This window comes from Streptomyces sp. NBC_01217, assembly GCF_035994185.1.
Lineage (GTDB): Bacteria > Actinomycetota > Actinomycetes > Streptomycetales > Streptomycetaceae > Streptomyces.
Genome location: NZ_CP108538.1, coordinates 7155555 through 7270897, shown reverse-complemented (window position 1 = coordinate 7270897; position 115343 = coordinate 7155555). Strand labels below are relative to the sequence as shown.

The 115343-nt window shown below is 69.2% G+C and carries 100 protein-coding genes and 6 pseudogenes (1 of these 106 only partly in view); 69 read left to right on the top strand and 37 right to left on the bottom strand.

Going from position 1 to position 115343, the window contains the following annotated elements; genetic code table 11:
• Window positions 1-205 precede the first annotated feature (205 nt).
• The 10 genes from OG507_RS32455 (at window position 206) to OG507_RS32410 (ending at window position 8852) form a co-directional block, all read left to right on the top strand.
• Entirely contained in the window at window positions 206-1090 is an 885-nt protein-coding gene (locus tag OG507_RS32455; RefSeq protein WP_327370661.1) for a helix-turn-helix domain-containing protein, read from the top strand.
• Window positions 1091-1097: 7 nt separating this feature from the next.
• On the top strand, window positions 1098-1814 hold the full coding sequence (locus tag OG507_RS32450) for a zinc finger domain-containing protein (protein WP_327370660.1): 717 nt from the start codon (window positions 1098-1100) through the stop codon (window positions 1812-1814).
• A 152-nt stretch (window positions 1815-1966) separates the two neighbouring features.
• Entirely contained in the window at window positions 1967-2608 is a 642-nt protein-coding gene (locus OG507_RS32445; protein ID WP_327372176.1) for a WhiB family transcriptional regulator, read from the top strand.
• Entirely contained in the window at window positions 2605-4335 is a 1731-nt protein-coding gene (locus OG507_RS32440; protein ID WP_327370659.1) for a hypothetical protein, read from the top strand. Before OG507_RS32445 ends, OG507_RS32440 begins: the two co-directional genes overlap by 4 nt.
• On the top strand, window positions 4332-4523 hold the full coding sequence (locus tag OG507_RS32435; RefSeq protein ID WP_327370658.1) for a hypothetical protein: 192 nt from the start codon (window positions 4332-4334) through the stop codon (window positions 4521-4523). Before OG507_RS32440 ends, OG507_RS32435 begins: the two co-directional genes overlap by 4 nt.
• A gap of 87 nt (window positions 4524-4610) precedes the next feature.
• Window positions 4611-4847: a hypothetical protein gene (locus OG507_RS32430; RefSeq protein WP_327370657.1), complete on the top strand. Its 237-nt coding sequence runs from the start codon at window positions 4611-4613 to the stop codon at window positions 4845-4847.
• Window positions 4844-5461, top strand: a complete 618-nt coding sequence (locus OG507_RS40545; protein ID WP_442811053.1) for a plasmid mobilization protein — start codon at window positions 4844-4846, stop codon at window positions 5459-5461. The genes OG507_RS32430 and OG507_RS40545 overlap by 4 nt, the downstream gene beginning before the upstream one ends.
• Window positions 5458-7197, top strand: a complete 1740-nt coding sequence (locus tag OG507_RS32420) for a relaxase/mobilization nuclease domain-containing protein (protein WP_327370655.1) — start codon at window positions 5458-5460, stop codon at window positions 7195-7197. The genes OG507_RS40545 and OG507_RS32420 overlap by 4 nt, the downstream gene beginning before the upstream one ends.
• Before the next feature lie 436 nt (window positions 7198-7633).
• Entirely contained in the window at window positions 7634-8077 is a 444-nt protein-coding gene (locus tag OG507_RS32415; protein WP_327370654.1) for a hypothetical protein, read from the top strand.
• A gap of 79 nt (window positions 8078-8156) precedes the next feature.
• A complete protein-coding gene (locus OG507_RS32410) occupies window positions 8157-8852 on the top strand; it encodes a hypothetical protein (protein WP_327370653.1) in 696 nt (231 codons plus the stop codon).
• Between the two features lie 57 nt (window positions 8853-8909).
• Here the strand turns inward: OG507_RS32410 and OG507_RS32405 are convergent, their stop codons facing one another.
• From OG507_RS32405 to OG507_RS32375, 7 genes are all read right to left on the bottom strand, one after another.
• The gene (locus OG507_RS32405; RefSeq protein ID WP_327370652.1) at window positions 8910-9158 is read right to left on the bottom strand and encodes a hypothetical protein; all 249 of its coding nucleotides are present in this window, start codon (window positions 9156-9158) and stop codon (window positions 8910-8912) included.
• 322 nt (window positions 9159-9480) lie between these two features.
• On the bottom strand, window positions 9481-10302 hold the full coding sequence (locus OG507_RS32400) for a DUF317 domain-containing protein (RefSeq protein WP_327370651.1): 822 nt from the start codon (window positions 10300-10302) through the stop codon (window positions 9481-9483).
• Between the two features lie 15 nt (window positions 10303-10317).
• Window positions 10318-10608 carry a hypothetical protein gene (locus tag OG507_RS32395; protein WP_327370650.1) on the bottom strand — a complete coding sequence of 97 codons (291 nt, stop codon included), beginning with the start codon at window positions 10606-10608 and terminating at the stop codon, window positions 10318-10320.
• Window positions 10609-10709: 101 nt separating this feature from the next.
• On the bottom strand, window positions 10710-11063 hold the full coding sequence (locus OG507_RS32390) for a DUF317 domain-containing protein (RefSeq protein WP_327370649.1): 354 nt from the start codon (window positions 11061-11063) through the stop codon (window positions 10710-10712).
• Window positions 11064-11574: 511 nt separating this feature from the next.
• A complete protein-coding gene (locus OG507_RS32385; RefSeq protein ID WP_327370648.1) occupies window positions 11575-13284 on the bottom strand; it encodes a UvrD-helicase domain-containing protein in 1710 nt (569 codons plus the stop codon).
• Window positions 13274-15112, bottom strand: a complete 1839-nt coding sequence (locus OG507_RS32380) for an ATP-dependent nuclease (RefSeq protein WP_327370647.1) — start codon at window positions 15110-15112, stop codon at window positions 13274-13276. The genes OG507_RS32385 and OG507_RS32380 overlap by 11 nt, the downstream gene beginning before the upstream one ends.
• 326 nt (window positions 15113-15438) lie before the next feature.
• The gene (locus OG507_RS32375; protein WP_327370646.1) at window positions 15439-15642 is read right to left on the bottom strand and encodes a hypothetical protein; all 204 of its coding nucleotides are present in this window, start codon (window positions 15640-15642) and stop codon (window positions 15439-15441) included.
• A gap of 167 nt (window positions 15643-15809) precedes the next feature.
• Between OG507_RS32375 and OG507_RS32370 the strand changes: the two genes are divergently transcribed.
• The 4 genes from OG507_RS32370 (at window position 15810) to OG507_RS32355 (ending at window position 19615) form a co-directional block, all read left to right on the top strand.
• Window positions 15810-16526 carry a hypothetical protein gene (locus OG507_RS32370; RefSeq protein WP_327370645.1) on the top strand — a complete coding sequence of 239 codons (717 nt, stop codon included), beginning with the start codon at window positions 15810-15812 and terminating at the stop codon, window positions 16524-16526.
• A gap of 216 nt (window positions 16527-16742) precedes the next feature.
• On the top strand, window positions 16743-17594 hold the full coding sequence (locus OG507_RS32365) for an IS5 family transposase (protein WP_327370068.1): 852 nt from the start codon (window positions 16743-16745) through the stop codon (window positions 17592-17594).
• Window positions 17595-17729: 135 nt separating this feature from the next.
• Window positions 17730-18581, top strand: a complete 852-nt coding sequence (locus OG507_RS32360) for an IS5 family transposase (RefSeq protein ID WP_327370644.1) — start codon at window positions 17730-17732, stop codon at window positions 18579-18581.
• A 395-nt stretch (window positions 18582-18976) separates the two neighbouring features.
• Entirely contained in the window at window positions 18977-19615 is a 639-nt protein-coding gene (locus tag OG507_RS32355) for a hypothetical protein (RefSeq protein WP_327370643.1), read from the top strand.
• Window positions 19616-20727: 1112 nt separating this feature from the next.
• Here the strand turns inward: OG507_RS32355 and OG507_RS32350 are convergent.
• Window positions 20728-21048, bottom strand: a complete 321-nt coding sequence (locus OG507_RS32350) for a GFA family protein (RefSeq protein WP_327372175.1) — start codon at window positions 21046-21048, stop codon at window positions 20728-20730.
• Window positions 21049-21961: 913 nt separating this feature from the next.
• On the opposite strand from OG507_RS32350, the gene OG507_RS32345 reads away from it, so the two are divergent.
• The 3 genes from OG507_RS32345 to OG507_RS32335 all read left to right on the top strand — a co-directional run bounded on the left by OG507_RS32345 (window position 21962) and on the right by OG507_RS32335 (window position 25738).
• Window positions 21962-23206: an alpha/beta fold hydrolase gene (locus tag OG507_RS32345; protein WP_327370642.1), complete on the top strand. Its 1245-nt coding sequence runs from the start codon at window positions 21962-21964 to the stop codon at window positions 23204-23206.
• Window positions 23207-23819: 613 nt separating this feature from the next.
• Window positions 23820-24284, top strand: a complete 465-nt coding sequence (locus OG507_RS32340) for a hypothetical protein (RefSeq protein WP_327370641.1) — start codon at window positions 23820-23822, stop codon at window positions 24282-24284.
• A 119-nt stretch (window positions 24285-24403) separates the two neighbouring features.
• Window positions 24404-25738: a hypothetical protein gene (locus OG507_RS32335; protein WP_327370640.1), complete on the top strand. Its 1335-nt coding sequence runs from the start codon at window positions 24404-24406 to the stop codon at window positions 25736-25738.
• A 227-nt stretch (window positions 25739-25965) separates the two neighbouring features.
• On the opposite strand, the gene OG507_RS32330 is transcribed toward OG507_RS32335, so the two are convergent.
• The 3 genes from OG507_RS32330 to OG507_RS32320 form a co-directional block, all read right to left on the bottom strand.
• Entirely contained in the window at window positions 25966-27180 is a 1215-nt protein-coding gene (locus OG507_RS32330) for an alpha/beta fold hydrolase (protein ID WP_327370639.1), read from the bottom strand.
• A gap of 90 nt (window positions 27181-27270) precedes the next feature.
• Complete coding sequence (locus OG507_RS32325) at window positions 27271-28851, bottom strand: AMP-binding protein (RefSeq protein ID WP_327370638.1); 1581 nt, start codon at window positions 28849-28851, stop codon at window positions 27271-27273.
• An 88-nt stretch (window positions 28852-28939) separates the two neighbouring features.
• Window positions 28940-30313, bottom strand: a complete 1374-nt coding sequence (locus OG507_RS32320) for a hypothetical protein (protein ID WP_327370637.1) — start codon at window positions 30311-30313, stop codon at window positions 28940-28942.
• Between the two features lie 171 nt (window positions 30314-30484).
• Here OG507_RS32320 and OG507_RS32315 point away from each other — a divergent pair, with 171 nt between their 5' ends.
• Both OG507_RS32315 and OG507_RS32310 read left to right on the top strand, forming a co-directional pair.
• The gene (locus OG507_RS32315; protein WP_327370636.1) at window positions 30485-30613 is read left to right on the top strand and encodes a hypothetical protein; all 129 of its coding nucleotides are present in this window, start codon (window positions 30485-30487) and stop codon (window positions 30611-30613) included.
• A 44-nt stretch (window positions 30614-30657) separates the two neighbouring features.
• A pseudogene (locus tag OG507_RS32310) lies at window positions 30658-30819 on the top strand (MarR family transcriptional regulator); the annotation flags it as partial.
• Window positions 30820-30901: 82 nt separating this feature from the next.
• Here OG507_RS32310 and OG507_RS32305 read toward each other — a convergent pair.
• Entirely contained in the window at window positions 30902-31249 is a 348-nt protein-coding gene (locus OG507_RS32305; protein ID WP_327370635.1) for an STAS domain-containing protein, read from the bottom strand.
• A gap of 300 nt (window positions 31250-31549) precedes the next feature.
• On the opposite strand from OG507_RS32305, the pseudogene OG507_RS32300 reads away from it, so the two are divergent.
• Window positions 31550-31744: pseudogene (locus OG507_RS32300) on the top strand (L-threonylcarbamoyladenylate synthase); the annotation flags it as partial.
• A 94-nt stretch (window positions 31745-31838) separates the two neighbouring features.
• On the opposite strand, the gene OG507_RS32295 reads toward OG507_RS32300, so the two are convergent.
• From OG507_RS32295 to OG507_RS32195, 21 genes and pseudogenes are all read right to left on the bottom strand, one after another.
• Window positions 31839-32246 carry a hypothetical protein gene (locus OG507_RS32295; protein WP_327370634.1) on the bottom strand — a complete coding sequence of 136 codons (408 nt, stop codon included), beginning with the start codon at window positions 32244-32246 and terminating at the stop codon, window positions 31839-31841.
• A complete protein-coding gene (locus tag OG507_RS32290) occupies window positions 32243-34384 on the bottom strand; it encodes an integrase (protein ID WP_327370633.1) in 2142 nt (713 codons plus the stop codon). The genes OG507_RS32295 and OG507_RS32290 overlap by 4 nt, the downstream gene beginning before the upstream one ends.
• A complete protein-coding gene (locus OG507_RS32285; protein ID WP_327370632.1) occupies window positions 34381-36114 on the bottom strand; it encodes a hypothetical protein in 1734 nt (577 codons plus the stop codon). Before OG507_RS32285 ends, OG507_RS32290 begins: the two co-directional genes overlap by 4 nt.
• Window positions 36111-37661 carry an integrase gene (locus OG507_RS32280; RefSeq protein WP_327370631.1) on the bottom strand — a complete coding sequence of 517 codons (1551 nt, stop codon included), beginning with the start codon at window positions 37659-37661 and terminating at the stop codon, window positions 36111-36113. The genes OG507_RS32285 and OG507_RS32280 overlap by 4 nt, the downstream gene beginning before the upstream one ends.
• A 435-nt stretch (window positions 37662-38096) precedes the next feature.
• Window positions 38097-39098 (bottom strand): MSCRAMM family protein, encoded by a 1002-nt coding sequence (locus OG507_RS32275; protein ID WP_327370630.1) that lies wholly within the window; start codon window positions 39096-39098, stop codon window positions 38097-38099.
• A gap of 91 nt (window positions 39099-39189) precedes the next feature.
• Window positions 39190-39678 carry a hypothetical protein gene (locus OG507_RS32270; RefSeq protein WP_327370629.1) on the bottom strand — a complete coding sequence of 163 codons (489 nt, stop codon included), beginning with the start codon at window positions 39676-39678 and terminating at the stop codon, window positions 39190-39192.
• 31 nt (window positions 39679-39709) lie between these two features.
• The gene (locus OG507_RS32265; RefSeq protein WP_327370628.1) at window positions 39710-40582 is read right to left on the bottom strand and encodes a DUF317 domain-containing protein; all 873 of its coding nucleotides are present in this window, start codon (window positions 40580-40582) and stop codon (window positions 39710-39712) included.
• A complete protein-coding gene (locus tag OG507_RS32260) occupies window positions 40579-41808 on the bottom strand; it encodes an ATP-grasp domain-containing protein (protein WP_327370627.1) in 1230 nt (409 codons plus the stop codon). Before OG507_RS32260 ends, OG507_RS32265 begins: the two co-directional genes overlap by 4 nt.
• A 50-nt stretch (window positions 41809-41858) precedes the next feature.
• Window positions 41859-42161, bottom strand: coding sequence for a hypothetical protein (locus tag OG507_RS32255; protein WP_327370626.1), 303 nt, complete (start codon window positions 42159-42161; stop codon window positions 41859-41861).
• 32 nt (window positions 42162-42193) lie between these two features.
• Entirely contained in the window at window positions 42194-43429 is a 1236-nt protein-coding gene (locus OG507_RS32250; protein WP_327370625.1) for an MFS transporter, read from the bottom strand.
• On the bottom strand, window positions 43426-43944 hold the full coding sequence (locus tag OG507_RS32245) for a regulator (RefSeq protein ID WP_327370624.1): 519 nt from the start codon (window positions 43942-43944) through the stop codon (window positions 43426-43428). The genes OG507_RS32250 and OG507_RS32245 overlap by 4 nt, the downstream gene beginning before the upstream one ends.
• The gene (locus OG507_RS32240) at window positions 43941-44780 is read right to left on the bottom strand and encodes a winged helix-turn-helix transcriptional regulator (protein WP_327370623.1); all 840 of its coding nucleotides are present in this window, start codon (window positions 44778-44780) and stop codon (window positions 43941-43943) included. The genes OG507_RS32245 and OG507_RS32240 overlap by 4 nt, the downstream gene beginning before the upstream one ends.
• 39 nt (window positions 44781-44819) lie before the next feature.
• Complete coding sequence (locus OG507_RS32235) at window positions 44820-45233, bottom strand: hypothetical protein (protein WP_327370622.1); 414 nt, start codon at window positions 45231-45233, stop codon at window positions 44820-44822.
• A gap of 10 nt (window positions 45234-45243) precedes the next feature.
• Complete coding sequence (locus OG507_RS32230) at window positions 45244-45687, bottom strand: hypothetical protein (protein WP_327370621.1); 444 nt, start codon at window positions 45685-45687, stop codon at window positions 45244-45246.
• Window positions 45684-46166 (bottom strand): hypothetical protein, encoded by a 483-nt coding sequence (locus OG507_RS32225; RefSeq protein ID WP_327370620.1) that lies wholly within the window; start codon window positions 46164-46166, stop codon window positions 45684-45686. The genes OG507_RS32230 and OG507_RS32225 overlap by 4 nt, the downstream gene beginning before the upstream one ends.
• A 99-nt stretch (window positions 46167-46265) precedes the next feature.
• Window positions 46266-46613: an SH3 domain-containing protein gene (locus OG507_RS32220; RefSeq protein WP_327370619.1), complete on the bottom strand. Its 348-nt coding sequence runs from the start codon at window positions 46611-46613 to the stop codon at window positions 46266-46268.
• A 148-nt stretch (window positions 46614-46761) separates the two neighbouring features.
• Window positions 46762-47511, bottom strand: a complete 750-nt coding sequence (locus OG507_RS32215; RefSeq protein WP_327370618.1) for a hypothetical protein — start codon at window positions 47509-47511, stop codon at window positions 46762-46764.
• Between the two features lie 17 nt (window positions 47512-47528).
• A pseudogene (locus tag OG507_RS32210) lies at window positions 47529-48257 on the bottom strand (hypothetical protein).
• A complete protein-coding gene (locus OG507_RS32205) occupies window positions 48244-48729 on the bottom strand; it encodes a hypothetical protein (protein WP_327370617.1) in 486 nt (161 codons plus the stop codon). The pseudogene OG507_RS32210 and the gene OG507_RS32205 overlap by 14 nt, the downstream one beginning before the upstream one ends.
• Window positions 48726-49277: a DUF4913 domain-containing protein gene (locus OG507_RS32200; protein WP_327372173.1), complete on the bottom strand. Its 552-nt coding sequence runs from the start codon at window positions 49275-49277 to the stop codon at window positions 48726-48728. The genes OG507_RS32205 and OG507_RS32200 overlap by 4 nt, the downstream gene beginning before the upstream one ends.
• 238 nt (window positions 49278-49515) lie before the next feature.
• Complete coding sequence (locus tag OG507_RS32195) at window positions 49516-50271, bottom strand: DNA-methyltransferase (RefSeq protein WP_327370616.1); 756 nt, start codon at window positions 50269-50271, stop codon at window positions 49516-49518.
• 513 nt (window positions 50272-50784) lie between these two features.
• On the opposite strand from OG507_RS32195, the gene OG507_RS32190 reads away from it, so the two are divergent.
• From OG507_RS32190 to OG507_RS32170, 5 genes are all read left to right on the top strand, one after another.
• Complete coding sequence (locus tag OG507_RS32190) at window positions 50785-51903, top strand: C40 family peptidase (protein WP_327370615.1); 1119 nt, start codon at window positions 50785-50787, stop codon at window positions 51901-51903.
• 336 nt (window positions 51904-52239) lie between these two features.
• Window positions 52240-52881 (top strand): TnsA-like heteromeric transposase endonuclease subunit, encoded by a 642-nt coding sequence (locus OG507_RS32185; protein WP_327370614.1) that lies wholly within the window; start codon window positions 52240-52242, stop codon window positions 52879-52881.
• On the top strand, window positions 52878-54923 hold the full coding sequence (locus OG507_RS32180; RefSeq protein ID WP_327370613.1) for a helix-turn-helix domain-containing protein: 2046 nt from the start codon (window positions 52878-52880) through the stop codon (window positions 54921-54923). Before OG507_RS32185 ends, OG507_RS32180 begins: the two co-directional genes overlap by 4 nt.
• The gene (locus OG507_RS32175; protein ID WP_327370612.1) at window positions 54920-56008 is read left to right on the top strand and encodes a TniB family NTP-binding protein; all 1089 of its coding nucleotides are present in this window, start codon (window positions 54920-54922) and stop codon (window positions 56006-56008) included. The genes OG507_RS32180 and OG507_RS32175 overlap by 4 nt, the downstream gene beginning before the upstream one ends.
• Window positions 56005-59001: a TniQ family protein gene (locus tag OG507_RS32170; protein ID WP_327370611.1), complete on the top strand. Its 2997-nt coding sequence runs from the start codon at window positions 56005-56007 to the stop codon at window positions 58999-59001. Before OG507_RS32175 ends, OG507_RS32170 begins: the two co-directional genes overlap by 4 nt.
• On the opposite strand, the gene OG507_RS32165 is transcribed toward OG507_RS32170, so the two are convergent.
• Entirely contained in the window at window positions 58998-59435 is a 438-nt protein-coding gene (locus tag OG507_RS32165) for a GNAT family N-acetyltransferase (RefSeq protein WP_327370610.1), read from the bottom strand. The genes OG507_RS32170 and OG507_RS32165 overlap by 4 nt on opposite strands.
• A gap of 313 nt (window positions 59436-59748) precedes the next feature.
• Here OG507_RS32165 and OG507_RS32160 point away from each other — a divergent pair, with 313 nt between their 5' ends.
• The 37 genes and pseudogenes from OG507_RS32160 (at window position 59749) to OG507_RS31980 (ending at window position 92170) form a co-directional block, all read left to right on the top strand.
• On the top strand, window positions 59749-60063 hold the full coding sequence (locus OG507_RS32160; RefSeq protein ID WP_011031268.1) for a DUF6112 family protein: 315 nt from the start codon (window positions 59749-59751) through the stop codon (window positions 60061-60063).
• Complete coding sequence (locus tag OG507_RS32155) at window positions 60063-60755, top strand: hypothetical protein (protein ID WP_327370609.1); 693 nt, start codon at window positions 60063-60065, stop codon at window positions 60753-60755. Before OG507_RS32160 ends, OG507_RS32155 begins: the two co-directional genes overlap by 1 nt.
• A gap of 36 nt (window positions 60756-60791) precedes the next feature.
• A complete protein-coding gene (locus OG507_RS32150) occupies window positions 60792-62165 on the top strand; it encodes an SCO6881 family protein (protein ID WP_327370608.1) in 1374 nt (457 codons plus the stop codon).
• An 81-nt stretch (window positions 62166-62246) separates the two neighbouring features.
• The gene (locus tag OG507_RS32145; protein WP_327370607.1) at window positions 62247-63719 is read left to right on the top strand and encodes an SCO6880 family protein; all 1473 of its coding nucleotides are present in this window, start codon (window positions 62247-62249) and stop codon (window positions 63717-63719) included.
• 94 nt (window positions 63720-63813) lie between these two features.
• A complete protein-coding gene (locus tag OG507_RS32140; protein ID WP_327370606.1) occupies window positions 63814-64275 on the top strand; it encodes a DUF6238 family protein in 462 nt (153 codons plus the stop codon).
• Window positions 64276-64303: 28 nt separating this feature from the next.
• Entirely contained in the window at window positions 64304-65818 is a 1515-nt protein-coding gene (locus tag OG507_RS32135; RefSeq protein WP_327370605.1) for a VirB4 family type IV secretion system protein, read from the top strand.
• Between the two features lie 15 nt (window positions 65819-65833).
• Complete coding sequence (locus OG507_RS32130; protein ID WP_327370604.1) at window positions 65834-66403, top strand: hypothetical protein; 570 nt, start codon at window positions 65834-65836, stop codon at window positions 66401-66403.
• A gap of 115 nt (window positions 66404-66518) precedes the next feature.
• The gene (locus tag OG507_RS32125; RefSeq protein ID WP_327370603.1) at window positions 66519-66683 is read left to right on the top strand and encodes a hypothetical protein; all 165 of its coding nucleotides are present in this window, start codon (window positions 66519-66521) and stop codon (window positions 66681-66683) included.
• Window positions 66673-67608 carry a hypothetical protein gene (locus tag OG507_RS32120; protein WP_327370602.1) on the top strand — a complete coding sequence of 312 codons (936 nt, stop codon included), beginning with the start codon at window positions 66673-66675 and terminating at the stop codon, window positions 67606-67608. The genes OG507_RS32125 and OG507_RS32120 overlap by 11 nt, the downstream gene beginning before the upstream one ends.
• A 30-nt stretch (window positions 67609-67638) precedes the next feature.
• Window positions 67639-68412, top strand: a complete 774-nt coding sequence (locus tag OG507_RS32115) for a hypothetical protein (protein WP_327370601.1) — start codon at window positions 67639-67641, stop codon at window positions 68410-68412.
• A gap of 294 nt (window positions 68413-68706) precedes the next feature.
• On the top strand, window positions 68707-69501 hold the full coding sequence (locus OG507_RS32110) for a hypothetical protein (RefSeq protein ID WP_327370600.1): 795 nt from the start codon (window positions 68707-68709) through the stop codon (window positions 69499-69501).
• Window positions 69502-69653: 152 nt separating this feature from the next.
• Window positions 69654-70169, top strand: a complete 516-nt coding sequence (locus tag OG507_RS32105) for a hypothetical protein (RefSeq protein WP_327370599.1) — start codon at window positions 69654-69656, stop codon at window positions 70167-70169.
• Between the two features lie 48 nt (window positions 70170-70217).
• Window positions 70218-70628, top strand: a pseudogene (locus OG507_RS32100) (glycosyltransferase family 2 protein); the annotation flags it as partial.
• A 348-nt stretch (window positions 70629-70976) separates the two neighbouring features.
• A pseudogene (locus OG507_RS32095) lies at window positions 70977-71312 on the top strand (glycosyltransferase); the annotation flags it as partial.
• Between the two features lie 197 nt (window positions 71313-71509).
• Window positions 71510-72430, top strand: a complete 921-nt coding sequence (locus tag OG507_RS32090) for a hypothetical protein (protein ID WP_327370598.1) — start codon at window positions 71510-71512, stop codon at window positions 72428-72430.
• Between the two features lie 16 nt (window positions 72431-72446).
• On the top strand, window positions 72447-72908 hold the full coding sequence (locus OG507_RS32085) for a hypothetical protein (protein ID WP_327370597.1): 462 nt from the start codon (window positions 72447-72449) through the stop codon (window positions 72906-72908).
• Between the two features lie 82 nt (window positions 72909-72990).
• Entirely contained in the window at window positions 72991-74070 is a 1080-nt protein-coding gene (locus OG507_RS32080) for a hypothetical protein (protein WP_327370596.1), read from the top strand.
• Between the two features lie 114 nt (window positions 74071-74184).
• On the top strand, window positions 74185-75033 hold the full coding sequence (locus OG507_RS32075) for an MFS transporter (RefSeq protein ID WP_327370595.1): 849 nt from the start codon (window positions 74185-74187) through the stop codon (window positions 75031-75033).
• A 48-nt stretch (window positions 75034-75081) separates the two neighbouring features.
• Window positions 75082-75579 carry a hypothetical protein gene (locus OG507_RS32070; protein WP_327370594.1) on the top strand — a complete coding sequence of 166 codons (498 nt, stop codon included), beginning with the start codon at window positions 75082-75084 and terminating at the stop codon, window positions 75577-75579.
• 105 nt (window positions 75580-75684) lie between these two features.
• A complete protein-coding gene (locus OG507_RS32065) occupies window positions 75685-76110 on the top strand; it encodes a hypothetical protein (protein WP_327370592.1) in 426 nt (141 codons plus the stop codon).
• A complete protein-coding gene (locus OG507_RS32060; protein WP_327370591.1) occupies window positions 76107-76952 on the top strand; it encodes a relaxase/mobilization nuclease in 846 nt (281 codons plus the stop codon). The genes OG507_RS32065 and OG507_RS32060 overlap by 4 nt, the downstream gene beginning before the upstream one ends.
• Before the next feature lie 13 nt (window positions 76953-76965).
• On the top strand, window positions 76966-77670 hold the full coding sequence (locus OG507_RS32055) for a hypothetical protein (RefSeq protein WP_327370590.1): 705 nt from the start codon (window positions 76966-76968) through the stop codon (window positions 77668-77670).
• Between the two features lie 23 nt (window positions 77671-77693).
• Window positions 77694-78453, top strand: a pseudogene (locus tag OG507_RS32050) (hypothetical protein).
• 82 nt (window positions 78454-78535) lie between these two features.
• Complete coding sequence (locus OG507_RS32045; RefSeq protein ID WP_327370589.1) at window positions 78536-78946, top strand: hypothetical protein; 411 nt, start codon at window positions 78536-78538, stop codon at window positions 78944-78946.
• Between the two features lie 274 nt (window positions 78947-79220).
• Complete coding sequence (locus OG507_RS32040; protein ID WP_327370588.1) at window positions 79221-79604, top strand: hypothetical protein; 384 nt, start codon at window positions 79221-79223, stop codon at window positions 79602-79604.
• Window positions 79601-80404: a DUF317 domain-containing protein gene (locus tag OG507_RS32035; protein WP_327370587.1), complete on the top strand. Its 804-nt coding sequence runs from the start codon at window positions 79601-79603 to the stop codon at window positions 80402-80404. Before OG507_RS32040 ends, OG507_RS32035 begins: the two co-directional genes overlap by 4 nt.
• A 26-nt stretch (window positions 80405-80430) precedes the next feature.
• Entirely contained in the window at window positions 80431-80787 is a 357-nt protein-coding gene (locus tag OG507_RS32030; RefSeq protein WP_327370586.1) for a hypothetical protein, read from the top strand.
• A complete protein-coding gene (locus OG507_RS32025; RefSeq protein ID WP_327370585.1) occupies window positions 80778-81599 on the top strand; it encodes a DUF317 domain-containing protein in 822 nt (273 codons plus the stop codon). The genes OG507_RS32030 and OG507_RS32025 overlap by 10 nt, the downstream gene beginning before the upstream one ends.
• 169 nt (window positions 81600-81768) lie before the next feature.
• Window positions 81769-82185, top strand: a complete 417-nt coding sequence (locus OG507_RS32020) for a hypothetical protein (RefSeq protein ID WP_327370584.1) — start codon at window positions 81769-81771, stop codon at window positions 82183-82185.
• Window positions 82186-82187: 2 nt separating this feature from the next.
• Window positions 82188-82967, top strand: a complete 780-nt coding sequence (locus OG507_RS32015) for a DUF317 domain-containing protein (protein ID WP_327370583.1) — start codon at window positions 82188-82190, stop codon at window positions 82965-82967.
• A 265-nt stretch (window positions 82968-83232) separates the two neighbouring features.
• Window positions 83233-84450, top strand: coding sequence for an IS110 family transposase (locus OG507_RS32010; RefSeq protein ID WP_327367044.1), 1218 nt, complete (start codon window positions 83233-83235; stop codon window positions 84448-84450).
• Window positions 84451-84546: 96 nt separating this feature from the next.
• Window positions 84547-86337, top strand: a complete 1791-nt coding sequence (locus OG507_RS32005; RefSeq protein ID WP_327370582.1) for a type IV secretory system conjugative DNA transfer family protein — start codon at window positions 84547-84549, stop codon at window positions 86335-86337.
• Complete coding sequence (locus OG507_RS32000) at window positions 86334-86993, top strand: XF1762 family protein (protein ID WP_327370581.1); 660 nt, start codon at window positions 86334-86336, stop codon at window positions 86991-86993. Before OG507_RS32005 ends, OG507_RS32000 begins: the two co-directional genes overlap by 4 nt.
• A complete protein-coding gene (gene trpA, locus OG507_RS31995; RefSeq protein ID WP_327372172.1) occupies window positions 86990-88342 on the top strand; it encodes a tryptophan synthase subunit alpha in 1353 nt (450 codons plus the stop codon). Before OG507_RS32000 ends, trpA begins: the two co-directional genes overlap by 4 nt.
• Window positions 88339-89610: a DNA cytosine methyltransferase gene (locus OG507_RS31990; RefSeq protein WP_327370580.1), complete on the top strand. Its 1272-nt coding sequence runs from the start codon at window positions 88339-88341 to the stop codon at window positions 89608-89610. The genes trpA and OG507_RS31990 overlap by 4 nt, the downstream gene beginning before the upstream one ends.
• Window positions 89610-90728, top strand: coding sequence for a DnaB-like helicase N-terminal domain-containing protein (locus OG507_RS31985; RefSeq protein WP_327370579.1), 1119 nt, complete (start codon window positions 89610-89612; stop codon window positions 90726-90728). The genes OG507_RS31990 and OG507_RS31985 overlap by 1 nt, the downstream gene beginning before the upstream one ends.
• 65 nt (window positions 90729-90793) lie before the next feature.
• A complete protein-coding gene (locus OG507_RS31980; protein ID WP_327370578.1) occupies window positions 90794-92170 on the top strand; it encodes a DUF317 domain-containing protein in 1377 nt (458 codons plus the stop codon).
• A gap of 154 nt (window positions 92171-92324) precedes the next feature.
• Here the strand turns inward: OG507_RS31980 and OG507_RS31975 are convergent, their stop codons facing one another.
• Window positions 92325-93221, bottom strand: a complete 897-nt coding sequence (locus OG507_RS31975; RefSeq protein WP_327372171.1) for a DUF5655 domain-containing protein — start codon at window positions 93219-93221, stop codon at window positions 92325-92327.
• A 963-nt stretch (window positions 93222-94184) separates the two neighbouring features.
• On the opposite strand from OG507_RS31975, the gene OG507_RS31970 reads away from it, so the two are divergent.
• From OG507_RS31970 to OG507_RS31955, 4 genes are read left to right on the top strand one after another with little or no spacing between them, the layout of a single operon-like run.
• Window positions 94185-95741: a hypothetical protein gene (locus tag OG507_RS31970; protein ID WP_327370577.1), complete on the top strand. Its 1557-nt coding sequence runs from the start codon at window positions 94185-94187 to the stop codon at window positions 95739-95741.
• Window positions 95738-96553 (top strand): hypothetical protein, encoded by an 816-nt coding sequence (locus tag OG507_RS31965; protein ID WP_327370576.1) that lies wholly within the window; start codon window positions 95738-95740, stop codon window positions 96551-96553. The genes OG507_RS31970 and OG507_RS31965 overlap by 4 nt, the downstream gene beginning before the upstream one ends.
• Window positions 96554-96577: 24 nt before the next feature.
• Window positions 96578-101035, top strand: a complete 4458-nt coding sequence (locus tag OG507_RS31960) for a hypothetical protein (RefSeq protein WP_327370575.1) — start codon at window positions 96578-96580, stop codon at window positions 101033-101035.
• Window positions 101032-102093: a Wadjet anti-phage system protein JetD domain-containing protein gene (locus OG507_RS31955; protein WP_327370574.1), complete on the top strand. Its 1062-nt coding sequence runs from the start codon at window positions 101032-101034 to the stop codon at window positions 102091-102093. Before OG507_RS31960 ends, OG507_RS31955 begins: the two co-directional genes overlap by 4 nt.
• A gap of 318 nt (window positions 102094-102411) precedes the next feature.
• On the opposite strand, the gene OG507_RS31950 is transcribed toward OG507_RS31955, so the two are convergent.
• Window positions 102412-103017, bottom strand: a complete 606-nt coding sequence (locus OG507_RS31950; protein ID WP_175308928.1) for a hypothetical protein — start codon at window positions 103015-103017, stop codon at window positions 102412-102414.
• On the bottom strand, window positions 103014-104120 hold the full coding sequence (locus OG507_RS31945; protein WP_327370573.1) for an XRE family transcriptional regulator: 1107 nt from the start codon (window positions 104118-104120) through the stop codon (window positions 103014-103016). The genes OG507_RS31950 and OG507_RS31945 overlap by 4 nt, the downstream gene beginning before the upstream one ends.
• Before the next feature lie 515 nt (window positions 104121-104635).
• Here OG507_RS31945 and drmD point away from each other — a divergent pair.
• The 3 genes in view from drmD to drmA are tightly spaced (each overlapping or abutting the next) and all read left to right on the top strand, a layout consistent with a single transcriptional unit that may run on beyond the window.
• A complete protein-coding gene (gene drmD / locus OG507_RS31940) occupies window positions 104636-107785 on the top strand; it encodes a DISARM system SNF2-like helicase DrmD (RefSeq protein WP_327370572.1) in 3150 nt (1049 codons plus the stop codon).
• The gene (locus tag OG507_RS31935) at window positions 107782-111819 is read left to right on the top strand and encodes an Eco57I restriction-modification methylase domain-containing protein (protein ID WP_327370571.1); all 4038 of its coding nucleotides are present in this window, start codon (window positions 107782-107784) and stop codon (window positions 111817-111819) included. Before drmD ends, OG507_RS31935 begins: the two co-directional genes overlap by 4 nt.
• Window positions 111816-115343, top strand: partial view of a DISARM system helicase DrmA gene (drmA, locus tag OG507_RS31930; RefSeq protein ID WP_327370570.1) — the 5' portion only. 225 nt of this gene lie beyond the right edge of the window; 3528 of the gene's 3753 nt are visible here — the first part of the coding sequence; the start codon lies at window positions 111816-111818; the stop codon falls past the right edge of the window. The genes OG507_RS31935 and drmA overlap by 4 nt, the downstream gene beginning before the upstream one ends.

Sequence of the window (115343 nt, the reverse complement as noted above, 5' to 3'; positions counted from 1 at the left end):
CACCACGCTGAGTCCTTCCGAGGGGCGCATCAGCATGGCAACACTGCAAAGGGGATTCTTGCATGCCTCCTGCCCTGCGCAAAAGGCCCTTCCGTCTGGCCTGCGCGGCAGCCACCTCCGGCCCGTCGCCTTCCCGTCCCGGGCCCGAGCACACCACCCCAGTCTCAGCGGGCCGCCGGCCCCGCCCCGTCAACGGGAGCGGCCGATGAGCAGCGACGCCCGCGAGTGGGTGTGGGAGCACAGCTCCAGCCGAGGAACCGCGCGCCTGGTCCTGCTGTCGATCGCCGACCGGGTGGCCGACGAGCAGTGCGTCTCCTGGGCCTCGCTGTCCAGCCTGGCCAAGCGCACGCGCGCTTCCGTCTCCACAGTGCGCGAAGCCATCGACCGCCTGGTCCACGCCGGTGAGCTGGAGCAGCTCGACGACCTCACCGGCCCGCAACGCAGCACCGTCTACCGCCTCCCCCTCGCCGCCAAGGCCGTGGCGGAGACCGCTGAGGAGGACGAGGGCGCCGACCAGGTGTCGGAGGAGGCGCCCGAGGCCGCCCCGACGTTGCGGATCTCGGCCCTGCGACGGTGCGGAATCCGCCCGCGTGAGGTGCCGGAATCCCCCACGAGGGTCCGGAAACCGGCAGTACCGGAAACCGGCAGGTCCCGACGGAAACCGGCACCTCGACGTACCGGAAACCGGCACAGCGATGTACCGGAAACCGGCACACAGAACCGTAGTGAACCGGATTTGAACCGTAGGTACAGCAGTGGTGCTGCCGTCACCTCGGCTGCCGAGTGGCAGGTCGACCCCGCCACCCGCACCTGGGCCCGCCAGCAAGGACACCTCGACCGCCTCGGCGAGCAGGGCCTGCAGGCCGCCGATGCGAAGTGGCGTGCCCACCGCGCCGACTTCAAGCCGCGGCCGGCGGATGCCTGGGCTGCCGACTGGCGCTCCTGGGTCGCCCGAGAGCACGCCCCAGGGCGCCCGAACCTCTACGCCGTGCCCGGCAAGCGCCCCGCCGCGCCGAGCGGCATGACACGGGCCGAGGCCCACACCGCCGCCCTCCTCGCCGCCCTCGACGAGCCGACCGGAACGGAGTAGCCACACCGTGGACCGCCGCGAAATCGCCGCCCTTCTGGCCTACATCGGCCGACTCGACCCCCGCACCATCCGCACCGACCAGGGCGAGGCCCGCGACCAGCTCGCCCAGTGGCACGAGTTGCTCGGCGACGTGCCGATGGCCACCCCGCACGGCTGGGACGCCCGCGTCGCCGCCCGCCAGCACATCCGCACCTCGCCGTACCAGATCCTGCCCGCGGACGTGGCCCGTCCCTGGGAGAGCTACCGGCGCGACCGCCTGGCCCGGCACTCCGATCCCACGCCGTCCGTCGACCCGGACGACCAGGCCGCCTGGACTGCCGAGTTGGTCGGCACCCGCCGCGCCGTCGCCTCCGGCGCCGCGCAGCCCGTGCAGGCCCGGGCAATCCCCAGCGGTCGCGACGGGATCGACCCGAAGCTGGAGGCGAGGCTGCGGGAGATCGGCTCCTGCATACCGCCCGCCGCCCGTGCAGCCCTCGCGCCCTACCGGCCCGCGCGAGCCGCACGCGAGGCCGCCGTCGCGCAGGGGCTGCCCGACGCCCTGAGCGTCCGGTGCGAGTGGTGCCTGGCCCAGCCAGGCGAGCCGTGTCGTCGCCGCCGGATCGGTCCCGACGGCGGAGCGCGCGGAACTGCCCCGCGCGCCACCCCGCATCCCGGCCGCCTAGACCTCGCCGCCGCCCAGCGGGCCCAGCCGACGGAGCAGGTCCAGCAGCCCGCCATGGCCTGACCGGCGCATCCGACGCGTGCATCCCGTCCGGTGCACCGCCACCGAACATCACCGTCCTGCGGCGCACGCCCTCGCGCCGCAGTCGGCACCCGACGCCGCGCTCGCCCATGACCGCCCCAGCCGGCAGACACGGCAGCACATCGGAGACCCCCTTGCGCCACATCACCACCCACGACGCGCCGGCCACCGGCCTGCGCGGCATCGGAGACACCAGTTGGCACAGCCGCGGTGCGTGCCATGGCATGGACGTCGAGGACGCCGACGCCGTCTTCTTCCCGCTCCCCCGGGACCACGAAGCCATCGCTGAGGCGAAGGAGCTGTGCGGCTGGTGCCCGGTACGCCGCGCCTGCCTCGACTTCGCCCTGGAGAACGTCCTCAAGGAGGGCATCTGGGGCGGCCTCACCGAAGCCGAGCGGCGTCCCTGGCACGACGGACTGCCCCAGCGCCTCGACTACCGACGCGTGACGGCCTTCTTCCGGGGACGCGACGTGCACCTGACCGAGGCCGAGCGGCAGGTCGTCATCGACCACGCCTACGTACGGGGCTGGCGGCCCGACCGGCTTGCCGTCGCCCTGCAGATCAGCCACAAGCACGCCCGTGACCTGCTCCGGCAGGCCGCCAACAAGGTGCTCGACCGCGACCGCAACTACGGCGTGCCACGGCCCAAGAAGAAGCGGAAGAAGACCACTCCGGCAGCAGGCAGCCCCGCGCCCGCCGCACCCGGCACTCAGCAGCCGGTAGTCCGTCCGGCAGCGTCGACTTCGGCGCACGCCCCTCTCGGAAAGGCCGCATGACCCACCCCGTCCTGGCCCTCAGCGCCTCTCCGGACCTCCCTCTCCTCCTCGCCGCCGGCGTGCCCGCCGCCCTCGTGCTGGTGCTGACCGCCTGGACGGTCCGGCGCCGCGGAACCCGCCCGCAGAAACGTCTCGGCGGTCCGGCGGTCAAGGTCGCAGCCCTTGCCGCGCTCGGCTGCACCTGCTACTCCGCGGACACGAGCTGGCGCTTCGCCGCCGACTATCTCGACATGGCCGGCACCGCCGAGCGGGCCGGGATGTTCGCCGCGGCCGAACTGGCGCTCTTCGCGACCGCGCTGATGGCACGGCAGAACCTGGCCACCCAGGGTGCTCCTGGTCTGCCGGGCATGCTGGTCTGGGTGATCACCGGAGTGCAGGTGATCCCCGCCTATGCCGAGAGCGGTCCTATCGGCGGCACGGTCCGGGCCTTCGTCGGGCCGGTCATGGCGGCGATGCTGTGGCACCTCGCGATGGGGATCGAGCTGCGCCTGCGGACCCCGGGTGCCGCCTCTCACGGGCTGATCGCCGTCCTGGGGCGGGAGGCCCGCGAGCGGCTCCTGTCCCGCCTCGGCATCGCCGCCCGAGACCGCGACGCCGCGCAGATCACCCGCGACCGGGCCACCAGCCGCGCGGTCGCCCTGGCCGCCCGTCTCGCCGAGCGCACACCCGAGCAGCAGCGGAGCTGGCGCGGCCGGCGGCTCACGCGGCGCCTGTCGAAGGCTGTCGGCAGGGCCTCGGTCGGCACCGACCCCCTCCAGCGCGCGCAGCTGCTCGACCAGCTCGCCGCCCGTCGGCACGCCCTCGCGCTCGCCACGGTCCCGCTGCCCTCTCCCTGGTCCCCGGCGCGCAGCACCGCAACGGCAGCCACGGTCCCCTCGCAGTCGACCTCGAAAGCGCCGGTCCCCGTAGCCGGTCCCCACGGTCCCGACGAGTCGGGCGCGGACCGGGGACCGAGCGACCCGAGGGGACCGGTCCCCGAAATTGCGGACTTGAAGGCGTCGGCAGGCGCGGGGACCGAAGGCGGCGACGCGGGGACCAGCGTGGGGACCGAGGCCCCAGAAGCAGACGCGGTCCCGGGGACCGGTCCCGCCACTCCGGAAGCCGCGGAGAGGGACGCCGCAGGCGCGGGGACCGACCGCCCTACGCGAGAAGTACCTGCTCAGGGCCCTGATTCGCATCGGGGACCGACCGCCGCGGAGTCGGGGACCCAGCCCACCGGGAACCGGGGACCGACCGCCGCGGAGTCGGGGACCCAGCCCACCGGGAACCGGGGACCGACCGCCGCGGAGTCGGGGACCCAGCCCACCGGGAACCGGGGACCGACCGCCGCGGAGTCGGGGACCCAGCCCACCCGGGACCGGGGACCGACCGACACCGACACGGGGACCGAGCCCACCGGGGACCGGGGACACAAGGTCCCTCTCCAGCGGAAGACGACCACGAAGACCAGGACGAAGAACAAGGGGAAGCGCAGCCGGTCCCGCACCCCGCAGACACAGCGCCCGCCACGCGAGCCGGAGCAGTCGGTGGACCAGCTCGTCCAGCAGGTCCGCCCCCACGTCCCCGCCCTGCTCGCACGGGACGGCAACGAGTCCGTCACCCGAGTCCAGCTGCGGGAGATCCTCCGCCGCGAGGGCCTGAGGGGCGGCCGGAACGACCGGCTGAGCCTCGTCCTCCAGGAGCTGCGGAGCGACGACACCACGAAGACAAGGAGCACCGCCCGATGAAGACCTGCCACCAGTTCGACACTTTCCGCGCGGAGTACGAGCGGGAGATCGGCTTCATGCTCGCCCACTCCAAGCGGCACGAGGGCAGGCCGGCGGCGAAGTCCAGCGCAAAGCAGGCTGTCTCGACGAAGCAGCGGATGGCCCGGGCGCTCAACAGCCACGTCGGGCGCTGCCCCGAGTGCGGTTGACCCGAAAAACCCCCAGCTCAACGCCCCTATCCGCAAAGGGTGGCCCGGCTCCGTGCCGGGGCACCGCCCCGCTTAAGGAGGTACGCCGTGATTCCGCGTCCCCCTCGTTCATCCGAGCCCACCACCGCCGAGGGCGGCGCCTGGGCGGACGTCCTGGTCCGCCGGCGACTCCTGCACGCCGCCGTCCTCACGCCGACCGGCCAGTGGCTCGCCCAGGGCCACCCCGACGGGCCAGTCCGCGTCCTCACGGGACCGGCCGACGTCCTCGCGCTCGCCGCGACCATCCAGCACCACACCCGCTCCACGAGGTCCGAATCCCGATGACGAACCCCACCCGGAACGGCAACACCCCGGAACCAGATCCCGACTCCAACTCGGTCTCGGGGCGAGCAAGATGGAGGTTCGGACACTCCCCCGATGGGGCAGCGTCCGAACCAGTGCCCGCCCCTGGGGTGGCGGGGCCCGACTGGCACCAGGGGGCGCCAGACGGGAAGGCTGCGACCGAGGGCGGATCGCAGCCAAAAGCCGCCCACAAGGGGCGGGCCAGGGGGCGAGCGCGTCCGCGCGACAAGAAGCAGCGACGCGCGCACAGTGTCCGCCTCAACCCGTCCGAACACGCTCTCATCCAGGCCGGAGCAGACACCGCCGGTATGAGCGTGGCAGGGTTCCTCGCCTACGCCGGGCTAGCCATGGCCCGTGACCAGTCCCGTACGGCCGTCGCCATCGCCACCGAACGCGACGTGCTCACCGAACTGTTCGCGATGAGGCGGCAGCTCGGCTGGGCCGGCAGCAACCTCAATCAAGTAGCCAAGATCCTCAACTCCGGCGGTGACGTTCCCCAGCTGACCCAAGTGATGGCCGACGTTCACCGGGCGGCCGACGCGGTGAGGATGGCTGTCGACAAGGTAGCCAACCGGCAGGCAGACGAGGCGCCTTGATTCCACAGATCCACAAGCAGGGCAGCCACACCCTGGGCCTGCTGTACTACCTCTACGGCAAGGGAACCCACGAGGAACACGTCGACCCGCATCTCGTCGCCTCCTTCGACGGCATGTCGCCCGACCCCGGACGCGATACGACAGCTACCAAGAAGGATCTCGGGCAGCTGCTCGACCAGCCCCTCCATCTCCTCGCCGCGGACCAGCGCCCCGACAAGCACGTGTGGCACTGCTCGGTGCGTGCCGCGCCCGACGACCCGATCCTGACCGACGAACAGTGGGCGGACATTGCCCGCCGCATCGTCGCCGCCACAGGGATCGACCCGCGCGACGGCGCGGGCTGCCGCTGGGCCGCCGTGCGACATGCCGACGACCACATCCACATCGTGGCCACCCTCGTGCGCGAAGACGGCCGACGCCCCGACCACCACCGATCCGGTAAACGGGCGCAGGCCGAAGCCCGTCTCATCGAGAAGGAACTCGGGCTCCGACAGGTCGCCCCCGGCGACGGCACCGCCGCACAGCGGCCCACCAGCGCCGAACGCCACAAGGCCGAACGCCAGGGCCGCGAGCGCACCGCCCGCGAGGAACTGCGCGAAACCGTACGGCGCGCGGTGACCGGCGCGAGGAGTGACGAGGAGTTCTTCGACCGGCTCGCCGCCGCCGGCCTACTGATCCGCAAGCGCGCCGCGCCCTCCGGCGACCTCCTCGGATACAAGGTCGCCCTGCCCGACGACCTGAACAAGGACGGCGAGCCGGTGTTCTACCCCGGCGCGCGCCTCGCCCCCGACCTCTCGCTGCCCCGCATCCGGGAGCGCTGGTCCGGCGACACCGGGACCGATCCGACTCCCCGGCAGGAAGAAGCAGTCCGCACGGGGCCGGGCACTCCGGCCGCCGCCCGCCGCAGGACGGCATCGGCCGCGTGGCAGGCCGTGCTCGTCGTCGAGCACGGCGACGACGCGGTCGCCGCCGCACACATCGCAGCGGCCGGCGAGGTCCTGGACGCGCTCGCAAAGACCTCCGCCGCCCACACACGCCGCGAACTGCGCGACGCCGCAACAGCGTTCGAGCGCGCCTCACGCTCCCACGTACGCGCCGTACGCGGACACGACCGAGCCCTGCGACAGGCAGCACGCGACCTCATCCACGGAGGGCCCGCCCTCGGCCGGGGCGAGGACGGCGCCACCACCGCGATGGCAATCGACATGCTGTTCTTCCTGATCACCGCTGCCGCGCACTGGCACGCGAGAAAGGGCCACGCCCAGCAGGCCGAAGCCGCCGCCCAGGCCGCCGAGCACTTGCGCACCGCCTACCAGCCCGCCGCCGCCCAGCCGCTCGGCGTGCTCTGCCAGCGCGGCCGACGTCTGAGCCGGCCGGTGCTCCAGCGGCAGACCGTGCTGCTGCGCGAAGCGCTGCCGAGGCTGGCCGAGCAGATCCTCGCCGAGCTCGGCTGGTACGCCCTGGCCGCGACCATCGCGGAAGCCGAAGCCGCCGGCCACGACCCGGCCGCGCTCCTGTCCGACGCCGTAGAGCGTCGCGAACTCGACACCGCGGGCTCGATCAGCGATGTGCTCGTGTGGCGGCTACGGCGGACGGCTGACCTGCCCGCCGACGTCTCGGCCCTGTCCGAGAACGGCACGGCAGGTGGTCGGCCCGCAACGCGCAGGGCGGCGACCCGGCCCTCCGTACCCGGCAGACGCCGCAGCGGGGAGGAGACACCGGGCACGTCCCGGTGAGCCCCTCCGAGCAACTGGCGTGCAGCCTCAGCGCACCACCGAGAGCAGGGACAGCGCCACCACCACGCTTGCGACCCACAGCATGGTCGTCCGCCACACCGGACCTCGGCGGCGAGCAGGCCCCCCTCGTTGTGGGTCGCGGGCACGGGCACACACGCAGGAGGAAGGGGAATGGCGCAGATGCGGCGAGTCGAGCCAGTAGCCATCGTGAAGTTGGGCAGTAGCGGACGACGAAGTGTGTTCGGGCACACCGGGCGAACGTCGCTCCGCCGCGCGGAGACACGCGCCGTGGCCAACTCGTCATCTCCGGCCGCAAAAGGCGAAGAGACCCTTGCTGACCTGCCCGAAGGTGACTGTGGACTTTGTGAATTGAAACCGCCAGGGGCGTAGGGCACGATCATGAAGCGAGTAGGACGAGGCAAGGGAGGACGCCAGGGTGTTTCACCGAATACGCCGCAGGGCCAAGGGACCGAGCGAGGCGCAGCGCCAGTTCGCCGAGCTGTCGGCGCGGCTGCAGAACCAGGTCCCGCCGGGCTTCGGGGTGCCGCCGGCCGAGCCGGAGCACACCGAGCCGACCGCCATGGTGGACGACTTCCTTCCGCCGGAGCTGCGCGTGCCGAGCCACGACCAACTCGACGGCAAGATGATGCCGTGGAAACAGCCGCTCGTCCTCGACGGCGAGATGGCCGCCTGCCCCGAGTGCGGCGCGTACCGGGACTGGCTCATCCTCTCCACCCGCGACCAGATCTGGCTGCGCTGCCGGGCCGGACACCAGCAGCAGGAAACCCGACTCGACACCGCCTGGTACAACCGCAACAGCGGGCCTGCGGACGCCACACACGCCACGTTCGAGGACTGCCTGCGCCACCTCGGGCACTGACCACCACCCCTACGACCCCACCGGGCCCGCGGGCCCGCACTGACCACCCGTCGCCTAGCACCAAGGGGTCAGTTCCGCCATGCGCGTTCGCGTCGCCACCACCGCCCTCGGCATCACCGCCGCTCTCCTCGCCGTGCCCGCCTGCTCCACCGACACCACCGGCACCAAGCCCGACACCGCCCACTCCGCCCGGACCGGGAAGCCGGCCGACACCGTCCAGAAGGCCGCCGTGCTCTCGTCGGCCGCGCTGGAGACGCGCCTGCTCAACGAGAGCGACCTCGGCAGCGGCTACCTGCGCAAGCCGGAGCGCCCCGCACAGCACGACGACGTCACCGTCATCGGCTGCCCCGCCCTGAGCGAGCTGGGCGGCGACGCAGCGACCGGCGGCACGCTCACCTTCCCCCGCAAGGCGAAGGCCACCTTCACCTACGGCGGCAGCTCCTCAGAGGTCTCCGAGGAGCTGTACAGCGACAGCGCGAACAAGCTGTCCCACGACATCGGCCGGATCTTCGACGCGATGACCGGGTGCCCGAGCTATCAGGTCGTCGCGGGCGGCACCCCCATCGACATGGCCTCACAGAGGCTGACCCCGCCCCAGGGTCTCGGCGACGAGCAGTGGAGCCAACTTCTGACGTTCTCCACCGGGGGACGGAGCACCGTGGTCAAGCAGACCGCGATCCGCGACGGAAGCCTGCTGCTGATCGTCTCCGGCTCCCCGGCCCTCGTCGACCGTCACCTCGACAAGGCCCTCACCAAGGCCACGGCAACGAGCTGACCTGCCCATCCGCCATGCTGCTGCCTCCGACCACCGTGGGTCGGGGGCAGCAGTGCGTTACTGGCCGACGCGCTGAGCGGCGCGAGCAGCCTGGCCGGGGACCCAGGCTCGGACCTGGCCGGGCTGTACGTAGAGCACGTTCGGGTTGTGGCTGTGCGGCCCGTAGCCGCTGGAGGCATTGACCAGTAGGTAGGCGCCTGCGGGCACGTGCCAGTTCCAGAACCAGGCGTCCTGCCGCCGACCGGTGTCGCACCAGGCCACCACGGCCCTCGAGCCACGGCGTCCGTGCTGGTAGACCCGCGTCACCTGGAGAAGTTGCCCTTGCCCGGAACTCCTCTGCTGCTGGAATGCCTGCTACTGGGCGGCGAGGGCGGCCGTGCGCTTGCGACGTGAACGAACCGCCAGCGTGACCGTCATGGCGGCGACGAGAGCGACGGCAACAAGGGCGCCGGGGCTGGGGTGCATTGCCGCATCCTGCATCATGCCGTCACAGGGTGGCAAACCCTTGTGGACATCGATGAGCGGGCACGTTGTGCACAGCGACTGTTGCGGTCCGGGAAGCAAGAAGCCCGGCGCCCTCCAATTGGGAGGAGCCGGGCTGCGTGCGTCGGGAGTTGAGGGCGGGATGTTAGATGGCTGGCGCGCGCAGGAGCCGAGCCTGGGTGGCCTCGGGGAGCACCCGGCGCAGGACCGGTGCGGTCGAGCTGAGGGAGGCGGCGAAGTCTGCCACGAGGTCGTGCGGGACGCTGGCCCCGAAGGAGGCCGCCCACAGGCAGGGTGCGGCGAGCGCGGGCTCGGCCCATGCTTGCCATCCGGCCGGACCCGCCTCGTCGGCCTCGGTGGTCAGGGCGCGCGGGTCGGCGTCCTGGATGAGGGGCGGCACCTCGCCGAGGCTGATGTGCGAGGTGAACGTGGGGTCCGTTGCCGCCGCCTGCGGCTGGTCGATGTCGCGGAGCCAGCCATGTGCGGCGACGGCGTCGAGGACCAGCTCGGGGCCGGCGAGCGACACGGCGGGTTGGTCGCGGGCGTCGAGCGCGACGAGGAAGTCGGTCACGGCCTCGCCGGGGACGTCGGTGGTGAAGTAGGACGACCACGACGCGAGCGGGCTGCTCGTGTCCGTGCGGGCCGAGATCTGCCAGGCGATCGGCAGGTCGCCCAGGTGGAACGGCTCGTCCGCCAGGCCCCACTGCGCCCAGCGGAGGGCGTCGGGGCTGATGTGCAGGACGGTGCTGCGAAGGACCTGGCGGTCCTCCGGTGCTTCGTCCGGCTCGTGCCGTCCGCGGACGATCGTCAGGCTCGTCCAGCCCAGGCCGGAAAGCGTGTCGGCGACGGCGTCGTAGAGGCGCCCGTCATCACCGGCCAGATGCCGGGGCCCGACCCAGAACGCGGGCTGGCCGCCGGGCGGAGTGGAAGGGTCGAGCGGGAAGTCGGGGTACAGGGGCGCCTCCAAGGGCTCGGTGCGGGTCTAGTTGCCGCCGGCACGGCGGCGGGGACGGCGCGGGGGTGCCTGGACAGGGCCCTGCCACGTCAGATCGACGGCGACCTCGGGGGGCAGATGGCCGAGCTGGGCACTCTCGTCCCGCCCCTCGGCCAGGTAGACGACGGTCCGCCCGGTCTCATCCACCGACTGCACGACCTGCGCCAAGCGGTGTGCCATCGGAAAGAACGGGTTCATGGCCTGGCGGACCGGAGCACTCCGGTCGCAGGCGGACAGCAGATCGATGAGATCACTGACGGTCATCTCCGGGGACGTCACGAACAGCCTCCTGGGTGAGGGGAAACGGGGAGCGAAGGAACGGGCCGACGGCCGGCAGTAAGCCAGCCCTCCGAGTGTGAGCTGCCGGTGGACACGCACGGTCATACGCGACGCGAGGTCTCCAGCACGCGCGCTACGGCGGCGGCGACGACGTCGGCCGGCGTCTCGGTGTCGAACGACAGGTGGTAGCCGGGCACCTTGGCTGTGCCGGTGACGGCGATCGTCCATCCCTCGCCGTCGGTGCCAGGGCGACCGAGCGGGAACCAGCCGAGGTAGAAGCGGCCGTCCTTCGAGCTGACGTGTACGTCCGCGCGGTCGTCCACAATCAGGTGGAAGTCCTCTGCGGAGAACTGGTCCATGACGAGCGAGGGCTGTCCGGGACCGAGCTGCCACTCGCGCAGCCGCAAGGCTTCGACGGTCGTTGAGAAACCAGGGCTCACGGGAGCCACGGTCACGAGCATCACCTCTCTGACCTGGGGTTTCTTGCAAGGTCGTTTACCTTGACATGCCTTCGCCCACGTTGGCCAGTCTTTCCGCGATCTTCCCTGTCTGCCCCCGGCGAACTGCTGTCCTTCGTCATCCAATCCAGGCGTTTGACAGCGAACCCAGCCGCTTCGGCTTCTCTGACAGTGAATCTAGTCGTGAGGGGTGAGGACGCTGGGTGCGGTATTGCGGCATCGGCTGGGGCAAACAGCGCCGCGCTGTACGTCGAGGGGCCTGTGTAGAGGTGTACTCGGGCGTTGTCGGCGGTGTTCGTTGCTGGAATGTGCGAAGACCGGGTTCGAGGACCTGCTTCCGGTTCAGCCGTGTCGGTGGGGCCCAGTCGTTCTGGCCGCACTGGCGCGACGGTTCGCGTGAGCGTCGGCATGTCCGGCACTGCCTCGTGCGGCGGGCGAACGGCTCGGTCCGTAGTCGTCGGTGTCTGCTCCGACAACTGGATCGCGCAGAGCGACGTCGAAGGCGGGGTTAGCGCGTTCCCGTGAGACGTTGGCTGCCCTGAGGGCGGACGAAGAGGACCACGAAGCGCGCTCGCGTTATGGCGACGCGCAGGAGGCGTCTCTGGGCGCGCAGACGTTCAGGGTCCCATCTGGGGTCGAGCAGGGTGCCTGTGTAGGGTCCTTCGACGATGACGACACCGTCGAATTCCTTGCCCTTGGAGCGGTGCATGCTCATCAGGGAGACTGGCTCTGGCGCTTGTTGGGCTGCAGTGAGGGATTCGGCGGCAAGGACGGCGCGGACTGTGGCTGCGGCTTCGCTGTAGGCGGACTGGCCGTCCCAGGCATCAGACAGGCCCCAGGCCATCGCATCGGTAGCGTGGAGTAGGCGCAACAGGCGTGTGTGTTTGAGGACTTCTCCGAGTTCGCTGGAGCCGCGGAGGCGGTCACGCGCGGTCTGCCAGTCGGCGACCGGTTGCCCAATGTAGGAGATCCCAGCATCGTAGGCAGCGGTCACGGCCTTGACGCTCTTGGAACGGATGGTCTTGCCAGACGTGAATGCGACGAGCCCGTTCTCCAAGGGTTTGATCTTGCCGCGTGCGCCGACCGTGCCGCTGGTCAGCTTGACCCGGTAAAAGTCGGCAAGGGACTGCACGGTCCGGGCGACAGCCTCCACGCGAGGTAGCCCTGGCCACTCCATGATCGACGCGACGACGTAGCCAGCCGCTGCGGTCAGTTCGGGATCCCATTGCAGAGCGTGCTCAACTGCAGGAAGTGTGATTTCTCCGGTGTCGGTGTCGGTGTCGAGGGTCTCGGACACCTGACCCAGCAGGGAGTTGACGCTTGCGAGGACGGCGATCGTCGGTGTGCGCCCCAGCTGGGTGGCGAGGTGATCCCGCACGGCGACGACCCCCTTGTGGACACGGGTCTGCCAAGGAACGCCGTAGCCAGGGGTATAGGTCCAGGTGCGGACGTTGTCTGGCTGAGGGTGGAGGGTGTTGTTCAGGATGGCGTTGGCGTAGTCGAGCAGTCCGCCGCCGGGACTGCGGTGGTTGTCCTTGGACAAGTCGAAGGGCTTGGGGGCGAGGTGCGCCACGGCGTCATCGAGGCGCTGCTCTTCAACGCCGTCCAGGTGGTCGAAGATGCGCTGGTCAGGGTCGGCGAGGCAGATGACGGTGGAGGTGCCACTGAGAGCCTTGATCACGCGCCACTGGTCGGTGTTGGTGTCCTGAAACTCGTCGACGATGATCAGTGGATAGATGCTGCTGTAGAGGGCACGCAGAGCGGCGCTACGCTCCAGGAGGGTCGCCGTTGTGCCAGCGAGGAGGTCGAAGACGTAGCGGCCCTCCTCAGTCGCGAGGCGATGGCGCTCGCTCTTCCAATCGCCGTCGAAGTCCGCCTGGATCTGCCGTTCGCGGTCGGGCGCGATGAACGAAGAAGGCCGGCCGGTGAGCAGTCGTCCGTGGCTGCGTACGACGTCGAGGAAGAAGGCGTGAAAAGTTCGTACTTCCAGGCGTTGGCGGCTGGCCCGGTCCAGGACTCCGGACATCCGGTCCGTGATCTGGCGTACGGCGGCGCGCGAGAAGCTCAGGAAAGCTACGCGCTGTTCGGGTTCGAGGGCGGCCAGCCTCGTCTGGGCCTTGAGAAGAGCGATGGTGGTTTTGCCGCAGCCTGGGCCCCCGACGATCAGAAGGTGGCCGGGAGCATCGAGGATCTCTTGCCGGACCGGGTCAATCTTCATCGGTCTCGTCCGAGTGAGCTGTGTCGCTGGTTTCTCCCCCGCTCGCGGAGGTCCCCAGATCGCGGTCGATCTGGAGAAGGAGATCGGCCAGTGCAGCGGGGAGTTGGCTGCGGCCCTGGCACTCAGCGATGAGCAGCGCGGCATAGCCGTCACCCTTGCGGGCCCACAGCACGTCATAAGTGAGGGCGCTCACGGCCGGGTCCGTGGCAGACGGGTCGGGGCGTGCACATCCGGAGGGATAGTCCGTGCGCTGGGCCACGGTGGCGAGAAAGCGACGCTGGGCGTCAACCGGCACTTCGGCGACCAGCAGCTTCTCGACGCTTTTGTAGTTGAGCACCGTGTAGTGCGTGAAGTCGGCAGTCTTGGCCGCAGCCTTCGCGTCGAGCGGCTTGTCGGGCTGATCGTGGATCCCGTAGACCGGCTTGCCCAGTCCCTTAAAGACGGGGGCGAACAAGGGCACAGAGACGTCGTTCTGAGCGTCGAAGATCGTGACGCCAGCAAGGTCCAGAGGGACGTAGCCTGTGACAGCGGGGTCCGCTTCCAGCACGTCCGAGACGGCCGGGAACAGGGCCGCTTCCGCAGCGCCCTCCACCACCAGTACGGCACGGCCCAGGACAGCCTCAGCGAACTGCCGGCGGTTGTCGCGGTACTTTTTCAGCTTGAAGTCACCGGGCAGGACGACACGGTTGCTGCTGAGTGCACCCTCTGAGTCGCGGCCGATCATGACGATGCGGGAGGGCTCGAACTTTTCGATCACGTACGGCGAATGAGAGGTGACGATCACCTGGCCCATGCGTTTGACCACGAAGTCGATGAGACGGCGCTGCGCGTGCGGCGGGAGCGCTATCTCCGGCTCCTCCATCGCGAAGATCACCGACTTGTCGCCCTTGAGTTCGGCGATGTAGGTGAGTAGGGCGAACACCAGCAGGTTCAGCGATCCGGTGCTCAGCCGGTTGAACGGCACGGCGTGCGGCCCGGGCTGGGTAGCGATGAACAGGCGCAATACCTCACGCAAGTGTTCACGGGTGAGTTCAGACGCCTTCAGATCGACCGGATCGGCAGTGTCGCCGAGGCTGACAAAGCGGTCGACACGGTCGCGTATCTCGGTACGGATCTTTCCGAAACCAGATTCGGCCGCGGCGACTGCGACTTGCTCCAGATCACGAAGCGCCTTCTCCCACAGCGGGCCCGCCAGCTCTGCCTCCAGCCGGACGATCGTGTCCAGGAGGGAGCCACGCTGAAAAGTAAGTGCTCTGCTGCCGGTACGGTTCGGCCGCAGATAGAGGAATCCGCAGTGCCGCTTGTCCTCCCGGGTGAAGGATTTCAGCCCTGCGCCGAGCCCTGTCTCCTCCCCGTCAAGGACATCCGGGACGCTCTCGGGGTGCGCGAAGAACGTGCCCCCGATGAAGTCGTCCTCCTGAGGGTCGTAGCGGCCGAGGAAGACCACCGGCAGGCACCATTCGCCGGTCTCGGCGTCTTCGACCGCGTCGGGGACCGTGTCGAGGAAGTCGCTCGTCCGCGCCGACCAGCGGCGCAGATGGCTGCCGAACCGGCGCTCAGCGGCGTCGGACAGACGGGTGAGGACCACCTCGATCCTCACTTCGGGCAGCTTGCCCTCCCGTTCCTGATAGCACCCGCCGTAGAAGTCGTACTCGTCGACCACGGGCCGTCGGAACATGCGCTCGGGCCCAAGTACGAGCTCCAGCCCCTCACAAACAGTCGACTTGCCGACGCTGTTCGAGCCGACCAACAAGGAGTGGCCATCCAGGAGAACAGTCCCACCCTTCACGCCACGGAAGTTCTCCAGGGTCACGAGCTGTACCTGCATGCTGCTCCCTCTCTTCGAGGGAGCAGGGCGCAGCTGACTTGCCGCCCCTGGCGCTTCCTCGCGCGAAGGCCGTCGCCACAGGACAGATCGAAGCATCCCCCGACGAAACCGAGACGATTCTACGACAAGCGGGATCTTCGTACCGCCTCTATATGCGAAGAACGCAGCGGGTGCACGAAGCTGCGGGGTAGTCCCTCCGCTATGCACGTGTCGCCGTCTGCGGAAGGCCGATCAGCAACAGTGGGCGGGTACAAGCGGGTGAACCGCGTTCCCGCCACGGCCGAGCCGTTCCCCGGCACACGAGGAAGGCCCGGACAAGCCGACACTCACGCGAACCGTCGTGCCAGTGGCCAGAACAGCTGGGAGGCGATCCACACCACAGCGGGATCAAGGCCGTGCAGGAGGCTGTCCCGCGCCGGCCACGACTCGAAGGCGACGTGCTGGCCGGTCGTCGCCGACCAGCACCGGCGCGGAATTCGCGCGAGCCCCTCGACTACCGAGAGGCCGTACAACACCCCCAGCGTGTTCACTCAGCACGACTAGGTTCGCTGTCAAACGCCTCGATTGGATGACAGGGGACAACTGCTGTTGCAAGCCATCTCGCGTCGAACTCACGAAACCACCCGAAGGAAAGGGAGTGGCCAACCGGGGCCCTACGGGTGCATGCTGGCCCGTTTCCCATCGTGAGGAGAAGTACATGGAGATCCGGCCGCTTGAGGATTTGCGCGCCGCGGACGACCTGTCGCTGGCGTTCAACCCCTATGGGCTCGGCGGCCGTATGAAGCCCGAGGACGCTGCGGAGTTCCAGCAGCGACAGATCGCCGACTGCAACCTGGCCAAGGGTGTCGCAGCTGGAACACGTGAATCCTTCGAGCGGCTGCGCACCGTGTTCGCCTACGGCGTGCTGTGCTACGACGTGTACACCATGGTCGGCGACCGAGCGCTCCTCATCTACGAGCAGGCGTTGCGCGACCGCTTCATGGAGTGGTGCGCCGGCACCATCACCTTCCGCCTCCCCCAGGCCCCGGACGTCTCCTACACCGTCACGTCGTACGACGACGTCAAGAAGCGGGCGGACAGGATGATGCGGCAACGTGCGAAGCTGGTCGTCGCCGACCAGGCCATCGAGTTCAACGGGATGCTGCACGGGCTTCGCCTGTGGGCGCGTGCGGCGGGTCTGCTCCGCGGGCGGCGCAGCCGCGCGGTCGAGGACGCGCTCGCCAAGCTGCGTAACTACGTTGCCCATCCCTCCGGCCACCATGTCGACACCCCCGTCGGGGCGACCCGAACGGTGCGGGATCTGGCGGAGCTGATCAACCAGCGAAGCGGCCACGCCGGAAACGTACCTGGCCGTCAGCCGCTACGACCTGCCTCCCGCACGCGCCTAGTCCGGCCCGGGCGGCGTCCGGGGTGAGTGACTGAGCGGCGTAGTTGGCCTGGCTGGCCAACTACGTGCACACGCGGACACAGCGTCAGGCGTTCGGGCTGGCGTGTCGGGATCCATGGTCCGGTGATTTAAGGCCAACCGGCAAATGGTGGGAGTTGCCGTTGGCCCGTTGTCGGGACGCAAGGCAGGCACGTGCCTGAGTGATCATGGAGTTCTCTACGCTCAGTGATCACTGGAGGGCCCGTGCCTGCTGTGCCATCTTGCCTGCTCGAACCCTTGTGGGACCAGTTCGCAGCCCTGCTGCCGATGCGGGACGAGTATGCGCCGAACCATCCGCTGGGCTGTCATCGCCGCCGGGTGGCGGACCGGGTGGTTTTCGAGCACATCGTGCAGGCCCTGGTGCACGGCTCCGGCTACGAGCGGATATCGAGCCCTGGCTGCTCGGACCGCACGATCCGACGCCGCGTCAAACTCTGGTCGCAGTTGGGGATATCGGAGCAGGTCCATGCCCTGGCCTTGGAGGCGTATGACCGTGTGATCGGGCTCGGGCTGGCCGAAATCTCGGTCGACGGCTGCATCACCAAGGCACCCTCGGGCGGAGAAAGGGCCGGGCGCTCGCCGGTCGACAGAGGCAAGCAGGGCCTGAAACGGTCGGTGTCCTCCGACGCGGCCGGAGTGCCCCTGGGGATCGTCTCCGCTGGTGCCAACCGGCATGACTCGCCGCTGCTCGGCCCTACCCTCCAGGCTACGAAAGACCAGGTCGGAGCTCTGCCTGAGGAGGTGAACATCAACCTCGACCGCGGCTACGACAGCAGCAGGACCCGGCAGTTGCTGGAGGAATTCGGCTTCACCGGCGAGATCGCCCGCAAGGGCGTGCCCGCGCCGATCCAGGCCGGCAAGCGGTGGGTGGTAGAGCGTACCCACTCGTGGATGAACGGCTACGGAAAGCTGCGGCGCTGCACCGAGAAAGACGGCGCGGCTGTGGACTTCTACCTGTACCTCGCCGCTGCCTTCGTCACACTCCGCATGCTCATCCGTCGCGCGACCAACCGCTACCGCTGGGACGACCGCCCCACCACCCGGCGCCTCAAGTGATCCATTTGCCGGTCGGTCTAAGACCGACCGGCAAATGGCTACGTCGCTCGTTGGCTGACGGTCCCGGAAACGAGACAGGCACGGGCCCTGCGTGATCATGGAGTTCTCGACGCTCAGTGATCACGCGGAGGACCCGTGCCTGCGGTGCCATTTTGCCTGCTCGACCCCCTGTGGGACCAGTTCGCTGCTCTCCTGCCGGTGCGGGAGGGGTTCTCGGCGAGCCATCCGCTCGGGTGTCACCGCCGCCGGGTGTCGGACCGTGTCGTGTTCGAGCACGTCGTGCTGGCTCTGGTCCACGGTTCGGGGTACGAGCGGATTGCGAGTCCCGGGTGCTCCGACCGCACCATCCGACGACGCGTCAAACAGTGGGCTGAGCTGGGGATAGCACAACGAGTACATGCCTTGGCGCTGGAAGCGTACGACCGCATGATCGGCCTGGGTCTGGCCGAGATGTCGGTCGACGGCTGTATCACCAAGGCGCCGTCCGGCGGCGAGAAAGCGGGCCGCTCACCGGTGGACCGGGGCAAGCAGGGGCTCAAGCGCTCGGTCGCCTCCGATGCCTGCGGCGTTCCGCTCGGCATCGTCTCCGACGGAGCCAACCGACACGATTCGCCCCTGCTCGGCCCGACTTTGGCGGCCGCCCGCACCCAAGTCGGGGCGATGCCCGAGTGCGTCAACGTCAACCTGGACCGCGGCTACGACAGCGCCAAGTCCCGTGCCCTGCTGGCCGAGTTGGGCTTCACGGCTGAGATCGCCCGCAAGGGCATCCCGGCGCCGATCCAGGCCGGCAAACGCTGGGTGGTGGAGCGCACGCATTCCTGGATGAACGCCTACGGCAAGCTGCGGCGCTGCACCGAGAAAAACGGCATGGTCGTGGACTTCTATCTCCACCTCGCCGCCGTACTCGTCACGCTCCGCATGCTCATTCGACGCGCGACCAGCCGCTACCGCTGGGACAGTCGCCCGAGCACCCGACGCCTCAAGTGATCCATTTGCCGGTCGGTCTAAAGCCCGGATCCCTTCGGCGGCGGCGTAGGCGATCTGCTGGGGGTCACGGTTCAGGTCCACGGCGTTCTCCTTGGTGTGGTGGCGTTCCAGAGGGTTGTCTGCGCATGGCGGCTCGGTCCCTGCTCACTGGGCAGTGCCTACTGTCACCTCTGTCGGCGCTGTCGTCTTGCTGCTGTCCGTCGCTGGGCTTCCTCCATTTGCTCCGCTGGTGGCAGTGTTGCTGGTGTCCCGCTGCTATGCCCTGCGGCTACTCAATGAGCGCCCGGAATAACGACTTTGCGCGGTGTCGGCTTCGGCTTTGGCTGGGTGGGCATGCCCAATACATCAACGGAATCTGTCTGCGTTGATGTCAGTGGTGCGCGGTACCGTCCGGCATGGACAGCATGGACATCATCACCGCCTCCACGGCCATAGCCAGCGCTCTCGCGGCGGGTGGTTCTCTGGTGGCGGCGCAGCGGTCGTTGAAGACCGCGAACCGGGCCGCGCTCACCGCAGAAGCAGCGGCCCGGACCGCAGAGTCGGTGGCTCAGATCGAACGGGACCGGTGGCACTCCGAACTCCAGCCGGTGTTGGACATTCGGATCGATGACCGGGCGGTGATGACGGTCCGGTACACGGGCCCGGTCGCTTTGGGGCCGATCACCGCGGTGGAGCTGACGATCCGGAACGACTCCGAGAACCACCATTACACCGGTCTGGCCGGCAGCCCGACGCACGAACAGCTGGGTGCGGTGGTCTGGAGCCCGTTGCGGTTCTCGCCCGGGATTGACGAGACCCCTGAGGATGGCCGGACTGCCCACGCGTTCTCGTTGGACCTGGGCGAGACCCGGAAGGTCGCGATGACAGGGACGGTTCACCCTCACTGGTACGCCGGCGGGTTCCATGGTTGGAACCAGCGGTGGGTGAACAAGCCGGTGCGTCTGTGGGTGGTCTGCCGTGTGGACGGGCACCGGCCGTGGCGCACCAGCGTGGACGTGCTCCCCGACCAGGATGTCCTCGACACCATCGGGTAGGCGGCCGGCTCGGCCGATGGCGACTGCTTGGCAGCGCAGCATTACCCGGCCAGCCCGTGGTCTAGCAGGCTGCGGCAGTTCCGCCCTCGGGCCTGAAGAAGGCAACGACGGCCCTGCGCAGCTGCGTAGCCAACTTGCGGGCGTCGCGTAGGTGACTGCGTGCTGCTTCGGCTTCCTTGTACGTCTTGGTCACCCCGCGCAGCGTTCTCGTCACCTTCTCGCTGAACTGGGCGAGACGCTCGAGAAGCTCGATGCATAAGGACACGATGGAGGGGCGGGGTTCTGTAGCCATGCGATCAGTCTTATCGCCCGGTGGGCGTCTTGTCCGGGCATTGCGTAATGAAGACGCCCCCAGCCCGAACGGGGTGGGAGCATCGCGCTGAGTAGGCGTTAGGACGGCAGCAGGTAGCGTCGGAAACGGTTCGTCCGAACCGTTTCCGGGACTTCCGGTCGAGACGCGGTAAGGCGTTCAGGAACTGGTTCGGTCGAACCACTCAGAGCTCCCAGTCCGCCGAGGCGAAGGTGACCTCGCTGATCGCAGATGAGGGCTGCGCTTGCGAAGGACCCACTGTCCGTCCCGGGCAACCTCGCCAGGGTCGAGCCCTGGCGTGAGGCGCATATCCAGAGCGACGTGCCCATCGGTGATCCGGTCGCCGTGGACCCAGACCTTGTCCTTATTGACGACCCAGTCGCAGAGCCGCTCCATTGACGCTGTCACTCGTTGGGCTCCCAGGAGAGATCGTAGCCCTTCCACAGTAGGGCGGGGAGCACGAAGGACCGACGAGAGATGCATCCGAAATCGAACAAGTGCTTGAATAGGTTCATGGAGACCGTGCTCTACCCCGACGACCTGCTGCAAGCCCAACGCGAGTGGCACCGCACATACGAGGCACTCTCCGGGCTGCCACCCACCGCGGGGGCCACGGCACTGCGGCGCCGGCTCCTCCTGCTGTCGTCGCGGATCGCACGACACCCTCACTGGCCGGCGCAGCGTTGCTCGTCAGCCGCTCGCGCGGAGCTGCGCCGCGTGGTCCGGGCGCAGGATCGCCCGGTTTCGCCGTGAATACCCGCGAGGACGCGCCGATCTCGTAACCGGGGCTCAGCGCAGACCGTCATGTCCGGCGCTGCGGGTCGGGCGCGAGCGCGATGGCCATCCAGGGCGCGGCCTCTTCGCGGTAGCTGTGCCCGACCGGGGTCAGTTCGGCGCTGCGGGTGAGACTGAAGATCGCCACCATGATCATGTCCGAGCCGTCCGCGACGGAGGTGAGCTGGGTGCGGCAGCGACGGCAGGACCCTCGATGAAGCGTCGGCCAGGTGGAGAAGTACGTCGGCTCACCTCCCGGGCCCGTCCACTTCAGCGCGTCCTTGCGGAATCCGACCCACGCCATCGCCGGCGCACCGGACAGGCGCGTGCAGTGCTCGCACGAGCACAGTTCCCTGTCAAGTCCTTGTGTTCAGCTCTTGTGCTCCTCTATGTGGTGGCGTGCGGCGGCAGCCGTCGAAGGAATGGGACGGCCACCCAACGGTTCGGGCAAGCCGCTCCCGTCAGGAAGACTGCGCCTCGTTCACCGGCGCGATGTAGGCCGCTTCGATGAAAATGATGAACCTGTAGTGGGCGACTCTCAGTTCTTGGCTGATCTCCCACCCACGCAGATTCTTCGAAGCGGCCCGCAGTTCTCGAATTCATGGGGTAGTCGTTCGCTTCCTTCTCCTGGCTTTGTAACCGAGGGCGGAAGTCGTTTCGAGATGGTGTCCGTTGACAGGGAACCCAGTCCGGTCAAAGCCTCCGGCCTGAGCGGACTGGGTTCCCTGTCAAAGCCCGTCGGAACACGCACTGGGGCATCGAGCCGTTCTCCGGGCTGACTCCGGGCATGTCGGTGCGTGATGCCCGGAGCCGCCCAGCCGGCATGTCACCGGAGAGAGGCAGCCCAGGCCCGCGCGGGAGAGCAGACCGCGAGACCGCCAGCCTCAGTGTCGCACCGTGGTGTCGCGTCGGGGCAACGTCACGGGCACCGGCAAGGACAGGCATCCCACACGCGCGTCCAGCCCGTCCTCACTGCCATCGCCGTCAACATCGAGCGCGTCAACGCGGAACTCACTACACCAGCGGCTGAACGCCGACCTCGAACACCCACCGCCCTCCAGAACTTCCTGGACTGGCAACGCATCCCACGGCCGACCGCATGGCGCACGGCAGGGAAATCCTGAACTCCAAGATCCCCGACAGCGTCAGGCACTCAGTCGTGAGGCGATACGGAGCTGGTGGGTGCCTGCCAGCAGTGCGCCGACGCGCTGTCGAGAATCGGTCATGTGTACGCCGATGGACGGGAGTTGTACGCTGCAAAGGTGGAGGGGGACAAGTATCGCTTTGGGGAGTACGAGCTGGACCTGGCTCGGCACCAGCTCCGACGGGCAGGTGAGGCGGTCCACGTCGAGCCCCGGGCCCTGGACCTGCTGTGTCACCTGGTCGAGCACCGGGACCGGGTGGTGCCGAAGACCGAGCTGCTCGACGAGGTGTGGGGGGATCGTTTCGTCAGCGAGGCCGCGCTCACCACGGCGCTTCGGACCGTACGCCTGGCCGTGGGGGACACCGGTAGCCGGCAGCAGGTGATCCGCACAGTGCACCGGCGGGGTTACCAGTTCGTGGCTGCGGCTGCGGCTGCGGCTACGGTCCTCGAGGCGGGGGCGTCCGCCGGCCCCGGCCAAGGGGATGTCGTGAAGTCGACAGTGGTCGGCGAACCGCTCGGCGCCGACTGTCAGACCATCCGGTTCTGCCGGGCCGACGACGGCACCCGTATCGCCTACGCCTCCGTCGGCTCGGGCCCGCCTCTGCTCAAGGCGGCCAACTGGATGTCCCATCTCGACCTGGAGTGGACGACTCCGGTGTGGTCGCACTGGCTGGGCGGGCTCGCCCGCAAGCGCCGGCTGATCCGCTACGACGAGCGCGGGTGCGGCCTCTCCGACTGGGTGGTGCCCGGCTTCACGTTCGAGGACTGGGTCGACGACCTGGAGACCGTGGTCGATGCCGTGGGGCTCGACAGATTCCCTCTGCTCGGGGTGTCGCAGGGCGGTGCCGTGGCGGTGGCCTATGCCGTACGCCATCCGGAGCGAGTCAGCCGGCTGATCCTCGCCGGGGCCTACGCCCGAGGACGGCAGGTCCGGGCCCGAAGCGAGACCGAGAGCGCCGAGGCGGCCCTCGACCTGGATGTGGCCAGGGTGGGATGGATCCACCAGGACCCCAGATTCCTGCGGGTCTTCGCCTCCCAGTTCCTGCCCGATGGCACACCGGAGGACTGGGAGGAGTTCACCGCCTTCCAGCGGCAGACGACCTCGCCGTCCAACGGGGTCCATTTCCTTGAGGAGTTCGCCCGGATCGACGTGTCCGACATCGCCCACAGGGTGGCCTGTCCGACCCTGATCCTCCACTCCCGCGACGACGAGCGGGTGCCGGTCTCGCAGGCCAATGAGCTGGCCGCTCTCATTCCCGACAGCCGGCTGGTCCTGCTCAAGAGCCGCAGCCACCTGCTCACCGCGTACGAACCGGCCTGGGACGAGTTCCTGTCGCACATCGACGCCTTCCTGACCGAGTGAGCCGCGTGGGCCTCGGTATCCGGGCAGCCGAGGAGTCGCCGGGCGGCCGTCAGGCCCCGGACGGCCGTGACCGCGTCATCAGCGACTCGGGCCGACGAAGTCTGGCCTGGCGGCCTGGCACGCGGGGCGGCGAAGCTGGCGGCCGCGATCTTCCCCGGTGACGACGACGTCCGAATCTCCCGGCGCCGGCCTACGGGCGGGCTGCGGCACCATGTGCCGATCAGCCCGTGTCGCCGGTGCGGGCTGATGGTGGGGACGAGTGATCAGCCCGCCCCGTAGGCCCGTGTTGTGATCTCGGGTTATCTGCTGTTGCCGGTGTTCGGCGTCGCGGCTTGCAGTGCGCAGAAGGAATATCCCGGCAGCCTCACACACCCCGTTTGCGTCCGTCTCGCCGGACGTGGTGCCCACGCGCGCCCCATCAACCCGGCTCGCCAACTGAGGGATGCGCCCTCAGCCCGCCCTCAGATATGCCTCAGACCTCCACCAAGCCTTGGCCCGCCGACGGGCCCGATGCTTGAACGGTGCCGGGGCGAGGAGCAGCCGTGGAGGCAGCTCCCCCAGCCCGGCACTCACCTCAGACACGGGACACACGCGAGAGAGAGAAGGACAGAAAATGCGACTCGACAACACCAGGACGTCCGGCCAGGCCCGGACTCGCCGGGGGCTGGCGCTGCTGATCGCGACGGGGGCCGGGCTGGGCTCCCTGCTGCTGGGAACGCTTCCGGCGCAGGCCAACGACACCACCAAGACGGTGGCGGCAGACGGCCAGTCGATCACGTTCGCCACGAGCGACAGCAGCCGGGGCGTCAGCGGCAGCGTCAGCTTCGTGGTGAAGGCGGACGGCAACTGGTCGATCGCGGGCAGCGGGTCCAACTCGCACCTGCTCGTCCGCACCTTCCACTGGACCTGTGACCTGACGTGGGACGCGGCAAAGGTCTCGCACTCGACCGGGAAGAAGGCCGTGCCCGGCAAGAAGACCCGCAGCATCAGCTCGGCGGCGTACGACCCCAACGTTCAGGCGGACTTCGCCGACATCGCCGCCAGCGGCAGGGCCGACTGCGACATCGTCATCGGCTAGTCGCACACCGTTCGCACAGGCCGGCGCGGTGCCGGCCCGGCAAGACCACCGGCGTCCGTGAAGCCGTCCGACGGCTTCACGGACGTCATTTCGGAACACCACAGGGGGAACCCAGACACATGATCACTCAGCGCTACGGCGACCTGGAGGTCGCCTACACCACGCAGTGGCACGCGAACACGTACCCGTACTTCCAGGCCGGAGTCCCCGCGGGGGACGGACAATGGCGCGCCCTGGGCGCCGTCTTCGCGAACAATGCATTTTCGACGACGTGGCCGGGCGGCGAGTTCGGAGGGCTCCTGGTCAAGGACCTCTCCTCCGGCCAGGACCTGCTCCGGCCGCCCGTGGACTTCCAGAAGGTGGGCCGTTTTGACCCCTGGACGTCCCGCGACGCCGACATCTGGCGGCCCGTCCCGCCCGCCGGCTACGTCGCCCTGGGAGACGTGGTGACCATGCACACGAGCGCGGGGGCTGTCAAGCCCCGCGTCTCTGAGTTGGGCCTCGTGTGCGTCAAGCAGGTGCACGAAGGACGCGCCTATGTACGCCGCGGCGAACTCGGCCGGCTCCCGCTTCGGGTAAATGGCTCGGGGGAGGCCCTCTGGGCCGTCACGACCCCGCTGTTCCCGGCGGACGACACCGAGGAGCATCTGCTCCTGCCGGCCGCCACCTTCAGCTGCGGCCCTGATGTGCAGCACGCGCCGACGGCGGTGACCTGGGTGCTGGACCTGCCCGCTGCCGTCGACAAGACCGGCTACGCCCCGGAGATGACCCTGACGTCCTACAACCCGCCCCCGGCCCAGTCGATCGTCACCGACCGGACTGTGACCGTGCCGTACCACATGGTCAAGGACGATGGGCGCACCGAGGCGTGGAAGGTGGCCAACTCTCCCTTCTACAAGATCCAGCGCAAGCGTCAGTACGATCTCGTCCGCCACGTCGACTACCGGGGCTCGGGCAGCGGGACGATCCTCGAGGAGATCCAGCAAGGCGTCTCGGAGGAGAGGGGGCAGGAGTTCTCGCAGAACGTCGGGATCTCCGTCAGCGTCACCGCGGGCGTGGAGGCGTCGGCCAAGCCCTTCGGCATGGGGGCCAGCTCCTATGCGGAAGCCACGGTGAGCGCGTCCCTCGAACTCGGGTACGCCTCGCGCTACAGCGTGTCCACCTTCGAGAACAAGGCGGTGAGCGTGTCGTACGACGTGCCCGCCGACCATGCCGGCGCGCTGTGGACCGACACTCATCTGCTGGTCCCGATCCGGGGCGACGGCACCCTGGTCACCGGCGCGAACCTGAAGCTGAACTCCGGCTACTACGTGGGTCGCACCTTCCCGCACCTCGACGCCACCAAGATCGTCGTCGCCCGCAAGTTCTCGGACGAGGAGATCAAGGCCGCACAGGACATGGGGATCGACCCCAAGATCCTGACCGAATCCGACGTCACCGAGATCCAGCAGTAACCTCCGACCGACGGACAACAGGGCCCACCGGCCGACCCCGCGCCGGTGGGCCTTCGCCCGTCGCTCATGGCCTTGCGGTGCTGCCGTACAGCCGGTCCGGCTGTACGGCAGCACAGGTGCGACCCATCGGAGTAGTGCGGACCGGATCCGCACCACAGTCGCCGATACGGCCGTGCACCGTGTCCCGCGGGGCCCTTCCTGTCGTGGCAGCGTTCCGGTCTGCTGGGCTACTCGGAGAGGAAGTTGTAGAGGTGGGTGAGGAAGGTGGGCCAGGCCGGGTCGTCGGCGGTGAACAGGTGGTTGCGGCTGTCGAGCAGGATCAGCCGGCTGTCGGGGATGAGCGTGGCCAGTTCCAGGGCCTGTGCGACGGGGACGCGCGCGTCGTCGCGGGAGTGGATGATCAGCGTGGGGCAGGCCACGTCGTGAGCGATGCCCGAGACGTCGATGCGGGTGAACTCTTCCAGGAATCGCAGGCCGTTGGCGGGCGAGGTCGTCAGCCGCTGGTAGGCGGCGAACGCGTCCCACTCCGCGGGAGTGGCGTCGGCGAGGAACTGGGAGGCGAAGTAGCGCAGGAAGCTGCTGTCCTGCGAACGCCATCCGGCGCGGGCGATGTTGAGGTCGACCTCTGCGGCATCGCGCTCGGCGTCGCTGCCCGCACGGATCTGCTGTCCCCGGGCGTAGGCGGAGGTGAGGATCAGATGGCTGACCCGCTCGGGGCGAAGGGCGGCGTAGGCGACGGCTACCGCGCTGCCCTGTGACACCCCGAGCAGGGGAAACCGGTCGAGGCCGGCGGCATCGGCCACGGCATCGAGGTCGGCGACCAGGTTGTCGAGGGTGAAGCTGCCCATGTCCCATGAGGAGAGGCCGCAGCCCCGCTCGTCGTAGCGGATGAGCTGCCGGCCGCGGGTGAGGCCGTCGAACCAGTGCGCCCACATCGGGGTGGTCCGGTCGAGGTCGAGGTGGGTCAGCCAGTTGGCGGTCTTCACCAGGGGCGGGCCCTCTCCGGTGAGCGCGTAGGCGATGCGGGTGCCGTCGGCGGACCGGCAGAACCGGATGACCTCGTGGTCCGCCTCCGCCACTGCCGGGACCCCGGGGGCCGTGGGTGTGGCGGTCGGAGTGGTGGAAGCCACCGTCACACGGGCGACAAACCGATAGCCGTGCGGGCGCACGGCGCGAATCAGCTGCTGCCGTGCGTCACTGTCACCGATCGCGCGACGGGCCGTGCGCAGCCCGGTGACGAGTGCGGCCTCGCTGACCGCGTGCCCGTGCCCCAACCAGTCGCGCAGCTCTTCCTCGGGCACGACACGGCCGCGTTGCTCGACCAGGTGGCACAGGAGCTCTATGGCCTGGGGCTCGACGTCGATCCGCTGTCCGTCATGGCTGAGTCGACGGCGGTCCGCGTCCAACGCGTACTGCCCGAACCTGTAAACCGCGTCGCCCACACGAAAACTTTACAACATCCCTTCAATCTGCGGGAGTTGGGTGCGTCCGTATCGTCCCAGGCGCAGGGCCCCGCGAGCACGGCCTACCGTTCAGGGACGCGCCGGCTCCCGTTCCCGCAGCTGCCGTCGGAGGATTTTGCCGGAGGCCGCCTTCGGTACCGCCTCGATGAACTCGACCCGGCGGATCCTCTTGTACGGGGCGACCTGGCCCTCGACGTGGGCCATCACCGCGGCGGCGGATATCGGCACTCCTGTCATGGGCACCACGAACGCCTTGGGTATCTCGTTGCCCTCCTCGTCGCTGACGCCGATCACGGCCGCGTCGGCGATGCCGGGATGCTGCACCAGGATGGCTTCGAGCTCGGCCGGCGCCACCTGGTAGCCCTTGTACTTGATGAGTTCCTTGACCCGGTCGACGATGAACCAGTTCCCGTCCTCGTCGACCCGGCCGATGTCGCCGGTGTGCAGCCATCCGTCGGCGTCGACGGTCGCGTCGGTGTCCTCCGGGCGGCCGAAGTAGCCCTTCATCACCTGCGGCCCCCGGATCCACACCTCGCCCGGTTCGCCCGCCGCCACGTCCTGCCCGGTGAAGGGATCGACCAGGCGTGCCTGCGTCGACGGGAGCAGGTGCCCGACGCACGCGACGGGCTCGTCGAGGTTGCCGTCGGCGTGGATGTGCGAGGCGGGGGACAGTTCGGTCATGCCGTACGCCTGCCCGATCTCCACGCCCAGCCGGTCGGCCACCGCCGCCTGCAATCCGGCGTCGAGCGGCGCCGCCGCGCAGATGATGCGTCGCAGGTGCGACAGGTCCAGGTTCCCGGCCGCGGGGTGCTTGGCCAGCGCGAGCATCACCGGTGGGGCGACGTAGGCGTGGGTGATGCGGTCGCGTTCCAGGCTGGTCAGGAACGCGTCGAGGTCGAAGCGGGCGTGCACGTACACCGTTGCGCCACGGTGCAGCGCGTTGTTGACCAGTGCGGTCAGCCCGAAGATGTGGAAGAAGGGCAGGATCGCGATGACGCGGTCGTTCTCGCCGACCCGGTGCAGGCCGTTCATCTGTTCCAGGTTGGTGCACAGGTTGGCGTGGGTCAGCATCACGCCCTTGGGTACGCCTGTCGTACCGCTCGAATACGGCAGCACGGCGACGTCCACGGCGGGATCGAGCTCGAATGCCGGCACGTCGCCGTCGCTCAGCAGCTCCAGCACCGAACGGTGACCGTCCGCCCTGTCACAGACCAGGATCTCGATGTCTCGGCCGGTCTGCCGCCGGACCAGCTCGACGGCGGCCCGCGCGGTCTCGATCAGCGCCGACACGCTCACCATCAGTCGCGCCTCGGCGTCGATCAGCTGTTTGGCGATCTCGGCGGGTGTGGCCAGCGGCGACAGCGTGGTCACTGTCCCGCCCGCGGTGGTGGTGGCGTAGAGGACCACGGGGAACAGAACCGTGTTCGGCGAGTGCAGCGCGACCACGTCGCCCTTGCCGATGCCCTCGGCGGCGAGGCCCGCCGCGATCCCCCGGACCAGCGCGGCCAGTTCGCCGTAGCTGAGCGTCCGTCCGCCGGCCACGTCCACCAGGGCCGGCCGTGTTCCGCGCCGCGACGCATCGCCGAGCACCCACTCGTGGAGGGGGCGATCGGTGACGGAGACGTCCGGGTACTTGCTGTCGTAGATCATCGAAACTCCGTTTCTCGGTTTGCCGTGCCGGTCACAACAGCAGGGGCACACCGCCTGTCGGTATGCCCCTGCTGTCGCCAGGCGGGTGTTACTGCGTGATCTCGGTAACGTCGGCCATGGTCTTGGGGTCGATGCCCATTTCCTCCGCAGCCTTGAGTTCCACGTCGGAGACCTTGCGGACGACGGACACCTTGGAGCGTGCGGTCTCCGGGAAGGTGCGGCCCACGTAGGCACTGGAGCCGCCGGCGTTCAGCCTCAGGTTCGCGTTGGTGACCAGGGTGCCGTCACGGCGGATGGGGACCAGTTGGTGGGTGTCGGTCCACAGCGCGCCGGCATGGCCGGCGGGCACGTCGTACGTCACGCCCACGCTCTTGCTCTCGAAGGTGGACACGCCATAGCGCGTGGTATAGCCCAGTTCGAGCGACGCGCTCACCGAGGTTTCCACGGAGACGCTCGCACCCACGCCGAAGGGCTTGGCCGACGCCTCCACGCCCGTCGAGACGCCGACGGTGATCCCGGTCGTGAGGGCGAACTCCTCCCCCCTCTCCTGTGTGACGCCCACCTCGACCGTCTCGGCGATCTGCCCGCCGCCGGCGCCCCGGAAGTCGACGTGGCGGATGAGGTCGTACTGGCGCTTGCGCTGGATCTTGTAGAAGGGGGAGTTGGCCACCTTCCACGCTTCGGAGCGTGCATCGTCCTTGACCATGAAGTAGGGCACGGTCACGGCCCGGTCGGTGACGATCGCCTGGGCCGGGGGCGCGTTGTAGGACTCCAGCCGCAGTTCGGGGGCGTAGTCGGCCTTGTCGACGACGGCCGGCAGGTCCAGCACCCAGGTCACGTCCGTCGGCCCCTGTGGGATGTCGGGGCCGCAGCTGAACGTACCGGCGGGCAGGAACAGGTGCTCCTCGGTGTCGTCGAAGGGATACAGCGGGGGCGTGATGGCCCACAGTCCCTTCCCGTTGCCGTTCGTCCAGAGGGGAAGGCGGCCGAGCTCCGCGCGGCGTACGTAGGGGCGTCCGTTGTGCTCCTTCTTCACGCACACGATGCCCAGGGCGGAGGCGTCGGGCTTCGGCCTCCCCTGCCCGATCAGAGACAGGTTCGCTACGTCTCCCAGGGCCACGTATCCGGCCGGCGGGACAGGACGCCACATTTCGACCTTGATCGTGCTCAAGGAAAAGAAGGGGAAAGTGCCCACGTGCTGGAAGTCGACGGGCGGCTTGAGCAGGTCCTGGTCGGCAGAGCGGTCCTGGACCACGAGTCCGCCGTACAGGCCCTGCCAACTCGACGCCATGCCGCCCCCGTAGACGCTCCCCAGCGTGCGCCACGCCCCGGTCCGGGAAACGGTTGCGGCATAGAACATGTCGTTCCATTGGGTGGTGTAGCCGATCTCCAGGTCGCCGTAGCGTTGAGTGATCATCTTGTGGTCCCCCTGTGGGTCCTCCGGCAGGATTCCGTCACGCATGTCAGGCCCTTGCCGGCTCGGTCGTCGGTGTTTTGTGGGGCCGGCGGCGCCGGCCCTGCGCGAAACGGTCGGAGAGGCCTTTCGCATCGCGTGTGTTCCGATCGTCGGGCCTGCCGTCGGGCCACCGCTTGGCGGAACTCTGAGCGTTCTCTGAGGAGAGGCTGAGGGCAGGTGAAGAAGACGAAGGACGGCAAGGGCATCCAGGTCACCGTCCCGGACAACCGCGACCTGGTCCCGACCGACTGGTGCAGGGTCTTCGTGACCGACGACAGGGGACACCGATCAAGGCGCTCTGGATGAGGGTGGGCTTGAGGATCGGACATCGCCGCGGGAGAGAGGTGGGGATGGTTGCTGACTCCGTGGATCACCAGGAGCGCCAGTGGACGTTCCTGACCAACCATGCGAGGGTGCTGCTGGCCATCCCACGCGACCCGGATGCACGGCTGCGGACCATCGCCGCCGCCTGCCTCATCACCGAACGAGCGGTCCAGGCCATCATCGCCGACCGCTGAGGCATCCGGCGGAAGCCGACGTCACGCTCCGCGCCCTCGTTGACTTTGTGGTCGATCGCGAGAACGGGAAAGTGGCTCAGCCTCCGAAGACCGCTTCTGCGTCGGTGACGGTGTCGAAGACCCGCGGGACGTGATCCACGCCGGTCATCTCAAGGATCCGCCGCAGCGGCTCGGGCACACACGCCAGCACCAGCACCGCCCCGCCTGCGTCCGCCTGCCGCCATGCTCCGAGCAGCACGTTCAGCCCGGCCGAGTCGCAGAACGACACCCCGGACAGATCCAGCACGATGAAGCGTTCGCCGCGGGCGATGAGGTCCTTGAACTGCAGGCGAAACACCGGATCGGTCAGGTAGTCCGTCTCGCCGCTGACCCTCGCCACCAAGCAGCGGCCAGAGGTGGTCGTCTCGACCGAGGGATCAGCCACAACGTTCTCCCAACCGTCTCAGCAAGAGACAGCGCGGCGGAGTCTTGCCCTGAACCTATCGATCCTCCAGCAAGCCCACGCAAGCGCGGGAGACCCTCCCCCCTTTGAGTGCCGCGCCCGCGTCAACGATCGACCGCTGCGTGCCCTGACGGACTGACGCCAGCCCCGGTCGGATCAATGGAACCGTGGTTGGCGCCGAAATTGATCACGGTCGCCGCCGGTCCTTGACGTGCGCCTTCGTCGTTAGTGCCGACGAGACCACGGAACGTGGAAGAGGCGGACAGTGAGAGGATTGCGAGGGTGACGGCAAGAACCAGTGACATCGAAAAGGCGGCCGACGTGCTGCGCGCGGGAGGGCTGGTGGCCTTCCCGACCGAAACCGTCTACGGTCTGGGCGCCAACGCCGAGGACCCGGTCGCCGTCTCGCGCATCTTCCAGATCAAGGGGCGTCCGCCCTCCCACCCGCTGATCGTCCACATCGGCAGCGTTCAACACCGCCCTCGCCCCTGGCGGCGCGAGCCAGCCGTTCGCGAGTTCATCCACCGGACCCGCAAGGAACTCGGCGTCGCCGCGTGACGGCCTGCTCTCCTCAATCGCCAGACGGGCGGAGCGGGATGACGTTGTCGGGGACGGGCTGGTCTTGGCCATCGGGTTGCCGGAGGATGAGAACGGCTGCCGCGAGGGCCATCTGCTCCGCTCGATGCCGGGACTGGGCCTGGGCGGCCCGGGAGTCCTTGAGAGCTCCCTTCAGGCGGACCACCTCTTTACGAAGCCGCTTCTCGACTTCCGGCGTCTGGTGCGTTTCCGTACGCACCCGCGCGTAGAACGCCTCCTTGAGGTCGGCGTGGCGCTTCTGCAGCGCCATGCGGTGGACACCGGCCTCTGCGGCGAGCGCGACCACCGTGAGGCTGCCGTTGGAGCAGGTGGGCTGGCCGGCCAGGAGGCGGTCCATGGCCGAGCGGATGCGGGAACGCTCGTCCTCGTGCTGCTGGTTCATGCGATGGTCTCCTCGGCGGCCTGGGCGCCGGAGTCGTGGGCGTCAGCGAGAGCGTGGAACCGGGCGGCGGTCAGGCGAAGCCGGTCGCCCAGGGGCTGGGGCATCAGGGCTGCCCTCGCATCGAGACGATCAGCGTGCTCTCGAGCCGCCTGCGCGTGACTGTCGGTGCGGACCGCGTTGCCGCAGCCGAGCTGGCAGGCGAACTGGTTGGGTGCCGTCGCCCCGGGATCCGGATCGCACAGGGCTGTGTCGCGCTTGAAGGCGCAGATGAGGAACGCGTCCGGGTTGTCGAAGAGGACGAGGCCATCGCGCGCGAGGAACTTGGCGGCGCCCTTCGGGGTGGTCAGGGCGCCTTCGAAGCTGGGGATCGAGGTTGCTCCGATGAGAGCTCGTCGAGCGGCGGGACCGGAGATTTTCTCGCCGGCCGCAGCGGCGTCGCGCAGCTGTGCTGCGGTCTGCGCGGCGGCGAGAGCGGTCTCGACGTCGAGCTCCCCGTGGAACCCCCGACGCTCGCGGTTGCCGTAGCCGGTGGAGGTGCGGGCGTCCAGGGCGGTGCGCATGTGTCCGTACTGGATGGCGAGGGCGACCAGGCCGCCGGGGCGGCGGGCGATGTGCCAAGCCAGAGTTCTGCGCAGACGGCTCAGTCCAAGGTTGCCGTACGGGTCCGGCGGCACCATCTGGGCGTCCACACCTTGGGCGGTGGCCTCCTGGTTGATCCACGAGACCAGGGCCTCGACGCGCCGGCCCAGACTGCTGCGCTTCAGCGCACCGTGGTGCTTGCGTTGGCTGACGACGTCGTGGTGGGTGGAGCTGAACAAGAGCTCGCCCTTGGGGACGATGCGCTCCAGGACACGGATGGCGTTCACGACGGGCGTGATCGCGACCCAGGGGACGACGCGCTCCTCACCAGCGGAGATGGGGTGGCCGTCAGAGTCGCGGACGTTCTTGTAGTGGTGGGATCGGATCAGATGCCGCGGCATGGAGCCGTCCTCGTTGGGCTCCGGATCGGGGCAGCAGCCGGACCGCAGCGATTGAGCCTCCTGGGGACGCATCCCGGTCAAATACAAGATCACGATGGCGGCCGCCGTGGCCAGGTGACGCACCAGAATCGGCGTCTCCTCATAGTCCATGAACTCGCGCCAGGGCCGCCCCTCGATCCGGCCCGACACCGGCACCTGCATCGGGCTGGGGCCAGGCCGCTGAGCCGTGAGTCGGTAGAGTCCGCGCCGGGCGGCCATATTCTGGACCTGGTTCCGGCTGCCCCCGGTGACCGCGGCGACGTAGTGGTAGGCCAGTGTGACGCCGTGCTTTCGGCTCACGGTGGCGGGCAGAGGAGCACCGGAGTTGATCAGTGGCAGCAGATAGCTCTTGACGGCTGCCAGGCTTTCGCTGGTGCTCTTGGCGGCTTTCACCTGGGCGTGCATGCGGCGGCGCTCGGCCCAGGCGGCCAGGATGTCACCGGAGAAGTCCTCGACCAGGCGGATCGACCAGGTCAGCAAAGGGCCGATCACTGCCGGGTCCAGCGGCTCGGTTTTGTTCTCCCCGCCCGACTCTCCCGTCTCAGCCGGCAGGTAGTCGTCGATGCCCTCGTCCTCCCAGGGAGGACGCGTAATGCCGCACGGGCTGACCGACAGCTGGTCGAAGGCCCACAGGTCCGAGAGCCAGCGCAGAACCGTCAGGGCATGACCGCGCGTGCAGCCGCTGGTGCACTTGGCGGCGTATGCCTTCCAATGCTCCATGGTGCAGTCGCTGAGCTGGGATATGCCTTGCCGACCGAGCCAGCGCGCGAACTTCAGCCACTGCAGGATGTTGTCGCGCATGCTGATCACGCCGTCGCGTGTCCGGTTCTGAAAGCCCCGTTCCCGTACGTAGGTGGGCCGCAGCTCACCGTTGATCAGGACCCAGACGATGCGCCGGACCTCGCTCCGCAAGCTAGCCGGGCACTTCCTCAAATTGATCTTGTGGATGCTGTCCCCGGGGTTGTCGGTCAGCGGTCCCATCGACCACATGTCCTCGCTGTAGCGGGAGTTGGGGTGGGTGTTGCCGGCACTGATCCACCGGTCCATCACCACCGCGCTCTCCGGCCCCGGCAGGGGCAGGACGTAGGGATCCGGCTCGAGGGTCAGAGCTGTCGTCACGGGGCGAGGTCTCCCTTGAGCAGGTGGTCGACGATCATGTGGTCGCGGTCGGTGATCCGGGCCAGAGCGGCGTCCCAGGTGCTCTCGTTGACCTTTGTTCGCAGGTCATCGAGTCGCTGGAGGTGTTCGTCCCATCGCTTGCGCCAGAGTTTCTCGGGCCAGCTGGAGCGGAGCGATATCAACTGGCGGCGCAGGAGCGCGAGGCGCGGGTGGTGGCCGGTGTGGACCCGGGAGTTCTCGCAGGACAGGCAGAGCAGGAAGTCGGCGCCGCAGCCCCCGCTCGGGTCCGGCCAGGGGCTGGTCTCCTCGTCCACGCAGTCCGCGGTTGCGGTCTCCTGGTGGGCCGCGTCGGCCGCGTTCGCGAGGCGCCCCTTGAAGGTGTAGTCGCGGGCCTGCTCGCGCGCTTCCTCGGCGCCGGCCGCGATCACGTCCACTGCGGCCGCCTGGACGTTCTCGTCGGGCAGGACGTAGACGCTCTCGTGGGTGCCACGTTTGTGCTGCAGCGGCTTGCCCGTCGTCGTGACGGTGGTCCTGCGGGCGCGCTGGAAGGGCGAGCCGATCTTGTGAGTGCTCGCCCATACTCGCGCGTCGGCCTTGGACAGCCCGAAGCACAGCGGGCCGACGTTCCGGGGCCGGTCCAGATTGGAGTCCACGTCAGTACGGCGCCGGTTGCGCGCGACCATCAGCAGGTCGTGGCCGGGCGGCAGGGAGGCGGCCAGGGCTCGCCCGTGCTGCGTGGCTTCCAGAGCCTGGGTGATGAGCCGGCCCGGCGAGTCCGCGCCGGAGTCGGTGTAGTTCTCCGTGTCGAACCAGCGCCCCTCGCCCGAGCGGCGCTTCTCCACCAGGACCTCGTAGGTGACCGTGACTGTCTCTCCCGCGGACGGGGTGATGACGGGCACGTGCAAACGGTCGTAGACCGACAGATTCCAGCCGTAGCGGTCCGTCATCATCACGGCCAGGGCCGTCAGTTCCGCCCGGCTCAGGAACAGCCGGCCCGTCGTCTTCCCGCGGTTCTTTCCGCGCAGCAGCCCTTCGGCCCGGGTGTAGACCTTCCCGTCCTTGTCCGGGTACCCAGGCAGTTCGCCCGTGGCGGCGATGTGCTCGAGGGCCGCCCCGGTCCTCCAGTCACGGCTGTCCGGGTCCAGTGCGCCCGCCCGGTAGCGGGCGAGCAGCGCGGTGTTCTCCCGGATCCGCAGCAGCGCGGTACGGAACTGCCGTTCGGCGGCCAGCAGCACCTGGCCGCGCTCCGACGGCCGGTAGGACTGCTTGGACGGCTTGCCCTTCTTCGGAACGGGGCGGGCCAGTTCCTCGGCGGCCAGGCCCTGCGCCAGCCGCGGCTCGCGCTTCAGCAGCGTACGCATCTTGGCCAGGGCCTCGCGCCCGCCGGGGGTGTCCTTGTGGTTGTTGCGCCAGAGCCGGAGCGTGGCAGAGGTGAGGCCGTCCAGGTCCTCGGCCGGCTGGCCCTGGTCCTTGAGGAACCGGGCGAAGACCTCGATAGATCGCCAATATGACTCACCGCTCGCGTGGCTGTTCCATCCCATGGACTGTTCGGCGAACGCTCGCGCAAGGGAGCAGCGCATCGGCTGGGGCACGGCGATCGCGGCGAAGTCGAAGACACGCTTGAAGCCTTCCTTGTTCACCACGGTGGCCTGCAGTCCGTCGGCGGCTATCCGCTCGGTTGCCTGGAAGTCGGGCGGCGGCAGGACGGCTTTGCGTCCCCGCCCGCTCACGATGCCGCCGCGATGGGCAGGGCTTCGACCAGCAGCTCGATGTCCTGGATCCCGCAGGTTTCCCGGGCCAGCTGGGCGAACAGGCCCTTCAGATCCTTCGTCCGGTCCGTCTCGCCGTGCTCGTCCTCGGTGTCGAAGGCGAGGATCGACTCCAGCTGCAGGTGCATGACCGGGTTGAGGTAGTGCTCCTTCGTCGTCTCCACGTCCCGGTGTCCCAACAGGGTCTTCACCAGCCACCACGGGTCGCCGTAGAGCTGGGCGAAGTCGCGCCGGTCCGCGGCGGTCAGCCCGTACTTCTTGTCCATCAGCTCGTTCAGCACGACCAGCATGTAGAGCGCCATGGAGTGACGCGCGGAATGCGGCGTCGCATACGGGACCCTCCCCCGTACCGCAGCCGACCTCATCGGGCGCGGGACCTCTCGCTCGTCCGGCGTCAACAGAGCTTCCTCGCACCGCTGGTTGGCCTGCCAGAACACCGTATTCCACCGGTCCGGCAGCATCGGCATGCCCTGCTCGGACAACCACAACCACGCCGGTTCCGGGCCCTGTGGTCCCTCGACGAACAACCACTGCCTCTCGCGCCAGTCCAGCAGGCTCAATTCCCGCCTGCCTGCCGCCCCATCCCGCTCCACCCAGTGCACGACCGGAACCGGGCCAGGCGACACGTCCGTGACCAGCCGCATCAGCGGCAGCTTCTCGTAGCGGCCCTCCACCTGGGCGCGCTGAATAGCCCACGCCCGCTCGGACTCGCTGTAGGCACCGAGCTGGCGTACAGACTCGATCGACGCGTAGTAGGTCCGGTCACGCTTCGACCGCGAAAGGGCGCTGGCCACCAGGCCATGGCAGTAGCGTCCAGATCGAAGACGCCGGGTCGGCACTTCGAACGTCAGCATCGCGCCGGCCTCCTGCCGTCGCAGGCCCGAGCTCAGCGTCAGCCCCACGAACGCGGTGTTCCGCAGTTCGGTTCGCCCGTCCCAGCCGGGCAACGGCGCCCCATCTCGGCCAACTCCTCGCAGGCCCAGGTCTTGCCACAGACCCCAAGTACGCGGAGTCAGCCACGACACCCGAGAGCTTCGCGCACTTGCCGATCGGTCCGCGCGACGACCCACATCTACCGGGAGAGGGCTGACCTTCGCCCATTTGTAGAGCTGGGTCAGCGCAGATGCCTCCCGGTTCCACTTCGTTCCGCCGATCCGCTGCGGATTCAACGGAGAGTCGACGCGGAATTGCTTGTACGCCCGCAAGTCCGCAATTGTCGCAGCCCGCCAGGGAACACCCCGCCGCCAAAGCCACGACAGCAGCAAACGGATGTCTGTCGCGTAATTCCGACGCGACTCCCGTTCCAGGTCGCGGAAATCCGACGAGAGGGCGAACTGCAACAACTCCGCGTCCACGACGAAATCAGGTCGAACGAATACCGGATCGCCTGGGCGAAGCCCCACCGCGTCCAAGGCCGCCGGCAGGTCGCGGACCCCCAGCACCCCCTCCTCCGGCAGCGGCCCCCACCGCTCCGGATCCGGCACAAACACCAGCCACCACTCGTCCATCTGCCACCCCTGTGAGCCCCTTGAACTCACTCAATCATCAGGGAAACAGAGGTGGGGGTCGTCCGGAATACCGGACGCCTCGTACGCGTGGTCGCCACACTGGCAGTGCCCGGTCCATAGGTCGGGGACAACGATCGACTCGGCCATGGGTGGCTCCTCTGGTGCGAGAACTCTGATTTCCCGCGGCAGTGTGCCGCACCTCTGCACGCTCGCGCTGGCGTTCGGTATTGCGCGACACCAAAGAGGCGGCAAGTCCACCCCTGACGGTGAACGCGCGTACGAGTCTTCACGGTTCGCGATACGCAAGGGCCACGCATGGGCGGCGGGTGAATCGACCGCATTGCACACCGCCTCCGCTCGCATCGGATACGCACCCACGACAGAGCCCCCGGAATCGAATGATTCCGGGGGCTCTGCATCATGCCGTGAGTAAGGTCAGCTCTCGCTGGAGCCGTCGTCGGTGGAGTTGTCCGTGCGTCGGCGGCGAGCCGCAATGAGGGCGCCTCCGCCCGCAGCGATCAGAACTCCGGCACTGCCGATCAGCCACGGGGTGGCGTCGGCGCCTGTGTGCGCGAGCGAGCCCGCGGGGGCGGGCGCCGCGGTGCTCGACGCGGTCTTGTCGGCGGTCGGGGTACCCGAGGCGGATGGCACCGAGACGTCCTCGTCCTTGCCGGGCTTGCTCGGGGAGGGCTTGTCGCTCGGCTTGTCGGTGGGCCTATCGGTCGGCTTCTGCGTGGGCGGCGGGGTGGTCGCGGTCTTGACGTTGGTGACGGTCACGGTCACCGGGGCGCCGGGGCCCGCGCTGAACGTCTTGGACGGCTTGTAGAGGTCGTAGCCGGCGGGAGCCTTGATCTCCTTGACCCAGAACTGGGTCTTCCGGCTCGACACCGGCAGCTCTCCAGAGGCGGTGCCCTTGGAGCCGGTGGTCAGAGTGAGCAGCATCGAGTCGCCGGTTCCGATGTTCACGGTCGCGCCGGGCAGGAGCTTGCCGGACTTGTCGTCCTTGGCCTGCAGGAGGACCTTGGCGGCCTTGAACGGGTCGGTGATCGACAGCCGTGTGGTCGCGCCCGGGGTGACGATGACGTCCTGGTCGGCGACGACCTCGTGGAGCGGGCTACCGGAAGCCGTCTCCTTGAGCCGGTAGACGCCCGGCTCAAGGTCGGGGAAGGCCAGCTTCCCCTGTGCGTCGGTCTTCCCCCGTCCGGCTTCCTGGCCGGCGGAGTCGAGCAGCAGGAACGCAGCGCCGGGGAGCACATCCCCGGCCGTGTCCTTCGCGGTGATCTCGACGCTGCCCGCATCCGGGGCCGGTGTCTCGGCGTGGGCGGCAGGGGCCGAGGGGGTCGGTTCGGAGGGCTGGGCGCTCGCGGCCGGCGCCCAGGTGAGGGTGCCGGCCGCCGCGACGGCGACGGCGGCGGATCGGACGAGACGTGCGTGCACGAGGTAGAGGACTCCTTGGTCAGTAGGGGGAATGTCAGCGAGTGCGGCCGACGGCGTGTGTCGCGGGCGGGCAGCGGGGGCGTCAGATTGCTCAGCGGGTACGGGCCCCGGTGGGGGTGGCGGGCGGGACGGGCGTGCTGTGCGGGGTACGGCTGGCCTTGCGCCTGGGCGCGGACGCGGCCCAGGCACCGGGGAACCAGACGGCGGTGTACTGCTCGATGGCGTCGCGCAGTCCGGTGGTGACGGCACCGTCCCACGGGGGTTGGCCGGGACGGTGGTACGTGTCGAAGGTGCCGTACTGCTTGGTGTTCGGCCGGGTGTCGGTGGCTTCGTCGCGGCGGTGGAAAGTTCCGTGATCCACGAAGCTGAGCGCCACCGCGTCGATCTCGCCGCGGTCCGGGTGGACGACCGCCACACGCAGCCCGCCATAGGTGTCCGCGTAGATGGTGCCGGCGAAATCGATCCGCAGCCGCAGCGGTTCGCCAGGGACGGGGGCGGCGAAGTAAGTGGTGCCCACGACGGCGTGGTCGTGGAAGGGGAGGCACAGCTCGGCGAAGAACTCGGGGGCCTGCAGGGACAAGAAGGTGTCTCCGGTCGGGGTCGGGCTGAACCTACCGGCGTGGACCGGGCAGGGCCGGTCGGCTGGTGGTGCTCCAGCGCGGGACGCTGGCAGCGGGGAACGCGGCCGGGTGGCGGGATGTGACGGCACGCCGCACATCGAGCGGGGTGGGGGCCGACGGGCCGGGCGGAAGGATCGGGGTGAGCTGGGCCATGCCCTTGATGTAACTGAAGGTCTCCTGACGCCACCGGGGCAGCGGAGCCGGATCGGCGACGCACTCGGTGACGGCGGTGAGCAGCGCGACGGGGGTGTCGGTGCTGGCCGTGGCGTACCAGACGGGCCGGTCGATGGACTTGCCCGCCCACAGCTGCCAGCGTGCGTCCCGCGTCGTCAGCTCGGCTTCCGGATCGAGGTCGCCGGTGGTGAACTCCATGCCGGCGAGCCCGTCCGGGGCCTGAACCGCGAAGATATCCCAACGTGGGCGGTCGACCTCCCAGCCCTGCTTCAGGAGCGGGACGACGGCGAGAAAGGGATCGTGCTCGTCGATCCCGGAGACCGGCCGGGCCAGGTAGGCGTCCGACCCCTGCTCGTACGCCGTGGCGAGGACGGTGGTGAACGCCTGGACGAACTCGGTGGGGACGCGATCGTTGAAACAGACGCCCCATGCCGGCGGCCCGAACGAGTCCTTGTAGGCGTTGATGCGCCAGAGCCCGTCGTCCTCGCCTTCGGGCAGGTAGCCCAGGCGCACGCGCCGGTCGGGAGCGCTCACGTACACGTTGGAGTCCTCGTCGTACCGGAGGTCCCAGCCGAGGTCGAGCAGCGGGGCGAGGGCGGGGTCACCGGTCCCGGTGGTGGAGGCGAGGTGGCGCGGGGAGACGTAGACATCGCCGTCGATGTCGCGGCGCGGATCGGGCTGGTGGCTCATCGGTCCGCCCTCGTGGCGACGGTGATCTCGTCGGCGGCGGTGTCGAGGCGTTCGGTGACCTCGGCGGTGGTGCGGCCGGTGACGATGTAGAACCCGGCCCGGGCGGTGAACAGGTCGCCGTCGGGCGGCAGGAGGAGCGGGTCGCCGATCTCGCGGATCCACTGGACCTGCCGCAGCCAGGGGGTGTGGGCGGCGAACGGCTGGTTGATGTGCCGTGCGGTGAGGGTGCCGGAGGCGTCCGGGTAGAGCATGCGGATGCCCGCGGCCCCGCTGCGGGTCGGGGTGAGGTCCGGCGCTCGGCCGCAGGCGAGGTCGGCGGCGGCCTTGGGCAGGTCGATGCCGGTGGCGAGGCGGACGAGGTGCCCGATCATGTCGCCGCCGATGCGTGCGTTGACCTCGATCAGCCGGGGCCGGCCGTCCACGAGGCGCAGCTCGACGTGCTGCACGCCGCCGGTGATCCCCAGGGCCTTGACCGCAGCAGCAGCTGCCGGGGCGACCTGGGCCAGGAGCGGGTCGGTGGCATCGACGGTGTGTCCGGTCTCGTCGAAGTACGGTGCGGGGCCCAGGTGCTTGCGGGTCACGGCGACCGCAGTGGTCGCGCCGCGGTGGGTGACGCATTCGACCGAGAATTCCGGCCCGTCGAGGTACTCCTCGACCAGGACGCCGGTGTCCTCGCGGCTGCGGCTCGCGCCGGCCGAGGCGAACGCGAACGCGGCGGGCAGCTCTTCGGGCCGGTCGACGCGGATCACGCCGATGCTGCCGGCGAACGCGGCGGGCTTGATGACGGCGGGGTAGCCCAGCGTCATCGTCGCCAGTCCGGCCTCCAGCAGGGTCCGCGCCTTCATCGAGGCGGCCGACGGCACCCCGTGGCGGGCGAACAGCGTACGGGCGGTGGCCTTGTTGCGGCAGGCCCTCATCACCTCGACGGACGTCGAGGACAGACCGAGCGCGCGAGCGAGGCGGGCGGTGGGGACGAGGTTCCACTCGTCCCAGGTGACCACGCCGGCGAGGTCGTGGCGCTCGGCCAGGGCCCGGCCTCCGGCGAGCAGGGCTGCGTGGTCGCTCAGGTCGACGACGGCGTGGTCGACGATGAACGGCTTCTCCCACGACGGCTCGGCGCCGGTGAGCAGGACGACGTCGTACGCGGCGGCCACCTGCTCAAGGCAGTAGCCGCGATAAGTCTCATCACCCGGAGAGACGACGAGCACGAGGGGACGAGCGGACAAGAAGGGGTTCTCCGTATCGGTGGACGGCAGGACGACAGAGCAGGGGTGTCTCAGGCGGCACGGCAGCAGCGCAGCTCGAACGCCCCGGCCCAGTGGGGGTGGTCGTCGATCAGGCGGCGGGCGTAGAAATCGGTGAAGTTGTTGTTCAGCCCGGCGACGCCGTACGGGAGTTGGCGTCGCAGGTCTTCAAAGAGATCCTTCAAGCTGACCCGTGTGGCGCCGGCGGCCAGGCGGCGGGCGGCCATGCGTTCCAGAGCGCGGTAGACGTGGAGGTTGTGGGTGTCGAAGGCGTGGAACTGTTCGGTGATGTTGCGACCGCTCGCGCGATTCGTCCCGAGGACGGCGGTGGGCATGAGGTTCTCCACAGGCTGGGGGCGCAGCAGAGTCAGGTGCGCAGGGCGGGATCGGTGCGCAGTCGGGCGAAGGCGCAGAACAGGCCGAGGGCCTGCAGGGCGGCGCAGGCGGTGATGACGTGACCCAGGGCTTCGGGCGGGGTGAGCGCGGTGAGCACGCCGGCGACGGGGAAGGGCAGCAGGAGGATGAGGATGGTCGCCGACAGGGTGCTGCCGAACTTCTCCGGGGGAATCAGGCGGGAGCGCAGGGTGCGCAGGACGACCGTCATGCCGCCTTCGGCCGCCATGAGGAGTGCGACCAGGACCAGGTAGGACCGGTAGTCGGGGGCCTGGGCGGCGGCGAGACAGGCGAGCGAGGCGAGGGCGGCGCAGGCGGCGCCGACCGGCCACAGGCCCAGGCGGTCGATCGCGAACCGGCAGATGGTGACGGCCAAGAGGGTGGCCGCCGCGGCGGCGGACCAGACCAGGCCGACGGCAGTGGTGGACTGTCCGAAGTGCTGGACGACGATCACGGGACCGGCGGCTTGGAGAAGTCCGGTGGCCAGGTTGGACAGGGTCAGCCCGGTCACGAGCCAGCCGAGCGCGGGAAGCGAGCGGATGGTGCGCCACCCTGTGAGGAGTCCGGCGCCGGACTGCCCCTTCGGCGCGCGGTCCGGGGCGACGGGCGAGGGGGGTGTACGCAGGGCGAGCAGCGCGGCGAGAAGCGAGAGCACGGTGATCACCGCGAGCATCGGCGGTGGCCCGGCGAGCAGGAGTACCCCTGCGAGCGCCGGGCCGGCCAGGGTCGCGGTCTGGTCGATGCCGAGCAGGACTGCCTGGACGCGGTGGGCCCGCGCCCCCGCTCGGTGGCCGGCGGCGGCGCCCGCGGTCTCGGCCGCGATGTAACTGAATTCGGTGAGCACGCCGGTCGTCGCCGCGAGCACCATCACGGTCGCGCTCGCGACGGTGCCGGACGGGTGGAGGTGGAGCAGGACCGCGCCGGCGGCGAGGGCCAGCGCGCGTCCCAGGGAGGCGAGGTGGAAGACGATGGCCGCCCCGCGCCGGTCGACGATCGATCCGGCCCACCCGAACGCTGCCAGACGCGGGATCCACTCCAGGGCGAACGCGGCGCCCGTCAGCGCGGCGGAGCGCGTGGTGGCCAGGACCAGCAGCGGGAGGCCGTAGGTGGACATCGCGAACGCGAGAGCGTCCGCCGTGCGTGGCAGGTAGATGCTGCGCATCAGCCCGGCGGTGTGGCGCGCGTGCCGGGGTGTGACAGCTGCGCTCACGCGACCGGCTCGGGCTCGGACACCCGGGTGACCTGGGGGTTGCCGGTCAGCCACTGGATCAGGAGAGCGCGGGGACGGGCAAGGTCCGCCTCGACCTCGTCGCTGGGCAGTCGCGTGGCGGACGGCCGCGGGAGGCCGTCGGCGCGCTCGGTCGCGAGCGAGGGTGACAGGAGGTCGAGGAGGTGTCGGATGCGACTGCTGAACTCGCAGACCGGGGCCGGGTAGGCGTGGCGTCGGGCCCAGCGCGCAGCTGCGTCGTATAGGTCGGCCAACTCCGAGCCCGACTCTGTGAGTTCCAGGCCGGCGCCGGGCGCGGTCCGGATGAGACCGTGGGCGCGGGCTTCTGCGGTGGCGCGGCGCAGTTGGTGCGAGGAGAGGTCGGGGAGGGTAGCGGCCAGCCGTCGCGGCGGTATCGCCCCGTTGTCGTCGATCTCGGTGACCAGGCGGATCAAGGAGCGCGAGGCCAGCAGCTCGACAGCGTTGCGTACTTCGGCAGGGGTGAAGAGGGTGGTCATCGGCGCGGGCCTCCCGCCGGGATGGCCGTCTTCGGGCGGGTGGTCGTGGCGTGGGAGAAGAGATCGCGGTTGTGCCACGCCGGAGGCTCACCCGTCCGGGCGGGTGGGAGCGCTGCGGGGGCTGGCCGGGACTGGCTGCTGACCCACGGCCTCGGCGCGGGCTTCGCCTGCGGGTGCCCCCAGACCGGGTGTTGGGCGGCCTGGTTGAGGGGCTGTCCGACGGACCACGCGGACAGGGCGCCGAGAACGGGGCTCAGGCCGTCGCCCGCCGCGGACAGCCGGTAGGGCTGGCCGATGCCGTCGGTGTCGACCAGGCCGTCGGCAACGAGTTGCCGCAGCGGTGGGTAGACGTTGGTCCAGTCGCTGTTGGGCATCACGATCCGGGCCAGGGCCCGCCCGCTGACCTCCTGGCGGGACTTGAGCACCCACAGGATGGCTGCGGCGTGTCGCCGGGTGAGCAGGGTGAGGCTGTCCTCGATCTGCTCGATCGCGGGCAGCGGGCGGTCCGCCTTGTCCAGATGCTCCTCGGCCCAGGTGACGATCATCGGCAGGACCGGCAGCAGGGCGGCACCACGTTCGGTGTGGCGGTAGGTCACGCGCCGTGCGGTGTGTTCGGTGCGCTCGACGAGTCCGGCGTCGCACAGCGCCTTGAGTTTGGGGTGGAGCTGGCCGTTCTGCAGCCAGGACACCTTGGTCGCCAGCTCGGTGTAGCGCATGGGCGGGCCGGAGAGTGCCAGCAGGATCCGGACGTTCCAGCGCGGGGTGATCATGGCGAGGGCCTCGGTGACCCGGGCGATGTCGGCGTCGGTGTCGGGAGGCAGAGCGGTGATAGCCAAGGGAGGAACTCCTGGGTGAGTAAGGGAAATCGCCTGCGATCAGCGGCTGTGCGCCGTGCTCTGGGCCGGAAGGGGCGGAGCCGGAACGGGCGGCGAGGGAGTCGGCGGGGACGGCGCTGGGGCCGGGACGCGGGCGAGGCTCTGCAGAACGGCGGCGACCGACTTGGCCTGGACGTCGCGGACTGCGACTGCCTCGGCGAGCTGGCGGGAGCCGTCGAGAAGGTGGGAGACCTCGTGCCGGCCGATCTGTCGTTCGGGGTGGATGAGCCGGGCGAGGTGGTCGCGGTGGAAGTCGATGCTGCGCTCGGCGAGGGCGAGGTCGTTGTACATGCCAAGCAGGGCGGAGAGCATGCCGGGCGGCTGGTCCTGGGCGTGGGCTTCGAGGTCGGCGAGTGGCGCGCCGTACAAGTCCTCGATCCATCCGGCTATCTCGATGGACGTGAGGTGAGACAAGCGGGGGCTTTCACGGTCGGCGGGCCCGGGCCGCCCCGGCACGCTGGGGTGCCGGGGCGGCGGACGGGGGCAGGGTTGCTGTGGCCCTGAGTTGTGCCGTGCGGACGGGCCGGGCCCGCTGGTCAGGCGGGGGCATGGTGCGCAGCAGCTCGCCGAGGGCTGCGCGGTAGCTGTCGCGGGCGTCGAGCGCCGCCTCCAGCCACTGCGCCTCGAAGCGGAGCTTGTCCGCCGACAGCTCGCCCATGTCGCGGTCCGGGTCCATGTCCGCGTGCACGCGGTCGCGGACGCGGGCGACTTGCTCCTCGGTCAGGGCCAGGAAGGAGCGCAGTTCCAGGGCACGGGTGAGGGCGGGCGAGGCATCGTGGCCGACAGCCGCCTCGTACAGCTCCGGGACCGGGTTCCCGAAGACCTTCTGCAGGTCGCCGTCCATGGTGCTGGTCCTGACCCTGCTCATCGGGCGGGCCTTCCTGCCCGCCACGCCGACGCCGGCGCGGGTGTACCTGCGGGTCGGTGGGGAGCGCTGGTCTGCACCGCCGGGCCGGTTCGGGGGCGAAGGCGGGCGAGGCGTTCGGCGGCGAGGTCCTTCTTGCCCGGAGCGTCGGGGTCGAGGAGCCATCGCACGACCATGGCTCGGCCGTCGCGTGCGGTGACGGCCGCGTTCACGCGGTGGGCGAGGCCCATCGTCGGGTCGTCGACCTCGCTGGGCTGGGTTTCCAGCGCGGCGAGGAGGTCGTCCTCCGCGTGGTCGAGCACGGACTGGGCCTGGACGAGAAGGCCGTGCCACTTGACGACGTCGGTGGCGTCAGGATTCGCGGTCGGCGCGGCGCCGACCGCGGCCTTCAACTGGTCCATGTCCATGGCGAAGCGCGCTTCGATCCGTTCGGTGAGCACGCCCACGACATCCTCAGCGTCATCGGATATGCCGTCGGACAAACGGGAAACTCCTGTTCTGGAAAGGCCGATGCCTGGGGGAATGTGAGGGGCGGCCGTACCCGGCGGCTCAGCCGCTTACGGGTATCTGCTGAATTCCTGTCAGTCCAGGCACATTCGGACGTCGCGGTAGACGTACGTGCCGGACACCCAGCCCTTGACGCTGGTCGACTTGTCCGTGATGTAGAGCCAGTTGCCGCTCTTCTTGTGCACGGTGAACTTGTGGCTCTTGTAGAGCACGCCGAGCGCGGTGGACTTCGAGCTGGCCTTGGAGCGGATGGTGACGGCCTTGGTGTGCACCGTGTACGGCAGCGGCGGCAGGGACGAGCAGCTGCTCGCGGGGGCCGCGGATACGGCGGCGGGCGCCGCGCTGGCGGTGGTGGCGGACAGCACCGGCAGCGCGAGCGCGCCGAGCATCGCCGCGGATATGGCAATTCGGGTGGAGCGCATGCGGAAGAAACCTCCATGAAGGCATAGGGATTGAGTGGAATGACGCCGCGGGAGTTGTCCCGGCGGCTGTATAAGAGTCCGGAGAATCGCCGGTTTGGCTAACCGGCGATCGTCGGCTATGTTTCGCCGCCCGCGTCGGCCTTGGCGCTCAGCGCGAACGGCCGGGCGGGCGCGGAGCAGGGGCCTTCGCCACACCGGTCGGGCAGCTGGCTGCGGCTGCCGGGCGGACCGGCGGGAGAGGACCGGCCTCGCCGGTAAGCCGCTCGTCGCACCACTGCAGGGCCTCGCCCACCGTGTCGAAGCCGCCCTCGCGCAGGATGTGCGTCCACGCGTCGGTGTCGACCTCCTCGACCACGACGCGGAACGGGCTGGGGACTCGCTCGTCCAGGGCGCGCAGTGCCACGACGGTGACCATGTCGTCCGGGTCGTCGGCGGTGTAGGAGTAGCCCATGGCGTAGTGGTCGCCGTCGTCCGCGAGGCGTCGCTCCAGCGCCCGCGTGGCCTCGTCCGCCGGTGGTGGGCCCAGCTCGGGGTTGAGGCCGATGGCGTCGTGGGGGCAGCCGCGGTGGATGAGCCAGGACTGCGCCATCGCGGGCAGCGGCAGCAGGGCCTGCTCGAAGTCGAACGTCTCCTTCTCCCGGTCCCGCTTCAGGTGAACGGCGACGTATTGCGGCATGCCTGGGTGCCCGTAGGTGGCGGTGCGGTCGAAGAGGACGTAGTAGCTGTGCGCGCCGTTGGGGGTGTGGTGTTCGGCGAGGGGGACGAGCATGTCCTCGCGGACGGCGACCTGGCGGTAGAAGTCGAGGTACTTCTCCTCGTCGGCATCGAAGTCGTCGAGCTCGAAGTCGACTTGGGGGATGGACTTCCGGGCCGGCGCCGGTTCGGTGGGAGACAACAAGGGCCTTTCGGTGGGGTTCAGCGCCGCTGCGCCGGGGTGGAGGGCGATGTGCCGGGTCGGGCCGGGAGTTTCGGCGCCTGGGTCGTGGGCGTCCGTCGGGCGGCGAACAGCGCGGCCCGTCCGGCGTCGGTGAGGGCGACCGGCTGGCCGGCGTGCACGGGGTGGCCTTTATCCCGGACGACCAGGCCCGCGCCCTCCAGCCGCCGCAGCTTGGCGTGAGGGATGCGGGTGCCGGAGGCGGCTGTGACCGACATCCGGCCGGTCAGCAGGTGTTCGTAGAGCTTGGCGCCGCCGGCGATGGCGAGCAGCGCCGCCTGGTCGTCCGTCGAGAGTGGCATCGTGTCGGGCGCGGAGGCCGCCGCGGCCTCGATGGGCTCCAGAGCGGCGAGCACCTCCCGGGCAGCGGCGTCCCGCGCGTCGGTGGCCTCCTCCAGCTAGTCCACGGTGCGGTCGATACGCGTGAACAGGGCGTCATCGACGTCGAACTCGCCGCTGGACAGGCGGTTGAGGAGGCGGAGGTAGAAGGTGACGCCGGTCTGAGACTTGGCCAACTCGCGGTGCCGGTCGACCAGGTGGGCATGTGGCTCGTCGAGGACACCGCGGTCTCGGTAGGCCCACAGGGTGTCGATGTCGTGGCCGGTGACGGCTTCGAGGCGGTGGTCGAGCGGGGAGACCGCACGCCGGGCTGGTGTCGGCACGGGTTCAGGGGGACATAGGCGACGCTCCGTGCATTCAGCGGGTGTGATGGTGCGCGGGGTTATGAGCGGGACGGGGCAGACCCGGCAGTGCGGTGGGCGGTGGACCGGGCCGGGGCGCGGGAGTGCGGGTGGTCAGCTGCGGAGAGCGGGATCGTGCTGCGTGGGTGCGGGCGCTCAGCGGCCGGCGGGGCATCCCCAGGCGCCGGCCGACCTCGTCGTAGACGTCGTTGCCCGCACGCGGCCTGACCGCGACGACGTGGATCTCCTTGGGGTGTGCGGACTCTCCGGGCACCGGGCGGACGCCGTAGACGACGCGCCAGTCCTTGCGCGAGTCCACGAACAGCTTGCGGTAGCCCTCCAGGTCACCGTCGAGGGGTAGGCCGAAGCGCTGCGCGTTCACGACTTCCTGCAGGTAGGCGAGGGTGAGGTCGCGGATATCGCTGGGGGCCTGGAGGAGGTCGGTCAGCGCGCGGGGGTCGAAGCTCAGGCCGAAGGCGGGCTGTCCCTGTCCCGCGGTCATGAGGTCGGCTCGTCCTGTTCGGCGGGCCCGGCGGCTTCCGCCGTGGCCGCCGTCTCCGTGCGCACGGACGGCGGCGGACCGGGCAGAAGGCGGTGCGCGGGCCGGTCGGGCGATGTCATGCAGGCCGACAGCGGCCCGCCCGGTGCGCGGATCGCCGCAACGGCGTGGGTGAGGAAGTCCCGATGCCACACGAACAGGCCGGAGAGTCCGGCTTCGGGGTCCTTGTGCTGCTGGTACGCAAGCCACAGGGCGTGGAGCCAGGCCACGACATCGTCGTGCTCCTGCCACTGCAGGCACCAGGGCGCCGCGGTGGTGACTTCCGACCCGTACACCGGGAGGAAGAAGTCGTCGACCCAGTCGCTGAGTGCGTCGAGTTCGTCTTCCCGTTCCTCCCCGTCGAGTTCCAGGATCGGGCGGGGCTCCGGCGGAGCGGCGGCAGGCGGCCCGCCGAGCCCCGGCATGCCGAACGCGGCGAACGGCGATCCGTTCGACTCCGGGGCGGACACGAGGTGGTCGAGTTGCTGCGCCTGTTGCGCCGACTGCTCCATGAGCCGCCGGACGCTCGCCTCGATTCCCTCCAGCTGCGGAACGGGAATGCGTACCGGCTCCAACTCCCCATCGTCAGACGGTTTTATGGATTCGGGCATGAAAAAGTTGGGCCTCCTACGAGACGCGGAATGAGAGAGGGCGAAAGCGGCGATGCGCGGAGCGCCAGCGAGTTACAACTCCGCTTCGTCGGATTGCCGACTGGGGCGCCGGTCGACTTACGGGAAGCGCGCTCGCGGCTCAGACGGTGAGAATCACGTCGTCTTGCGTGAGGGTCTCGCGGATCGTTTCGGTGAGCCGGTCGGCCGCGATCGACGCGTAGTGCTCGGTCTTTTCCACGCCGATGAAGTCCCTGCCTTCCAGCAGAGCGGCCACCCCCGTGGAGCCGGAGCCGGCACAGAAGTCGAGCACCGTGCCGCCCTCGGGGCTGATCTTGACCAGCTCGCGCATCACCTCGACGGGCTTCTGCGTGATGTGCTGGCGCTTCGCGCCCGAAGGCTGCGAGGCCGAGTACAAGCCGGGCAGATAGACCGGGTTCCGGGAGCCGTCGATGGCCCCCTTGCTGGCCCAGACGATGAATTCACAGTTCTGGGTGAACCGGCCCTTCTGGGGTCGGGCCTGCGGCTTGTGCCAGGCCAGCACACCGCGCCACAGCCATCCGGCCGCCTGGATCGCGTCCGTCGTGGTGGGCAGTTGGCGCCAGTCGGTGAACAGCAGCGCGGTGCCGCCGGTCTTCGTGAGGCGGTGGGCTTCGGTCATGATCTGCGTCAGCCAGAACGAGTAGGACCTCTGGTCCATGTTCTCGCCGGTGAAGTCGGCGAGGTCGTTCTTGGAATCGGCGGAGGTGTACTTCTGCTTCGCGGAGCGGGTCGTGCGCTCCTTCGCGGTCCGACCGCCGGAGTTGTACGGCGGATCGGTAATGACAGAGTCGACGCAGCCGTCCGGCAGGCCGGCGAGAACACTGAGGGCGTCGCCCTGGTGCAGGGAGAAAGGCAAAGAGGAACCCCTATTCAGGTGCGGAGTCGCGGAGGGAACTACCCGTCTCGCACAGGAGTCCTCGCGGGCCGGAAGTGGGCATGCAGAAGCCCAGGGCCGCAGGCCGAGGAGGGCGAGGGGAGTCCAAAAACTGTAGAGGCGAATCCGCCGACGGCCAAGAAGTGCGTTGCTGGGGTGCCGGATTCCGGTACCCCACGCCGACTTTTTGGTCAACCGCCGATCCGCGCCTACTGTTTTTGAACCACCCGGCGCACACCGCCGCTGGCTACCTTTCCGCCACATCTCACGGAGGTACCCCCTTGCCTCGGCACACCTAGCTCACGGCCCGGCCACGCGGCGCGAGCGGCAACTCGCCCGCGCCGGCCCGTCCCGATCGCCCACCCCGGCCGCCGCGCCCTTCCACCACACCTCGCGCACGCGGCACGCCGGACACCGCACCCCGAAGGACACGCTCATGACGTCTCGCTACCCACCCCTGCCCGAAAACGCTGACCGGCGAGCGATCCGCTCCGGTTGAAGGCGCTCGCCGCCGGCATCGGCGTCGTCTTCCTTTCCCCGATCCTGATCGCCGGCACCGGCATGATGCTGGCCTCCTCCGCCGACGCCGTGCAGAGCAGCGGCTCCTTCAGCAGCTGCCTGACCGACATCGACACGGACAAGGTCGCCGAGCAGGTCACCAAGATCCTCGACGGGGCGTCCGGCAAGAACGTCCACATCGAGGGCCTTGATCTGCCCGCCGAGCAGGTCCCCAACGCCCAGACGATCGTGGCCGCCGGCCTCTCGCTCGATGTCCCCAAGAAGGGACAGATCGTCGCGCTCGCCACGGCGATGCAGGAGAGCCGGCTGCGCAACCTCAACTACGGCGACAGGGATTCCCTCGGCCTGTTCCAGCAGCGTCCATCGCAGGGCTGGGGCAGCGCCCAGCAGATCCGCGACCCGGTCTACGCCTCCGAGCAGTTCTACAAGCACTTGCTCAGGGTGAGCGGCTGGCAGCAGATGACCGTCACCCAGGCCGCCCAAGCCGTGCAGAAGTCCGGCCTGCCGGACGCGTACGCGCAGTGGGAGAACCTGGCCACCGCGCTGCAGGACGCCATCGCCAAGACCTTCCCGGGCGGCGGCAACGACGCGGACCAGGGCAAGCAACCGTCGACCAGTACGACCGGCTGCGCGCCGGGCCAGGACGGCTCCGGCTTCGGCCGCATCCCCGAGGGAAGCGTCCCGAAGGGCTACGCGATCCCCAAGGACGCCGATCCGAAGGCGCGCAAGGCCATCGACTGGGCGATGCACCAGCTCGGCACGCTCTACCAGTGGGGCGGCTCCTGCACGAACTCACATGGTCCTGACCTCATGGGCCGCTGCGACTGCTCCAGCCTGATGCAGCAGGCGTACGCGCATGTCGGCGTCACGCTCACCCGCACTACGTACACGCAGGTCAACGAGGGTAAGGCGGTATCGCCCGCCCACCTCAAGCCCGGTGACCTGATCTTCAGCCGCGGCAGCGCCGCACGGCCTGAGCACGTCGGCATGTACATGGGCGAGGGCCTCGTGATCGAGGCGCCGCGCACATCAAAACCGGTCCGGATCACCCCGATCAAGGACTGGACGATTCTCGCCGCCCGCCGCGTCCTCTGACGCCGCCTCCCGCCTGTAGGTTCCGAATAGAGATGTCGTTGTCCAAGTGACTTGTCATCAACTTGTCGCCCGGCTTGTCCGGCTGAGTCTCCACTCGGTACAGCGCCAGCGTCAGTCTGGCGGTCCGCGGTCCAGTCTTTCGTTGGGTTTGTCCTCTGTTCCGCTCAGGCTAGCGCTGGTGGCGGCCAGTGTCCTGGTGTCGAAGACACCGGACACGAAGGGGCGACCATGCGGACTGGTACACGCGACGATGCCGCGACAGATAGCCGGACAGTCCGGGCCACATATCGGCGGAGCGACGGGCGGCTCGTCGAGGCCGAGCTCGACCGTGTTCCGGTGGACGACGTCGCCAGCGGACTCCCGGTACGCGAGTTCCGCTGGTACCGCGGACGGAAGCACTACTCGGGCTGGTATCACGCCGCGACAACAGGCCGGATGGTCGCCTACGAGAGCCGCTTGGAACTCGCCCGCATCCTGATCGCTGACTTCGCCAGCGAGATCACGGAGATCGCGGCCCAGCCCTTTCAGCTGGTCGGCCCAGACGGCCCGCGCATCCGCCGTCATGTTCCCGATCTGTTCCTCGTCCATGCCGACGGTCTGGCGACCGTCGTGGACGTCAAAGCCCCCACTCGCATGAAGGATCCCAAGGTGATCGCACAGTTCGACTGGACACGCCAGGTGTGTTCGCGTCGCGGCTGGGTCTACGAAACCTGGTCGGGGGCCGAGCCTGCCGTCGTGGAGAACGTCCGCTTCCTGGCCGGCTACCGGCGCCGCGGCCTGGTGGATATTTCACTCATCGCACGTGTGCTGGACGCCGCTGCGGGCCAGACGACAATCGGCGGTATCGAGGCCACGATGGCCGGGCAGCCGTGTGAGATCGTCCGTCCGGTCATCCTGCACTTGGTCTGGTCCGGCCGGCTCGTCGCCGACCTGCATGCTCCGCTGAACCGCGCGAGCCGAATCCGGGTGGCGGCATGAACACGTACACGATGCCCCTGTTCGCGGGGGCCCGGCTCCTTTTCGGCGGTGACGTCGTCGAGGTCGTGGAAGTTGAGGGTCTGCAGACGACAGTCCGAAACGAACGGACGGGCGAGTACAGCTCCGTTCCGCTCGGGCGGCTGGCAGCCGGAGCCCGGTCGATCAGTGATTCCGCACCGGCCGCCGCGGACGGGGTCGGCATGCTCCTGGCCACCTTGTCGGCCGGCCAGCGTCAGCGACTGGAGGAACGCGCAGGGCACGTCCGCGAGGTGCTCAGCGGCTACCGGTCCGGGCACCCCGGCAGTGCTCTGCCGACCGAGCCGAGGCCCCCATACGATCCCGATCTCCCGCTGAAGGACCGGACTGCGGCCAAGGCCGCTGAGCTGGGTATTTCGCCTCGCACCCTTCAGCGCTGGCTGACCGCCTACCGGGAAAGCGGCGAGGCCGGCCTCGCAGATGCCCGCGCGGGAAGGACCTCGAGCGTCGATCCCCGGTGGGAAGAAGCAGTACGCCGGGTGATGGCCGAGTCGGTGACCGGCTCGACCCCCACGAGGTCGGCCCTGCTGCTCCGGGCCGAGGAACGGCTGACCGGCGAGTACGGCAAGGGCACTGTTCCTGTCCCGTCCCGGAGCACGGCCTACGCCCGGCTCGCCTGGCTGGCCAAGGGCACGAACGCGGTCTCCGGCAGTGCCAAGGCCCGCCGCTCGATCGCCGAGAGGCCGCAGGGCACTTACGGGCGGCTGCGGGCCACCCGGCCCGGTGAGTACGTCGTGCTCGACACTCAGGACCTGGATATCTATGCCATGGAACCGGTGACTTGCCGCTGGGTTCCGCTCCAACTCACCGTCGCCCAGGACCTGTTCTCGCGCTGCATCGTCGGCCTGCGGGTGACGGCCTGCTCAACGAAGGCGGTGGACGTCGCCGCCGTGCTGTTCGAGGCGGTCTGCCCTCCACTGGAGGACACGGTCCGGCCCGCGCTGGCGCCTTACCACGGGCTGTGGGACGAGGTGGTGTTCGCCGAGGACGGACTCGTGCCGGGCCGCGGGCTGTGTCCGCCGGAGACGCTGGTCATCGACCACGGGCGGGCCTTCATGTCCGCGCACGTGATCGGGGTCTGCACTCGTCTGGGGATGTCCATTCAACCGGCCCAGCCGAAGAAGCCCACGGACAAGCCGACCGTCGAACGCTTCTTCCGCACCCTGCGGGAAGGGTTGATCCAACATCTTCCCGCCTACAAAGGGCCCGACGTCCACAGCCGCGGACAGGCGGTCGAGGACGCCGCGTTCTTCTTCATCCACGAGGTGGAGGAGATCGTCCGTGAGTGGATCACGGAGGTCTACCACCGTCGTGAACACGACGGACTGGTCATCCCGCAGTGGCCGAAGCTTTCGCTGTCCCCGTTCGAGATGCTGCGCATTGGTCTGGCCCGCGCCGGTCGGCTTCGCATGCCGGCCTCACCGGACCTGGCCTTTCAGTTCCTCGCGGTCAAGCCGCGCACGATCCAGCACTACGGCGTCGAGGTCGACGGCCTGCGTTACAACGGGCCGGTGCTGGACGGCTACCGCAACGCACCGAGCCCATACGCGGGTTTCGGGCGGCAGTGGCCGATCCACGTCAACCCCGATGACGTGCGGTTCGTCTACTTCCAGGACCCGGCAGACGACTCCTGGCATCCGCTGCTCTGGGAACACGCCCCTGCGCTGACGATGGCCTTCAGCGGAGAAGCCGCAGCCTATGCCCGCCGTCTGGCCGCACGCGAGGGCCGGCACATCGATACTTCGCAGGCACTCGCGGATCTTCTGACCCGCTGGGATCAGGGCATGGTCACCGACCGCCGCGAACGCCGCATGGCAGTGCGGCTGTCGGCGGAACGCGGCGCTTTGGCCCTGCCGTTGTTGCCCGAGCAGTCCGGCCCGCTGACACCTCCGGGGCTCAAGTTGGTGCCTGAACTGCCGGCCGGAGACAGCGACGAGGAAGACGAACTGTTCGACGTCCCCGAGGGTGACGACTTCTACGCCGACGCCTTCGAGGTGATCGAATGAGGCAGCCCAACCTGTTCAGCCTCTCCCGCAAGGAAGGCTGGCGCCGCTTCGCCGACGCCCCGCCTCGGCAGCGGCCCGAGACACTGACCCGGGTCCAACTGGCCGCGCTGGGCGAGGCCGCTGCCGAGGACTACAACGACTCGCGGCACGACTGGCACGCGAACTTCGGCATCGTGCAGACCCCGCAGCTCGCGGGCATCCACGACGAACTTGAGCAGATCGTGGCCAGCAACCGGCAGGACGGTGACCGCATCCGTTCCGCCGCCGTGATCGACGCACTGCCGGGTCTGGGCAAGACCACCATCGCCAACCTGTTCGGCCGCGAATTCGACCGCCAGCAGATGCGCCGCCTGTCCACGGTCACCGAGGCCGGACACGAACGCATCCCCGTCTTCCGCGTCGGCCTGACTTCCAACACCACCCTGCGAACCCTAAACCGGATGATCTGCGAGTACTACGGCCACCCGGCCACCGACCGGGCGAACGCGGCAGCCCTGGCCAGTCACGCCCTTGACTGTGTTCTGTCCTGCGAGACCCAGCTCGGCATCATCGACGACATTCACTTCATCGACCTGGACCGCCGCGACGGCCTGGCCGTGTCCAACCACCTCAAGAGGCTCGCCAACGAGCTGCCGGTCACCTTCATCTATGTTGGCGTCGGCCTGGCCGAGCGGCGGTTCTTCGCCGACGGCCTGACCGGCAAGAACGTCGCCCTGGCCCAGACCGCCCGCCGCTGGACCCGGCTCGGTGTCGATCCGTTCCGTCTCGACACCGACGAGGGCCGCCGCCATTGGCGGAGCCTGCTCAAGACCAGCGAACACCGGCTCGTCCTCACAGATCACCGACCCGGGATGCTCCTGCGCAACGCCGACTACTTCTTCGAACGCACCAGCGGGCACATTGGGTCGTACTTCACTCTCCTCATGCGGGCCTGCTACCGCGCGATCCGCACCGGCACAGAAGCAGTCACCCGTGAAGTGCTCGACGGGGTCCGCCTGGATGAGGCATCCGAACAGGCACGTCAGCAGCTGGCCGCCACCATGGCACACGGAAAGATCACCTCTGCGCTTGGTGATGCCTCGTGACAGAGACGCGAGTACTGCCCCTGCGGATGCCCCTCCTTCCCGGCGAGGGTCTGGACAGCTGGCTGGAGACACTGGGCCGCCGCAACGGTCTGACCTTCTCCGCGTTCCTGCGCGTCCTGCGCCTGCCCCGGCACTACCTCACCCGCCCGCTGGTCAGCGACCTGCCCTCCACCGTTCTGCGCCAGCTGGAGACCCGCACCGGCCTTCCGGCCGCCCGCCTCGATTCCGCGGTGATCGGCAGCGACTTTCCCTTTGGCCCCCGACGGCAGCGACGATGCCGGTTCTGTCCCCAGTGCCTGGCCGAACGGGAAGGACGATGGCTGCTGAAGTGGTGGTTGCCCTGGACCTTCACCTGCACCACCCACCAATCGCTGCTGCACGACACCTGCCCCGGCTGCGGCGAAGGGGCACGCGTCAGGCTCCCCGGACACACCCTCCGATTCCCGTCTGGAACCTGCACACTCGGATCCCGCCTCGCGTCGGTCTGCGGCGCCGACCTCACCAGCGCCGAGCTCCTCCCGTTGGCCTCCGATCACCCGTTGCTCGCCACCCAGCACCGCATCGACGCTCTGCTTGCCGACCCCTCCTCGGCCTACACGATCCTGACCGACCTGAACCAGTGCACCCCATGGCTGATGCACACGATCAACGACAACGACATCCAGTCGATGGGCCAGACGGTCCGGGACCGCTGGCATCACAGGCCGCTGGCCACACGGACTCCCGCCGACCGGGTCAAGCCGCTCGACGCCGCCGTCAACGGCGTCATCGCCCACGCGGCTCTGCCTTTCCTCGACACCTCCAACGACTCCGTCGCCATCCGCGTTGTCCAAGGACTGCGGGCCCGGCGCGACACCCCGAACAAGGTGATCCCCCGGGGCATGACAACCGAACAATGGTCCCAGCTCTCACCCGGAACACAGCGCCGGTTCCTGCACGCCGGCGATCAGATCATGGGCGCCCTGGACCGCGTCCGCTTCTCCTCCTCCACCCCACGCGCCCGCGTCCCCGAACCCGGCGAGAACAGCGCGAACACACGCATCCGACACGTCCCGCAGGTTCTCTGGCCCGGCTGGACAGTCCGGCTCATTCCCCGAGAGGGAACGAAGGAGAACCTATTCCGAGGCATCGCCGCCGCACTCCTGCTCCTGCCCGGCGAACCGGTCCTGCGGGCACGCGGAGTCACCGACCTGCTGGGACCGCACCTGCCGAACGCCATGACCGTCATCTTGCAGCGAGCCCTCAAGTCCGGGCACCCGGACGTGCTCACCGCGCTCTGCAACCTCGCCCACCACCTCGACGACCACGGCAGCCCCATCGACTACGAACGCCGACGGCGCCTCATCCCCACGATCCCAATCAGCCCCGACCAGTGGCGCGAACTCTGTTTCCGCACCGGCACTCAGCCCGGTGAACAGCTCAGCGCCAAGACCACCCAGGCCCCCCGTTTCCTCAACGCGCAGCGCTACCTCAACCAGCTCCTCACCGGCGCGGACCTCACCGACCCACGCCACCCCCTCGTCCTGCGATCGGCATCCGACCGCTCCCGGTACTTCGCCTTCCCGCCCTCCCTGACCCTCGACCAGCGAGACGCCCTCCACCAGCACGCGATCGGCATCCTGCACGACCTGAACATCGCCGAGCCCCTGACCTGGGAGCCGCCGCAAGAGTGCGCTGACGGACTTGACCTTCCCGGCCGGCATCTCGATGACATCGACCTGGAAGAAGTACGCCGCATCGTCATCACCGAACAGCGGGCCCCTCGCGAGGCAGCCCGGGAACTGGACACCACCCTCACTCACATCCGATTCGCACTCGAACAGGTTCCCCGAGAGTCCCGCAAGTGGGGCAGGTCATCGAGCCTCGGCTCCTGGCGCCTGCACCAGCAAGCCAGGAAGGTGCTCACCACGACCTTCCTGCAACGCGAGTACGTCGACGGCGACAAGTCGCTGGCTCACATCGCTCAGGAAACCGGCATCCCCCGCCACATCGCCGTCGCCCACGCCCGCACCCTCGGGTTCGCCATCCGCCGCACCCGCAAGCCCTTCCCCATCAACGAGACATGGCTCCGCGAGCAATACCTCGCCCACAAGCGCTCAACCCTCGACATCGCCCAAGAGCTCGGCACCGAAGACGAAACCGTCCGCCGACGCCTCAAACACCTGAACGTTCCCCTGCGACCCCCAGGAGTGCACAGCCGCACAGTCATGACCGCCAAGATCGACACCAGCCTCCCCCGCGACGTCCGGTCCGCCGCCGAAGGCACACTTCACGGCTGGCTCCGCCTCCACCGCTTCCAGATCGCCATGCGCTTCCCGTCCCTCGACAGCGCCGCCCACCACCTAAGGGCGGAACCCAACGCGCTGGTCACACAGTTCCAGCGGCTGGAACGCGACATCGGAGCAAGCCTCTTCGAAAGAGCAGCCTTCGGCCGCCCTCAACAGCCCACGCCGCAGGGCCGACGCCTGCTACGACATCTCGAAACCGACCGTGTCCAGGCTCTGATGACCGCCTCACTTCCGCACGACGACACCTCAGACCTGCCCGACGACCGCGTCCTGGAAGCTGCCCATGCCAAGTTCCGGGTTCGCCGCAACCCCGGCCCGCCCACCCCGTTCAACGACATCGCGGTCGAGCGTGTCCGCATCACCAAGCCAACGCTCGCCCTCCTGCGCGACCTGCTCGCCCGAGCGCGGCAAGAGTCCTACGGCGCCGAGGTGATCGACCGCACCGGGCTCGATGCAGGAACCGTCTATCCCCAACTCAAGCGGCTCGAACGAGCCGGCTGGCTCACCAGCCGGCTCGAAGACGACGACACCTGGATGAGCAGAGCCACACCAGGCCGCGGCCCAGGCAGACGCCGCACCTTCTACTCCCTCACCCCGGAAGGGCGCCGAGCCGCCTCGCACGAAGTACATATGCGAGACGTCGAGAGCCCGACTGCCTCAACGCGAAGCACCCAGCGGCCCAAGCGCGCACGGAAGGCCCGTTAATTGCCCATAGGGAACCGGAAGACCGTCGACTCCCTCGCCTTGAAACCTAGCCGCTCATACAACCGGTTCGCGGCCTCACGGTCCGGACGGGACGTGAGGTCCACAGTCCGTGCTCCCGCGTCCCGAGCCATCCCCAAAGCTTGCTCGGTCAGTGCCGCTGCCACCCCTCGACCGCGTGCCGATCGGTCGACAACCACATCCTCCACCCTCGCCCGAAGCCCAGACGGAAGAGGGAAGAGCAGCAGCGTCAGCGTCCCGACGATTTCGCCGGATACACGCGCCACGAGCACGACGTTCGAATCGCACTCCACCAACCGCCCAACAGCCTCATAGTCCAAGGGTTTCGCCGTTGTCGATAGTTGCGGCAACAAGCGGCCGAACGCCTCCACGACTTCCTGGCTGGGTTGCTGGACGACTTCCACTTCAACGCTCATGGGCCTGAGCCTATCGATCATCACCTTGGCGGCACGTCCAAGGACGCCAGCACAGGTCCAGGCAAGGACCACGCCCGAAGAACTCGACAGATTGCCCGGACAAATCGCTGACACGTTGCCCGGACATCACCCCATACCCCCAGCTCAGGGCACTGTCTGACGACAAGTGGGCCTGGAACCTACACCGCCCGGCACCGCTCCAGGCGGGCCGCCGCCGCGGCCACTTCCGCGCCCCGAGTGCACCTCCCCCTCCGCTTCCCCTTTCCCGCCGGCCCTCGCCTGGCCCGCGTATGCAAGGAGCCCCGCCACACCTATGTCTGTCCCTCTCGCAGACCGCGTCATCCAGCTCGCCTACGACCCAGGAATCTCGCCCAAGGGCGGTGGCCTGCCCGGCCTGAGCGTGCTGAAGAACGTCGTCAACAGCATCAACATGTTCGGGATCATCGCCGTCGTCGGCGCCCTCGCCGTCTCGCTCGGCGTATGGGCCTGGGGCCACCACACCGGTGGCCACCAGGCCGAGGCCAACGGAAAGAAGGGCGCGGTCGTAGCCGCTGGCGCCGCCCTCGGTCTGGGTGCCGCGAACGGCATCGTCGCGTTCTTCTCCGGCCTGGGGTCTCAGGTCCATTGATGCGGAACCGATTCCCCTCCTTTTCGCTGTCCTCGTACGGAACGGGCTGGTCGGCCAACCGGCGCATCGCGATCGTCGCCTCCGCCGTCGCCGTCCTGCTCGCCATCGCCGGGATCGTCGCCCTGCTGACCGGCGGTGGCAACGGCCACCAGGCCCCGGACACCGCCGCGCCCGCCCCGACTGGCAGCCCGTCCTCCTCCGAGGCCGCCCCGAAGCCTGCCTCCGGATCCGGTTCGGTGTCCAAGCCTCCGCAGATCGCCGAACCGGTCGCCTACGCCAAGGCGGCGGCCCAGATGCTGTGGTCCTACGACACCCGCGACACCAACCGCGACCAGCAACTGGCCGGCATGCGTGCCTGGATGACCACCGAGACCAAGTACGCCGACTGGGCCTCGGTCTCCGGCCAGGTCCCCGATCCGGTGCTGTGGTCACGGATGGCCGACCAGGACCAGCACGCCACCGCCAGCGTCACCGAGGGCCACTACCCCTCCGCGTTCAAGGCGGCCCTGGCCGACGACCCGTCCGCGATCACCGAGGCGTACATCTACGTCGTCACCGTCAACGGCAAGCAGACGCTCAGCTGGAAGAAGGGCGGCGGCGGAGCCGAGGAACGGGCCGTAACCCTCGCCGTGCAGTGCCGCCCGAACCACGACTGCACCCTGGCCGCCATCGCACCGAGCGTCACGCAGTGACCCGCGCCTGAGACAAGAAAGGAGGAGTAACTCCTCGTGGGTTTCTGTGATTTCCCCTTGGCAGACAAGCTGTGCGCCGTCGGCGACGCGGTGGATTTCGCCTCGGACCCCGGCAAGGCCATCGGTGACTGGATGGCGAAGTCCGCCGGTGAACTGGCAGCTGCCGCAGCCGATTTGGCTGCCGAGGCCGTCAACACCACCACGAAGGTGGACCTGAACGCCGGATGGTTCGTCGACAACTACGAGATGTTGCTGCCACTGGGCCTGGTCCTGCTGGTCGCGACGTTCTGCGCCCAGTTGGTCCGGGCAGCCATCCGTCGCGACGGACAAGCGCTGACACAGGCGTTCACCGGCACCATGAGCGGCGTCCTGTTCGCCTTCTGTGCCATCGCCTTCACCACGGTCGCCATCGAAGTGGTCGACGCCGTCAGCGACGGCCTGTTCAAGACCGCACACCTGAACATCGAGTCGGCCGTGCGCCGCATCGTGAAGGTAAACCAGATCGGCGGCTTGTCCGGCTTGGGCTGGCTCGTGCCAGTCGTCGCCGGCCTCGGTGCAGCCATCGGCGCCTTCCTCTACTGGTGCGTGATGATGGTCCGCAAGGTCGGCATCCTCGTCATGGTCACGCTGGCCGTCTTCGCGTCCGCCGGCGGCGGCTGGGAGGTCGCCCGGCGCTGGCGCAAGGGCTGGATCGAAGCCACCGCCACCCTCGTGGTCTCCAAGCTGCTGATGACCGTGATCTTCGTGCTCGGTATCGCCGCCATGGGCAAAACCGAGGCCAAGGACGGCATCGCCGCTCTGGCCGACGTCATGTCCGGCATCGTGATCATGGTCTTGGTGTTGCTCTGCCCGTACGCCGTCTTCAAGTTCGTCCACTGGGCAGCCGACGGCACCGATGGCGAGTCCATCCACCGCGCCGGCGGCGCCGGAGCGCAGATCGCCAAGGCGCATGCCGAGAACGCCGTCCGCAAGGCCGCCGCAGCTGCAGCCACCGCCGGAACCGGTGGCGCTGCCGCCGGAGCAGGCGCCGCACCGCAGGGCCCCGACGCCAGCGGGGGCGGCTTCCCCGGCGACGTCGCCGCCAACCCGACCGGCGGCGGAGAGGGCAACGAAGGTTCGCAAAGCGGCGGAACGGGCGTCTCGCCCGGTGGCGATGCCGTCAAGTCCGGTCTGGAGAAGGCCGTCCAGCCCGCGCCGACGAGCGTGTCCGACGACACCAGCAGCCAGGTGGGCGGCAGCCCGGGGCCGGGAGGATCCGGCGCGAATGCCGCGTCCGGCCAGGGCGGCGGATGGCAGTCCGCTCCGCCGACCACGACTCCGCCGCCGCAGGGCGCACCCCCGTCCTCCGGCCCACAGAACGCCACGTCAAGCGGGTCGGCCTCACCGCCGGTGCCTCCGACCAGCCTCTGATCCCCTGCCCGCCTACCGGGGGCGGGACGTGCACGCCACCTCCCGCCCCCGGGTTCCACCCGCGCCTCCAGGACCCGCCCCTTGACTGATCTCTCCGTCGCCCCGGTCACGGTGAAGTTCCCGCACCGGTCCCGCCGCGGCATCCTCCTCGGCCTCTCCCTACCCCAACTCATCCTCGTTTCCTGCACGTTGGCGGTGCTGCTGATGACGGTGGTCTCCACCGGACTGCTCGGCGCCGTCGCCCTGGCGCCGCTGTGGGTAGCTTCCGGTGCCCTCGTCGCGATCCGCCGGCACGGCCGCTCCCTCATCGACTGGGCACCGATCGTCACCCGCTACGCACACCGCCGCCGTACAGGCCAGACCCTCTGGCTCGCCCGGCCCGTCACCCGGCCCCGGCAGGACGGCGTCCTCCACCTGCCCGGCACCACCGCCTCCCTCAAGGTGGTCACCCCCGGCGACTCCGCCAACCAGGCTGCGGCCGTCCACGACCCGCACCAGCAGACCCTGACCGCCATCGCCCGCGTCAGCAGCCGCGCCTTCGCCCTCCTCGACCCCGCCACCCAGAACCACAACGTGAGCAGTTGGGGACGCGCGCTCGCAGGCATCGCCCGTACCGGTCATATCGCCACCGTGCAGGTGCTGGAGCGCACCGTCCCCGACAGCGGCGACACCCTCACCCGCCACTGGACCCAGAACGGGCAGCCCCAGACCCCCGTCGCCGGACAGATCTACTCCGAACTGGTCTCCTCGGCCGGCCCCGCCGCAGCCCCGCACGAGACCTATCTCGCCATCTCCCTCGACCTCAAAGCCGCCCGGCGCCTGATCAGCCAGGCCGGCGGAGGCTTGCCCGGGGCGTTCACCGTCATGGAGCAGACCACCGCCTCCATCGCCCAGGCCGCCCGCAACGCCGGACTCCAGGTCACCGGGTGGCTGACCTCGCGGGAGATCGCCGCTGTCATCCGCACCGCCTACGACCCCAAGGCCCTCGCGGCCCTCCAGCAGTGGTCCGAGACCGGCCGCGCCGAGGCCGACCCCGCAGCCGCCGGGCCCGTCGTCCAGTTCGAGGAGTACGACCGCCTCGCCACCGACAGCGCACGGCACGCGACGTACTGGGTGGAGAACTGGCCGCGCACCGAAATGGGAGCCGGGTTCCTGCACGGGATCATGTTCACGGCCGGAGTGCGGCGCAGCCTCTCCCTTATATACGTGCCGCAGGGGCTCGAGTCCGCGCTGCGGGACGTCCAGAGGAAGAAAGCGGCGATCATCGCCGACGCCAACGAACGGGCCCGCCGGGGGCAGGTCGACAGCGAGGAAGACTCCGTCGAGTACGCCGACGTCAAGCAGCGTGAGCGCCAGCTCATCGCCGGGCACGCGGACGTGGCCCTCACCGGCCTGGTCACCGTCACCGCCGAGACCGACGCCCTCCTGGACGCCGCCTGCGCACAGATCGAGACCCACGCCGTCACTTCCGGCGTCGATCTCCGACGGCTCAACTACCAGCAGCCAGACGCCTTCGCCCTCACCGCGCTCCCGCTCGCCCGGACCGCCCTGTGAGCCGGGCCCGTCCCCGCCGGTCAGCACCGTGGCGCCCGCTGCTCTTCGACCATCCGTCACCACCCCTGCCTCCCGGCAGGAAGGACCACCACCTTTGACCTCTCCCACGCGTCCGGACGACGCGCACCCCTACCTCCGCGCCGCGAGCGCCGGGGTCCGCCACCACACCCGGGCCCTATCGCCGTCGGCCGCGAACCCGCCCCGGCCGGCGGACCGGCTGCACCTTGACGTGCTGCACGCCCACCTCACCGCCCTGCACCAGCTCTTGGACCGGCTCGCCGAAAGCACTCGGCCTGCGCACCCCGCCGCCGGCCGCCACCTCGCCACCGCGCACACCCGCCTCTGGCAGGCCACCAGCGAGGTCCACTCCGCCTTCCACCTGCTGCCCAACAACACAGCAGCAGAAGCCGAGTCGAGCGCATGCCATCCAGAGCGGCTGCCCGAGGGACCGCCCGTGCTCACGATCTGTCAGCGCCACCTCGCCGCCGGACACGTCATCCGCCGCAAGACCACCCCCACCGACCTCCGCCCGCACACCACGGCCTGCGTGCGATGAGCACCACCCGCAGAAACGAGGGCCACCGATGAGCCACCGGCCCGCCCGTCGCGCACGCCGCGCGTCCGCCAGCCCGCTCTTCACCCCCCACGGCACCGACCGCGCCAGCCGCAAGGCCGCCCGTCGCCAGCTCGCCGAGGCCACCGCAAAAGCCCGCGCGGAAGCCAGCGCCCACCAGACCGAGAGCACATCCGCCGAGCACGAGATGCCCGCCGCGCTCTACCCACCGAGCGGACGTCCCGGCCCCGCCTCCGCGCGTAACAACCGGCTGAAGCTGCCCGCCCACCGCATGACGACGGCCGTCGCCGCCGGCGCATACCCCTTCCTGGCCGAAGGCGGACTCGGCGCCGAGGGCATCTACATCGGGCGCGACGTACACGCGGAAGCGTCCTTCGTCTTCGATCCGTTCGCCCTGTACGGCAAGGTCGAGGGATTCACCAACCCGAACCTCTTGCTCGCCGGGGTGATCGGCCAGGGCAAGAGCGCGCTCGCCAAGAGCTTCGCGCTGCGTTCGGTGGCCTTCGGATACCGCGTCTACGTGCCGTGTGACCCGAAGGGCGAGTGGACGCCGGTGGCGGAAGCCCTCGGCGGCCGGTCCGTCGCTCTCGGCCCCGGACTGCCCGGACGGCTGAACCCCCTGGACGCGGCCTCGCGCCCGGAGGGCGTCTCCGAGGCCGACTGGGGCGGCGAGATCCGCAAACGGCGCCTGCTCCTGCTCGGCTCCCTGGCCCGGACCGTCCTGGGCCGGGACCTGATGCCCATGGAGCACACCGCCCTGGACGTCACCCTGGACGCCGTCGTCACCCGCGCCTTCGACACCGGCCGCACCCCGTTGCTCGGCGATGTCGCCGCCACCCTCAACAGCGCGAGTGCGCTCGACGAGGCCGCCGGCCTGATGTCGGGCCAGCTTGGCTACGCCGCCCGCGACCTGGCCCACGCGATGCGCCGCCTCGTCCGCGGTGACCTGGCCGGCATGTTCGACGCCCCCTCCACCGTCGCCTTCGACCCGAGCGCGCCGATGCTCACCATCGACCTCTCCCGGCTCGGCGGCTCCGGCGACGACACCGCCCTCGTCCTGGCGATGACCTGCGCCTCTGCCTGGATGGAATCCGCCCTCTCCGATCCGTCCGGCGGCCGGCGCTGGATCGTGTACGACGAGGCGTGGCGGTTGATGCGGCACGTCGGCCTGCTGCAGCGCATGCAAGCCCAGTGGAAGCTCTCCCGCGGTCTCGGCATCGCCAACCTGATGGTGATCCACCGGCTCAGCGACTTGCTCACCGCCGGCGACGCCGGATCACAGGGCCGGGCTCTGGCCGAGGGCCTCCTCGCCGACTGCAGCACCCGAATCATCTATCGCCAGGAGACCGACCAACTCCAAGCCGCGGCCTCCCTGCTCGGTCTGACCTCCGTGGAGATGGACGCCATCGCGCACCTCAACCGAGGGCGTGGCCTGTGGAAAGTCGCCGGACGATCTTTCATCGTGCAGCACCTCCTGCACAGCCACGAACTGGCGCTCTTCGACACCGACGCCCGCATGCACTGAAAAAGCAAGAGGCCCGTGAAAGCCGACATCCAACGCGAACTGATACCGCGCGACGACACTGTCCACCTTATCGGCGCGCTCAACGCGATGAAGGACAAACTACTCGATGCCGCCCAGCAGTGGGAGCTGCTGGACGAGAGTGGGCACGTCCCGGCCGCGCCCTCCTACACCGCGCTGCTCCAGCATGCCGCCGACGCGCAGGACCTCTCCCGCGACGTCCTCCGTCGGACTGCTGACTTCGCCCGGAGCCCGCACAGCACGACCCGCGCCGGCAGTGCCGTCCTCACCCATCTCGCCACGGCGGCCACCATGTCGAGCCACGCAGCACCGCACTTCACCGAGACCGCGGAGGGCTCCCTGTCCCTGCCACGGTCCTCCCACCCAACCGACCAGCACTACCTCAAGAACCGCATGGTCATCGATCACGCCTCGGCGCGAGCGTTCCTGCGGCGCACGTCGGAATCACTCCGCGACGCGGCCAAGGAACTCGACGACCACCTCGGCTTCCACCGATTCCTCTCGACGCTCACCCCTCGGGAAAGCCCTGCGCTTCCACCGCCCCGGCCGAGCGGCCGCCACCGCTAGCCCGCCTCGAAGAACCGGCATCACCACCTCAAGGAGTCCCCTGAACCGCCCCGCTCATTTCAGCGACGCCGACTGGGCCGAGTACCAGCAGTGCCAGGCCGAGCACGATGACCTCATGGCGCAGGTCGCCGAACGCGAAGCCCAGATGGAACACGACCTGATCGCCTCCTACGACGAGTACGAATTCGACTTCACCCCGGCCCCGGAGCCCAGCCCCGCCCACCGGACACCACCGCCGCACCGCACGCCCGCCTCCCGCAGGAGGAGCCGTGGGCGCTGACGACGAAACCACCCGTGCCGGCAACCGCACGGCCCCGCTCGCGCCGCTTCCCGACCATCGCAATGCGGCCACCCCGTGGTGGCAGGAGCTCTGGCGCCGCCACGCGCACATCACCACGCCACTGCGGCAGCGTGGGCTGGAGTGCGACATCGAGTTCGGCCTCAGCGCGTACATCGTGCGCGTATCGCTCCCCGACGACAGCTACTTGATCATCAGTCCGCCGCAGGAGCCCCCCTCCGACCGCCCGCCAGGAAGCCCGGAGGGCTGGATCGCGACCCGTGAACACCCGGACGACCAGGCGCTGTTCGAGGTCGTCTACGACTCGGCTTCATCCGCCGACCCTGGCGCCCCCCAACGGCCCGAGGCTCGCCACGGCGGCAACGTCCAGCCCCTGATCGAGACGATCGACCATCGCCTTGCCCAGCTCGGGCTGCTGCCGAATCCCGTTGCATCGGCCGGAGGCCGGAGCGCGCTCCCAGCTACGCCGACGCTCCACGCGCCCGAAGTCCCGGACGTCCCCGACTCCGCCGGCCGCGCCTCCGTCTACGTCTACGTCTACGGCGACGCGCTCCGCGCTCTGACTGACCGGCTCAACGGAGCCGAGTCGCATGCGGAGGCCGCTGCCTTCCTGCACCAGATCCTGGAGCCCAGCGACGGCCTGCTGGCACAGCTCGGGGAGTTCTTCGAAGCGGCCAGGGAGAAGGCCAAGGAAGCCGAGGAGGACGACGGCTTCGACTTGTCCTACGACCTCGCCGACGCCGCCGCCGAGATCCGCAACCTCGGCGAGGTGCTGCACGTGGCCGAGGACCGGATGCGGGCACTGACCCCGCTCATGCCGGCCCCGCGGCTCACGTCCACCCCGGGGCGTCCGCCGTCCCTTCCCCCGCGAGCCCTCCCGGCGGCACTGCCGCGGCACACGCGCTGACGCCGGACCACCGCCTCCTTCCAGGAACACATGACCTCACCCCGCACCGACCTGTCCGCCTTCGCTACCGGTCTGGCCGCCCGTCTGCCCGGCACCTGGACCAGCGAGTACCAGCGCCACGCGCAGTACGCGGACCAGTTCCCCCGCACCGACAAACTCTGGGACACCGGCCACGTCGACTACATCGTCAGCCAGTACGTCCTCACCCACGACGCCGTGCTCCACGGGCCCGCCGACCAGCGGCTGTACGTCACCGACCGGCCCCGCTACCCGCACCAGTTCGTCGTCGCCCCGCTCGCCCCCGACGGCCCGCACATCACGCCCCACCACTTCGCCGCAGTCGAGGAACCCAACGGCATCGCCGTTCCCAAGGACCCCGCGCGGGCGGCGGCACAAGTCACCCGACGGGTGCTGCCCCACTATGAACAGGCCCTGCAAGAGGTCCTCGACAACGCGGCGGCCCAGCCCGACCCCCCGCACCGGCTCGGCACGCCACAGGTCGACCAGGTCCTCACCCTGACCCTGTACAGCGACGGAGCCCTCGGCGCGCCGTACGAGAGCGTGCCGGTCGATGCACGCATGACGCTGTACGCCCACGGATTCCAGTACCACCCGCACCAAGCAGCGTTCCTCCTGCCCACCGCCTACGGGGACAGCGGTCGCGCCCTGCGCGTCCACAGCGTGGTTCAACAGCTCACAGCCAAGGGCATCGGCGTGAACCTGCGCCACTCGGCGCCCACCACCAGCGCCGCCCTTCCGCCAGCGTCACCGAAGGCCACACCCTCGGCCGGCCGTACGCGCTGACCCACTCCCCGCCTGCAGATCCTTGGAGCCTCCATCCGCATCGCCCGACGCACCCTGCCGCTGTTCGCCAGCGCAGCCTGCCTCACCCTGGCACTCACCGGCTGCACCACCGACCACGGCACCTCCGACGCCAAGCCGGCTCCCGGCGCCAGCACCGCCCCGAAGCCGACGGCCGCCCTCAGCGCCGCCCAGGCCCGCGACGTCATCACCCACTACTCGAAGATCAACAACGAGGCCAACGCCGACGGTAACCGGCGCCTGCTCGACACGGTCGAGGACGGCCCGCTGTACGCGATGTCCGTCTCGGACTACACCGAGACCGAAGGACTTCCCGCGGCGGACCGCAAGCCGTACAAGCCGTGGTCCTACGACTCCGCGAACGCCAAGCTGTACATCCCGCGCCTGGTCGCCGGGCAGGACCGCTGGTTCGCCGCCGCGCTCTCGGACCAGAAGGGCAAGGCCCCCTCGCGTCTGGGCGTGTTCGCCGAACAGCCCCAGCACAAGCGCTGGGAGCTGGTGTCCGTCGTCGACCTCGACGGCCAGAAACTGCCCGACATCGCCCTCGACCGGGACGGATACGCGACGGCCGTCGCCGCCGACGGCAACAAGCAGCTGGCAGCCGGCGCCGACCTGCTGCGCACAGGCGTGCTCGACAACTTCGCCACCGGAGGCGCGAACAGCGGGACGAAGGTCTTCGCGCCGACCAAGGCGAGCAAGCAGCAGATCGAGGTCCACGACAAGACCGGCACCCGCTACGGGAACCAGGGCACCACCGTATTCGCCGGCGCCGCCAACCGCTACAAGGACGCCTACGCCCTCAAGACCACCGACGGCGGCGCGTTGATCCTCTTCTCCCACACCCACACCCAGACCGACGCCGTCGCGCACTCCGGCCTGCAGATCAACCCCGGCAAGGACGACCGAGCGTGGCTCCACGACGTGCCCCGCACCTCCATCACGTACACGTTCGTATGCAACGACGCCGCCACCGTCCCCGCGAAGGCCGAGCCGTCCCGACTGATCGGCTACACCTGCGCCCGCACCGACGCCTCCGGCCCCCCAGTCGCCTCCTGGTCGGACCGCGCTTAGACGCGTCCCCTCCCACGCGGCACACACCACCTTGATGGCCGTCGAACGTCCCCAGCCCCTTACCCGATGCGGAGAAGTCCCTGTCCACACGTTCCTTCATCGCCCGCCCCACCGGCACGGGGTACAGCGGCATCCACGTCCAGCTCGACGGCGTGCCCAGCCACCACCTGCCCCTGCTCCTGGCCGCCTACCAGCACAAGTTCGGGCGCGACGTGGAGGCCATGTCCCGTCACCTCATCGACGACGTCGCCGTCGGCTGGGACGAGCTGGGCACCGACCTCCTCGACGGCGCACCGCCCATGCTCGTGGCCGAGCTGACCGGCGGCGAGCACTGGCCCAGCCGCACGCTCGATCACTTGATCACCCCGAACGGCTCCCCGCCGGTACGTATGACAGTCACCGACGAGACCGCCGACGCGCAGGACATCCAGTGGGGCTACGTCCTGCACCAGCAGGGCATCGAGGTGATCAGCCTCCTGCACGAGGACATCGGCCCGCTTGTCGACTGGGCCATCGACCCGCGCACCGCCTTCAACGACCACCCGGCAGCGTGGTCCTCCCTCGACCCCGCGCCGGCCATCCGGGCATCGCGCAGCACGCCGCCCCCGAGCGCTCCCGCCGCATCCCCGGCGAAGGCCGGCGCCCCGCGCCCCGCCACGCGCCGCTAGTTTCCCCTCGTCTTCCCGGAGCCTTCCCTGCCCCCGCACACCACGCCCCTGATCACCGTCGTCATCGCCAGCCGCCTGCGCGAAGACCGGCTCGACTACCTGACCGCCATGCACGCCAGCCTCACCCGGCAGTCCGTGGGTTGGGAGGCCATAATCGCGCTCGACGGTGCTTCAACTGATCGTCTGCCTGCCCCGCTCGCGCAGGACCCCCGCGTCCGCACCCTTGCTCTGCCCCGCCCGGTCGGCGCCGCCTGCGCCAGGAATCTGGCCCTCGCCCACGTTCGAACCCGGTATACGAACTGGGCGGACGACGATGACGAGTTCACCGACGACGCCATGTCCGTACGGCTGAACACCCTGGAATCGACCGGGGTCGGCTGGTGTGCGGGCTGGAGCGAGGACCAGTACCCCGACGGCTCGACCACCTTGTGGCGCTGCCCCACCCCGCCCAGCCGCCACTGATGGCGCTTCCTGAAAACGACCACCCGCTACTCGGGGGTGGCCCCAGACGTGCTCAGTGGATCTCCCCACCCACTCGGCACCTGACCTGCGGACGGGCGCCAGAAGGGAGGGGCCGCCCGATAGCCAGCCAGGTCCAGGGGCGGGACGGACTGTCCAGGGTGGGCGAAGCCCAGCGCGTAGCGCCGCCGCAGGCGCCCTTGACCGGCCGGCACGGCCCGCACACTCCACGAGTGGGCGGCCCCGGCCGACAACATGCGCGACGCTCGCTGAAACTCCCCACTCGGTTGAACGCCGGAGCGAGTGGAGCGACGAGCGGCACTGGCCGTTTTCAGAGATCCCCATCACCACGAGGCCGGCGACGTGTGGACCTACTGGAAGTCCCCGGCGGGCACCATCCCCATCGGGCCGACCACGATCCTCGCCCGCACCGACCTCGTACGCGCCGCACCGATGGGCGGCCTCGTCCAGGGCGAGGACTACTGCGCGGCCCTCGGCGTGACCACTCTCGCGCCCGGAATCCTGCTGCCGGTCCCCGTGTACAGATACCGCAAATGGGGCGGGCAGATGACAGCCCAGGTCGGATACGACCAGCTGGAGGCGGCGGCCCGGGAGCATGCCTGGCAGTACGGCCGCAGCCTGCGCGCCGTCCTGCGCAGCGGCGGGGACCTGGTCCATGGCTGAGGCGCAGATCATCCTGTCGCACAGCCGGGATTCGCATCGTCGCCATCGCCTCGGGTGAGCAGTACCCGTGGGCGCACACCGCCCTCACGGAGAGCGGCTTTCGGCGGGACGACGACGGCGTCTACCACCTGCCCGCGGACGGCAACCAGACCACCGTGGTCGACCTGGTCAAGTGCGCGAAACGGCACCGCACCAGCGTGCACACAAGCAGCCGGCGCTTCATCGGCGACGCCACCCGCGACCTCGCGCGCCAACTGCCCGGCCAGTGGAACACGTCGGTCGACATCTATTCCCACCCCGCCTGGCAGGAAGACCTCGTGCCCTGGATCTGGGACAGCGGCGAACTCGGCCGCGCCCTCCAGAGGGAGCGGATCCCCTACGCCGCCACGCTCACCGACACGGTGAACGGCACCACGCTGCTGTTCGTCGAACGCCCCGGCCGCCAACTCGACTATCTAGTCGGCGCCTTCGCCCCCGAAGGGCTCGAAGAGGGCTACGGCGATCCGCACGCACCGCGCAGCATCGCCCTGCCGCCGTTCGCCGGACGGGCGGCCCAGGCCGTCGCCGACCGGTACCTCCCCTCCTACGAGCAGGCCGTCCACGCCCGCCGGACCTCGGCCATCGCCGCCGTACTCGGGGGCATCCGCTCCGAACACGACACCTGGCAGGCCATGGTCGCCTCCGGCCGCTACAGCGACGCCACCCCGCTGAGCGCCGCCGCCCTCGGCGCCGCGACCGAGGAATTCCTCGACCACTCCTGGCGCCGCTTCCTCACCGTCGTCGACCACGCCCCGACGCTGATCGACCGGTGCCGTCCCGCCAGCAGCCCGTGGCCCGACGACGCCGCGACGCTCTCCCGCCTGGCCGACGCCATCACCGATACCGAGACCCTGCTCCACGAGGTGGTCCACGGCGGTCCTATGCCGTCGCAGGAACTCAACGCCCGCGCGTGGCCGGCCATCGAGACCTGGCTCACCGACGGCGAGATCTTCCTTCGCCAGGCCCGCGTGAGCGCACCCCACCGCCGCCCCGCCCTCCCCGTCTCCGCCCAGTACGCCCCCTTACCGCAGCCCGTCCCATGCACCGCAGCCACTGACCGCTCCACCCCGACAACGTGAGGAGAACCTCGCCCCCTTGCAACCCGGCACCCACTTCGCCTTCGGCGACCACGAGGAACACGGTTTCGTCGCCTCCTTCACCTCCTCCCTGCCCGCGCACCTCGCCCACTGGTACCTGGAGCGCGAGCAGTTCGAGCCCGTCCCCGATCAACCCGGGCTGTACCGGCTCAGCGAGCCCGAGCGGGACGGTCCCCGCCGGACCCGTCAGGCCGTCCACGATCTTCGCCGCCAGGGTTTCACTGTGCAGGCCGACATTCGCCTCAACCCGGCTATTTCCGCCAGCCCACCACGCCCAGTCCGGGCGAACGGACTCCTGGAGCGCCGCAGCCGTCTCGCCGAGGCCGCCGCCGGCCGAACGACTCAGCGTCGCGCCACACCGCCCACCACCTCCCTGCCGTCGGCCCGGCCGATCCCGCCGAAGCCCACCTACGCACCGACCGTCCACCTGACGGCCTCGGGCGGCGGGCGGTCCCGATGACGCCCGCAAGCAACCCGGACCCCGACGGCCCGCTGCCGGTGGCACCGAACTCGCCAACGCTGCACGCGATTTCCCGCTGCGGATGGCGGTCATCGACCGCGAGACCGAGACCGCGCTCGACATGACACGCGACCGCTGCGGCCGCATCGTCCACGCAAGCGCCGCGGCAGCGGCTCGAGCCCAGCGCGACAAGGCTGCGGTGGAGGCGTACACCACGCACCTCGCCCCGCACGCCGACGCTCTGCTCGATGCCGCCCGCCGTGCGCTCGACGAGCTGCCGCCTACCCGGCACCTGGCCGCGTGGCGGGCCGTGCTGGACGGCCTGGCCGCCTCCGCCACCGAGATCCGCCGGGCCCTCGACCGGCCGGCCGCCCCCGGCTCCCAGGCCGAACCCGCGCAGCACTCGGCCCTGTGGCCGCACCTCACCGCATGGGCGGATCACAGCTTCATCGCCAGCAACCTCGCCGACCAGAGCGATGGCCAGCACCACAAGGCTCCGCTGACCGAAGAGGAACAGCGGATGTGGACCGAGCGAGCTCAGGCTGCGCAGAGGCGAGGCGAGCTGGAGCTGACCGAGTCGTGGTACGCCGCCGACGGGCAGCCGATCACCCTCGCCCACCTGGTCGAAGACGACGACTCGACGCTGGTCGCGCTGCGAGGAGACCCGGACGCACCGGGCTGGCAGGTGATCGGGCACTACGCCCACGAATACGAGGCAGGGCAGTCACTACCCGCCCCGGTCCCGCCCGGCGTGCTGCGCGCCGATGTCTCAGGGTTCAACCGGCCCGAGCCCGCCCCCGAGATCTCGCTGCAGGAACTCACCCGCGACGTCGTCGAGGCCCACCACGCCGGTGACGCGTCCAACGCGCTCCTCAGTGCAACCCAGCGCGGATACGACGCAGGGCCGATGGTCCGTCTCCAAGAACTCCTGGAAACGAGCAGCCAGTTCGCCAGCGCGCTGGAGACCGTCCAGGGCCGCCAGATCGCCGCCCGCTTCTCGGCGATCGGCCGGCAGGTTGAGTTCCTCACCCGCGAAGTCGAAGAAGCGGCCGAGGACCTCGGCGCGACCGTCGCCGTCCTGCCGCCGCACCGCACCCCCGTGCTGCGCGTCCGCCCGTGCCCCACCTTCCGGCCGCCCTACTCAACTCGGCCCTCCTGGTAGCCCTGCCACTGTCCGGACCGTACGGCGGACCGGGCCTCGCCACGGCTATCGTCGTCGCCGGCGGTCTGAACCACGCCTCCGCTGGAGGCCGGGCTGCGGGCGCTGTGGCCGAGCGTGCTGCCCGACCCCCGGCTGCGGCACGCCGCGCTCGCGCTCGACACCGGCACGCAGGGCCTGCTGTACATCGTCGGCCCGCTGCTCGTGGCCGCGCTCGCCTCCGTGTACAACCCCGCCGTCGCGCTCGCTGTCACCACGGCCCTCGGCCTGGCCGGCACCGCTGCGGTCGCCCTGGCGCCGCCATCGCGACGTTGGCGACCCGAAGGGTTCGAGGGCCAGGACGCTTCCCAGGCCCAGCAGTTGGCCACTCCCGCCGTGTTGCTGTTGTTCGGCTCCCTCACCGGTATCGGGTTCGCGATCGGAGCGATGAACGTGTGGTCCATCGCCATGGCCGAGCACCACCACCAGGACATGGTCTCGGGCATCATCCCTGCCGCGTTCTCGACCGGCAGCTTCCTCGGCGGCCTCATCTACGGAAGCCGCACCTGGTCGGGCACCACCACCAGACGACTGATCATCGCCACAGGCGCGTTTCTGGCCGGGTGGCTCCCGCTCTTTGCCCTTCCGGGCCCGTATGCGGCCATCGCCGCGGTCACCGTGCCCGGTGCGTTCCTGACCATCGTGGTCGCCTGCGCCTACGTCACCACCGACGCCCTCACTCCGGCGGGCCGTACCAGCGAGGCGTACGCGTGGCTGATCCTCGCGATCGGCGCCGGGCAGTCCGTCGGCACCGCCCTCGCCGGACGCCTCGCCGAGCAGCCTCTCGCCAGCGCTGCGCTCCCCGCCGCCGGCGCGGCCTTCGCTCTCACTGTCCTTCTCGCCGGGCGCCGACGTCTCGGCCCCACCGGACAGCGGCAGCGCGGCCGACACTGCCGCCCGCTCCGAGGCCGGCACAAGACGCCCTGATCAGGGCGCAACACCCCTACTTTCCAACCCTTCTGAGGAGATCCATTTATGGCCGTCCGTACGCAGTGGACCGTGGAGCACGTGTGCTCCCACCAGGTGGTTCATGACCTGTCCAACCGTCCTGCCGACAAGCGGGCCGGATTCGCCCGCTGGCTCGCGGCGAAGGACTGCTCCGACTGCTGGAAGGCGGCACGCGACGCCGATACCGAGTCCAAGGAGGAGTGGCTCGCGGCCAAGCGCTCCGCCGAGCAGGAGGCGGCCGCCGCGTGGGCGAAGCAGTTCGACATGCCGCAGTTGGAAGGCCCGGAGAAGGCCATGGACTGGGGCGAGCGCTCCCGCCACCAGCTGATGACGGCCGCGCACACCGCGCTGGTCGTGGAGGGGAGTTGGGACGAGGCGGACTGGGCGGAGCTGGAGGAGAAGGCCCGCGCCATCACCCGCGCCGGGTGGTGGATCGACCAGCGCGACGCAGAGGGCACTGACCTGCTCGAACTCCTCGACGCAGCCACCGAGGCGGACCGCGGGACGGAGAACCCGTTCCGCTGATCGCGGCGGAACATAGCCGGGAAACGCCGGTTAGCCAAACCGGCGTTCCTCCGGACCATTGTTCCTCCCACCCCGCCACCGATTGCGTGGAAGGAACCGAACCGCATGTCCCAGCCCCCGCCCACCTCGGCCTTCGCGCCGACACCCGACCCGCTCACCCCCGACCGGGACATCACGCACCAGCACTTCCAGGCCGGTGACACCGTCGTCGTCCTCAAGGGGGTGGCCGACGGTGAACTGTGGGGAGACGCGATGCGCGTCGTCGCCCCGTCCTGGCACACCCCGACCGACGAGGACGGATGGCGGCTGCGGGATGCGACCGGCGGATCCCAGTCCTACGTCACCGGCCATCCCCGCTACCTCGTGCACCTCTCGCGCCGCTGCCCGGACTGCCTGATCTACCTGCGAGCCATGGAGGACGCTCTCCTGCCGCGGTACGTCGGCCGCAACGAGCTGATCGACTGCGGCTGGTACACCACCACCGCCCTCAACCAGTTGGTGCACATCGCCGACATCCGGGGCGGCCGGTGATTCCCCGCCTCCATCAGCGGACCCACGCTCCGCACGACTCGCTCGCCGAGGCTCTGGGGCGGCCGGTCTCGCCGAACGAGGGCCTGACGGAGTACACGGTCGTCGCCCACTGGCCGGGCCTGGATTACTTCACCCTGGACGACGAGCAGAGGACCTGGACGTCCCTCCAGTGGGCCGAGCACCTCGAAGACCCGTACCTGGAGCATCCGTTCGCCGCCAGCCCGGATGATGACCGGCGGGCGATCCTCCACCTCGTCGTCCGGCTTCACCCGGACGACCGGGAGCTGACCGGCCCCGAGTGGGCAGAAGCCGCCCACCGGCTCGCGCGGGCCGCCGGTATCGAGATTCCCGGCAAGGAGGACGGCTGCCGGTGGATCGCCGTTCAGGCCCAGTCCGGACGCCTCGATGTGATCGCCAACCTGATCCACGTCGACGGCGCGTGGCCACCCCCGCCCGCGGATATCCTGCGGCGCCTCTCGGACGAGGCGCGCCGCATCGAGCAGGACCTCCACCTGATCCCCGTCCGCACCGGCCCCACGGCGCGACCCGCCATCCGTATGGCGCCCACGGCGTCGGCCCAGCTCGCGAGCGTCCTCACGCAGCTCGCCGACGAGCAGGCCGGTCCACTTGCCACGGTCCGCGGACTGGTCGAGCACACCGCGCACCGGATCGCCCGCCAGCCCGGCGCCGCCGGCACCGATGTGGCGCACCGCCTGGAGCTGATTGCCCGCCGCCTCCACGCCATCCAGCAGGACCTGGACAGCACCGCAGCGCGCCTGGTCCAGCCGCGGGTCGCCGCCGTGCCGCCCGCCGTCCGGCGCACCGCTCACCGATCGCCGTAGGAGAAACGTCTCGTTGCCCCGTACCGACCGCTTCCTGGACATCCGCCGTGACCCGCACTCCGACGAACTCCTCGCCCGCGGCGGGGACTCCGAGGCGCACAGCGTCCTGCAGCGCGCGGGTTTCATCGCTGTCGTCCGCGTCCACGAGACCTACCACCGCGCCCCCACCGGCCTCACCGGCCTCACCGAGGAAGACGAGTCCCGTCTCGCCACCGACGCAGTCGCCCGCCTCCGGGTCGCCGGGTACCACGTCGACTGCGAAGAGGACTTCGACACTGGTTCCCGTCGGGCCAGTTACCTGCCGCTGAGCTCCTCCGTCGCCCATATTGCCGAGCGCATTCGCGAGGCCACCACCACGGAAGAGGCGGCCGACGCCCTGATCGAGCTGACCGCCGCCCACGACGGCATCCTCGCCGCGCTGGACGAAGTCCTCACCGCCACCGCCGACTTCCACGACGGGCTCGGCCAGGCGGCCGACCCTTACATCGCACGGCGGTTGCGCTACCTCGCCGACGAGCACCTTCGCGTCATCCGCACCGACCTCGCCGACACCCGCAACACGCTCGCCGACCGGCACGCACCCCACCCCTGCCGCAGCACCTGCAGCGGGGAGGTCCCCGCCACCGAACGCGAGCGCTCCGCCGTGTGCGCCTGCCCGCCCCCGCCGCGCACGCTCCCGGCTCCGCCGCCCCCGGTGGCCGCCGGACTGCGTCGCTGACTCCCACCTCGCCCAAGGACACCATGCACGACCACGACACCTCCGAGCGCCTTTCCTCGTACGCCGACGTCCTCGCCAGCGAACTCCCCGACAGCTGGTCCAGCTCCCACCTGCCGGCCGACGCCAAGGACGATCTCGCCGAACTCTCCGACCGCATCTGGGATCTGGACCTGGTCGCCGCCTCCCTCGCCGAGCACCCGCTCCAGCAGGCCGCCGTCCTGAGCCGCCCGGACGGCGCCCAGCTTGTCGTCCTTAACCGGCATGACGAGCGCGACGGATTCCTCATCGCCGCCGTCGCCCCCCCCCGCCCTGCCCGACGAGGCGTACCGCGCCGTCCCCGAGCCCAACGGCATCGCCCTGGCGGACGACCCGTTCCTGAGCGCCGAGCAGGTCGCCGGCGACCTGCTCGCCCGCTACGACAGCGCGCTCGCCCAGGTCCGGCACAACGCCCTGGGCGGCATCCAGCCCTCCCAGCCGGACCGGGTCCTCCTGACCTGGCAGCAGGACGGCAGCGTCGCCACCGCCCCCGTCGACGACCGTGCTGGCGCCGTCCTCGTGGCCAACGGCTTCGTCCAGGACCCGCAGAGCGGCATCTACCGCCTCAACGGCGACGACACCCAGGCGCAGGCGCGCGCCCTGCGCGAGATCGGCCTGCGGCTCGACCGGCTCGGCATCGGCACCGCCCTGCAGCACCCCGCAGGCCGGACCGCGCCCACCTCCGCCCCAGCTTCCATGCCGCCGGCCCCGGCCGGCACCCGCACGCCGACCACCAGGGCTCGATGAAGCAGACGGAGCCCGACTTCTGGGTGCTGGAGTACGTCACCATCACCAAGGCCCAACCGCCGTTGACCCCGAAGAGAGGCCCATGGCCAATTTGGCCGACGAGTACGGCACGGACGTCGAGATCTGCATCAAGGCCCTGACGACGACCATCCACGCCGACACCTCGACCGGCGCCCCCGCACAGCTCCACGACCTGCTGGAACAGCTCGGCTTGGAACGCCACGAATACCCCACGGGCGGGCCGCTCTACATCTGGCACACCGTGCCCGAACACCTCGGTGCCGACGAGCAGAAGCGCCTGGCGAGCCGCGCCATCCCCGCGCTGCTCGTGGCCGGTTACGAGGTCAACTGCACGCCCGACGTCTTCGACGAAGCCACCTACCGGCAGGCCGTGCACGACATCCGCACCCGTGCGGCCCGCCCTGCCGCGCAGCAACCGGCACCGCCGGCCAGCTCTCCCTCGCGCCCCGCACCGGCCCGCCACACCCCGTAAGACGCCCGGGCGGCCCCGGCACCACGCCGGGGCCGCCCCCGCACCGCCCGATCCCCGGAGAAACCCGTAGCAGCCCGCACACCCCCACCGATCAGCAACCGGCTCAAACCCCGACTCGCGACAGCCCTGTTCCGCCGCTACCTGCGCGCCTGCATCCCGACCGGCCCCGACCGCGCCTCCCCGCTGGCCGGCGCCCGCCCGGAGGCCGTCCTCGCCGAGACGCAGCGCGTCGGTCACCGCCACCACCACTGACCGTCCACCGACCCGGAGGAGCATGTCCCGCCCCGCGCCCTACCCGGTGAGACTGGCCGACGAGATCACCCGCCAGCTCGGCCAGCTCGCCGACCACCTCTCTCAGCTTCCCCCTCCCCAGGCCGCGCAGGTCATCGCCCGCGTTCTCGACCCGGACGCCGGAGTCCTCGGCGGCGTCACCCACCTCGTCGCCACCGGCAGCGTGTTCGCCAAGGACCAGGCAGAGCGAGGCGCCCTCCCCGCAGAGGTGTGGCTCGCGCTGGGCCGCGCCTCGAACGAACTGCACGACATCACCCTCGACCTGGACGAACACAAAGACGCCCTGCAGCACGTCGGCACCCTGCCCGCCACCACCGCGGCGAAGCCCCCGGCACCCGCCCCGCTCGTCGTCCGGCGGCGCCGGTGAAGAAGAAGCAGTGGCAGGGCTGGGGGCCAGGCGAGCAGGCCGAGCAGCACTACCTCGTCCAGCCCCGTGCCCTCGCCGGCGGCGGCGACGTCCGGCACGTCTCGGAGTTCCTGCGCGCCTCGGGCTGGCGGGACAAGTCCAAGTCGGGCGGTCCTCTGTTCATGGAGAGCCCGGACCGCACCGTCCGTGTCGCCTACGACCCCTATGTTTTTCCCGGCGGGTGGACCATCCACGGCAGAGCGGACGGCCCCAACGGCGAGTGGTCGGCGCACCTGGGCCGGCAGACGCCGGTGGAGATCGTCGCCGGGTTGACCGACGCCCTCACCCGTCCCCGCTCCGCCCACGCCCCCAACGTCTGGGCGCCGTTGCAGGAGCAGAACTGGCACACGCATTTCGAGGGCGAGCACTACATGGCGACCAGCCCCGACGGCACCGCGTGGATGCAGTACCACCAGGGCGCCGACGGCTCGGCGATGTGGTGGACCGGAGCGAAGGACAAGCAGGGCAACGGCTGGACGGCCAACTTCACGCCGAACACGCCGATGCACCTGGTGCAAGCCTTCTCGACCGAACTCGCCGGCCCCGATCCCGTGATGCGCCCGCGCGGACGCGTTCCGCACAGCGCGCAGATCCGTACCTGGTCGGTCTCCGTCAAGCCCTCCCAGCTCAGTGCGTGGCAGCAGGCCCGGATCACGGCCGCCCGCGCCGCCACCTGGGCCCGCAACAGCGCCCGAAGTACCCGGCCGCGCACCAGCGTCCGTCCCTACACCCCGGCCGGCGGCGCCCGGACCCGCCGCTGACCCGCCGCCCCGTTCCAAGGAGCCCGATGCCCGCACTCACCCCGGACACCATCCGCACACTGACCGAAACACTGTCGGACCTCACCGACTACCTGCGCGAGAACCCCGACCCCGTGGAAGCCCTCGCCCTCGTCGAGCCTCTCCTCGACGAGTACACGGGCCTGCCCGTCCAGCTCGCCGACACCCTGCGCGCCCTCGCTCGTGCCGTGCAGGACCACCCGGACACGCCGCGCACCGCGCAGGTCGACGTTCGGACTGCCGAGTTGCGCACGGCCGCGTGGGAGCAGGCCGACCAGCACACCCTCCACTACGTCCTGGACGACCTCCGCGACCTGTACGGCAGCGCCGCCGCGAGCGAGCCGGGGTGCTGCTGGTGCCGCTGAGCGAACGGCAGCTCGCCGCCTTCGCAGACAAGCACGCCGGGCAGATCCCGTTCGACACCAGCCCCCGCCACCTCGCCGGCCCCGGAGACGCCCGCCACGTCACCCACGGCCTGGCCGCCGCCGGATGGAGCGCCGTCTCCGACCCCCTGAGCGCCGAAATCGTCCTGCGCAGCCCCGACCTTCGCCACCGCCTCCAGTTCGACCCGCAGTCCCGCACCTCCGCGTGGTGGCGGCTGCGGGCGGAGCCCACCGACACCGAGCCCGGCTGGTACGCCGAGTTCGACGAACTCGTGCCCGCCGAGATCCTCGCCGGCTTCACGGACGCCCTCATCGTCCCGCCGCCACAGCAGCCGGACCCATGGCAGCCGGTGACCTCGGCGGGGTGGCACCGCGACTCAGACGCCACAGCGCGCTCGCCAAACTCCATGTGTCACATCGAACTGCGCCCGTTGAGCGAATTCCGCGACCGGCCGTCCTGGCACGTCGAGACCCGCCAGCCCGGCCACGGAGAGTTCCACGGCCCGCGCATCTGGCACGCCTACTTCGACGAACACACCCCCGCCCACCTGGTCGGATCGTTCCTCACCGCACTGGCCGACCGTAGCCCGCTCCAGCGCGGCATGTACGACCGCACCGGCCACTACAGCGCCGTGCAGGAGCCCAGCCCACTGCGCCCACAGCAGGTGGTCGACGCCCACGCCACGCGCCTCAAATCCCTCCGCGCGCAGGCACGCTCCGCCCGCCGGCAGCAGACGAAACCCGCGACGACCCCGGCGAACGTCGGCCTAGCCCAGCCGGCCGCTCGCCGCTGAACCGACAGGACTCCACCTCATCTCCACCGACCACCACGCACACCGCGACTTCCTCCGCCACCTCGACGACTATCTGAGCGACAGCAAGAACATCCTCGACGCCTGGGACGCCTACTCCGACGAGCACACCGACCTCGACGGCTGGCCCCACGACGACCACGCCTACGGCATGCGCGCGAGCCAGCGCGACGCCGACACCCTCACGGCGTTCGAGCCGCTCCGCTACGGCGCCCGTCACCTGCTGGCCACCGCCGAGACACAGCTGGCCCATCTGCCGGAGAACACGGTGCAGAGCCGCTGGGTCTACCAGTTGGGCGTTCTGCACGCCGCCCTCGACCGGCTCGACGAACTGCACGAGCAGTGGCTGGAGACCCGAGACGCTCTCCCGGCCACCGCCAAGCCCGGCACCGCCGACTTCGACGACGCCCTCGCCGAGCATCACGCCGAATCGTGGAGCTACCTCGACGACTGGGCCACCCACGGAAAGGCGCTCCGGGAAATCAACTCCGCCGCTCGCAAGGCCCGTTCGCCCCTGGCCCCCATACCGGCCCCCGCACCCGTCCGGCGCACTGCGGCACGAAAGTGAGCATGCCCCCGACTCCCGAGACCGTCGAGGTCGACTTCATCGCACCGCGTCACCTCACCGGCGGCGGTGACCCCGCCTGGATCACCGTCCCCCTCCATCGTGCCTGCGGCTGGAGTCACGGCAACGACCCCCTGATGCCGCGCGTCCTGCTCTCCAGCCCCGACCAGAAGGCCCTCCTGCGCCTGGAGCCCGACCCCGACGGCCAGTGGTGGACGTTGAGCCACGCTGCGGAGCCGGACCGGCCCGCCTGGTACGCGAGCTTCAGCGCCCGCACGCCCGTCGAACTCATCGCCGCCGCCACCGACGCCCTCACCGACCCGGCCCCGCCGGCGGGCGCGCCCTCCGATCCGTTCGAGCCGCTCCAACAGATCGGCTGGTCGCCCGCCTCCGCGGGCAACGGCCTCGTGTCGCCCGACGGCACCGCGTATCTCCAGCGGCTGGGCAGCGCGGAAGAACCGGGAGCCTGGTTCGTCACCGCCACGCTCGGCCCGGCCCGGCCGGTGTGGCAGGCCCGCTTCGGCGCGCACACTCCCGCCCGCCTGGTCGCCGCGTTCACCGCTGCGCTCGCCGATCCGAAGCCCGTACCGAGCATCGACAGCGGGTGCAGTCTCCCGACCCACGACCCGAACGTCGTCACCTATAGGACCACGGACGTGCTCGCCGTGTACGTCGCCGGGGCGCTGGAAGAACGCGTCCACTCCCTCGCTGCCCGGCGCGCCGCCCCGCCGACGAGTCCGGTCCCCTCGCGACAGCCGCCGGCCAACAACAGCCGCAGCCGCTGATCCCCCGTTATCTTTTTCGCGGTCCTGCAACGGGGCCGCTGGCCTCCGGGCCCGGTATGACTGTTGCCCCCTGTCGAAGGCATGACCTGGGGGGTGGTGTCGCCGGGTCCGGGGGTGTTCGTCGGAGACGCTGATCAGAGGTCCGGCCACCGTCCGGTCCGGCGCAATGCCGGGCAGTTCGCGGGCGGCAGGTCTGCATAACGTGGATGCGCGAGCACGACACCCGAGCCGAGGCCGGCACCGTCAACACCCCTGGAAGGGTGCGATGTTCGAGATCGAAGACGTGGGCGTGTTCCTCGGCCTGGACGTCGGCAAGTCCGCTCACCACGGCCACGGACTCACCCCGGCCGGCAAGAAGGTCTTCGACAAGCCGCTGCCCAACAGCGAACCGAAGCTGCGGGCCGTGTTCGACAAACTTGCCGCGAAGTTCGGCACCGTCCTGGTCATCGTGGACCAGCCCGCCTCCATCGGTGCCCTCCCGCTGACCGTCGCCCGCGACGCCGGCTGCCGCGTCGCCTACCTGCCCGGCCTGGCCATGCGCCGGATCGCCGACCTCTACCCCGGCGAGGCCAAGACCGATGCCAAGGACGCCGCGGTGATCGCGGACGCGGCCCGCACCATGCCGCACACCCTGCGCTCGCTCGAACTCACCGACGAGATCACCGCCGAGCTCACCGTCCTCGTCGGCTTCGACCAGGACCTCGCCGCAGAGGCCACCCGCACCTCCAACCGGATACGCGGCCTGCTCACCCAGTTCCACCCCTCCCTGGAACGCGTCCTCGGGCCACGTCTGGACCACCAGGCTGTGACCTGGCTGCTGGAGCGCTACGGCTCCCCGTCCGCCCTGCGCAAAGCCGGCCGCCGCAGGCTCGTCGAACTGATCCGGCCCAAGGCCCCACGCATGGCCCAGCGGCTGATCGACGAGGTCTTCGACGCGCTCGACGAGCAAACCGTTGTGGTCCCGGGCGCCGGCACCCTCGACATCGTTATCCCCTCTCTCGCCGCGTCCCTGGCCGCCGTCCACACCCAACGCCGGGCAATGGAAGCCCAGATCAACGCCCTGCTGGAGGCCCACCCTCTTTCCCAGGTCCTGACCTCGATGCCCGGCGTCGGCGTCAGGACCGCCGCCGTCCTGCTGGTCACCGTCGGCGATGGCTCCAGCTTCCCCACCGCCGCCCACCTGGCCTCCTACGCCGGTCTCGCGCCCACGACAAAGCAGTCGGGCACCTCTATCCACGGCGAACACGCCCCCCGAGGCGGAAACCGGCAGCTCAAACGCGCCATGTTCCTCTCTGCCTTCGCCTGTATGAACGCCGACCCCGCCTCCCGCGCCTACTACGACAAGCAACGCGCCCGCGGCAAGACCCACACCCAAGCCCTCCTCCGCCTCGCCCGCCAACGCATCAGCGTCCTGTTCGCCATGCTCCGCGACGGCACCTTCTACGAGACTCGGGCGCCGAAAGACGTTGAGCTCGCCGCGTGACCCCAGCAACACCGAACTACCCCAAACCCACCACGGGCGCCTTGACGAAACACATAGAGGCACCCCCCCCCGTCCCCGCCCGGAAGCACGTAGCCCTTGCCCCCTTCCTCCTCCAACAGCAACACCGACGGGTACGACCTCGTCCTGCGCCTCCTTCTCGGAGTGCTCGCCGTCGTCGTCCCCCTGTCCCACCTCGCCTGGCTGTCCGGCAACATCACCGCCTACCTCACCGGCGCCACCTGGGCCCCCTACCAGCCGACCACCGCCCTGCTCCACCCCGAGCAGGTCTGGCCCGACGCAGGAGAAACGTCCCTGCTGATCAGTGCCCGCATCGTCCCCGTTGTCCTGCTCCTTGCCCTCGGTGTGGGGGCGGGCATCCTGTGGGCCCGGCACAAGAACCGAAGGGGCGGTCGGCAGAAGATCACCGACATGGCCAAGGCCCGGGACATCAAGCCGCTGATGGCCAAGGCGATCACCGACAAGGCCCGCTCTTTGCGCCCAAGTCTGAAGGACACCAAGCGCATCGACGCGAAGGACACCGGCATCCTCCTCGGTAATCTGCAGGGCAGCCGCCACGAGGTACGGATGGGGTTCGAGGACGTCGCCGTCGCGATCATGGCGCCCCGGTCCGGCAAGACGACCTCGCTCGCCATCCCCTCCATGCTCAGCGCGCCAGGCCCGGTCCTGCTGACGTCGAACAAGGCCGCCGGAGACGCCTTCACCACTGCCTACGAGGCCCGGGCCAAGGCGGGGGCGGTGTGGACCATGGACACGCAGCAGATCGCCCACGCCGCACGCGAGATGTGGTGGAACCCTCTCGCCAGCGCGAGAACCCTGGACGGGGCGAACCGGCTCGCCGGGCATTTCCTCGCAGCCTCGGTGGACGCCTCCCAGCAGGGCGACTTCTGGTCGAAGGCCGGCAGCAACATCCTGTCCCAGTTGCTGCTGGCCACGGCGCTCGACGAGCGACCGATCACCGACATCATGCAGTGGCTCGCCTTCCCCGCCGACCGCACTCCGCTCGATATTCTCCGCGACCATGATTTCGCCGCCGTCGCCGCTCAGCTCAAAGGAACCGTCGAGGGGCCGCCGGAAACGCGCGATGGAATCTACGAAACAGCCCGGCAGTACGCCTCCGCGCTCTTGAATGCGGAAATAGCCGCGTGGGTGACACCGCAGAAAGACGTCCGGGAATTTCGACCGGAGCAATTCGTCACCTCGACTGACACGCTTTTCCTGCTCAGCAAGGACGGCGGAGGCGGAGCTTCGGCGTTGATCGCGGCCTGCGCGGACTCCGTGATGCGTGCCGCAACCGCTCAGGCCGAACGCGCAGGCGGACGCCTTGACCCGCCGATGCTCGCGATCCTCGACGAGGCCGCGAATGTTTGCAAGATTTCAGACCTCCCGGATTTGTATTCGCACCTCGGAAGTCGCGGGATCATCCCTATCACCATTTTGCAGTCCTACCGCCAGGGCCAAAAGGTTTGGGGGGACGCGGGTATGGATGCCATGTGGTCTGCCTCGACGGTAAAGGTCATCGGCAGCGGCATCGACGATCCCGATTTCGCAGACAAGTTGAGCCGTTTGATCGGCGACCACGACGTGGAGACCACGTCCACTTCGCACTCGGAGTCCGGCAAGTCGACCTCGGTCAGCATGCGGCAGGAGCGGATCCTGCCCGCCGACGCGATCCGTGCCCTCCCCAAGGGCACCGCGCTCTGCTTCGCCACCGGCATGAGGGCCGCCATGCTCGATCTGCGCCCGTGGTACCGGGAGCCCGGAGCGGAGGAGCTGTCCGCGGCGTCCGCCCGCGCGTCGAAGGCGATCACCGCCCGCGCCGTGGCGAAGCACGCGCCGGCCCAGTCCGACTTCGGGAAGGCCGTGTGAGCGACGTCCGGCTGCACCTGGTGCCGGTCCGCTCACGTGAGGCGAAGGACTTCGTGCGCGACTGGCACCGCCACCATCCGCCGCCCGTAGGTCAGATCTTCGCCGTCGGAGCCGCCGACGAGACCGGCACGCTGCGCGCCGTGGTCATCGTCGGCCGGCCGGTGGCCCGTCACCTCGACGATCGTCAGCTTCAGCGTTCGTCGACAGGCGGCAGCCGAGTTCAACCACCGCTCGCGAGGCGGACCCGTCACGGTCTTGCCCAAGCACTGCGCGCTCACCTCTTCGGCCTCCCCACAGACGCAACCCCGCTGCCCACCGCCCTCGATGCGCTCCTGCCGGCCACCCACACCGCCACCAGCCCAGAGCAGCAGACCGCGGTCCTGCGGCAGCTCGCCGAGCAGCTGCGTAACGCCACCGAGATCATCCAGCGCTACCAGTACCGAGCCCAATGGGACCGCCTCGCCGACTCCGTCGCGGAACAGCTCCGTGACGCCCACGACCAGGCCCATCAGATCCCCCAGGCCCTCGACCGCGTGGCTCCCGCCTTCAGCAGCCGACCCACCACGGACACCACGCCCGGGCCGCAACCCGATCACGGCCGGAGCGCCACTGCTCCCGCGACCACCCCGACTCCACCGGCCGTACGCCACCGCTGATCTACGGCGACAGGGCTACCGCCGGGAAAGGCGCCACCCTGACCACCCACGACGCCCTCCACACTCTTCTCACCCAACCCGCATGCTCACTGGCCGTGTTCGTCCCCGCGGGCATGCACACGGCAGCCGCAGAACGTCGTCACCTCGACGCCCTCGCCCACGCCGGGTGCGCACTGTTCGAGATCGGGCTGGCACACCACACCGCCGTCCTCGACGGCCCCGTCATCCAGAGCGCGTACCGCCGCGCCCTGATGCGCGGCAGCGTCCTCGACCGCACCCTCCGCGCGGTCGAACATGCCGCCAGCCTCCGACCGACCGTAGTCATGACCTACTGGGAACCCGTCAGCCGCCACGGTCCCGAACACCTGGCCCGCCTGTTCGCCGAGGCCGGCGCGACCGGAGTGATGGTCGTGGACCTGCCCACCCACCAGGCGGTCCGCTGGCAGGCCGCCGCCCAGAGCGCGGGCCTTCGCACCCCACGCCTCGTCCCGCGTCACACCACCGACGCCGACCTCGCCCACATGGTGACCGGGGCATCGGGATGGCTCTACGCTCCCGCCAGCAGCGCTCCCACCGGCTACCAGGGCCCGCTCGACATCCCGGCCCTCTCCGGCTTCACCCAGCGTCTGCGCGCCGCGAGCCCGCTGCCCGTGGTCTCCGGGGTGGGGGTCTCCACCCCCGACCTCGCAGCGCGCGTCGCCCCACTGGTGGACGCCGTCGTCATCGGCACCCCCATCGTCCGCGCCCTGGCCACCGCCCCCGACCAAGCCCCCATCCTGGCCGCCGCGTTCGCCCAGGCCCTGCGCCCGACCACCCCCCGGAGGACCGTGCCTGATCGTCCTACACCGGTCGAGACCCTCGCCCGGATCACCGCCGACGCCCTGACCCTGCACAGGGCCCTACGCACCAACGCCACCAACCACACGCACGCACTGACTGAGCGGATCACCGAGGCCCAAGCCCTCGCACGCATTGCCCTTCAGCTGTTCAGAGACCTCGCACAGCCAACGCCGCAGGCCACATCGGCAGATCTTCAACTCCTCCTCCGAGTCGCGCAGATCACCAAGGCCGCCCAGGACGCGGGCGCCGAACTCACCGCCGCTCTCGCCCGCGCCCTGGAGAACCAGCGCCGCCGAAACGGTGTGTCGTCAGGACCGGTCGTACTCATCGGCCCCTCACCCCAGCAGTTCATCGAGTCGGCCACCGACCTCCTCGACCGCATCCCCACCCTCTACCGCCACATATACCGCGCCCAGGCGGCGTTCCCGGATACCCGCACGTGTTGCTCGCCCTGGGCGTGCCGCAGAGGTACCGACGCGCTCGCGCAGGACCTTGGGCTGGCCACGTGATACTCGATCTCTTCGCGGGGCCGGGCGGCTGGAGCAGGGCACTGGGCGTCCTCGGCATTCGCGACGTCGGTCTGGAATGGGACGAGTGGGCCTGCAGGACCCGTTCTGCCGCCGGGCAGTTGACGGTTCGGACCGACGTAGCGATGTATCCGACGTGGCCCTTCGTCGGCCGCACCCGCGGGCTGATCGCCTCCCCGCCGTGCCAGGCGTGGAGCATGGCCGGCAAACGCCTCGGCCTGGTGGACCAGCCGCTGGTGCACGCAGCGGTCGAGGACCTGGCCGCCGGACGTGACACCCGCGAGCGGCTCCTCGCAGCGTGCCGCGACGAGCGCTCCCTCCTCGCGGCCGAGCCCATGCGCTACCTCTACGCCCTGAACACGGTCGGCGAGCCCGAGTGGGTCGCCATGGAGGAGGTGCCGGACGTTCTTCCGCTGTGGATGCAGTACGCGGCTGTCCTGCGCGGCTGGGGGTTCTCGGTCTGGTACGGGATCCTCAACGCCGCCGACTTCGGTGTTCCACAGACGAGGAGGCGGGCGATTCTGCTCGCCTCCCGGGTCCGTACGGCGCAGCCTCCCACGCCGACACATGCCCAGGTCGATGAGCCTGACTCGTTGTTCGGTCCGGGCCGCGCCCGCTGGGTGAGCATGGCCGAGGCCCTGGGATGGGGCGCGACCGACCGGCCCGTCCCTACCGTCTGCGCCGGCGGCGGACCCGGCGGCGGGCCTGAACCGTTCCCGTCGGGCTCCCGCAAAACGCTGTCCGATGCCCGGGAGCGCGGCACCTGGATGCCCCGGCCGGACGGAGTGGTCCTGCAGTCCCGTCGCGAAGGAGCTGGATGGGCCGCCCGGCACGGCACCCGTGAGAACCGTGCTGCCAGCGCTCCGGCGCCGACGTTCACCGCCGAGGCCCACCGCTGGTCCTGGTCGCTGCGCAGCAACAACCAGGCCAACACCACCATCCGGTCCATCCAGGAGCCGGCGGGCACGTTGTTCTTCGGGCACCGCGCGAACGAGTGCACCTGGGTCGCCGAACCGGCCGCTGCGCCGACACAGGGCACGGACGCCCCCGCCGTGCCGGAGCCGATCCGGATCACCGCCCGCGAGGCCGGCATCCTGCAGACCTTCCCCGCCGACTACCCCTGGGCCGGCAACAAAAGTCAGGTCTTCGGCCAGATCGGCAACGCTGTCCCGCCGCTGCTCGCTGGCCACCTTCTCGCCCCGCTCCTCGGCGTCGCCCTCGACCCCGACGACTTCACTCTCGCCGCCTGATGCCCCACGCCCCCGAACCCGACGAAGACGACCTCGACGCCATCGCGCCGCCGCAGCCGGTGTTCCACGTCGAGCAGGCCCTCCTCGGCGCCCTCCTCCTCGATCCGCGCCGTCTCGGCGACGTGACCGGCATCGCCGCCGACGCCTTCTCCACTGCCGCGCACGCCGCCCTGTTCGCCGCGATCAGTACCCTGCCTCCGCCCGACCCCGCCGAGCACGCGAAGAACACCAAATGGCTCGACCGCGTGCTCGCCACGGGACGTGGGCAGGCGCGCGGACTGACCGCCTCGTACCTGCACACCCTCGTCCAGGTCTGCCCCTGGCCTCGCCACGCACCGGCCTACGCACGGATGGTCGAGGCCGAACACGCCCGCCGCCGTCTGCAGACGGCCGCCGAACGCCTCGTCCAGACCGTCCACGATGCCTCCCTCCCGCATCCCGTCCAGACGGTGCTCGCCGAGGCCGACGCACTCGCCGCGGTCGTGGACGACATCGCGAGCCGCTTCCCTCCGCGCGCCGGCGTCCTGCCCCGCACCCCGGCACCGCCGCCAGCCATCGCGCCCGACCACACCGAGGCGGTCGAGGAGGAGCAGCTGCTGCTCGCGACCGCCACCGCCCACCCCGCCGACATCGACTCCATCCGGTGGCTGCTCCCCGACGACCTCACTCTGCCGCTGCACGCCGGCCTGTGGCAGTGCCTGACCACCCTCGCCCGGCGTCGCGAGCCCGTCGACCCCGTCACCGTCTTGTGGGAGGCCCAGCAGCGCGGTCTGCTGGACGACGGAAGCGAACCGGGCGTGGTGCTCCGCCTGCTGGCCGAACCGGCTGGTTCCGTAGAGCACTGGGGCGAGCGCGCCCTGCAGCGTTCCCTCCTGGCCACCGCCGATCACACCGGCCGACTCATCGAGGCGTACGCCAGCGACCCGGCGAACACACCGTTCCAACTCGTCGTCGGCGCCCGCCGATCCCTCGCCGACATCGGCGCCGTCCGCACCCGCTGGCAGCACGCCACCGGAACGGTCCCGCCGCAGCGACCGCGACCGGCGCCCACCACCCGCGCCGGCCCGCCGACCACCACGGCCGCGCACACCGCCCGCGCTGCGCGAGCAACCCGATAGCGCCCGCATACGCCGGTGGCCGGACCCGAAGGTCCGGCCACCGGCAGAAGAGACGACACCCCAACGTGACCACCACACTCCCCATCGACGCCCACGTCCGCCTCGACACCCACCCCACGCATCCCAGCGCCGTGACCGCCGTCCTGACCGGCACCCAGGCCCGCATCGCTCTCATGGGTCTGGAGGCAGCCGACTGGACCGTCGTCGCCGACAACGTTCTGGTCCTGGTCCGCATCGACCACGAGGAGCCCTACTGGGCCGAGGACGCAGCCAAACATCTGTCCGCCGAAGGCATCACCGTCGAGATCACCCTTCGACTCCGTGAGGCCATAGACGAGGAATGGACCTGGGCCAACTACCCGATGCCCTGGTGCACCCGCAGCGAAATCCGCGAGGTCTCCAACGAGGCCCAGAAGATCCACGACGACATCCGCCACGGCCAGCTCCTCATCCACGCCCACGCCCACGACGGCCACACCACCGTCGCGGTCGGCACCTACCTCGGCCGCAACGGCAAGTCCGTTTACCTCCACGGCGAGGACCACCTGCGCCAAATCGCCGACACCTTCGACTCGCCCGCCCAGGCCCTGCTCGCCTTCGAGAAGGTCCACGCTGCAGGCATGCGCCCCGGCGCGGCGCCCCTGACCGACACCGAACGCGCCGCCGCCGAAGCCCGCGCCATCTCCGACCTCAGCGCAGCCAAGCCCGAATCGTCCGGCCCGGAGCCAGAGACTGTTCCGGCCTACCTGGCCGATGCCGGCGACCACGACGCCCTGCTCGACGCCTTCCTGGATGCACACGGCGATTGGGAGAAGTGGCGGACCTGGTCGGACGAGACAACCCACGCCATCCACGAGTCCCAGACCCTGCGCATCGAGCGCGTCCACGAAACCCCGGCCCACGAGACCGCATGGACCGTAGCCGCCTACGAGACGCCCGTCTCCGACCGCGTGTGGGTCCTCACCGCGACCGGCGCCACCCCCGCCCTGGTGCTGCAGGAGCTGCTGGACCACCTCGCCGACGGCGACGGCTGGGACACGGCCATCGGCGCCCCGGTGGACGAGAAGATGGTCACAGCGGCCACGCAGCCTCTCAGCGACGCCGGATGGAAGCACACCGTGGACGGGCGATGGATCCGCTGGACGTCCCCCGCCGAGGACGCGGGCGTCCAGTTCGACGCCTTCACCGCACAGCACCCGAGCCAGAACCTGGCCACCTGGACCGTCTGGGCCGGTCCCGACCCCGACCGGCCCACCTGGACCCTCACCGCGTCCCCGCACACCCCGAGTTCGCTGCTGGTCGATCTCTCCGAGACCCTCGCCCACGAAACCGGCCTTCGCCGCCCGCAGCCCGCGGGCCCCGAACGCAGGACGAGCCTCGTCTCCAGCCCGCCAGCCGCTCCGGCGGTCGCGGCCGGCCCCACTGCCAGCCGTTCACGCTGATCACCGGCACACGAGAGCGGGGCAACATAGCGCGGGATCGCCGGCTAGCCAAACCGGCGATCCCGCGCACCATTGATAGTCCACCGCCACGCCCTGCCCGCACGTCGAAAGGCACCACCCCACGACCACAGAGCAGCCAGAGGCCGGCAGACTCTCACGCCGCCGCGTAGCTGGCCCGGAACAGATCATGCGTCCGCTCCACGTCCATCGGCGTACGGAGCTGCACCTCCAGACCACCCGTCCCGTGGTGACCGAGACCCGACACGTCCCGGGTGAACCCCGGAACGAGGTCGACGTCCTTCGGGTCGACCTTCAGGTAGACCAGGAGCTTGCTCCGCTGCGGCGGACACAGGCAGGCGAAGTTCCGTAGACGCCGATACGCCCTGTACTGCTTGCGCTCAACACGGTTCACACCGTCCCCGAGCCCGAGCAGTGCCTCGTCGACCGCGCCCGCCAGCTCCATCATCGACGCGCCCTGGACGTCGGCTGCCGCCCGAGCAACCGCCTGGCGGCGCACTCGGCGTGCCACCTGCATGCCGCCGCTCACGGACGCCACGGTCTCAAGGCCGAGCAGGTCGCTGCCGAAGAGTCGGTAGCGGACCAAGTCGATCGACCGCCGGTGCTCGCGCACGGCATGCACGTCGTAGCGCGTGAAGTCACCGGCGATACAGATCAGACGCGGGCCGCTCCACAGGACCTGGGATGCGGCCGTCACCCCCAGCCGGTCGCGGACGAGGTGCTCGAACTCGGCCCGGTGGTCCATCAGCCAGGCCAGGTAGAACAGTCCCTGGTTTATGACACCAGCGTCGACACCCCGCTTGTACTCGACGATGACCGGCGACCCGTTCTCGTCCAGCCCCAGCGAATCGATCCGGCCCGCGTGCACCGGCCCCGTGCCGTACTCGCTCGCCAGGAACCGAACCCCCAGCAGCGTCTCCATATGCGCCTCGACGAGGCCCTGCACATCTGCCTCAACCTCAGCAAGACGCGGCGTGACCTCGGTCATGCCGCTATTCGTCGTATCCGTGCGGAACAGCTTCAGGCCCGACACCTTCCCCTCCTCGGCTCGGAGATCACCAACGCCGAGCCGGCGCAGGATTGTTTCCGCGAGGGGCTTCGGGAGTGTGAAGATGGTGTGAGCGGCATGAACGACACCCACTTCAAGGCAGACCCACGCCAGGTAATCGCCCGAGCCGCATCCGCCTACCAGGCCACCGACCACACCTGGCAGCACGTTCAAGGCCGGTCACCCTGCCCGGTCCCGGAAGCCTGTGGACCACCCCCGGCGATCTCGACCGGTGGCTCACGCACCTCCACCAGAGCTGGCAGCAGCCCCAACTCCCCTGGCAGGACACCCTCTCCTACACGCCGAGTGACCACCTCCCATACCGCTACGGCCCCGGCCTCTACGCCTCGCACCCGCGGCGACGACGCCGCCGTCTTCCACTTCGGACACGAGCAGGGCTTCTCGGCAGCGCCGCACCTGGGATCAACAGGTCTACGCGATATCTGCCTGTCCAACAACGCCGACATCCTGGCCGATCACATCACCGCCGCCGTCCTGCAAGACCTCCACGCGCATCCGAAAAGAGACCCCGGGCACGCCTTGCTCGAGCGGCGAAACCACGCCCCGCCCCCAGCGCGATGCCGCCTGCTCAAGACGCCCCCAATCCGCACACCGACATCGACACCTTCACCTCCGACCAGGCCCCCGGGAGCTTGAGGCTCACTCGCGCTGCGGGCTCGCTCCACCTGTGGCGCCGCGGCACAAGAGAGCCACTCACCCGCTCCGGACCAAACACATACACCGGTAACGGCTACACGCTCACCCTGTCCGGCAGCACGAACCCGATCGGCAGCTTCACTCTCGACCTCGACCGCGCCCCGGGGCTCAAATGCATCCGTCAATAGCCACACCAGCAATGCGACGTTAGTTCGATTTCCGTCGGAATTGTCAGTGCCGTGTTTTAGCTTGAACTCAGCGCGCCAGAGATGAATTGGGGGGGCAGAGCTGGTGATCTTTGAAGAGCCGTCGGCAGTCTACGAGAGCATCACGTCGCGGATGCGGGCCCTGGCAGTGGTACTTCCGCTGCTGGCCTTGGACAACAGCAAGGCCAAGAAGGAACGCGGGTGGGACCGATATCGCATGGCCGAGCTGGCCCTGGCCGCGATCGACTTCGTGACGCTGCGCACGGACATGCGGACGGCCGTGCGGCAGGAGACGGTCGTGGAGCACGTTGCGGAGTACGCCGCACTGCAGCTGCCGGGCCGCGGTGGGGAGGAGTACCGGGCGGTCGCGCGGTGGGTGACCGAGCGGCTGATCAATACCGAAGAACGCGACCGCACTTTCCGTCACGACGTGGGGTATGTGACGGACGACGGGTTCGAGACGCGCGAGACATCTTTCCAGATCCTCAAGGAAGTCCCTGATCACGTGGGGCAGGCCGCGCTCATCGCCACGGACGCGGCGATCACCGTGCTGGTGCATGCGATCGACGTCGATATCGCCTCAGAACAGATCGCCGCCGAAGCCAAATTGGAGGCTCTACTCAAGCGTTCTCGGATCAGCGAGGCATGGCAGATCGCCCACAGTGCACGGATCCAGAGCATCCGGTACGCCAAGGACATCCATGGGCGCATCGAAGCGATGAAGCGCAATGTGCGGGCTGTGGACTGGGACACGGAAGTCAGGGACACGGTCGATGAGGCTCTGGAGCACGTGCGCAGCCGGTCCGCGGCCGAGACGATGCTCAAGGAGCGGGTCAACCAGCTGCTGGAAGCCACCGCCGATGAACGCAAGCGCAGGCAGCTGGAAGATCTGGAGGCGCTCATTCACGAGTGCTGGCAACGTCATGCGGTACTGATCGACATGCTGATGAAGGTCGGCCCGGAATTCCGGCGTCAACAAGACCGTCAGGTGTTCGTCGCTCCGGCGATCCACACGCGTGTACATCTGCACGGGCAGCTCCTCCAACCGGCCTTGGACCTCTCTCTCAACGCGTGCCTGGGCCCTTTGGAAGCGTTCACTCGCGCTGTCCTGGGGCCCGTGCGCCCTCGGGTGATGTTCCTGCCCGACTTCCTTGAGGGGCTCACCAAGGTCACCGACGAGGCCGGCGAGGAACTGGTGCCGGTTCAAGACGAGTACGACTGGTCGCAGTTCGACGCCCCTTCCGCCTTCAGCGACGAGCAACACCACGCGGTGGACACGTTGCTGGCGGCCGTCACGGAGCAGGGCGTGCGGCTCTCGGCCCTGTTGACCGCGACCCGCCAGCCCGGCCCGTGGACGGGGCCGAACTCCGGCACCGATGAGTTGCTCACGCTCCGCGTTCAGCAACTGTTCCGGCTCATTCCGGTGCGCCAGCTGGCTGCTGGTGAAGCTGCCGTGGTGGCCGTCGACGACGGCACAGTCCTGGATGACGACCTCTTTGGCGGCAGTGACTTCCTCCTGGTCCGCACCGGGGGCGCCGCTATGGGGCAGGAACCGCTGGCGAACGCGCCCCTGTCCGCTTTCCCCGCACCACGCCGACCGCAAGGCCCTGACGCCCGCCAGCTTGACCAGGAGAGTGCATGAACCGCCACGAGGATGCAGCCGAGGCAGCCCGGATGGTTGCCTTTGCCATGGCCCGCCGCAAGGCGCCCGCCCGCTCTGGCGAGTACGCCCGGCTCGTCCAACGCTTCGATACCGAGCCGGACTTCGCGCAGATGGTACGGAAGGTCGCCCAGGGCTTCGAGCTGACGGTGCTGGAAGTGCACCCCTTGACCGGACTGGTCCTGGGCACCACGCCCGAAACCGACTTCGCGGTGTCCGTCTCTGACCTCGTCCCGCAGACCGCCGATCGCCCCCTTTACCTGCTGGCCCAGCTGACCATCGCCGCCATGGCCTTTCCCCGTCCCGAAGACCTCGACGATGACGAGCACGTCGGCCGGATCTCCGTCAAACAGGTCGATGAAGAGGTCCGGGTCCTGGCCTCGACCATCGAGCGCCGCCTTGCCCAGACCGATGAGGACATTGATCCGCCCAGCGATCAGCCGGGGCTGGAGGGGCTGTGGCGGGCTTACCTGCGCCGCAACGCCACGGGAAAGACACAGACGGACAGGGCCCCGCGATCCTCGACGCGAGCCCTGGTGAAAAAGGCGTTCACGCATCTGGAGAGCCACGGCTTCGTACGCAAGCTCAGCGACGAAGACGCCGGCACCTATGTCACCAACGTCAAGTACCGACTACAGATCCGCGACCAGGCCGCGCGCGACATGCTGGAGGAACTCGCTGCGTTGGGCGTCGCAGCCCTCCCCGCCGGCGGCGCACCCGACCACAACCCGCCGTCACCGGACGACCCCCTCGCGTCAGCCGCCGCCACGCCGGTAACGGACCTGTTCAGCTGAACGCTCACCCCAAGGACCTCTTTCATGTATGAGCTCAATCGCATTCTGCTGCGAAACTTCGGGCCGCAAGATGCCCGCTACGAGGACGTGCCCCTGGACTTCTCCGGCGCCGGCGCCGAGGTGGAGACCGCCTCGCTGATTCCTGCTGCCGGGCACGTCGTGCAGCGCCCGGCGCCCGCCAGCCTGGTCATGCTGCAGAACGGCGGCGGCAAGGGCGTCTTACTGACGGGGATCACCTGCACCACCATCCCCTACCGCCACAGCGATCTGGAGACGTTGCGCAACTTCACTGTCTCCATGGCCCAGCCGTCCCACGTGGTGCTCGAATGGGCCGACGCCCGCACCGGACGCCTCCTGGTCACTGCCCAGGTCCTGGCCCCCGAGCACGACGGCAAACTGCACCGCTGCTTCTACAGCTTCCATCCCTCCGCAGCCCTGGACGCCGACCGGCTTCCCTTCCACCGCGAAGGACACTGGACCCCCTACGAGGACTACTGCACCGAACTGCGCGACTGGGAAAAGCGCGTCGAAGCGCTCGAGCTGCACATCCTCGAAGGCCAGGAGAAGTGGGAGAAGCACCAACGCGGCCTCGGCCTGCAGCCCGAACTCTTCGACGTGCAACGCCGGATGAACGCAAAGGAGAGCGACGCCGCCGCAGCCTTCACCACCAACACCGCCGACGCCTTCGTTGAATGGCTCCTACGCAAGGCCACAGATGATGACCGGTACACCGAACTGGGGACCGCGTTCCACAGCTATGCCGCCGCACACGACGAACGCGCCCAGTGGGAAAGAGAGCGGCAGTTCGCGGTGGAGATGCAGCACGCATGCGAGGAAGTCGCCAGCCTCCATGGCACGCTAACCAAGCATGCCGGTGCGGCCAAGGACGCGGAGAAGAACCTCGTTAACCTCACCGCCGCGGTCCGGGCACGCCACACCGTCCTCACCGCCACCGAGTCCGAGAGGAACACCACCCTCAAGGACACACACCGCACGCTGGAAGCCGCAAAGCGCACCAGCGAACTCTCCAAATCACGCCTGCAGCACGTACAGGTGTGCTCCCACGCGCTCGAGCTGGACGAGATCGCCGCGCAACAGAAGCAAACCCAGAAGGACAAGCAGAAGACGCAGGATGAGAGCGGGGCGTGGGTGAGCGTCCCGGTCGCCCTGCGGCACACCCAGGCGCTGGACAACCACAACCGCGCCCAGCAGGCACTCGTTCAAGCCGAACGCACCGCCGCCCCTTACGTCCAGGCCCTCGACACCGCAGCCGCTGCGCTGCGCGCGGGCTACACACGGGCCGAGAAGGAGGCCCGCGACACGATCCGTACGCACAAGGACACCACGACCGAGACACAGAAACAGATCGAGCAGTGGCGTACCCGAAGCAACAAGTTGCTCACCGCCGCGGGCGCCGCGCAGGAGGAAACCCGCACTCTGCAGAAGCAGACCGAAGCCTTCGCGTCACACCTGAGCACCGCCCAGGAACAGGATCTCCTCACCCCGCAGGAAAGCGCCGCCGATGCCGCCGCCCGCACCCAGGACCACGTACGCCATAGCGAACAGCTACTCCGCGAGGCCAACGAGGCCCGCAAGGGCATCCGGGCCGAACGGGACCGAGCCCACGCCGCGCTGACAGACAAGCAAAAGTTGGCCTGGTCCACACGTGCTGCCGCGACGACAGCGAATGACGAGACCAGTCGGCTGCGAGCTCGGGCCGCGGACATTCGCAGCAGCCCCCTGTGTGCCGAGCTGCTGGAAGCCAACAGTGATGACCTTCACGCCGGTGATGCACTGCGCTGGCTGGACGATCATTTCGACACCCTGCACCAGCTCGCCGAGCGTCGCACCGGCGGCCTCGAGACGTCACTGACACGCAAGAACATCGATCTGGAGAACGATCAGGCCCTGCTGTCCCTCCTCGACACCAGCGAGGGCCTGCTGCCTGCCGCCAAAGAGGTACGCGATCTGTGCGGAAAGCTGACGGACCACGGGATCCACGCCGTGCCCGGCTGGCAGTGGATGCGCGACAACGTACCGACCACGGAGCGCCAGCAGGTCATCAGAACGCACCCCGACCTGGTGGGCGGGATCATCGTGGGCGGTGCCGACGGCTTGGAAGCCGCTCAGAGCATGGTGGAGCGCTTTCGCCCCCTGCCCTGCGCCGCTGTCACGGTGGGCACCGGGGAACGGATGCTGAGCGCTCTGACGGACCCGGATGGCGGGCGGTTCGTGGTCGAGCCCTCACCCGCCCTTCACGACGAGGCAGCCGCCGCACACGAGCGCGCCGCGGTCGACACCCGCATCACCGAGGTCAGCCGCGAGTTGAGCGTGCTCGGACAGCGCCTCAGCGCTGTACGGAACCTTGTCCGGCAGATCGTGAACTGGCGTGACGCTTGTGGCGGCCTGAGTGTGTCCAAGCGACTTGACCAGCTGGAACAGCTGGAGACCGCGGCTGAGGAGGCAGAGGCCAATTTGGCCGCGGCCCGCACAGCAGCCGGAGAGCAGGAAGCCGCTCTGGAGAGCGCCGAGGACACATGCGAACGCCGCACCGAGGACCTCCAGACCGCGCAGAAGATCGCCGACAGTCTGACGCGCCTGGCGGAGGAAGAGTCTGCAGCCGACCAAGCGCAGACCCGACTCGCGGCTCTCACAGGCGAAAGAGTCGCTCGCACTGACGAACTCGAGTCACTGGCCGGACAGATCGACCAGGCGGGTGAGGAGATCCTGCAACTCGCTCGGGCCATCGAATCGGCCGAGCAGGCGGCAGACGGATACGCCCGCTCGCGCGAAGAGATCACCAGCACGTCCCAAGCGCAACAGGCCCACGACGCCTCCAACCCACCCCTGTTGCCTCTCCCCGCTCTCCAGCACCGCCATCTGCAAGCGCAGGATGAGCTGCGCAGCGTTGAGGTCGGCGAGGACCAGCAAGTGCGGGCCGCGGCAGCACAGCAGGCCCTGCTCGACAGCCAGGAAGAATGGAACGAAGTCCCCGAACAGGTACGGGGTCTGGCCTTGACCCACAGCCGCGATGAGCGAGCCGGTGACGCCGTCCAGCGCGACGCCATTGTGCGTGCCCTCACCGTCAAGATCGAAACTTGCGACGCTGCCCTCCAGCGGCTGCGCGATCAGGCGAGCCGTCTTGTGGAGCGTGCCAAGCTCCTGGCCCCCGCAGTCTCGCTGAACGAAAAAGACGCCACCGCTTGGACGCCGGCCACCGTTGCTGAGGCTCGCGAGCTGGAGGCCCGGGCGATGGGTGAGCTCGACACCGCTCAGGCGAAGGAGCGCCTTGCGGCCGGTGCCTTCAACAGTGCCCGCCGCGATCAGGCCAGTTCCACCAAGGAGTTGGCAGCTTTCGACCGGGTTCTGCCGATGCTCGAATCCGCTGTCCACGGTCTGGCCGTTCCGCCGGATAGTCCGCCCTACGCCGGCACTGGTGAAGCAGCCGAATACGCCGCTCGCCAGGTGACAGCCGCGCACACCACGTGCCGGGACGCTGCCCGCGGAACGGAGCGGCAGCTGGAGGGGGCCGTGAGCCGGCTCAAGGAGGTACCCGCCGATGTTCGTTTCGAACGACTCGACATCCCGCTGCGCACGCAGATCTCCGCCCTAGATGGCCGTCACATCCCCGCCATGGCTGCGACCTGGACCGATGCACTGATTTCCCGCATCGCAGCCCTGAACTCGGACCTGGAAGGCATGGCCAAGGCCCGCGAGGCTCTCGCCTCACAGCTCAGCGGCCTCGTCACTGACCTCCTGCAGCGCCTCGACCAGGCCAGCCGCTTCTCCGCCTTCCCCGAGGGGGACGCTCCCTGGTCCGGGCAGAAGTTCCTCACCATCCGCTACAAGAAGCCAGACCTGGCTGCTCTCACCGCTCAGATGCACGAGTCCGTCGATGCTCTGGCAGGCAACCCGCGCACGCGCAAGCTCAAGGGCATCGACGTCGTCATGCGCTGCCTCGTAGCGGCAGTCCCCCGCGGGTTCACCGCCGAGGTCATGAAGCCCAATGCCGCCCAGCGCCTGGACCGTGTCCCCGTCGAGGAAATGAGCCGAGTCTTCTCCGGTGGCCAGGAACTGACCGGCGCCATCCTCCTGTACTGCGCGCTCGCCGCCCTACGCACGTCACCCGGCCCTCGCAGCCGCACGCGCAATGGCGGACTGCTCCTGCTCGACAACCCCATCGGCCGGGCCAACGCCGGCTACCTCGTCGACATCCAGATGCAGATGGCCGCCGCGCTGGGAATCCAGCTGATCTACACCACCGGACTGACCGACGAGGACGTCACCTCACGCTTCCCCATGCGCATCCAGCTCCGCAACGACGCCGAGGCCCGAAGCGGCCTCTCCCTCATCCGGCTCGAAGAACAAGTACGCAACGCCCTAATCCCCGCACCCCGCATCAACCCCGACCAAGACGCCCCCGAACCCGCCGGCCTCCTCACCTCCGCCCGGCTGTACAGGAAGCAGGTCAACACTCAGTGACCTCACCCGCAGACCAGGTCGAGGCTCCGCTCTCCCCCGCAGCGGCACAACTCAGCGCGGCACTCCAAGCCCGCGCCGATCGAGCCACAGTCACCCGGGCCACCCTCATGGAGGCATTCCGCGGCGCTCTGCCGGGCGCCGCCAGCGGAGCGAGCGCGCGCAGCACCCTCGCCACGCTGCTGTACGAAATCGCCGATCGCGGCATCATCGGCCTTCCCGCCTCCCGCACCAAATGGGACGCCGGCCGCCCAGCTCTTCCGGAACAGGTCCGGATCCCCACCGCGGCGCCTGCGAAACTCTCCACCCCACGCCAGCATGTGTCATGGCGGCCAGAGCTCAACTGGGCCTACGACACCCGGCTGACTGCGTCCCAGACCAAGGACCTCCTCGCCTGTAACCGCTGGTTCCGAGACACCCACAACCAGCCAACCCGACGCGTTCCGCTCCCCCTACGCGAGCGCTCATACGAGATCTTCCGCTACGAAAAGCGCCTCGACACGCTGATCACCGGAGCCCTCTTCGCCCCTGGCAGGCTGACCCTCAAGCAGCTCGCCACCTACCGCGAACCGCCCCCGCTGGCTCACCGCAGGCTCGGTGACGGCGACACCATGCTCGTAGTGGAAAACAGCGACACCTACGCCACTCTCCGCAACCTGCTCAAACCTGCCCCCGGTCGCATCGGATACATCGCCTTCGGCTCCGGAAGAGCCTTCGAAGCATCCGTAGAAAACACCACCGAGCTCCCTGGCATCCACCGCATCGTCTACTACGGCGACCTCGACGCCGAAGGCATCGCCATCCCGGCAAGAGCCTCCATCAACGGCGTACAGCACGGACTGCCGCCCATCGAACCAGCGACTGGCCTGTATCGCCTCCTGCTCGCCCACGAGCCCACCGCCGGCGACATCATCGCCAACGAACGCGCCACCAGCCTGACAACATGGCTCCCCGAGGAACTCCAGCAGGCAGCGCATGCCCTGCTGACCAAAGGGCAACGCATCGCGCAAGAGGCAACCAACCGCAATGAACTCAGCGTCGAGCCAGACTGGCGATGGTGAGCCTCCTCCCCTTGAGGCGGCTCCTGCGTGCCCTGGCCAGCAGTGGCGCCGCCCCGGATCGACTTCCGTTGCCTACCACGCGCTCTCTAGGTGCTCGGCCGCAGGTTCGAGTCCTTCCGCGGAACACCACTGACATCCCGTCAGATTGCCAACATTCGCGTAGTTCAGACTGCATCTGACCGCCTCGGGGGCGAACCCACCGCCCCATCGAGCAAGCCACTATCCCCGCGCACGGCAGGATGATGGATACCCAAGAAGTGATGCATCAGAACCGGCGTAGGATTCCGACCAATTGACCGGGGACACCGTTGTCCGTTTTTACGTAGCGTGCGCGGCGGCTTCGCCGTCGCTCTGTCCAGGTAAAAGTTCAGCAATGGACCAGGGGAGAACAGCCAGGTCAGTGACGGACCGGGGAAGCCGCGGATAACGGTTCAGCTCACGCATTTTCTGCATCAGGTCAAAGCCGTCCTCCGCGGTGACGAATCCCGCTTTCACAGCCAGCTGCATCATGTCGAGCGTTTCCGCTGTCATGATGCCCTGTCCGATTGCATACTCCAGCGCGGATTTATCATCTGATATCCACCACGCACCGGAGAACTGGGGCCAGTGTTGGATAATGTGGCAGGTCTCGGCCTCTCCAAGGTGCTGCAAGGGCCTGTCGCCTTGGCCGCCGAACACGGCTGTGCGAAGGTGGCCGACGTTCTCACGGTCGTCTGGAGCCGATACTCGGATTGCCTCGCCGAGCCAGCCTTGCTGTCTCAAGTCGTTTAGAGCGGGAAGCTGTCCGGCCGATTTGTGCGCCTCCCGCGACACAGCGGAGGTCCACTTGCCGCGGTCGGCCAGGACCGCGCGAAGCAGGTCGAGGCGTTCAACGGCGGCGAAGTTGCACAGGACGGTGTTGTCCGGGAACAGGAAGTCGCTCACGCAGCACCGCCGTTGTCCTGTTCGGACGCGAACTGGTCTCTGAGCTCGTCGACGTCAGCGCCGAGTAGCGATGCGTACGGACGCAAGGTCGCTTTGCCAGCCTCATAGGCACCGCGCGTGTCGCGTACAAGGAGTCCAGGGAGCTTCTTCTCCTCCGAGGCCGCGACTCGCTGGTCAAGTTCTTCCACCCGATCGGCTACGACTGCGGCCTCGTGGACGGTCATGCGCTTGTAGTAGTCGCAACCGCCAGCGTCGATCACACGCAACTTGAGCAGTCTGTAGGCCAGGGTCTCAGGGCTGACCATGAAGTCGCAGCACAGCTTGGCAAAACTTCCGCGGGTCAGCCCCACCTTGCCGAGCGCTTCGCGCAGGGCTTGCTCGGGCAACAGGAAGACGGAGGCGAAGGTGTTGGCTCGCTGCTCGCTCGGATCGTTCTTCTGGGCTCGATCGAAGATGTCGCGATCGAGGTGGACGTCCTGGTCGTCGTCGGCGAGGAGGTGCCCGAGTTCATGGGCGAGTGTGAAGCGCTGACGTGCCGGGTTGGATGCCGTACTCAGGAGGATGAGCTTGGCACCTTGGCCCATGGCAGCGAGGCCGTCAAAGCCATCGCCCAGCGGCTCAACAGCCACATCCGCACCGAAGACCGTCTCGATCAATTCTGGCAGGCCGCCCTCGGTCACCAACCGTCCCTGGCGCTCCACCGCCCGCCGAGCTGATTTTGCCAGCGCCTCTCCCTGGGCGGCGTAGCTGTTGCCGGAAGGCGTTGTCGGGCCTACGGGCCGCCAGGGCTGCGGATAGCCGAGCTTGTCCAGGTCGGCGCGCCGCGCAACGAAGTCCCGGGCAGTCGCCAGTGCTTCGGCGGCCTTTCCGGTGGTCGTTCTCGCTGCCACGGCCAGTGGGGGCTCGGCTCCGGTGAGCAGCCAGTCCATGGAGACGTGGAATTCATCGGCAATGACCGCGAGCTCAACGGCCGAATAGCGGCTCGCGCCGCTAAGGCACTCACTGAGTTGCTCGGCGTCAAGGTCGGCCTGGTCGGCGAAGTCGCGGAGGCTCAAGCCCGATTGGTCGATCAGGCTTCTCACGCGATCGGAGATGCTGGACACCCGTGGACAGTAGTCCGCCATCTGCACTGTCCACAAGGCGCACCGTAGGCGATCTCCCAGGTCGGAGCGGGAACTGGCTGCCCTGCTGCGGGCACACCCACCCACCACCAGCAACCGGGCCACAGATTGGCGGAAAAGCTCCCGCGGGAACTCCGGCAAGCAACGCACGCCCTGCTGACCAGCGGACAACCCCCACAGTGCAAGCCTGAGTCGCGGGCGCGTCTCCGTCAGCGCGAGATCAAGGGTACGGCGGCCAGAAAACCCTGGCTTGCGAGACCACCAGGGGCGGTCTGGGTGGAAGGCTGACCAGCGATGTCAGCGAGTCCTGGCGACTTGAAGCGGGCCGTACCCAGGCCAGGAGATACTGGTGTTTTCGTGATCCTCATATGGCGCAGTTGCGGTGCAAAGCGCTGGGAGTCACAGGCCAGCAATGACGGCATTGGTTAAGGGAGTCTGCCCAGGTGGCGACAACGACGGAGTATCCGCAGGGATCAGCGAGCAGTGCCCCGAACCCAGTGGCCCTACCGCCAGTCCCGGAGCCGGGGCAGGTCGTCAAGGTCCGGGGCTCCACCTGGGCGGTCTCCGACGTCCAGAGGCAGGGCCTGCCTCGTAGCCCCGCCGACGAGGGCGTTGCCGGCCTCTCCCATGTGGTCAGCCTGCAGTCGCTGGACGAGGACCGGCTCGGGCAGGAACTGATGGTGGTCTGGGAGCTCGAGGTCGGCCACACCGTCGCCCCGAACCAGGGCCTCCCTGAATCCGTGCGCGCGGAGGCATTCGACGACCCGAACACGCTCGCCGCGTTCGTGGACGCCGTGCGCTGGGGCGCGGTCACCTCTGCGGACGCGGACTCCTACCAGGCCCCCTTCCGTAGCGGTGCGAATGTCGAGGCGTACCAGCTGGAGCCGCTGCGCCGGGCCCTGCAGTCGTCGCGGACGAACCTCCTGCTCGCGGACGACGTCGGACTGGGCAAGACCATCGAGGCCGGCCTCGTCGTGCAGGAGCTGTTGCTGAGGCACCGTGCTCGTTCCGTGGTCATCGTGTGCCCGCCGAGCCTCTCGTTGAAGTGGCAGGACGAGATGCGGGAGAAGTTCGGCCTCGACTTCGTCATCGTCAATAGTGACTTGATGGCGAAGGTGCGGCGGAGCCATGGGCTGAATGCCAACCCCTTCCGGCTCTTCCCCCGCGTGATCGTGAGCATGGCGTGGCTGCCGTCGCTGAGGGCTCAGCGTCTCCTGCGCGACGTGCTGGCCGATGTGCGCAGCTCCGGGACGGCTAGGCGGTACGCGTTCGATGCGCTGGTGGTCGACGAGGCTCACCATGTGGCGCCAGCCAGCCCGACGACGGCGCCGGGGCAGCGCGGCTACGCGGTGGACAGCAAGCGGACGACCGCGACGAAAAGGCTTGCAGAGGCATGCGAGCACCGGCTGTTCTTGAGCGCTACACCGCACAACGGCTACTCGGAGTCCTTCACCGCCCTCCTGGAGATGATCGACGGCCGCCGGTTCACCCGCGGCGCGAGCATCGATGAGAAGGCACTCAAGGAGGTGATGGTGCGGTGGCTGAAGACCGATCTGCCCGACAAGGGGTTCAAGGCACGGACGCTGGGGACCCTCCCGTTTACGCCGTCTGAGGAGGAGCAGCAGCAGTTCGAGCGACTGGAGCGGCTTCTGACGGAGAGCGCCCGCGCGAACGGCAAGGGATCGGGCGGCGACATCGTCGCGATGCTGCTGAAAAAGCGATTCCTGTCCAGCCCATGGTCATTCGCCCGCACCCTTGAGCTGTACGAGGAGGCCGGCGACGGTGACCGGCAGCTGCGAGTAGACGACGAGTATGAGTACTACACGGAGGTCCTCGGCAGCGCCCAGTCGGACGAGGAGGAAGGCGCGGTCGGGCACCCTGAGTTCACCGCACTGCGCCACTCAAAGGGCTCGGACCCCCTGGTCGCGGCCACCAGCAGCGAGATCGCCTCGCTCGTCGAGTGGGGGCGCGGCTATGAGCACAAGCCGGACTCCCGGCTGGAGGAACTGCTGTCCTTCCTGAGTGCCGTCTGCCGCCCCGATGGCCGCCACTGGACCAACGAACGGGTCGTGGTGTTCACCGAGTACGCGGCCACTCTCGACTGGATCGCCGGCATCCTGCGCCAGCGCGGCTATAACGACGTGCTCGAGGTTATCCAGGGCTCGACTCCCACCGAGGAGCGGGAGAAGATCCGCGCCCGGTTCACTGAGAGCCCCGACAAACACCCGGTCCGTGTCCTGCTCGCCACCGACTCCGCGGGCGAGGGTATCGACCTGCAGACCCACTGCCATCGCCTGGTGAACTTCGACATCCCCTTCAACCCGTCTCGCCTGGAACAGCGCATCGGTCGGATCGACCGGTACGGGCAGACGCAGAATCCGGAGATCTTCCACTTCGTGCCCGTCTCCGGCTCCACGACGTACGACGCGGACATGAAGTTCATGGGAATCATCGCGACGAAGGTCGGACAGGCCATCGAGGACCTGGGCAAGGTCAACCAGGTCATCGACGCGGAGGTGCAGGAGCACTTCGCCCCCACCCGTACGACACGCAAGGCCCGGCTGACCGCGCCGGACGACGCCAACGAGGTGATCACCCGGGTGCTGGCCGGCGGTATCGACCTGAACCGCAAGCTGACCCAGCTGTCGGACACCTACGGCGAGTCCAAGGCCGCCATGCACCTCACGCCCGCCAACGCGCGCCGGGTCGTGGACACCGCGCTCACTCTGACCGCCCAGCCCCCGCTCGTCGAGATCGGCGACGACCGCACCGAGGCGCAGGTCTTCGAGATCCCGAACCTCGGCCGGACCTGGCAGCCAGCGTTGCGCGGCCTGGACACCCGCCTTGAACCGGGGGTGCTGCGCCCCATCACCTTCGACGACCAGGCCGCCCAGCAGCGCACCGACCTCGTCCACATCCACCTCGGACACGCCCTCATGCAGCGGGCCACCCGCACCCTGCGCTCCGCGCTGTTCAGCACGGACTCCCCGGTCCACCGAGTCGCCGCCGTCATCGCCCCCGAGCTTCCCCAATCCTGTGTCGCCGCCGTCTCCCGGCTCGTCCTGGTCGGCCGCGGCGGGCTACGCCTCCACGAGGAGGTCTTTCTCACCGGTGTCCGCCTGCGCGGCCAGGCACTCGCGGAGTCCAAGGTCGAACAGGTCCTCGACGAAACGCTCGACTCCGAGAAGCTGCTCCTCGCAGACGAGAACGTACGGGCCCACCTCGCCGAGCAGTGGAACGACGACGGCGCACGGTTGCGCAGCCGCCTGCTGACTGCGATGGAACGCAAGAGCGCCAGCCGCCAGGAGAAGGTCACTGAAGCTCTCACGCAGCGTCGGGACTCCGACATCGCGCGCGCCCACGAGATCTTCGGCGCGTTCCGGATCAACCTGCGCGAGTCCCGTGACCGTCTGGAGCAGGCCATCCGCGCCGAGGAGGAGCTGCTGTTCACCGACGACCAGCAAAAGCAGCGCCGCCGCGACCTGCACCACATGAACGAACGCCTGGAGAGCCTGGGCGACGAGGAAGAGCGCGAGATCGCGTCGATCCGGGAGCGCTACAGCGACATCAGGCCCTACGTGTCGGCCGCCGCGGTCGTGTTCGCTCTCACCCCCGAAGACGCGAAGAACGGAATGGTTAAGGCATGAGCCGCAAGTACGCCCCGACCGCCGCCGACCTGCATCGTGCCTGGCTCGAACTCGTCGACAGCGATGGTCCGTTCCTCGCCGTCCCCGCCCTGGAGCGCCTCTGGCCCCAGGGCATTCCCCAGCCCGATGCCCGAGCACTCGACGCCATCAAGGACGCCAAGCCCGCCTTCGAGAAGGCGTGGGAGAACTGGGACGAGTACCCCGACGACGAGGCCGCCCTCGATCTTTACCGCGAGGCCCGCGATACCTGGGTCGAACTCGTCCTGCGCCGGGGCTTGCGCTGGGGTGCCTCCTATACCGTGCCGGCCCCGGCCGCCGCCGAGATTCACTCGCCCGACTACACCGTCTCCGTAGGCGCCACTGGCGCTCTCATCCACGGCGATACCACCGGCGCGCTCGTCCTCATCACCGACCCCGCGGAGTCCCTTCGCGATCCGCTCACCGACGGCTGGTCGGCCAGTCCCATCGACCGTATGGAAGAGCTGCTGCGCGCCTCCGGCGTGCCCATCGGCGTCGTCACTGACGGCCGGTGGTGGGTCCTCGTCAGTGCCCGCCCGCAGACCATGGTCGCCTCGGGCATCGTCGACGCCCAGACTTGGATCGAAGAGCCCCAGACCCGCAACGCCTTCATCGAACTCCTCCAGCGACGCCGCCTGATCGGTGGCAAGCCACAGGACCGGCTCACCGAACTGTTCGGCGAGTCTGTGACCGCTGCCGAGAAGATCACCGAAGCACTCGGCACCCAGGTCCGCCGCGCCGTCGAACTCATCGTCCAGGCCCTGTCCGAAGGTGCCTTGGAGTCGCGGCGACGCGGCGAGGCCGACCCGCTGCCCGCGCGGCGCAGCGAGGTCTACGAGGCCGCCGTAACCGTCATGATGCGCGTCGTCTTTCTCCTCTTCGCCGAAGAGCGCGGGCTGCTGCCCCAGAGCCGGCTCTTCGCGATGGGCTACGGCATCAGTGACGAACTCGACCTCCTTGACTCGCGGGAGAAGGAGGAAGGCGAACAAGCCCTCGACGCCACCTTCCTGACATGGCACCGGCTCCTTGCCACCTCCCAGGCCCTGTACCGGGGCGCGTCCTTCGAAGACCTCCGCCTGCCCGAGTACGGCGGCTCCCTGTTCGACCCCGCCCGCTTCGGCTTTCTCACCGCCTGTGACTCCCAGGACACTCTGGCCATCACGGTCAGCGACCGCGTCATGCTCGAAGTCCTCCGCGCTGTCCAGATCGCCCAACTTCCCGGCGGGGCCCGCCGGATCTCATTCCGCGACATCGACGTCGAGCAGATCGGCTACATCTACGAGGGTCTCCTCGGCTACTCCTGCGAGCCCGCCGAAGAGATCGTTGTCGGCCTGACCGGTAGCGCGGGCTCCGAACCTGAGGTCCCCCTCGCCACGCTCGAAGAACTCAGCCAGGCCAAGCGCACCGAAGCCGCGCTGGCCGATGCGATCCTCGCCTGGGTCAAGGTGAACCAGCCGGCGGCTAAGCCGTCCAGCAAGGCCGCCCTCACCAAGGCGCTGAAGGCGGGCGAGACCCTTGACGACATCGAGATCGCCCTACGCGACGTCACCGATGACCCTGAACTACGCGAGCGGCTACGCCCGTTCATCGGCATCATCCGCCGTGACCTGCGAGGCCGTCCCCTCGTCGTCATGCCCGGCGGTGTCCTGTTGGTGGAGACCCCCTCGCGGGCCTCGGCGGGCGCGCACTACACGCCGCGCTCGCTGGCCGAGGAAGTCGTCCGGTACGCGCTCGAGCCTCTCGTCTACGCACCCGGGCCGCATCAGACCGCCAACCAGGATGCATGGCGGCCACTCGACTCCGACCAGATCCTCGAACTGCGCATCGCCGACATCGCCTGCGGCTCGGGCGCCTTCCTCGTGGCCGCAGCCCGCTACCTAGCCGACCGCCTCGTCGAGGCATGGCAGCGCGAGGGGGTGGCGTACGGAAGGACACCGCACGACCTGCTCGTCCACGCCATAAGGACCGTCGTCGCGACCTGCCTGTACGGCGCCGACATCAACGGCATGGCCGTGGAGATGTGCAAGCTGTCGCTGTGGCTGGTGTCGTTGGACCCGAAGCTCCCGTTCTCCTTCGTCGACGACAAGGTGCTGCACGGCAACGCCCTTCTCGGTCTGACCGACGCCGACCAGCTACGCCGCCTCCACATCGACCCGGCCGCGGCTGGCAATCAGCTCAGCGTCTTCGCCCTAGACGTAGACGACATTCTGGACCAGGCCACCCGCCTGCGTCGCCAGCTCGCCAGCGAGGTCGACGACAACGACCCGCAGCGGTCGGCCGCCACCAAGCGTCGCCAGTGGCGCCGCTACCAGGAACTGACCGAGCAACTCGCTGACGTCGCCGATGGTGTGATCGCGGCAGGGCTGCAGTGGGGCGGCAAGCCTGGGAAGCAGCTCAAGGCAGCGTACGAGAACCTGCGCATCGCCGTGGAGACCGCGTACCCCGCCGGAGGCGAGGAGACGGACCGTGATCGGACCATGCTCGACGGCATCCAGGAGGTCGGACTTACTCCGACGGTGACGACGGACTACGCGCGGTGGAAGCCGCTGCACTGGATTCTGGCGGTGCCGGATGTAATGGAACGAGGCGGGTTCGACGCCGTGATCGGGAACCCGCCGTTCCTAGGCGGGACCAAGATTTCCGGAGCGCTGGGCGGGAACGTTCGGGATTGGTTCAGCTACGTACTGGCAGGTGGACGAGGTGGTGGCCGCGCAGATATCGTGGCCTATTTCTTCCTTCGCGCTACTGAACTCCTGACCCTAAAGGGCAACCTCGGCCTCATTGCGACCAATACCATTGCCCAGGGTGATACCCGAGAGACGGGCCTAGACCTCATCGCTAGTAACGGGTTCACTATTACCCGGGCGACGCAGAGTCGCCCCTGGCCTGCGGTAAGTGCCAACTTGGAATACGCCGCAGTGTGGGGGAGCCTGGGCGAGATCTCAATCGAGGCGTCGCGAATGGCAGATGATGTCCCAGTCAGGCGAATCTCGACCCTTCTGGAGGCGAGCGGCCGAGTCGAGGGGCATCCAGTCAAACTGATCGAGAATCGAGGCGTTACATTTGAAGGATGCAAACCATATGGCGGCGGTTTCGTAATCACGCAGGAGGAGGCTGCAGAGTGGCTGAAGGCGGACGCCAAGAACGCCGAGGTCTTGTTCCCCTACCTTAATGGCGAAGACTTGAATTCGCGCCCGAATTCTTCACCTTCCCGTTGGATCATTGATTTCAACGACCGCACAGAATCTGCCGCCCAGGAGTACCCACTACCGTTTAATCGGATCCTAGAAGAAGTCAAAGGAGAACGGGCGCAGAAATCGAAGGCAGTCAGGGACGCCCCATGGTGGCTGTTCTTTAGGGCGCGCCCTGCAATGAGGGCAGCGATTTCAGAGTTGAGCGAATTTCTCGTTCTAACAAGGCACTCCGTGACCGTGATGCCGTGCAGGGTAAAAAAAGGGCCCATCCCTAGCGAGGCTACCGTCGTCTTTGCCACGGAGTCCTACTCCGATCAGGCGGTGCTGTCCTCAAGTTTGCATCAGCTGTGGGCAATCACGCACGGGTCGACCATGCGCGCCGATATTCGCTACACCCCATCGGACGTATTCGAAACGTTCCCGCGCCCAGCACATAGCGATAGACTGTCCGAAATCGGGAGCCTTCTCAATGTGGAGCGGCAAAATATCATGCTCCGTCGCGGTCTGGGGCTGACCAAACTTTACCATTTGGTAAACGACTCAAACATTGATGGCTCTTTGGACGCCGACGTCGCTCGCCTCCGCGAGATCCACGTCGAGCTCGACCAAGCCGTCATGGTCGCCTACGGCTGGGACGGCCTCCCCTTGGACCACAACTTCCACACCTATCGGCAGGTGCAACGCTGGACGGTGAGTCCGGCCGCCCGGGTGGAGATCCTCGACCGCCTCCTCGAAGAGAACCATCGCCGTGCCGCCTCGCAGGGAGTTGTCAGTCCCACCGGCAACAATGAAGCCACCGAGGAAGAGGAGGGCGACGAGTGACCACCCCCCAGCGCAACAGCGCCCAGTCCGTCACCGGCGCCCTCCAGGCCCCGCCCTATCGTCTCGCCCTTGACCCCGACGACCGTTCCTGGACGGCCCGCGAGAACCTGGTCGACATCTTGGAGCGTGAGCTCCTCGGCCCGGCCAACGGCCCGGAAGAGGTCCTCGAAGGTGTCCCCGACTCGGCCTACCTGATCGGTCGGATCGCGCCCGTGCGGCTGACCGCCGGCCGAGCTGATCCTGGCGAGGCGGGCTCGGACGAGGCCGCGAGCGACGTAGGCGATGCCGTGGACGCCGCCGAGAGCCGGGGTGTGCCGCTGACCGCGGTCGATGACAGCAGTGCCAGTTCGGATGAGGACGAGGTCGAGGACCAGCCGCAGAAACGCGGATTGATGATCCCGGCGTCAATGGGGCTTCGGTGCCAGATCCCCGACGACCTGGACGAGTTCACGGTCACCGCCTCGTGGGGCACGTACGAGCCGGTGAAGGAGAAGCGTGGTGAAGGCGTAGACGCCAGCGAGGGCGAGGCGCCCGCTCCTGCCTTCCGCCGTTTCCAGCGCACCCCCCACGCCATCGCCAAGACAATCAAGGTCGCTGACCTGGGGCCGTCCCGTACGACGGAGATCACACTCAAGGACAAAATCGTGCTCCGGGTGGATCGCTACGACGACACCGAGCGTGGCTGCCGATTGATAGAGGTGGCGCTCTGCAACGACCGGGAGACCCCGCGCAAGATCCCGGTTGAAGCATGGCTGTACCAGACGAAGCTGTCGGTGTCGGCAGGCGGGGCAGAGGTGTTCCTGCCGGTCAACGACGTACTTCTCGATACGCGTGAGGAGCAGGACGACGAGCTGCGTCGGCTGCGGCTGCAGTACCGCAATCGTCTGGAGTTCGCTCACGGTCGAACCTGCTCGGTGGACTGGAAGACCGTCGAGGGGGCACGCAGGGCGAGCGAGGTCTGGACGACATGGCTGCCGGTGAGCGAGACGCCGCAGACGGCCGCAGAGGAGATCAGCGCGGCCCTATTGGACATGCGCAAGCTCCAGGGAGCATCAACCGGCGAGCTACGCACAGGACTTGAACCGATCGTCGCGGGTTACACGGCCTGGTTGGACAACGAGCAGCAGAGGGCCGAGGCTCTTCCGGATCATTTGCGGTCCGAGGGACTGGAAGCGGTTGGGGACGCACGCCGAGTACAGCGCCAGCTCGCCGACGGACTGGAGTTTCTTCTCGGGGACGAGGAAGCGTTGCGCTGCTTCCGGTTCATGAACCGGGTGATGGCCGATCAGCGTGTGCAGTCGCAAGTCGCGGAGCGGCGAGCGAGCGCACCCGAGGAGGGCATTGACGAGGCCCGCGAAGCGATCCTTGCCGACAATAAGGAACGGGCGCATTCGTGGCGTACCTTCCAGCTGGCCTTCGTGCTAATGCAGTTGCCGATGCTGTCCGATCCGGCGGCGGAGAAACGGTCGGGAGAGCTGGCCAAGGCGCAGCTGCTGTTCTTCCCGACTGGTGGTGGCAAGACGGAGGCGTATCTCGGTCTTGCCGCGTACACCTTCGCGATCAGGCGCCGTCAGGGCGTCGTCGATGCCTTTGACGGCCCCCTGGACGGACGCTCCGGGGTGGCCGTGCTCATGCGGTACACGCTGCGCCTGCTCACTGCTCAGCAGTTCCAGCGTGCCACCACGCTGGTGTGCGCGGCCGAGCTGGCGCGGCGCGATGACGTGGCGACGTGGGGGGACGAGCCGTTCCGTATCGGGCTGTGGGTGGGGACGGATGTGAGTCCGAAGCGGTACGACGAGGCTGCCGATCAGCTGCAGAAGGCCCATGGGGGCCGTGGCTACCGGCTGACGGTGCTGCAGATCCAGCGCTGCCCGTGGTGCGGGACCCGGGTCGAGGCGCGGGATGTACGCACGGAGCCCGCGCTGCGCAGGGTGTATGTGTACTGCGGTGACGAGCTGGCCGAGTGCCCGTTCGCCGACGGCGGTGAGGTCCCCGACGGGCTGCCGGTGCTCACGGTGGACGAGGAGATTTACCGGCTCGCGCCGGCGTTCGTCATCGCTACGGTGGACAAGTTCGCCCGCCTGGCCCGGGAGGGCGAGGCCGCCTCGCTCTTCGGACACGTTTCGCGGCGTTGCGAGCGGCACGGCTTCGTCCACCCCGACTATCAGCAGTGCGCCATCAAGGACGGCAGCAAACACCCCAAGAAGGACGGCCACCCGGCCGCCCCCGTACATCCGGCTGCGCGGCTGCGGCCCCCGGATCTCGTCATCCAGGACGAACTCCACCTGATTACGGGAGCCCTCGGCACCACGGTCGGTCTGTTCGAGGTGGCCATCGACGTGATGACCGACTGGCGGACGAAGGACGGGCGCCCGGTGCGCCCGCTCCTTGTCGCTTCCACCGCCACCGCTCGCAACGCGTCCGACCAGGTGCGTGCCCTGTATGGGCGGGACGTCACCATCTTCCCGCCGCAGGTCCTGGACGCCGGGAACACGTTCTTCTCCAAGGAGATCCCGGTCTCCGAGAAGAATCCCGGGCGCCGGTACGTCGGGGTCAGCACGACAGGTGTGCGTTTGACCACGGCGGAGATCCGGGTTGCCGAGGTCCTCATGGCCGGCGGGCAACTGCTGATTGACCGCTCGGGCAGCGTGGCAGATCCGTATATGAGCCTGGTCGGCTATTTCAGCGCCACCCGTGAACTGGCGGGCATGGCGCGCTATATGAGTGACGATATCCAGACTGCGCTCGCCAAGGGGCGCCCCTGGTCGAAGCTGCCTCGCCGCACCGGCACCGACTTCGGTTCGCTGCACGTTGCCGAGCTGACGTCACGGGTGGCCAGCGCCGACATCACCGCGACGCTTGACCAGATGGCTATGTCGTTTGATCCCGGCTTCGATTCCACGGCGGGCAAGCGCAACCGGCGCGCCTTGCGGGAGGCGAAGAAGCCGGATCTCACACGCGAGGTGAACCCGTACGACGTAGTGCTGGCCACCTCCATGCTGCAGGTGGGCGTCGACGTGACCCGGCTCGGTCTGATGCTCGTGGTCGGCCAGCCGAAGAACACCGCCGAGTACATCCAGGCGTCTTCCCGCGTCGGCCGGGACGGCGACCGGCCAGGGCTGATTCTCGCACTGGGGAACTGGGCTCGGCCCAGGGACCTCGCCCATTTCGAGCAGTTCCGTCACTATCACGAGACGTTCTATGCTCAGGTCGAGGCGCTGTCGGTTACCCCGTTCTCGGTGACCTCCTTGGAACGCGGCCTGGACGGTGTCTTGGTCAGCGCGGCCAGGGTCCTGCAGGCTGCCAGGGCTGGCCACGGTCAGGGGCTGTCCCCAGAGGACGGCGCGGCGCGTATCGAGGCCGAGCAGCACTTCGCTGGTGAGCTCATCGAAGCCCTCGTGCGTCGGATCGCAAGGGCGGGCGATGAGGACGCGGCCGACCGCGCCCGCCTACGCCTGGAGAACCGGCTCGACCAGTGGGGCAAGCGGCGCAAACACCTCATTGAGCTGCGTAAGTCCCTGGTC

Bases quoted from the DNA above. Each gene is read 5' to 3' on its own strand.
- OG507_RS32455 (WP_327370661.1), top strand. From the start codon at position 206: ATGAGCAGCGACGCCCGCGAGTGGGTGTGGGAGCACAGCTCCAGCCGA.
- OG507_RS32440 (WP_327370659.1), top strand. From the start codon at position 2,605: ATGACCCACCCCGTCCTGGCCCTCAGCGCCTCTCCGGACCTCCCTCTC.
- OG507_RS32435 (WP_327370658.1), top strand. From the start codon at position 4,332: ATGAAGACCTGCCACCAGTTCGACACTTTCCGCGCGGAGTACGAGCGG.
- OG507_RS40545 (WP_442811053.1), top strand. From the start codon at position 4,844: ATGACGAACCCCACCCGGAACGGCAACACCCCGGAACCAGATCCCGAC.
- OG507_RS32410 (WP_327370653.1), top strand. From the start codon at position 8,157: ATGCGCGTTCGCGTCGCCACCACCGCCCTCGGCATCACCGCCGCTCTC.
- OG507_RS32385 (WP_327370648.1), bottom strand. From the start codon at position 13,284: ATGAAGATTGACCCGGTCCGGCAAGAGATCCTCGATGCTCCCGGCCAC.
- OG507_RS32380 (WP_327370647.1), bottom strand. From the start codon at position 15,112: ATGCAGGTACAGCTCGTGACCCTGGAGAACTTCCGTGGCGTGAAGGGT.
- OG507_RS32370 (WP_327370645.1), top strand. From the start codon at position 15,810: ATGGAGATCCGGCCGCTTGAGGATTTGCGCGCCGCGGACGACCTGTCG.
- OG507_RS32355 (WP_327370643.1), top strand. From the start codon at position 18,977: ATGGACAGCATGGACATCATCACCGCCTCCACGGCCATAGCCAGCGCT.
- OG507_RS32340 (WP_327370641.1), top strand. From the start codon at position 23,820: ATGCGACTCGACAACACCAGGACGTCCGGCCAGGCCCGGACTCGCCGG.
- OG507_RS32335 (WP_327370640.1), top strand. From the start codon at position 24,404: ATGATCACTCAGCGCTACGGCGACCTGGAGGTCGCCTACACCACGCAG.
- OG507_RS32325 (WP_327370638.1), bottom strand. From the start codon at position 28,851: ATGATCTACGACAGCAAGTACCCGGACGTCTCCGTCACCGATCGCCCC.
- OG507_RS32320 (WP_327370637.1), bottom strand. From the start codon at position 30,313: ATGCGTGACGGAATCCTGCCGGAGGACCCACAGGGGGACCACAAGATG.
- OG507_RS32295 (WP_327370634.1), bottom strand. From the start codon at position 32,246: ATGAACCAGCAGCACGAGGACGAGCGTTCCCGCATCCGCTCGGCCATG.
- OG507_RS32280 (WP_327370631.1), bottom strand. From the start codon at position 37,661: ATGGACGAGTGGTGGCTGGTGTTTGTGCCGGATCCGGAGCGGTGGGGG.
- OG507_RS32265 (WP_327370628.1), bottom strand. From the start codon at position 40,582: ATGAGCCACCAGCCCGATCCGCGCCGCGACATCGACGGCGATGTCTAC.
- OG507_RS32255 (WP_327370626.1), bottom strand. From the start codon at position 42,161: ATGCCCACCGCCGTCCTCGGGACGAATCGCGCGAGCGGTCGCAACATC.
- OG507_RS32245 (WP_327370624.1), bottom strand. From the start codon at position 43,944: ATGACCACCCTCTTCACCCCTGCCGAAGTACGCAACGCTGTCGAGCTG.
- OG507_RS32230 (WP_327370621.1), bottom strand. From the start codon at position 45,687: ATGAGCAGGGTCAGGACCAGCACCATGGACGGCGACCTGCAGAAGGTC.
- OG507_RS32220 (WP_327370619.1), bottom strand. From the start codon at position 46,613: ATGCGCTCCACCCGAATTGCCATATCCGCGGCGATGCTCGGCGCGCTC.
- OG507_RS32205 (WP_327370617.1), bottom strand. From the start codon at position 48,729: ATGACCGCGGGACAGGGACAGCCCGCCTTCGGCCTGAGCTTCGACCCC.
- OG507_RS32200 (WP_327372173.1), bottom strand. From the start codon at position 49,277: ATGGAGCAGTCGGCGCAACAGGCGCAGCAACTCGACCACCTCGTGTCC.
- OG507_RS32180 (WP_327370613.1), top strand. From the start codon at position 52,878: ATGAACACGTACACGATGCCCCTGTTCGCGGGGGCCCGGCTCCTTTTC.
- OG507_RS32175 (WP_327370612.1), top strand. From the start codon at position 54,920: ATGAGGCAGCCCAACCTGTTCAGCCTCTCCCGCAAGGAAGGCTGGCGC.
- OG507_RS32165 (WP_327370610.1), bottom strand. From the start codon at position 59,435: ATGAGCGTTGAAGTGGAAGTCGTCCAGCAACCCAGCCAGGAAGTCGTG.
- OG507_RS32160 (WP_011031268.1), top strand. From the start codon at position 59,749: ATGTCTGTCCCTCTCGCAGACCGCGTCATCCAGCTCGCCTACGACCCA.
- OG507_RS32155 (WP_327370609.1), top strand. From the start codon at position 60,063: ATGCGGAACCGATTCCCCTCCTTTTCGCTGTCCTCGTACGGAACGGGC.
- OG507_RS32135 (WP_327370605.1), top strand. From the start codon at position 64,304: ATGAGCCACCGGCCCGCCCGTCGCGCACGCCGCGCGTCCGCCAGCCCG.
- OG507_RS32125 (WP_327370603.1), top strand. From the start codon at position 66,519: ATGGCGCAGGTCGCCGAACGCGAAGCCCAGATGGAACACGACCTGATC.
- OG507_RS32115 (WP_327370601.1), top strand. From the start codon at position 67,639: ATGACCTCACCCCGCACCGACCTGTCCGCCTTCGCTACCGGTCTGGCC.
- OG507_RS32110 (WP_327370600.1), top strand. From the start codon at position 68,707: ATGTCCGTCTCGGACTACACCGAGACCGAAGGACTTCCCGCGGCGGAC.
- OG507_RS32080 (WP_327370596.1), top strand. From the start codon at position 72,991: ATGGCGGTCATCGACCGCGAGACCGAGACCGCGCTCGACATGACACGC.
- OG507_RS32070 (WP_327370594.1), top strand. From the start codon at position 75,082: ATGGCCGTCCGTACGCAGTGGACCGTGGAGCACGTGTGCTCCCACCAG.
- OG507_RS32065 (WP_327370592.1), top strand. From the start codon at position 75,685: ATGTCCCAGCCCCCGCCCACCTCGGCCTTCGCGCCGACACCCGACCCG.
- OG507_RS32045 (WP_327370589.1), top strand. From the start codon at position 78,536: ATGGCCAATTTGGCCGACGAGTACGGCACGGACGTCGAGATCTGCATC.
- OG507_RS32040 (WP_327370588.1), top strand. From the start codon at position 79,221: ATGTCCCGCCCCGCGCCCTACCCGGTGAGACTGGCCGACGAGATCACC.
- OG507_RS32030 (WP_327370586.1), top strand. From the start codon at position 80,431: ATGCCCGCACTCACCCCGGACACCATCCGCACACTGACCGAAACACTG.
- OG507_RS32020 (WP_327370584.1), top strand. From the start codon at position 81,769: ATGCGCGCGAGCCAGCGCGACGCCGACACCCTCACGGCGTTCGAGCCG.
- OG507_RS32015 (WP_327370583.1), top strand. From the start codon at position 82,188: ATGCCCCCGACTCCCGAGACCGTCGAGGTCGACTTCATCGCACCGCGT.
- OG507_RS32010 (WP_327367044.1), top strand. From the start codon at position 83,233: ATGTTCGAGATCGAAGACGTGGGCGTGTTCCTCGGCCTGGACGTCGGC.
- OG507_RS31985 (WP_327370579.1), top strand. From the start codon at position 89,610: ATGCCCCACGCCCCCGAACCCGACGAAGACGACCTCGACGCCATCGCG.
- OG507_RS31965 (WP_327370576.1), top strand. From the start codon at position 95,738: ATGAACCGCCACGAGGATGCAGCCGAGGCAGCCCGGATGGTTGCCTTT.
- OG507_RS31960 (WP_327370575.1), top strand. From the start codon at position 96,578: ATGTATGAGCTCAATCGCATTCTGCTGCGAAACTTCGGGCCGCAAGAT.
- OG507_RS31935 (WP_327370571.1), top strand. From the start codon at position 107,782: ATGAGCCGCAAGTACGCCCCGACCGCCGCCGACCTGCATCGTGCCTGG.